General features: G+C 64.8%; 114 protein-coding genes (2 of these 114 cut by a window edge). 54 read left to right on the top strand and 60 right to left on the bottom strand.

The features are described from left to right. From JC616_RS23620 to JC616_RS23610, 3 genes are all read right to left on the bottom strand, one after another. A protein-coding gene (locus JC616_RS23620) for an SGNH/GDSL hydrolase family protein (RefSeq protein WP_227105806.1) crosses the window boundary here: on the bottom strand, positions 1–273 show its start. 1,062 nt of this gene lie to the left of the window's left edge; the window shows 273 of its 1,335 coding nt (coding positions 1–273); its start codon is at positions 271–273; its stop codon lies off the left edge, out of view. Between the two features lie 261 nt (positions 274–534). Beyond that, a complete protein-coding gene (locus JC616_RS23615; RefSeq protein ID WP_107801262.1) occupies positions 535–1,548 on the bottom strand; it encodes a class I SAM-dependent rRNA methyltransferase in 1,014 nt (337 codons plus the stop codon). Between the two features lie 247 nt (positions 1,549–1,795). Next, the gene (locus tag JC616_RS23610) at positions 1,796–3,154 is read right to left on the bottom strand and encodes an SGNH/GDSL hydrolase family protein (RefSeq protein ID WP_227105804.1); all 1,359 of its coding nucleotides are present in this window, start codon (positions 3,152–3,154) and stop codon (positions 1,796–1,798) included. Between the two features lie 283 nt (positions 3,155–3,437). On the opposite strand from JC616_RS23610, the gene JC616_RS23605 reads away from it, so the two are divergent. Then, positions 3,438–4,313, top strand: coding sequence for an HD domain-containing phosphohydrolase (locus tag JC616_RS23605; protein ID WP_227105802.1), 876 nt, complete (start codon positions 3,438–3,440; stop codon positions 4,311–4,313). A gap of 325 nt (positions 4,314–4,638) precedes the next feature. Further along, positions 4,639–5,574: an alpha/beta hydrolase gene (locus JC616_RS23600; protein WP_227105800.1), complete on the top strand. Its 936-nt coding sequence runs from the start codon at positions 4,639–4,641 to the stop codon at positions 5,572–5,574. 146 nt (positions 5,575–5,720) lie between these two features. Here JC616_RS23600 and JC616_RS23595 read toward each other — a convergent pair whose 3' ends face one another. Continuing rightward, positions 5,721–6,305 carry an SIS domain-containing protein gene (locus tag JC616_RS23595; protein WP_107801259.1) on the bottom strand — a complete coding sequence of 195 codons (585 nt, stop codon included), beginning with the start codon at positions 6,303–6,305 and terminating at the stop codon, positions 5,721–5,723. Between the two features lie 61 nt (positions 6,306–6,366). Further along, a complete protein-coding gene (locus tag JC616_RS23590; RefSeq protein ID WP_158274387.1) occupies positions 6,367–7,086 on the bottom strand; it encodes a S24 family peptidase in 720 nt (239 codons plus the stop codon). A 329-nt stretch (positions 7,087–7,415) separates the two neighbouring features. Here JC616_RS23590 and JC616_RS23585 point away from each other — a divergent pair, with 329 nt between their 5' ends. The 24 genes from JC616_RS23585 (at position 7,416) to JC616_RS23470 (ending at position 28,634) form a co-directional block, all read left to right on the top strand. Then, positions 7,416–7,829, top strand: a complete 414-nt coding sequence (locus JC616_RS23585; protein ID WP_048415913.1) for a Mor transcription activator family protein — start codon at positions 7,416–7,418, stop codon at positions 7,827–7,829. 150 nt (positions 7,830–7,979) lie between these two features. After that, positions 7,980–8,402 carry a M15 family metallopeptidase gene (locus JC616_RS23580; protein ID WP_107801257.1) on the top strand — a complete coding sequence of 141 codons (423 nt, stop codon included), beginning with the start codon at positions 7,980–7,982 and terminating at the stop codon, positions 8,400–8,402. Beyond that, positions 8,399–8,623, top strand: coding sequence for a hypothetical protein (locus JC616_RS23575; protein WP_227105798.1), 225 nt, complete (start codon positions 8,399–8,401; stop codon positions 8,621–8,623). The genes JC616_RS23580 and JC616_RS23575 overlap by 4 nt, the downstream gene beginning before the upstream one ends. Next, positions 8,623–9,201 (top strand): hypothetical protein, encoded by a 579-nt coding sequence (locus JC616_RS23570; RefSeq protein WP_227105795.1) that lies wholly within the window; start codon positions 8,623–8,625, stop codon positions 9,199–9,201. The genes JC616_RS23575 and JC616_RS23570 overlap by 1 nt, the downstream gene beginning before the upstream one ends. Further along, positions 9,198–9,395 (top strand): TraR/DksA family transcriptional regulator, encoded by a 198-nt coding sequence (locus JC616_RS23565; RefSeq protein WP_043589247.1) that lies wholly within the window; start codon positions 9,198–9,200, stop codon positions 9,393–9,395. Before JC616_RS23570 ends, JC616_RS23565 begins: the two co-directional genes overlap by 4 nt. A gap of 14 nt (positions 9,396–9,409) precedes the next feature. Further along, positions 9,410–9,625, top strand: coding sequence for a hypothetical protein (locus JC616_RS23560; protein WP_019102036.1), 216 nt, complete (start codon positions 9,410–9,412; stop codon positions 9,623–9,625). 158 nt (positions 9,626–9,783) lie between these two features. Beyond that, on the top strand, positions 9,784–11,031 hold the full coding sequence (locus tag JC616_RS23555; RefSeq protein ID WP_227105793.1) for a tail fiber protein: 1,248 nt from the start codon (positions 9,784–9,786) through the stop codon (positions 11,029–11,031). A gap of 116 nt (positions 11,032–11,147) precedes the next feature. Then, complete coding sequence (locus JC616_RS23550) at positions 11,148–11,846, top strand: DUF1834 family protein (RefSeq protein WP_227105791.1); 699 nt, start codon at positions 11,148–11,150, stop codon at positions 11,844–11,846. 75 nt (positions 11,847–11,921) lie between these two features. Next, positions 11,922–13,343: a phage tail sheath C-terminal domain-containing protein gene (locus tag JC616_RS23545; RefSeq protein WP_227105788.1), complete on the top strand. Its 1,422-nt coding sequence runs from the start codon at positions 11,922–11,924 to the stop codon at positions 13,341–13,343. Positions 13,344–13,629: 286 nt separating this feature from the next. Continuing rightward, positions 13,630–14,004 carry a hypothetical protein gene (locus JC616_RS23540; protein WP_019104097.1) on the top strand — a complete coding sequence of 125 codons (375 nt, stop codon included), beginning with the start codon at positions 13,630–13,632 and terminating at the stop codon, positions 14,002–14,004. Positions 14,005–14,240: 236 nt separating this feature from the next. Further along, positions 14,241–16,169 (top strand): hypothetical protein, encoded by a 1,929-nt coding sequence (locus tag JC616_RS23535; protein WP_227105786.1) that lies wholly within the window; start codon positions 14,241–14,243, stop codon positions 16,167–16,169. Beyond that, complete coding sequence (locus tag JC616_RS23530; protein ID WP_227105784.1) at positions 16,169–17,476, top strand: DNA circularization protein; 1,308 nt, start codon at positions 16,169–16,171, stop codon at positions 17,474–17,476. The genes JC616_RS23535 and JC616_RS23530 overlap by 1 nt, the downstream gene beginning before the upstream one ends. Further along, complete coding sequence (locus tag JC616_RS23525; protein ID WP_227105782.1) at positions 17,460–18,518, top strand: phage baseplate assembly protein; 1,059 nt, start codon at positions 17,460–17,462, stop codon at positions 18,516–18,518. Before JC616_RS23530 ends, JC616_RS23525 begins: the two co-directional genes overlap by 17 nt. 20 nt (positions 18,519–18,538) lie before the next feature. Continuing rightward, complete coding sequence (locus JC616_RS23520; RefSeq protein WP_227105780.1) at positions 18,539–19,162, top strand: phage baseplate assembly protein V; 624 nt, start codon at positions 18,539–18,541, stop codon at positions 19,160–19,162. A 106-nt stretch (positions 19,163–19,268) separates the two neighbouring features. Further along, positions 19,269–19,619: a phage GP46 family protein gene (locus tag JC616_RS23515; protein ID WP_107801249.1), complete on the top strand. Its 351-nt coding sequence runs from the start codon at positions 19,269–19,271 to the stop codon at positions 19,617–19,619. Beyond that, the gene (locus tag JC616_RS23510) at positions 19,619–20,683 is read left to right on the top strand and encodes a baseplate J/gp47 family protein (protein WP_227105778.1); all 1,065 of its coding nucleotides are present in this window, start codon (positions 19,619–19,621) and stop codon (positions 20,681–20,683) included. Before JC616_RS23515 ends, JC616_RS23510 begins: the two co-directional genes overlap by 1 nt. After that, positions 20,680–21,258 (top strand): YmfQ family protein, encoded by a 579-nt coding sequence (locus JC616_RS23505; RefSeq protein WP_227105777.1) that lies wholly within the window; start codon positions 20,680–20,682, stop codon positions 21,256–21,258. The genes JC616_RS23510 and JC616_RS23505 overlap by 4 nt, the downstream gene beginning before the upstream one ends. 105 nt (positions 21,259–21,363) lie before the next feature. After that, positions 21,364–23,112 carry a tail fiber protein gene (locus JC616_RS23500; protein ID WP_227105776.1) on the top strand — a complete coding sequence of 583 codons (1,749 nt, stop codon included), beginning with the start codon at positions 21,364–21,366 and terminating at the stop codon, positions 23,110–23,112. A gap of 10 nt (positions 23,113–23,122) precedes the next feature. Further along, a complete protein-coding gene (locus JC616_RS23495) occupies positions 23,123–23,704 on the top strand; it encodes a tail fiber assembly protein (protein WP_227105775.1) in 582 nt (193 codons plus the stop codon). 369 nt (positions 23,705–24,073) lie between these two features. Next, positions 24,074–25,075: a hypothetical protein gene (locus tag JC616_RS23490; protein ID WP_227105774.1), complete on the top strand. Its 1,002-nt coding sequence runs from the start codon at positions 24,074–24,076 to the stop codon at positions 25,073–25,075. 227 nt (positions 25,076–25,302) lie between these two features. After that, positions 25,303–26,214 carry a phage tail protein gene (locus tag JC616_RS23485; RefSeq protein ID WP_227105773.1) on the top strand — a complete coding sequence of 304 codons (912 nt, stop codon included), beginning with the start codon at positions 25,303–25,305 and terminating at the stop codon, positions 26,212–26,214. A gap of 10 nt (positions 26,215–26,224) precedes the next feature. Beyond that, positions 26,225–26,809: a tail fiber assembly protein gene (locus tag JC616_RS23480; RefSeq protein WP_227105772.1), complete on the top strand. Its 585-nt coding sequence runs from the start codon at positions 26,225–26,227 to the stop codon at positions 26,807–26,809. A 240-nt stretch (positions 26,810–27,049) separates the two neighbouring features. Continuing rightward, entirely contained in the window at positions 27,050–28,039 is a 990-nt protein-coding gene (locus JC616_RS23475; protein ID WP_107801242.1) for a phage tail protein, read from the top strand. 10 nt (positions 28,040–28,049) lie between these two features. Continuing rightward, positions 28,050–28,634: a tail fiber assembly protein gene (locus JC616_RS23470; protein WP_227105755.1), complete on the top strand. Its 585-nt coding sequence runs from the start codon at positions 28,050–28,052 to the stop codon at positions 28,632–28,634. Between the two features lie 209 nt (positions 28,635–28,843). Here the strand turns inward: JC616_RS23470 and JC616_RS23465 are convergent, their stop codons facing one another. The 3 genes from JC616_RS23465 to JC616_RS23455 form a co-directional block, all read right to left on the bottom strand. Then, positions 28,844–29,491, bottom strand: a complete 648-nt coding sequence (locus JC616_RS23465) for an alanyl-tRNA editing protein (RefSeq protein WP_227105753.1) — start codon at positions 29,489–29,491, stop codon at positions 28,844–28,846. Beyond that, positions 29,488–29,940: a GNAT family N-acetyltransferase gene (locus JC616_RS23460; protein WP_107801239.1), complete on the bottom strand. Its 453-nt coding sequence runs from the start codon at positions 29,938–29,940 to the stop codon at positions 29,488–29,490. Before JC616_RS23460 ends, JC616_RS23465 begins: the two co-directional genes overlap by 4 nt. A gap of 234 nt (positions 29,941–30,174) precedes the next feature. Further along, positions 30,175–31,659: a C69 family dipeptidase gene (locus tag JC616_RS23455; RefSeq protein WP_227105751.1), complete on the bottom strand. Its 1,485-nt coding sequence runs from the start codon at positions 31,657–31,659 to the stop codon at positions 30,175–30,177. A 450-nt stretch (positions 31,660–32,109) separates the two neighbouring features. On the opposite strand from JC616_RS23455, the gene JC616_RS23450 reads away from it, so the two are divergent. Continuing rightward, positions 32,110–32,409, top strand: a complete 300-nt coding sequence (locus JC616_RS23450) for a superinfection immunity protein (RefSeq protein ID WP_107801237.1) — start codon at positions 32,110–32,112, stop codon at positions 32,407–32,409. A gap of 340 nt (positions 32,410–32,749) precedes the next feature. Then, positions 32,750–33,943: an amino acid aminotransferase gene (locus JC616_RS23445; protein WP_227105749.1), complete on the top strand. Its 1,194-nt coding sequence runs from the start codon at positions 32,750–32,752 to the stop codon at positions 33,941–33,943. 421 nt (positions 33,944–34,364) lie between these two features. Here the strand turns inward: JC616_RS23445 and JC616_RS23440 are convergent, their stop codons facing one another. Further along, positions 34,365–35,192 carry a LysR family transcriptional regulator gene (locus JC616_RS23440; protein WP_227105747.1) on the bottom strand — a complete coding sequence of 276 codons (828 nt, stop codon included), beginning with the start codon at positions 35,190–35,192 and terminating at the stop codon, positions 34,365–34,367. Between the two features lie 115 nt (positions 35,193–35,307). On the opposite strand from JC616_RS23440, the gene JC616_RS23435 reads away from it, so the two are divergent. Then, positions 35,308–36,030, top strand: coding sequence for an SDR family oxidoreductase (locus JC616_RS23435; RefSeq protein ID WP_227105745.1), 723 nt, complete (start codon positions 35,308–35,310; stop codon positions 36,028–36,030). A 46-nt stretch (positions 36,031–36,076) separates the two neighbouring features. Here the strand turns inward: JC616_RS23435 and JC616_RS23430 are convergent, their stop codons facing one another. From JC616_RS23430 to JC616_RS23410, 5 genes are all read right to left on the bottom strand, one after another. Next, the gene (locus JC616_RS23430) at positions 36,077–36,841 is read right to left on the bottom strand and encodes a DeoR/GlpR family DNA-binding transcription regulator (RefSeq protein ID WP_107801233.1); all 765 of its coding nucleotides are present in this window, start codon (positions 36,839–36,841) and stop codon (positions 36,077–36,079) included. Between the two features lie 58 nt (positions 36,842–36,899). Beyond that, positions 36,900–37,994 carry an NAD(P)/FAD-dependent oxidoreductase gene (locus JC616_RS23425; RefSeq protein WP_227105743.1) on the bottom strand — a complete coding sequence of 365 codons (1,095 nt, stop codon included), beginning with the start codon at positions 37,992–37,994 and terminating at the stop codon, positions 36,900–36,902. A 79-nt stretch (positions 37,995–38,073) separates the two neighbouring features. Continuing rightward, positions 38,074–40,098, bottom strand: a complete 2,025-nt coding sequence (gene betT, locus JC616_RS23420; RefSeq protein WP_227105740.1) for a choline BCCT transporter BetT — start codon at positions 40,096–40,098, stop codon at positions 38,074–38,076. A 150-nt stretch (positions 40,099–40,248) separates the two neighbouring features. After that, on the bottom strand, positions 40,249–41,637 hold the full coding sequence (locus JC616_RS23415; protein WP_227105738.1) for an aminopeptidase P family protein: 1,389 nt from the start codon (positions 41,635–41,637) through the stop codon (positions 40,249–40,251). Positions 41,638–41,742: 105 nt separating this feature from the next. Then, positions 41,743–42,951: a benzoate/H(+) symporter BenE family transporter gene (locus tag JC616_RS23410; protein WP_227105736.1), complete on the bottom strand. Its 1,209-nt coding sequence runs from the start codon at positions 42,949–42,951 to the stop codon at positions 41,743–41,745. 115 nt (positions 42,952–43,066) lie between these two features. Between JC616_RS23410 and JC616_RS23405 the strand changes: the two genes are divergently transcribed. Beyond that, a complete protein-coding gene (locus tag JC616_RS23405) occupies positions 43,067–44,494 on the top strand; it encodes an aminotransferase-like domain-containing protein (protein WP_227105734.1) in 1,428 nt (475 codons plus the stop codon). Between the two features lie 49 nt (positions 44,495–44,543). Here JC616_RS23405 and aroG read toward each other — a convergent pair whose 3' ends face one another. The 6 genes from aroG to JC616_RS23375 form a co-directional block, all read right to left on the bottom strand. Next, positions 44,544–45,605 carry a 3-deoxy-7-phosphoheptulonate synthase AroG gene (aroG, locus tag JC616_RS23400; RefSeq protein ID WP_227105732.1) on the bottom strand — a complete coding sequence of 354 codons (1,062 nt, stop codon included), beginning with the start codon at positions 45,603–45,605 and terminating at the stop codon, positions 44,544–44,546. Between the two features lie 232 nt (positions 45,606–45,837). Continuing rightward, positions 45,838–46,248, bottom strand: coding sequence for an RNA polymerase-binding protein DksA (gene dksA / locus JC616_RS23395; RefSeq protein WP_019102526.1), 411 nt, complete (start codon positions 46,246–46,248; stop codon positions 45,838–45,840). A 284-nt stretch (positions 46,249–46,532) separates the two neighbouring features. Further along, on the bottom strand, positions 46,533–46,838 hold the full coding sequence (locus tag JC616_RS23390; protein WP_107801226.1) for a c-type cytochrome: 306 nt from the start codon (positions 46,836–46,838) through the stop codon (positions 46,533–46,535). A gap of 92 nt (positions 46,839–46,930) precedes the next feature. Further along, positions 46,931–47,512, bottom strand: coding sequence for a YggT family protein (locus JC616_RS23385; RefSeq protein ID WP_227105729.1), 582 nt, complete (start codon positions 47,510–47,512; stop codon positions 46,931–46,933). 8 nt (positions 47,513–47,520) lie between these two features. Further along, positions 47,521–48,324, bottom strand: a complete 804-nt coding sequence (gene proC, locus JC616_RS23380; RefSeq protein ID WP_107801224.1) for a pyrroline-5-carboxylate reductase — start codon at positions 48,322–48,324, stop codon at positions 47,521–47,523. A gap of 53 nt (positions 48,325–48,377) precedes the next feature. After that, complete coding sequence (locus tag JC616_RS23375; RefSeq protein WP_227105727.1) at positions 48,378–49,070, bottom strand: YggS family pyridoxal phosphate-dependent enzyme; 693 nt, start codon at positions 49,068–49,070, stop codon at positions 48,378–48,380. 269 nt (positions 49,071–49,339) lie between these two features. Between JC616_RS23375 and JC616_RS23370 the strand changes: the two genes are divergently transcribed. Both JC616_RS23370 and JC616_RS23365 read left to right on the top strand, forming a co-directional pair. After that, entirely contained in the window at positions 49,340–50,377 is a 1,038-nt protein-coding gene (locus JC616_RS23370; protein WP_043589321.1) for a type IV pilus twitching motility protein PilT, read from the top strand. Between the two features lie 46 nt (positions 50,378–50,423). Beyond that, positions 50,424–51,560: a PilT/PilU family type 4a pilus ATPase gene (locus JC616_RS23365; protein WP_048412756.1), complete on the top strand. Its 1,137-nt coding sequence runs from the start codon at positions 50,424–50,426 to the stop codon at positions 51,558–51,560. A 141-nt stretch (positions 51,561–51,701) separates the two neighbouring features. Here JC616_RS23365 and JC616_RS23360 read toward each other — a convergent pair whose 3' ends face one another. Then, complete coding sequence (locus JC616_RS23360; protein ID WP_107801222.1) at positions 51,702–52,289, bottom strand: TetR/AcrR family transcriptional regulator; 588 nt, start codon at positions 52,287–52,289, stop codon at positions 51,702–51,704. 334 nt (positions 52,290–52,623) lie between these two features. Between JC616_RS23360 and JC616_RS23355 the strand changes: the two genes are divergently transcribed. Further along, the gene (locus JC616_RS23355) at positions 52,624–54,540 is read left to right on the top strand and encodes a sensor domain-containing diguanylate cyclase (protein WP_227105725.1); all 1,917 of its coding nucleotides are present in this window, start codon (positions 52,624–52,626) and stop codon (positions 54,538–54,540) included. A 52-nt stretch (positions 54,541–54,592) separates the two neighbouring features. Beyond that, entirely contained in the window at positions 54,593–55,300 is a 708-nt protein-coding gene (locus tag JC616_RS23350; protein WP_227105723.1) for a pseudouridine synthase, read from the top strand. Between the two features lie 450 nt (positions 55,301–55,750). Here the strand turns inward: JC616_RS23350 and fepB are convergent, their stop codons facing one another. Together fepB and JC616_RS23340 are read right to left on the bottom strand one after the other, a co-directional pair. Next, entirely contained in the window at positions 55,751–56,758 is a 1,008-nt protein-coding gene (fepB, locus tag JC616_RS23345) for a Fe2+-enterobactin ABC transporter substrate-binding protein (RefSeq protein ID WP_227105721.1), read from the bottom strand. A 106-nt stretch (positions 56,759–56,864) separates the two neighbouring features. Further along, positions 56,865–57,686, bottom strand: coding sequence for a M949_RS01915 family surface polysaccharide biosynthesis protein (locus tag JC616_RS23340; protein WP_227105719.1), 822 nt, complete (start codon positions 57,684–57,686; stop codon positions 56,865–56,867). A gap of 336 nt (positions 57,687–58,022) precedes the next feature. Between JC616_RS23340 and JC616_RS23335 the strand changes: the two genes are divergently transcribed. Continuing rightward, the gene (locus tag JC616_RS23335; protein WP_107801212.1) at positions 58,023–59,024 is read left to right on the top strand and encodes an extracellular catalytic domain type 2 short-chain-length polyhydroxyalkanoate depolymerase; all 1,002 of its coding nucleotides are present in this window, start codon (positions 58,023–58,025) and stop codon (positions 59,022–59,024) included. An 18-nt stretch (positions 59,025–59,042) separates the two neighbouring features. On the opposite strand, the gene JC616_RS23330 is transcribed toward JC616_RS23335, so the two are convergent. Continuing rightward, positions 59,043–59,930 carry a LysR family transcriptional regulator gene (locus JC616_RS23330; RefSeq protein ID WP_227105717.1) on the bottom strand — a complete coding sequence of 296 codons (888 nt, stop codon included), beginning with the start codon at positions 59,928–59,930 and terminating at the stop codon, positions 59,043–59,045. 118 nt (positions 59,931–60,048) lie between these two features. On the opposite strand from JC616_RS23330, the gene JC616_RS23325 reads away from it, so the two are divergent. Beyond that, on the top strand, positions 60,049–61,248 hold the full coding sequence (locus JC616_RS23325) for an MFS transporter (RefSeq protein ID WP_227105716.1): 1,200 nt from the start codon (positions 60,049–60,051) through the stop codon (positions 61,246–61,248). Here the strand turns inward: JC616_RS23325 and JC616_RS23320 are convergent. Further along, positions 61,203–61,982: an EAL domain-containing protein gene (locus JC616_RS23320; protein WP_107801210.1), complete on the bottom strand. Its 780-nt coding sequence runs from the start codon at positions 61,980–61,982 to the stop codon at positions 61,203–61,205. The genes JC616_RS23325 and JC616_RS23320 overlap by 46 nt on opposite strands. 364 nt (positions 61,983–62,346) lie before the next feature. Between JC616_RS23320 and JC616_RS23315 the strand changes: the two genes are divergently transcribed. Beyond that, positions 62,347–62,967, top strand: a complete 621-nt coding sequence (locus tag JC616_RS23315; RefSeq protein WP_107801209.1) for a tetratricopeptide repeat protein — start codon at positions 62,347–62,349, stop codon at positions 62,965–62,967. Between the two features lie 23 nt (positions 62,968–62,990). On the opposite strand, the gene JC616_RS23310 is transcribed toward JC616_RS23315, so the two are convergent. Next, complete coding sequence (locus tag JC616_RS23310) at positions 62,991–63,410, bottom strand: hypothetical protein (RefSeq protein ID WP_043589344.1); 420 nt, start codon at positions 63,408–63,410, stop codon at positions 62,991–62,993. A gap of 203 nt (positions 63,411–63,613) precedes the next feature. Between JC616_RS23310 and JC616_RS23305 the strand changes: the two genes are divergently transcribed. Further along, positions 63,614–64,189, top strand: coding sequence for a YqiA/YcfP family alpha/beta fold hydrolase (locus JC616_RS23305; RefSeq protein ID WP_107801208.1), 576 nt, complete (start codon positions 63,614–63,616; stop codon positions 64,187–64,189). A gap of 86 nt (positions 64,190–64,275) precedes the next feature. Further along, entirely contained in the window at positions 64,276–65,250 is a 975-nt protein-coding gene (locus tag JC616_RS23300; RefSeq protein ID WP_107801207.1) for a quinone oxidoreductase family protein, read from the top strand. A gap of 131 nt (positions 65,251–65,381) precedes the next feature. Here JC616_RS23300 and JC616_RS23295 read toward each other — a convergent pair whose 3' ends face one another. Genes JC616_RS23295 through JC616_RS23285 form a run of 3 tightly spaced genes read right to left on the bottom strand, consistent with a single transcriptional unit; the run spans position 65,382 to position 66,913 of the window. Further along, entirely contained in the window at positions 65,382–66,095 is a 714-nt protein-coding gene (locus tag JC616_RS23295; RefSeq protein ID WP_107801206.1) for a helix-turn-helix transcriptional regulator, read from the bottom strand. Then, a complete protein-coding gene (locus tag JC616_RS23290) occupies positions 66,096–66,548 on the bottom strand; it encodes an EVE domain-containing protein (RefSeq protein ID WP_107801205.1) in 453 nt (150 codons plus the stop codon). Beyond that, complete coding sequence (locus JC616_RS23285; protein ID WP_107801204.1) at positions 66,545–66,913, bottom strand: VOC family protein; 369 nt, start codon at positions 66,911–66,913, stop codon at positions 66,545–66,547. Before JC616_RS23285 ends, JC616_RS23290 begins: the two co-directional genes overlap by 4 nt. A gap of 301 nt (positions 66,914–67,214) precedes the next feature. On the opposite strand from JC616_RS23285, the gene JC616_RS23280 reads away from it, so the two are divergent. Continuing rightward, positions 67,215–67,940: an MgtC/SapB family protein gene (locus JC616_RS23280; RefSeq protein ID WP_019103569.1), complete on the top strand. Its 726-nt coding sequence runs from the start codon at positions 67,215–67,217 to the stop codon at positions 67,938–67,940. 209 nt (positions 67,941–68,149) lie between these two features. Here JC616_RS23280 and JC616_RS23275 read toward each other — a convergent pair whose 3' ends face one another. Together JC616_RS23275 and lptM are read right to left on the bottom strand one after the other, a co-directional pair. Beyond that, a complete protein-coding gene (locus tag JC616_RS23275; RefSeq protein WP_107801203.1) occupies positions 68,150–69,244 on the bottom strand; it encodes a pyridoxal phosphate-dependent aminotransferase in 1,095 nt (364 codons plus the stop codon). 137 nt (positions 69,245–69,381) lie between these two features. Further along, complete coding sequence (gene lptM / locus JC616_RS23270; RefSeq protein ID WP_107801202.1) at positions 69,382–69,570, bottom strand: LPS translocon maturation chaperone LptM; 189 nt, start codon at positions 69,568–69,570, stop codon at positions 69,382–69,384. A gap of 135 nt (positions 69,571–69,705) precedes the next feature. Between lptM and cyaY the strand changes: the two genes are divergently transcribed. Further along, positions 69,706–70,023 (top strand): iron donor protein CyaY, encoded by a 318-nt coding sequence (gene cyaY / locus JC616_RS23265; RefSeq protein ID WP_107801201.1) that lies wholly within the window; start codon positions 69,706–69,708, stop codon positions 70,021–70,023. Further along, positions 70,020–70,436 (top strand): YqaA family protein, encoded by a 417-nt coding sequence (locus tag JC616_RS23260; RefSeq protein ID WP_107801200.1) that lies wholly within the window; start codon positions 70,020–70,022, stop codon positions 70,434–70,436. The genes cyaY and JC616_RS23260 overlap by 4 nt, the downstream gene beginning before the upstream one ends. Positions 70,437–70,507: 71 nt before the next feature. Here JC616_RS23260 and JC616_RS23255 read toward each other — a convergent pair whose 3' ends face one another. From JC616_RS23255 to hemC, 4 genes are read right to left on the bottom strand one after another with little or no spacing between them, the layout of a single operon-like run. After that, positions 70,508–71,716 (bottom strand): heme biosynthesis protein HemY, encoded by a 1,209-nt coding sequence (locus JC616_RS23255; RefSeq protein ID WP_048412739.1) that lies wholly within the window; start codon positions 71,714–71,716, stop codon positions 70,508–70,510. 3 nt (positions 71,717–71,719) lie between these two features. Beyond that, positions 71,720–72,748 carry a uroporphyrinogen-III C-methyltransferase gene (locus JC616_RS23250; protein ID WP_107801199.1) on the bottom strand — a complete coding sequence of 343 codons (1,029 nt, stop codon included), beginning with the start codon at positions 72,746–72,748 and terminating at the stop codon, positions 71,720–71,722. After that, positions 72,745–73,476, bottom strand: a complete 732-nt coding sequence (locus tag JC616_RS23245) for a uroporphyrinogen-III synthase (protein ID WP_227105715.1) — start codon at positions 73,474–73,476, stop codon at positions 72,745–72,747. The genes JC616_RS23250 and JC616_RS23245 overlap by 4 nt, the downstream gene beginning before the upstream one ends. A gap of 7 nt (positions 73,477–73,483) precedes the next feature. Further along, positions 73,484–74,413, bottom strand: a complete 930-nt coding sequence (gene hemC / locus JC616_RS23240; RefSeq protein WP_227105714.1) for a hydroxymethylbilane synthase — start codon at positions 74,411–74,413, stop codon at positions 73,484–73,486. Between the two features lie 295 nt (positions 74,414–74,708). Here hemC and ppc point away from each other — a divergent pair, with 295 nt between their 5' ends. Beyond that, on the top strand, positions 74,709–77,408 hold the full coding sequence (gene ppc, locus JC616_RS23235; RefSeq protein ID WP_227105713.1) for a phosphoenolpyruvate carboxylase: 2,700 nt from the start codon (positions 74,709–74,711) through the stop codon (positions 77,406–77,408). Between the two features lie 421 nt (positions 77,409–77,829). On the opposite strand, the gene JC616_RS23230 is transcribed toward ppc, so the two are convergent. The 5 genes from JC616_RS23230 to hemL form a co-directional block, all read right to left on the bottom strand. Next, complete coding sequence (locus tag JC616_RS23230; protein ID WP_227105712.1) at positions 77,830–78,642, bottom strand: DUF2145 domain-containing protein; 813 nt, start codon at positions 78,640–78,642, stop codon at positions 77,830–77,832. Next, on the bottom strand, positions 78,629–79,087 hold the full coding sequence (locus tag JC616_RS23225; RefSeq protein WP_227105711.1) for a hypothetical protein: 459 nt from the start codon (positions 79,085–79,087) through the stop codon (positions 78,629–78,631). The genes JC616_RS23230 and JC616_RS23225 overlap by 14 nt, the downstream gene beginning before the upstream one ends. A gap of 61 nt (positions 79,088–79,148) precedes the next feature. Next, complete coding sequence (locus JC616_RS23220; RefSeq protein ID WP_227105710.1) at positions 79,149–81,896, bottom strand: DEAD/DEAH box helicase; 2,748 nt, start codon at positions 81,894–81,896, stop codon at positions 79,149–79,151. Positions 81,897–81,980: 84 nt separating this feature from the next. Next, positions 81,981–83,369 (bottom strand): hypothetical protein, encoded by a 1,389-nt coding sequence (locus JC616_RS23215; protein ID WP_227105708.1) that lies wholly within the window; start codon positions 83,367–83,369, stop codon positions 81,981–81,983. 110 nt (positions 83,370–83,479) lie between these two features. Then, entirely contained in the window at positions 83,480–84,757 is a 1,278-nt protein-coding gene (gene hemL / locus JC616_RS23210) for a glutamate-1-semialdehyde 2,1-aminomutase (RefSeq protein WP_227105706.1), read from the bottom strand. A gap of 156 nt (positions 84,758–84,913) precedes the next feature. Here hemL and JC616_RS23205 point away from each other — a divergent pair, with 156 nt between their 5' ends. Next, positions 84,914–85,507, top strand: a complete 594-nt coding sequence (locus JC616_RS23205; RefSeq protein WP_227105704.1) for a DJ-1/PfpI family protein — start codon at positions 84,914–84,916, stop codon at positions 85,505–85,507. Between the two features lie 45 nt (positions 85,508–85,552). Here JC616_RS23205 and JC616_RS23200 read toward each other — a convergent pair whose 3' ends face one another. The 7 genes from JC616_RS23200 to JC616_RS23170 form a co-directional block, all read right to left on the bottom strand. After that, positions 85,553–86,014 carry a CYTH domain-containing protein gene (locus tag JC616_RS23200; protein ID WP_166450475.1) on the bottom strand — a complete coding sequence of 154 codons (462 nt, stop codon included), beginning with the start codon at positions 86,012–86,014 and terminating at the stop codon, positions 85,553–85,555. Positions 86,015–86,077: 63 nt separating this feature from the next. Continuing rightward, positions 86,078–86,548 (bottom strand): hypothetical protein, encoded by a 471-nt coding sequence (locus tag JC616_RS23195; protein WP_227105702.1) that lies wholly within the window; start codon positions 86,546–86,548, stop codon positions 86,078–86,080. Between the two features lie 13 nt (positions 86,549–86,561). Further along, a complete protein-coding gene (locus tag JC616_RS23190; protein WP_199225954.1) occupies positions 86,562–87,008 on the bottom strand; it encodes a CopD family protein in 447 nt (148 codons plus the stop codon). Further along, on the bottom strand, positions 86,975–87,364 hold the full coding sequence (locus JC616_RS23185; protein ID WP_227105700.1) for a VOC family protein: 390 nt from the start codon (positions 87,362–87,364) through the stop codon (positions 86,975–86,977). The genes JC616_RS23190 and JC616_RS23185 overlap by 34 nt, the downstream gene beginning before the upstream one ends. Continuing rightward, positions 87,361–87,717, bottom strand: coding sequence for an MmcQ/YjbR family DNA-binding protein (locus JC616_RS23180; RefSeq protein ID WP_107801188.1), 357 nt, complete (start codon positions 87,715–87,717; stop codon positions 87,361–87,363). The genes JC616_RS23185 and JC616_RS23180 overlap by 4 nt, the downstream gene beginning before the upstream one ends. A 2-nt stretch (positions 87,718–87,719) precedes the next feature. Continuing rightward, complete coding sequence (locus JC616_RS23175) at positions 87,720–88,538, bottom strand: M48 family metallopeptidase (RefSeq protein WP_227105698.1); 819 nt, start codon at positions 88,536–88,538, stop codon at positions 87,720–87,722. 88 nt (positions 88,539–88,626) lie between these two features. Beyond that, the gene (locus tag JC616_RS23170; protein WP_039756174.1) at positions 88,627–88,791 is read right to left on the bottom strand and encodes a rubredoxin; all 165 of its coding nucleotides are present in this window, start codon (positions 88,789–88,791) and stop codon (positions 88,627–88,629) included. Between the two features lie 108 nt (positions 88,792–88,899). Between JC616_RS23170 and thiD the strand changes: the two genes are divergently transcribed. Together thiD and thiE are read left to right on the top strand one after the other, a co-directional pair. Further along, entirely contained in the window at positions 88,900–89,742 is an 843-nt protein-coding gene (gene thiD / locus JC616_RS23165; RefSeq protein WP_227105696.1) for a bifunctional hydroxymethylpyrimidine kinase/phosphomethylpyrimidine kinase, read from the top strand. Further along, complete coding sequence (gene thiE / locus JC616_RS23160) at positions 89,726–90,352, top strand: thiamine phosphate synthase (RefSeq protein ID WP_227105694.1); 627 nt, start codon at positions 89,726–89,728, stop codon at positions 90,350–90,352. The genes thiD and thiE overlap by 17 nt, the downstream gene beginning before the upstream one ends. Positions 90,353–90,423: 71 nt before the next feature. Here the strand turns inward: thiE and JC616_RS23155 are convergent, their stop codons facing one another. Beyond that, positions 90,424–90,708: a hypothetical protein gene (locus JC616_RS23155; protein WP_146176757.1), complete on the bottom strand. Its 285-nt coding sequence runs from the start codon at positions 90,706–90,708 to the stop codon at positions 90,424–90,426. A gap of 386 nt (positions 90,709–91,094) precedes the next feature. Continuing rightward, positions 91,095–91,892 (bottom strand): hypothetical protein, encoded by a 798-nt coding sequence (locus JC616_RS23150; RefSeq protein WP_107801184.1) that lies wholly within the window; start codon positions 91,890–91,892, stop codon positions 91,095–91,097. Positions 91,893–92,283: 391 nt separating this feature from the next. Here JC616_RS23150 and JC616_RS23145 point away from each other — a divergent pair, with 391 nt between their 5' ends. After that, on the top strand, positions 92,284–92,655 hold the full coding sequence (locus tag JC616_RS23145; protein WP_227105692.1) for a cupin domain-containing protein: 372 nt from the start codon (positions 92,284–92,286) through the stop codon (positions 92,653–92,655). Here the strand turns inward: JC616_RS23145 and JC616_RS23140 are convergent. The 10 genes from JC616_RS23140 to JC616_RS23095 form a co-directional block, all read right to left on the bottom strand. Continuing rightward, positions 92,609–93,457, bottom strand: coding sequence for an amidohydrolase family protein (locus JC616_RS23140; RefSeq protein ID WP_227105689.1), 849 nt, complete (start codon positions 93,455–93,457; stop codon positions 92,609–92,611). The genes JC616_RS23145 and JC616_RS23140 overlap by 47 nt on opposite strands. A gap of 11 nt (positions 93,458–93,468) precedes the next feature. After that, positions 93,469–93,732, bottom strand: a complete 264-nt coding sequence (locus tag JC616_RS23135) for a hypothetical protein (protein ID WP_107801181.1) — start codon at positions 93,730–93,732, stop codon at positions 93,469–93,471. 39 nt (positions 93,733–93,771) lie between these two features. Beyond that, positions 93,772–95,040, bottom strand: a complete 1,269-nt coding sequence (locus JC616_RS23130; protein ID WP_107801180.1) for an MFS transporter — start codon at positions 95,038–95,040, stop codon at positions 93,772–93,774. Between the two features lie 76 nt (positions 95,041–95,116). Next, complete coding sequence (locus JC616_RS23125) at positions 95,117–95,851, bottom strand: GntR family transcriptional regulator (RefSeq protein WP_199225953.1); 735 nt, start codon at positions 95,849–95,851, stop codon at positions 95,117–95,119. 388 nt (positions 95,852–96,239) lie between these two features. Beyond that, positions 96,240–98,261, bottom strand: a complete 2,022-nt coding sequence (locus JC616_RS23120; RefSeq protein ID WP_227105687.1) for an NADPH-dependent 2,4-dienoyl-CoA reductase — start codon at positions 98,259–98,261, stop codon at positions 96,240–96,242. Positions 98,262–98,490: 229 nt separating this feature from the next. Next, on the bottom strand, positions 98,491–99,273 hold the full coding sequence (locus tag JC616_RS23115) for an outer membrane protein OmpK (RefSeq protein ID WP_227105685.1): 783 nt from the start codon (positions 99,271–99,273) through the stop codon (positions 98,491–98,493). 191 nt (positions 99,274–99,464) lie between these two features. Continuing rightward, the gene (locus JC616_RS23110; protein WP_227105683.1) at positions 99,465–99,797 is read right to left on the bottom strand and encodes an MGMT family protein; all 333 of its coding nucleotides are present in this window, start codon (positions 99,795–99,797) and stop codon (positions 99,465–99,467) included. A 6-nt stretch (positions 99,798–99,803) separates the two neighbouring features. Further along, positions 99,804–100,454 (bottom strand): MBL fold metallo-hydrolase, encoded by a 651-nt coding sequence (locus JC616_RS23105; protein WP_227105681.1) that lies wholly within the window; start codon positions 100,452–100,454, stop codon positions 99,804–99,806. Positions 100,455–100,602: 148 nt separating this feature from the next. Then, a complete protein-coding gene (locus tag JC616_RS23100; protein ID WP_227105679.1) occupies positions 100,603–100,980 on the bottom strand; it encodes a DoxX family protein in 378 nt (125 codons plus the stop codon). Between the two features lie 148 nt (positions 100,981–101,128). Then, entirely contained in the window at positions 101,129–103,111 is a 1,983-nt protein-coding gene (locus tag JC616_RS23095; protein ID WP_158274386.1) for a methyl-accepting chemotaxis protein, read from the bottom strand. A 224-nt stretch (positions 103,112–103,335) separates the two neighbouring features. Here JC616_RS23095 and JC616_RS23090 point away from each other — a divergent pair, with 224 nt between their 5' ends. Continuing rightward, positions 103,336–104,148, top strand: a complete 813-nt coding sequence (locus tag JC616_RS23090; RefSeq protein WP_227105677.1) for a nucleotidyltransferase domain-containing protein — start codon at positions 103,336–103,338, stop codon at positions 104,146–104,148. A gap of 655 nt (positions 104,149–104,803) precedes the next feature. On the opposite strand, the gene JC616_RS23085 is transcribed toward JC616_RS23090, so the two are convergent. After that, positions 104,804–105,253 carry a hypothetical protein gene (locus JC616_RS23085; protein WP_227105675.1) on the bottom strand — a complete coding sequence of 150 codons (450 nt, stop codon included), beginning with the start codon at positions 105,251–105,253 and terminating at the stop codon, positions 104,804–104,806. A gap of 373 nt (positions 105,254–105,626) precedes the next feature. Here JC616_RS23085 and JC616_RS23080 point away from each other — a divergent pair, with 373 nt between their 5' ends. The 6 genes from JC616_RS23080 to JC616_RS23055 all read left to right on the top strand — a co-directional run. Next, the gene (locus JC616_RS23080) at positions 105,627–106,010 is read left to right on the top strand and encodes a GPW/gp25 family protein (protein ID WP_107801567.1); all 384 of its coding nucleotides are present in this window, start codon (positions 105,627–105,629) and stop codon (positions 106,008–106,010) included. Between the two features lie 26 nt (positions 106,011–106,036). Continuing rightward, entirely contained in the window at positions 106,037–106,738 is a 702-nt protein-coding gene (locus JC616_RS23075) for a phage tail protein I (RefSeq protein WP_227105673.1), read from the top strand. 30 nt (positions 106,739–106,768) lie between these two features. Further along, on the top strand, positions 106,769–108,190 hold the full coding sequence (locus JC616_RS23070) for a phage tail protein (RefSeq protein WP_227105672.1): 1,422 nt from the start codon (positions 106,769–106,771) through the stop codon (positions 108,188–108,190). Further along, a complete protein-coding gene (locus JC616_RS23065; protein ID WP_227105671.1) occupies positions 108,187–108,759 on the top strand; it encodes a hypothetical protein in 573 nt (190 codons plus the stop codon). The genes JC616_RS23070 and JC616_RS23065 overlap by 4 nt, the downstream gene beginning before the upstream one ends. Before the next feature lie 109 nt (positions 108,760–108,868). Next, the gene (locus JC616_RS23060) at positions 108,869–110,014 is read left to right on the top strand and encodes a baseplate assembly protein (RefSeq protein WP_107801561.1); all 1,146 of its coding nucleotides are present in this window, start codon (positions 108,869–108,871) and stop codon (positions 110,012–110,014) included. Then, positions 110,007–110,227 carry the 5' end (the start) of a phage tail protein I gene (locus tag JC616_RS23055; RefSeq protein WP_227105670.1) on the top strand. It continues 436 nt past the right edge of the window, so only the first 221 of its 657 coding nucleotides appear in the window; the start codon lies at positions 110,007–110,009; the stop codon falls past the right edge of the window. Before JC616_RS23060 ends, JC616_RS23055 begins: the two co-directional genes overlap by 8 nt.

Genomic DNA, 110,227 nt, shown 5'->3' with positions numbered 1-110,227 from the left:
GTAGTAATCGCCGCTGCTGGGGTCCAGCGCCCAGTGGTAATTGGTTTGCGGCTTGCCGGGGCTCATGTCCAGCCGGTAATAGCAGCGCAGATAGGTGTAGGTGGCGGCTCCCATCGCCACGGCCGGTTTGGCCGCCGCGGCCTTGACCTGGGCTTCGCTGAGCGGGCCGCCCGGGGACAGATAGTCCAGTTGCGGGTCCAGCTGGGCGTGAACCTGGCTGGCGGCGAACAGGCCGGCCGCGGCCAGCAGGCCGCGTAGCAGTTGAGGTTTCATAGAGACTTTCCCGATACGTGATTTGAGTCAAGCTGTCTGTTGTATGCCGTCTAGCGCGGCTGTAGCGGCGTGATGCCGTACCGGGATCTTTAAGTATTTACAGGTGAAAATAAACGGTAATTTTAAATCATCAGTAAAAATGCCATATGGTTCAAACGGTGTGGTTTTTCATGCAAAAACGCCCGCGCAAGGCGGGCGTTTAGCCAGATTGGATCTGGTCGCGGCAACTGGGGCGTAGCCTCAAGCCGTCAAGAGCACAGATCAGACGCTGAGCGCGACAATCTTCAAGGGATGTTTGCCGTCCGGGCTGGGGAAGTCCGCGTCCGGGCTTATCCATTCCGCCGCGCGCACTTCGCGGCCGGCCTTGGCCGCGCTGCGCTGGAGCGCTTCCAGCCAGGCGTCGCCGTCCACTTGCGCGACGTTGTTGCAGCAGATCAGCGTGCCGCCGGGCGCGGTGGCCAGCAGCGCCGGCTTGAACAGCGCCTGGTAGTCGTTGATCAGGTCCACCACGCCGAAGGGGCTCTTGGAGTAGCGCGGCGGGTCCAGGAACACCAGGTCGAACTGGCGCGCTTCCAGTTTGGGGAAGGGCGGCATTTTCTTGCCGCGCACGCGTTCCGGCTGGCCGATGCCGGACAGCTGGCGGAGGGCGGCGAACACATCGCTCTGCACGCAGCGCGGGCGGGTGGCCAGCAGATTGAGCTTGGCGTTGGCGCGGCCGATGCTGAGGCTGGATTCGGCGAAGTCGACGTTCATCACGAAGCTGGCGCCGGCCTTGGCCGCGGCCACGCCGACGCCGCAAGTGTAGGCGAACAGATTGAGCACGCTCTTGCCGGCCGCCAGCTGCATCACATGGCGGCGCGCGGCGCGCAGGTCCAGGAACAGCCACGGGTCCTGGCCCTTGTGGCGCGCGCGGTAGTGGTAGTTGACGCCCAGCTCGCGAATGGTGTGGTCGGCTTCGGCCTCGGCCTGCTGTTCCAGGCTCAGCGCGTTGCCGATGCGCGAATTGCCGGCGCTGCGGTCGTTGTACATCAGCGGCAGGCCGGGGTGGCTGGCCTGGTAATGGGCGCGGATCTCCGCCAGCTCGTCATCGCTCAGCGGCTGGTGAAAGCTTTGCGCCAGCAGCTGCTCGCCGTAGCGGTCCACGGTCAGGCCGGGCATGCCTTCCACGCTGCCGTGAAACAGGCGGTAACAATTGGTGTCTTCGGCTTGCAGCCGGGCGATCAGTTCTGCGCGCGCCGCTTCGGCGCTGTGCAGCAATGGGGTCAGGGAGGACATCGGGGGCCTTCGCTTGCGGTTCCGGGCCGGCTCGCTGCGCGGAGGCGGGCGCGCCGGAAAATCCTTCATTGTATGCTTTGCCGCAGCCGCGCTCAAATGCGCGTCGGGAAAACCCTTTGCAAAACAATAGGCCAGGGGCGGGCCAAGCGCATCCGCGTGTCGCCCAAAGGCCCGGCAAAGCCGGGCCTCGTCCTCTCCGCGCGGGCTCAGGCCGCCTGCGGCGGCCTGTTGGAGAACGCGCGGCGGCTCAGCGGCGGGCCAGGGCGGCGGAGCCGTTCAGGAAGGCGTACACCTCGTCCGCCAGCACTTTATGCGTGCGGGTGGTGGGGTGCAGGGTGTCCCAGAACACGAAGCTGTCAGGATTGACGCAGTTGGCGCGCGGGCTCTGCGAACTCAGATAGTTGGTGCTGGAGTCCGCGTTGATGTTGAGGCAGGACTGGGTGGTGTTGTTGAACTGGTAGGCGGAGGGGTTGTTCAGCACCTTGTTGAACAGCGCGTAGCTGTCGAACACGCGCAGATTCAGGCCGCTGCCGTACTTGAGGCGCAGCTGGTCGGCCAGGGCGTTCAGACGCTGGTTGTAGTCGCGCACCTGGACGGCCACCTGGGCCGCGCCGGATTTGAACTGGAACACCGGCGCCCGCGACACGTCGGGCAGATTGAGCACCAGGATGTTGCGCGCGCCGGCGTCGATCAGGCTGGTCAGCGCCTGGCTCTGGCCGCTGATCACCTTGTCCACCGAGTTGTTGTAGTTCACGAAATCGTTGCCGCCGATCAGCATGGTGAACAAGGTGGTGGCCGGATCGTAGTCGCGGGCCTGCTTCATGTAATCCTTCCATGACTGCACCTGCTGCTGCACGCCGGGAATCACCAGTTTTTGCGTGTCCACGCCGGCGCCGCCTATCGCCCAGTTGTACACCGGCAGCTGCAGGCGGCCGGCCAGGTATTCCACCCACACCTGGCCATTGCTGAAGTGGCCTAGGAACCAGCTGTTGCGGTTGGGCAGCGTCCACATCGAGGCGTTGTAGACGTTCTGGTTGTCGGACAGGCTGTCGCCGAAGGCGACGATCTTGTTGACGGCGGCGCCCTGGCCGGCCTTGCCGTTGGTCCACACGGTGTAGTTGAAGGACAGCTGGTTGTCGGCGGCGAACACCATCGCCGGGTTCTGCTGAATGCCTTTTTTCTGCAAGGTGTTGCGGCAGACCGATTGCAGCGTGCTCTGCGCCACGTCGGTGTAATACATGTTTTTCCAGTCCAGCGCGCTGCTGGACCACCAGTAGCCGTTCAAGCGGTAGTAATCGCCGCTGCTGGGGTCCAGCCCCCACACGTAGTCGGTGGTGGGCTTGGCGGCGTCGCTGCCGGTGCGGTAATAGCAGCGCAAATAGGTGTAGGTGGCCGGGCCGGGCACCGACATCAGCTCGATATTGGCGTCGCCGCGCGCGGCGCGGCTCATCGGCGCCGGCGGAGCCGTCTTCAGCAGCTGTTCGCGGCTGAGCGGGCCGGACGAGGACAGCACATGGCTGTAGCGCGGATCGGGTTGAATCGGTTCGGCGGCGGCGGCATGGGCCAAGGGGCCCAGGGCAAGGCCCAGCAATAGCAGCGATTTCATTGTTGTCTCCTCGTGTGGAACGCCGTCAGGCGACGGCGAAAACGCATGGACCGGCGCCGCGGGCGGCGCGCAATCCGCGTGCCGCCTAGGCTAGCCAAGAAAAATGAAAATTTCATGCAAATGGAATGATTGCTCTATTTCCGGGCGTTTGACTGTCGTATTGCTGCCAGCGCAGCAAAGCCGCATTGATATGCCATATTGAAATCATTCGGCCTGAGTCGCCGCCGGAGCGCTTGCAGATATCGCTCTCGCGGCCGGGCCTCATCGGCATGCGGGGATAGAGATGCGACAAGCGCGGGAGCTGCTGAAAACGCTGTATACGATGGCGATGATGGTGGAGGCGCGAGACGCTTACACCGGTGGGCATTTATGGCGGGTGTCGCGGCTGTGCTACGCCTTGGCCGATCATCTGGGCCTGCCGCAGTCCGAGGTGGAACGCATCGCGCTGGGCGGCTTCCTGCACGATCTGGGCAAGGTGGGCGTGCCGGACGCGGTGCTGAACAAGCCGGACAAGCTCAGCGACGCCGAATACGAGGTGATCAAGACCCATCCGCAGGTGGGCGCGGATTTGTTGAGCGATCATCCCTTGGCGGAACTGGCGCTGGACGCGGTGCTGCGCCACCACGAAACGCCGGACGGCCGCGGCTATCCGCAGGGGCTGAGGGACAAGGAGATACCGCTGGCGGCGCGCATCGTCGGCATCGCGGACGCCTTCGACGCGATGACCAGCACCCGGCCGTACCGGCAGGGCATGCCCAAGGAGCGCGCCTTGGCCATCATCCGGGAGAATCTGGGCAGCCAGTTCGACCGCGAACTGGGCGAGCGCTTCATCCAGCTGGGCGAGGCCGGCCGTTTCGATCACATCATCGGCCACAGCGAACCGGGCATTCCCTTGCAAAGCTGCCAGGGCTGCGGCCCCATCATCGCCGTGCCGCGCGGCATGGCCGACGGCGAGGAAATTTTCTGTCCCAGCTGCGCCGGCGGCTATAGGCTGACGCGGCGCGGGCCGAACCTGGAGCTGGCGCCGTCCGGCCGTTCCAATCCGGCGCAGGCGCGGCAACCGCGCGCCGACCCGGGGCTGATAGACGATTTGCTCTTGGGCGCCGAGCAGTTGTTGCAAACGCGCAAACCCAGCCTGCTGGAACGGCTGTTTGGCTGAGCGCCTAAGAGAGCCTGTTCAAAATCTCGCGAGCAAGGGCGAGACCAGGCGAAAACAGCCGAGGAAGCGGAATGTGCTCGTGCTGCATGAGCATTTCGAAGGTGCACACACCGTGTAACGCGTCCACGACGCGCAGCAGGCTTTGAACAGGTTCTAAGGGGGCGGGCATGCCAGGCGCGCGCGGCGGGCTTGCGCTGTAATACCAATGGTATAAGCTGGCTAAATCCGTAGACGGAATAGCCTGCCAGCGCGTTTCGCGTCCGGCTTCCCCTCTTCCCGCTTGCGCCCGCGCGCCGTCCATCACGCTGGGCCGATAGGAGCTCGCATGCATCAGCTCGATCCCGCTCTGGCCGTCTGGCTGGAGGAATACAACCGCGAACTGGCCGAACTGGTGGCCAAAGGCTATAAGGCGACGTCGATCGGCGCGCGCGAAGCGCTGGCCAATCTGACCCGGCAGATGGTGACGCCGGGGCCGGACATCGCCTGGGTCAACGACGATCTGGTGCCGGGCCGCGATTTCACCGTGCCGGTGCGCATCTACCACCCGGACCCAAAGCGCGCGCTGCCGGTGCTGGCGTTTTTCCACGGCGGCGGACACATGGTGGGCAGCGTCAGCGTTTACGACCCGATCTGCCGCCGCCTGGCCGCCGCCAGCCAGCACGTGGTGGTGGCCGCCGACTACCGGCTTGCGCCGGAAAGCCCGTATCCGGCGGGCCTGCAGGACGCCGCCGTCGTGGCCAAGGGCTTGTGGCAGGCGCTGGACGCGCGCCAGCTGCCCTATGTGCGTCAGCTGTCGCTGGCCGGAGATTCCGCCGGCGGCGCGCTGACCTCCAGCCTCAGCGGCCTGGGCCAGTACGACGCCTCCTTGCGGATCAAGCGTCAGGTGCTGATCTATCCCAGCGTCGACTACACTTTGAGCCAGCCCTCGGTGGACGAGAACGGCGAGGGCTATTTGCTGACCAAGGCGCGGGTGGCCTGGTATTTCGACAATTACTTCCAGCATGCCGAAAACCGGCTGCAGGCTTCGCCGCTGCATGGCGGCTTCAGCCGCAAACTGCCGCAGACCCTGCTGGTGTCGGCCGGTTTCGATCCGCTGCGCGACGAGGCGTTTCTTTACGCGGACAAGCTGCGCGCGGCGGAGGTGGAGGCGGAGCACATGCACCTGGACGGCATGGTGCACGCCTTTCTCAATCTGGAGGCCATCGTGCCCGAGGCATGCCGCGCGGTGTATCAGCGCATCGGCGCCTTCCTCAACCGCTAGCGCCGCGCAGCCGGAAAGCAAAACCGCCGCCGGGTTGACCGGGCGGCGGTTTTTTACGCGGCGCCGTCATGCCGTTGTACTGACAGGCGTCGCATAGGGCGCGGCGCGCGTCTTCAGCACAATGGCAAGCGTGACGAAAGGGAAACTCAATAGTTTTCCGGGCAGAAGTGGCGTTCCACCAATTCAATCAGGATGTGCAGCACCTTGATGTGCAGTTCCTGCACCCGGTCCGCGAACTGACCGCCCGGCGTGTTGACGTAGACATCGGCCAGTGGCTCCAGCCGCGTGCCGGCGCGGCCGGTGAGGATGATGACTTTGACGCCCATGTCGCGGGCCACCTCTGCGGCGTTGACGATGGTCTGGCTGTTGCCGCTGGTGCTGATGCCGATCAGCACGTCGCCGGCGCGGGCATGGCTTTCCAGATAGCGCGAAAACACGAACTCGTAGCCGTAGTCGTTGGCCACGCAAGTCATGTGGCTGGGGTCGGAAATGGCGACCGCGGCCATGCCGCGGCGGTTCTTGCGATAGCGGCCGGTCAGTTCCTCGGCGAAATGCATGGCGTCGCACATCGAACCGCCGTTGCCGCAGGAAAAGACGCGTCCGCCGGCCGTCAGGCTGGCGATCAGGGTTTGCGCCGCCGCGTCGATGCTGGCCAGCGCTTCCGGGTTGGCCAGCAGATTGGCCAAGGCGGTTTGCGCCTCGCTCAGGCTGGCTTCGATGTGTTGAATCATGGTGGTGTCTCGTTTCATGCGGTGCGGCAAAACAGCAGTTTACACCCGCGTCGGGTCCGGGTCAGCCGATCTGGCGGCCAAACCAGACCACGCGGCCGATGACCTCGAACTCGCCGGTATTGCGTTGCAGGTCCACGGTGAAGGTCTCGTACAAGGGATTGGCGCTGCGCACCTGCACCGCGCCGCCGGGCAAACGCTGCAACTGCTTGACGAAGATGTCCTCGCCCATGCGGATCACGTACAGGCCCTCGCCGGGGGAGTGCTCGGCGGTGTTGACCAGGATGGTGTCGCGATCCTCCAGCACGCCGCTCATGCTGTCGCCCTTGACGCTGATCACCGCCAAGTCCCGGGCGGAGGCGTTCAGATGGTTCTTGATCCAGTATTTGCGGAAGGCCATATAGAACATCGGCGCCTCTTCGCTGGCATTGGAACCAAAGCCGGCCGAAGCCTTCAGGTTATAGCGCGGGATGAAACAGAACTCATCATGGACGTTGTCGGGTACAAAACAGTCCGAATCGCGTTCTAGTCTAATCGAGGCGCCTACCGGCGGCGCCGCGTCGTACTGCGGGCCGCTGCCGTGCAATAGCCATTCCAGCCTGCAACCGCTGGCCTCCGCGATCTTGCTGGCGGTGGCCGCGCGCGGCACGCCGCCGTGATACCACATATTGGTGAACGAGCCTTTGTTGATTCCAATGCGAGTGGCCCAGGCGTAGGGCTTCTCCGCGCCTATCAACGACTCCAGCCGCTGCTTGAAGTCACTCTGTTCCAAGTTTTTTTCCATATAGAACTCCATTTGGCGTGCGAGGCCGGCGCCACGGCCCGGTCAAATGCCCTGTACAAAAGGACAGGTAGTGACATCGTACTAATTGATCAGTTTTATGTTTTGAACTAAAATAGCACTCATACGCCTGGGTAAAGTTCAAAACAGATATGCCCCCAGCCATCCCCCCGTAGAATAAGATGCCACCGAGGCCGATTTCAATAGAATTCATGGGCTTGCCAGCGTTTAGAACACGAGTTCTAAATGCGAACGGCGTACATGGCCTTGATTAATTATAACTTATTTAGAACTTATCGTCTTTGTTCCGTGCTCACTAGGAGATTTCCGCGATGACCGTAGCCAATATTGCCCCGGCCCTGCCCGAAACCATGCGCCTGGTGGCTGAGCTGATCGGGCTGCCGCGCACCTTGCAACTGGTGCAGGCGCTGGGCGGCACCACCTTGCCCATCTCCAAAAACCAAAGCAAGGCGGGCCAGCTGCGCTTCGCCGCGTTAGTGGAGGTGATAGGGGAGGACGCCGCCGCCAGTCTGACCCATCATTTTGGCGGCGACATCCTGTACGTGCCGCGTTGCAGCCAAGCCTTGCGTCTGGCGCGCAATCAGCAGCTGTTGAGCGACTTCGATCAGCTGCTGGACCAAGGCCTGGGCGCCAACGAGGCGGTCAGCGTGCTGGCCATCCGCTTCCAACTGAGCGACCGCATGGTGTGGCGCGTGCTGAAAACGCCCAGTCAAGATCTGCATTAAGGCTGTACTCCGCTTCTCCTCTCTTCCGATTTCTCCTGTTTGTTTTCAGCCGGCTCCGCCTCTGCCTGGCAGGGCAGCGCGCGCGCCGCGCAAGGCGGCCGGCTTGCGGCCGGCCGATGAGCCACGTTTCGCCAACAACAAGGAGTTTTCATGGCCAGCAGAGCTATTTCTGACCTGCATCCGCAGTTGCAACCCCTGGCCGAGGCCTTTGTGCGGCGTTGCCGCGACGCCGGCGTGGAGGCTTTGATCACCTGCACCTGGCGCTCCGGCGCGGAACAGGACGCCTTGTACGCGCAGGGCCGCAGCCGGCCCGGTCTCAAGGTCACCAACGCCCGCGCGGGCCAGTCCGCGCACAACGCCATGTTGCACGGCAGTCCGGCCGCGCGAGCCTTCGACGTGGTGCCGCTGATCGGCGGCAAGCCGGTCTGGGACGCCCACCATCCGCACTGGCAGCTGATGGGCGAGATCGGCGCCGCGCTAGGCCTGAATTGGTATGGCCGACCGGACGCGCCGTTCCGCGAGTTTCCCCACTTTGAGTTGAATCCGACCGACCTCGACAAGGAGAAAAAATGATGCGTCTGTCCGACTTGCTGACCCGGCCCGGCGGCCGCCGGCTGAGCCATTCCCGGTTGTGGGCGAACATCGCCTGCGCGGCGGCCACGCTCTTGTTCGTGGTGGAAGGGCTGCGCGGCACCCTGGGCGCGGATATCTGGCTGATTTATCTCGGCATCGTCGGCGGCTACTCCGCCGGCTTGCGGCTGATCGCCGCCTGGCGCGATCGAGGCGGGCGCTGATGGGACCGGGCTTCGCATGGCTGAAATTGGGGGGCTGGCTGCTGCCGCCCTTGCTGGCGGCGGGCCTGGCCTACCCGCTGGGGCTGCGACACGGCGCGGAGAACTGGCGCGCGCGCTTGGCCGAACAGCGGGCGGCGGATCAAGGCCGCCAGGCCGCGGAAGCGGAGCGCGCCCAATTGCAACTGCAGGCGGCCTTGCAGCAGCAGCAACGTCTGCGCGAACTGCTGGGCAGGCAGGAGGCGCGCTTGTTGAGTCAGCAACAGGATCTGCAGCAGCGGCTGCGAGACCAGAAACAAAGGATCGAATATGTCGTGCAACAGGATGGCGGCCGCTATGGCGGCCTTGGCCCTGACAGCCTGCGCCTCTACCGGCAAGTCCTCGGCTACTCCGCCGCCGCAGTGCCCGCAACCGACTCCGTATCTATTGCAAATCCCCATCAAGCCGCCTCCGCCGGCGCCGGGCTACCGGCAGCAGACCTCCTGGCCCACGCCGCCGATTACGGCGCCTGGTGCCAGCAGCTGGAACAAAGGCTGACGGCGCTCGGCGGGCTGTTTACTTCCGAAGGACCACAACCATGAGTGACTTTTTCGATCGGGCCAGCGAGCTGGAAACCGAGTTCCGCGAGCAAGCGATTGCCCGCCATTACCAGCAGTTCGACCAGACAGGCTACAGCCACTGTGAGGATTGCGGCGACCCCATTCCGTCCGCGCGACGGGCGATTATGCCCAGCTGCACCCGCTGCGTGATTTGCCAACAACTGGCCGAAGGCTGAAAGGCGGGTTTCACGTGGAACATGACAATCTGATGGCCCTGGGCCGCATAGAAGGCAAGCTGGACATGATCGTGGCCCACCTCGCCAAACAAGACAAAAAACTGGAAGAGCTGGACAGCCGCCTGCGCGACGTCGAAGTCCAGGCCGCGCGCAGCGGTGCCTTGTCCGGCGCGGTGTCCGCGCTGGCGGTGACGCTGCTGGGCGAGTTCCTCAAGCGCTTGATCCACTGAGCGCGCAAACAGCTTTGGCGCAAATGCGGCGTGTGCATTTCTACACCGGTTCCAAGTTATTTTCCTCCCCCCGCCCACGCGCTGCGGATAGGTAACAACATCCAAGGCGCGACGCCGATTCTGCCTCGTATTCAATCAACCCAGAGAAGGAGAGCCAGATGTCGAACACGACTGTCTGCATCAAGCCGCAATTCCAGGTCAATGTCCTGGGGCAAGCGGAAACCAATCCCGTACGTATCGAAATGAATCAGTGCTGCTGCGACGACGGCGCAAACTCGGGAGCTTCGGTTCCGAGCGGCGCCATCCAGTATTTCGCCCGCAAGGAAGCGCCGGCGGGCTGGATCAAGGCGGATGGCTCGCTGGTGTCCAAACAGCAATATGCCTCTTTGTACCAGGCTATTGGCGATATGTTCGCCAACAAGGAAATGGACACGGACATCCAGGCGCTGCTCAAGTTTGACGATCGCAACAAATTGATCGATCTGATCAGCGGCAAAGAGGCGGTGCTGGTGGGCGCCGCGAACCTGAGCTCCGAGCAAAGCAAATTCGGCAAAACCAGTTTGCAGACCAAGGCCAAGGGCCATTACGCCCGCTTCACCGTGCAAAGCAAGTTCAACCCGGACGCGTTCACGATTGAAGGCTGGCATTACCCGATGTTCACCGGTCATCCCAACTGGATTTTCGGCATGAACGCTTCGGCGCCCTGGGGCGAGATCGGTCTCGGCATCCATTCGCAGACCAAGGCGCCGATGGTTTGGTTGGCCGGTCCCGGTTCCGGTTTTATCTGCGAAGGCGTACAGGGCCAGGCCAATGCGTTTCCTGAGGCCCGCTGGTATCACATCGCGCTGTGTTACGACGGCGCGACCTATCGCCTGTTTGTCGACGGCAAGCTGGCGTGGAGCCTGAAGACTGAGCTGAAAGTCAATATTCCGGACAACACCATCGTGTTCTCGGTGGATGGCCACGACCCGATTTACGCCGACTCCGCCGGCGGCTACTTCCAGGATTGGATGATTTCCAAGAAGTGCCGCTACCAGGCCGAGTTCACTCCGCCGGGTGAACAAACCGGCTCGTCCCGTCCGGAAAACACCGAGCTGTTTCAATTGCCCGATCTGCGGGGCGAATTCATCCGTGGCTGGGACGATGGACGTAGGGTTGATGCTGGTCGGGTATTGGGTTCGGCGCAAGCATCGACGCAAGCACTAGTGGACGACGATGTTGCTCTGGCGGTTGGAGTCATCGATCGCAAGAGCAATAACTTGCCTGAATTGGGGTATGAGCCGGCGACTTCCTCATCCGTTCAAGTTCACAAGCTCACTCCTAGTGGCCAAGCGGTGGGCGACGCCCAATCGCTCCGATCCATCCGTCCTCGCAACCTCGCCCTGCTGGCCTGCATCAAGGCCTGATCCACCTCGGCCGCGCCCGCGGCCGCAAGCCCCCACTGACATCGCTCAGCTAAGCCCAAAACCGCGGGCGCGAGACAATAGCCGTATCGATAAACCGCTGAATCATTGAGGAAATCATGTCCCAGCTGATCCAACTGCAAGACGCCATCGCCGACCGCCTGCGCCAAGGCCTGGGCCGCATGGTGCGCGAAGTGGCGGCCGATCTGGACGAAACCGGCCTCTGCGGGCTGGATCTGGCGCAAGGCCGTTACCAAAGCCGGCTGACGCCGGCGGCGGGCAGCCCGGGTCTGAATCCGCAGGCGCTGGCGCGCCTGCCGGCGTTGTGGACCGTGGCCGGCGGCGTTATCGCCTGCCAGCCTTCGGCCAGCCAACGCCAGCGCTACAAGGCGCAGGCCCGCTTCACCGTCATCGTCGGCGACCGCCTGCAGGCGGATCGCGGCTACGCCGGCGCCGGCGTCTGGCAGCTGGTTTACGCGGTGCGTCGCTTGCTGGCGGCCCAGGATTTCGGCCTGGCGGTGTCGCCGCTGATTCCCGAGCAAGTGCGACCGCTGGCTCAGGCGCAGCGGGACGGCGAGCCCTGGAGCCTGGTGGCTTGCGATTTCGCCACCCACTGGCTGGACGAGGCGCTGGACAACGGCCACTGGCCGTCGCCGCAAGGCGAGACGGATCCGGACCAGCTGTTCGCCCGCTTCGGCGGCAGGCTGGAAGGCCCCGCCGCCGAATGGCGCAGCACCCGGCTGGACTACCGCCTGGACGGTAAAACGGCCGTCAAGGCCCAGGATGTCGTGCTGCAGCCCAAGCCGCCCGCCGTTTGATTTTTCGCAGTATCCCGCCGCGCTGTCCGGCGCGGCGACTTTCCCCCAACCGCATCAATCAGGAGCCCATACTTTATGGCCAGCCCCAACATCAGCTTCGACCAGATTCCGGCGTCCATCCGCAAGCCGGGCAAATACTTCGAGTTCAACACCAAGCTGGCGGTGCGCACCCTGCCGGGCAATCCGCAGCGCGTGCTGGTGATCGGCCAGCGTTTCGCCGACTCCGCTCAGCCGGCTCTGGCCGCGCTGGACGTGTTCAGCGACGAGCAGGCCGCCCAGGCTTTCGGCCGCGGCTCCTACGCCCATCTGCTGGCCCGCGCCGCCATCAACGCCAACCCCTATCTGCAACTCAGCGTGATCGCGGTTGACGACGCGGACAGCGCCGCCGCCGCCGTCGGCACCTTCACCTTCACCGGCCCGGCCACCGGCGCCGGCGTGGCCAGCCTGTTCATCGGCGGCCGCCGCATCGACGTGGCCGTGGCCGCAGGCGACGACGCCGCCAAGATCGCCGCCGCCGCCAAGGCCGCCGTCGACAAGTTGGCGGATCTGCCGGTGACCGCCGCCGCGGCCAAGGAAGTGCTGACCCTGACCGCGCGCCATAAGGGCGCGGCCGGCAACGCCGTCGCCTTGAAAGCGCAGGAACAGATCGCCGGCCTCGGCATCACCGTGGGCGCGATGAAGGGCGGCGCCGCCGATCCGGACATCGCTCCGGCGCTGGCGGCCGTGGTCAGCGGCGGCCACCACATCGTGGTCAACCCCTTCAACAACGACACCGCCTTCACCGCGCTGCGCACCCATCTGGACTTCGTGTCCGGTCCGATGGAGCAACGCGGCGCCATCGGCGTGGTCGGCGCCGTCGGCGCGCTGTCGGAAGTCAGCGCCGTCGCCTCCAAACTGGCCAGCGGCCGCGTCAGCGCCGCCTGGTATCGGGGCTCCGCCAAGCTGCCGGGCGAACTGGCCGCCGCTTACGCCGCGGTGATCGCCAGCGAGGAAGATCCGGCCCGTCCGCTCAACACCCTGGAGCTCAAAGGCCTGGACGTGGTGGAACTGGCCGCCCGCACCAGCCGCACCGAGCAGGAAAACGCCCTCTACAACGGCGTGACCCCGCTGGAAGTGGGCCCGGGCGAACGCGTGCAGATCGTGCGCTCCATCAGCACCTACACCAAGGACGCGCAGGGCGTGGACGACGTGTCGCTGCTGGATCTGACCACCATCCGCACTCTGGACTACGTGCGCCGCGCCTGCCGCGAGCGCGTGGCGCTGCGCTTCCCGCGCGAAAAGCTGTCCGATCGCACCCCGTCCAAGGTCCGCTCCGAGCTGCTGGACGTGCTCTACAAGCTGGAAGAGCTGGAAATCATCGAGGCGGTGGAGGCCAACAAGGACGGCCTGATCGTTGAGCGCGACGCGCAAGACGTGAACCGTCTGGACGCCAAGATCCCGGTGGACGTGGTCAACGGCCTGCACGTGTTCGCCGGCCGCATCGATCTGCTGCTGTAAGAACGTGTTTACGGTCTCGCGAGCTAAGGCGAGACAAGGCGTTGCGGCTGAGAAAGCGGAGTGTACGCGTGGTACATGAGCATTTCGAAGCGGGTTTCAACGCCGTATCGCCGACGCGCAGCAGATCGTAAACAGGCTCTAAGCGGCGCTGGGTAAACACGCGGCGCGCCGTCTTGCTCCCGCGCGCTTACCCGGGCGGACCTAGTTTTCCCCCGTTAACGCTTGATCCGGCGGCCCGCCGTCAAACCGGCCGGGCCGCCCACATGAAACCGAAAAGGACATTCACATGGCTTTGAAAGAATACGCAGGTTCGATCGTACTGGAAGTCAACGGCCAGGAAATCGACGTCATCGATCTGAACGTCAGCAGCAAGACCGGCCGCAAGCTGGTGAAAACCATGAACAGCAGCGGCCGCGCCCGCGGCTTCGCGCGCGGCATCTCGGAATACGAGCTGTCCGTCACCGTCTCCATCCCGCTGTCCGGCGAGCTGGACTGGGAAGCGATCGAAGGCGCCAAGCTCACCGAATTCCCGGTGGCCCCGGGCGGCAAGCGCACCAGCTACCTGGACTGCTTCACGCTGGAAGTGGGCGAGAAATACGGCGTGGAAAGCGAAGCGCGCCGCGATATCAAGCTGCTGTCGCTGCGTAAAGTTCAGGAGTGAGTTCAAGCTTATTTAATCGGCTGATTAAATAATGAACGGCTGGATGTGGAGCGTTGATTAACAGGAAGCATCTGGCCGTCTTCTCATATATTCCCGCCTTGTCGCCTCAAAAAATCATATGAGCGAATACGCAGTTTTAAGCTGCGGTAAAACATCAGTGCATTTTGACAGGTATAGAGTCTTATCTGATGAGTAGTTGATTTCACGGGGCGGTGAAGCATTGACCTGGAGCAGTTATGCTTAAATTAAGCCCGGAGCAGTTGAAGAAGCTAGAAGAAATGGCCGCCAGGAAAAGAGGGAATTATGCGGATATCTACTCTTTTCTGAAGGATGCGGTTGCAGAAAAGATGAAGCAAGAAGCGCATCAAAGCGCAGTGCTGCCGCATGAAAAAGCCAAGGCAATCAAGCGTTCGCAGGAGCTGGATGGGCTGTATCTATGGCTGTCCGTGGCGGAGTCGACCAATGGCGGGACTGGCGATGCTTATGACTCTTTTCTCCGTGCATCAACCAAGAATTTAATGAAGAAGCATGGGAAAAAACCATATTCCGATGCGATTTACAATCAGGCCTCAAATAAGCTTGCCAAAGAAATGATCCCCCAGATCCTCAAGGATCAGGGGATGGATATCAAAAAAATAGTGCAAGCGGACGCCAAAAATTTTACTGAGGCTTTTGACTTGCCGGAGGGCAGCTGGCCTGGAACCGCTTTCGATACCTTTGCTTTGGGCGGAGACCATGTATCCCTGCCCAAGGATGGCAAGATCGGCCTTGCCGACACATTGTTGAATGCAGCCGAAAGCTCGATGGATGTGGTTGGCAGCAAAGTCAGCGAAATAACCGACCCACTCGAAAATAAAATAACAGGATCGCTCGCGGACACGGGGCTGGGACTGTATGAAAAACTATTTGTCGACAAGAAAAAACAGGAGCCTGCACGGCCGAAAAAACAAGCGCCTAAAAAACTTCCCAGCCCAGCCAAGACTCTTGAGGACCTGCCCGAAGGGCAGAAGAAAATCAAGCTGGAGCAATTAAGAAAGAAGGTGGCCAGCAAGCAGGCGATTCCCGATGCCGCGACATTGGCGGCATCAATTTTGGGGAAAGAGGCGGTGCCGGGCGCATTGGCAAAATTAATTCCCAAGCTTCCCGACATGATGCCTGGTGCGGCAATGGCCTTGAGCGCGACAAACGATGTTATCGCGTTTGGCGACCATGTCATTAATGGCCGATTCCATGAGGCAATGACCGAGGGTCTTGGAGTCGCGGCTTCAATGAGTGTCGGGGGTAAAGCTGGAAAACTGGTGAAAGGCGCTGCTGCGCAACGCGCGGCGGAAGCCATTGTGGGCAAGGCTGCGGGGGATAGTGTCAAATTGTTCGCCCAAGGCATGACCGGCGGAGATTATGTTAATAAGTGGGGACCTCCTCGCACGCTGCCTAATGATGTCGATTTGAAAAAAACCTTAGTGGATAAAAACGGCCAAGCCTATTCTGCGGTGGATGTCGATGGTACGGGAGTATTCTCTTGGTTTGCTCATAATGATCGTAGCGATCTAATGGGTGCGAGATATATGGAAGTCATGACTGGAGAGAAAATAGCCGAGCTGAACCGAGACTATATTAAGTCCGTTGAAAAAGAATATGCGGCCAGAGAAAAGCAAGGGCCGACAAAGCAAGAGCAGGCAAAGCAAGAGCAGGCAAAGCAAGAGCAGGGACGCCGGGAGCAAGTAAAGCAGGAGCAGCGGAAGGCGGCCAATTTGACTCCAAAAACCAGCGCGCAGACCACGCCTAAAGAGGCTGCGAAAAAAACGGCGACGGATAAGCCGCGTACCACGCCCAAAAATGCGCAGCCAGCGCAAAAGCCAACCAAGAAAACGGCGGCTGCGGCAGGCACGGCGCAGCCTGGGGCAGAGGATGCCCTGTCTACTCCTGTCGTGATGGCCGCATTGGCTTCGCCATCTCCGGCGCTCTCCAATACCGGCATGCTCGACGGTCCAAGCGCTAATGCTTCAAACGAGCAGTTGCTGATGGTCATGTCGCAGATCCAGGCCAGTTTGAGCCAGTTGGTCAGTCATCTAGCTCAGCCCACCAATATCACCGTCGACGTCCAAAACGGCAATATCGTCGCCGCCGTCAACGCCGCCAATAGCCAACAACAAAGGAGAAGCTGATGTTCAATCTCAGTCTGTTTGCCGGTTCCGCCGCCGGCGCGCTGGTGGACGCCAGTTTCCGCGGGGTGCGCTTCGAATGCCTGCGCAGCGTGGACAGCGCCCAGCGCGACCAGGCGATGCACGAATACCCCTATCTGGACGGCGCCGACGTAGAAGACCTGGGCCGCAAGGCGCGCAAGGTTTCGCTCAGCGTCTTCTTCTGGGGCCGCGATTATCAGCAGCGGCTGCGCGACTTCGTCGCCGCGCTGGACCAGGCCGGTCCGGGCGAGTTGATCCACCCGGTATTCGGCAGCATGCCCAAGGCGCAATTGCTGGATTACCAGATCAGTCACGAGGCCGACGCGCCGGATTCCTGCACCGTGGAAGTGAACTGGGTGGAGGCCACGCCGGGCAATCCCTTTTTCGCCAGCCAGCAGCCCTTGCAGCAGGTGGAGGCCATCAGCGCTTTGGCGGCCAAGGCGCGCAGTCTGGGCGGCGAGGCCTTCGCCAAGGCTCAGGGCCTGCTGCAAAACGCCAATACCGCGCTGACCCGGCTGGGCGCGCTGCGCGTGCGCTTGAGCGATACTGTGCGGCAGCTTGCCGGCATGGCGCAGCAAGGCATTGCCCAGGTGGTGGACTTGCTGGCCTATCCGCAAGCCTTCATCGGCCAAGTGACGTCCTTGGTGGACGAGGTCGCCAACTGGCGCTTTGGCGTCAAGCTGGAAATCTGGCCGGGCCTGAAGTGGGAGGCGGAAGCCAAGCTGCCGCAGGCCACCCTGGCCGACTGGAACGCGATGAAGGACCGGCTCAACGGCGTGTCCAAGAAAATCGGCCGCGCGTCCGATGCCTTGAACCAAGCCGGCAAGGCGCTGGAAGTATGGACCGAGGACGAGATCCGCATCGACGCCTTGCTCAAACTGACGGTGTCCACCTCGATGGCGAACGCCGCCGCCGATCTGTTCCGCTCTGAAGCCGCGCAGCCCACGTTGACGCCGCCGGCGCTGGAGCAAGTGGCCGGCGATGTGCGAGCCACGCTGCAGCAGGCCATAGAGCAATGGCGCAAGGCGCTGCCGGGCGAGGACACGCGCCAGGTGATTGAAAGCCTGCGCGATCTGGGCCTGCAGGTGCAGCGCAGCGCCGCCGGCCTGGTGGCCGCCAAGCCGCCCTTGATTACCCGCAAGGTGGAATCCGCCGCCAATCTGCGTCAGTTGGCCCATCTGTGGTACGGCGACAGCGGCCGCGCCGCCGAACTGCTGCGTCTGAATCCGCAGCTGGCGCATCCCAACCATCTGCAAGCAGGAGAGCTGATCCATGGTTACGCCCGCTAAAAGCGCTTCGGCCAAGAACGAAGTCAGCCTGGAGATCGCCGGCAAGGCTCATCGTTACTGGACCCAGTACAGCATCGACTCCGATCTGACCGTGGCCGCCGACGCCTGGCAGGTGTCGCTGGGCCTGCCCGGCGGCGAGGTGCCGCCGGCGGTGGAGCCGGGCGCCGAGGTCAAAGTGCTGGTGGGTGCGGACGTGGTGCTGCAGGGGCGGGTGGACGACATCAGCCACAGCATAGGCGCCGGCAGCCACCAACTGACGCTGTCGGGCCGGGATCTGGCCGGCATGTTGCTGGACTGCAGCGCGCCGCTGCTTACCGGCAAGGGCATGACGTTGAGCGATGTGCTGGAGAACGTGATCAAGCCGCTGGGCGTCAGCCGGGTGCGCGTGGATGGCAAGGCCAAGGGCCAGATCGAGAAAATCAGCGTGGACCCGGGCAACAGCGCTTGGGACGTGCTCACCCGCGCCGCCGCGGCCAACGGCCTGGCCGCCTGGTTCGATCCGGACGGCACCCTGGTGGTGGGCGGACCGGACTACAGCGCGCCGGCCAAGGCCAAGCTGATCCTGCGTCGCGACGGTAAGGGCAACAATGTGCTCAGCCTGGCGGAAACCCGCTCCCACGCGCCGCGCTACTCGCAGCTGACCCTGCTGGGCCAGGGCCATCGTCAAGCCTTGACCCCGGGCAGACACGATCTCAAGCACCAGTCCGCGGACCCGGATGTTCGTTATCACAAACCGCGCATCGTGGTGGAGCCGGACGCCGCCAACCCGGCGGAACTGGCGGCGCGCGCGGACAAGATGCTGGCCGACGCGCGGCTGGCCGGCTACACCCTCAGCGCCACCGTGGCTGGACATCGCAACAGCGCCGGCGAACTGTGGACCCCCGGCCAGCGCATCCAGGTGGAAAGCGAGCCGCACGGCATCAAGGGCGGCACTTATTTCCTGATGGCGCGCACCTTCAGCGGCGGGCGCGGGCAGGGCAGCACTACCCGGCTGACGTTGAAAGAGGACGGCCGCTGGCTGCCGGTCATGCGCAAACGCTGAGACAAAGAAAGGTTGAAACGATGTGGAATGACGTAGACCAGAGAATTCGCCGCGCCTTCAGCAATGTGCGGCAGGGCTTTCGCGCGGTGCTGACCCGGGTGGACAGCGCTGGCGACGTGCAAACCGTGCAGGCCGACGCCTTGGCCGGCGAGCAACTGCAGGACGCCGAGCTGTTCCAGCATTACGGCTACAGCGCCAATCCGCCGCCGGGCAGCATGGCGGTGGTGCTCCCCTTGGGCGGGCGCAGCAGCCACGGCGTGGTGATCGCCACCGAGCACGGCAACTACCGGTTGAAGCAGCTCAAACCCGGCGAAGTGGCGCTGTACAGCGACGAAGGCAGCAAGATCGTGCTTAAACGCGGCCGCTTGATCGAGGTGGAGTGCGACACCTTCAGCCTGCGCTGCAAGAACTGGCAGGTCAACGCCAGCGAACAGGCCAGCTTCACCACGCCCACGCTCAGCACCAGCGCGCAGCTGGTGGCTCAGGGCCAGATTAACGGCAACGGCGGCATGGCCATCCAGGGCGGCAGCGGCGCCAGTGTGAAAGGCAATGTCACCGTCAGCGGCGACGTGGTGGCCGGTGGCAAGAGCCTGGTGGGACACCAACATAACGGCGTGCATGGTACGACCAGCCCGCCGTTGTAAAACACGATTTTCACCAAGCGTGCTGTTGATATCGCTTGTTTGAATGTTCGCCGGCACTGACCCGCGTCCCTTATCCCCAATCCCTTCAAACCCGGAAAATAACGCCATGGACCCTCTATTGGACCCCATCACCGGCGATTACGCCGGCGGTACCACCGACACCCTGGCCAATGCCGTCTACCTGAGGCTGATGACCCCGCTGGGCGGCTGGTGGGCCGATCCCGAACTCGGCTCCCGCCTGCATCTATTGTCTCGCAGCAAGGACAGCAACCAGATCGACCTGCTGGCCTGCCAATACGCCGAACAAGCCTTGCAGCCCTTGTTGCGCGACGGCCGCGCCCGCCGCGTCGGCGTAGAGGCGCAACGCCCCGGCAGCGGCCGTTTGCTGCTGCTGGTCGAAGTGGAAGAGGCCGGCGGCCAGACCCGACATTTCCAACACCATGTGAGGATAGCCTGATGCCTTTGTCCACCCCGGATTTTGAAACCATACGCGGCGCGCTGCTGCGCGATCTGCAAAACCTGCGCGCCGACGCCGATGTCGGTCCCGACAGCGACTTTTACGTGCGCGCCAGCTCGGTCGCCAGCGCGGTGGAAGGCTTGTACCAGCATCAAAGCTGGATCGCCCGCCAGATCTTCCCGGACAGCGCCGACCGCGACTATCTGGAACAGCACGCCCGGGTGCGCGGCCTCAGCCGCAAGCCGCCGGTGGCGGCCAAAGGCCTGTTGCAACTGAGCGGCAATCCCGGCGCCGGCTTCGCCGCCGGTCTGAAAGTGCGCTTGGGCGAACAGCTCTACACCACTCAGGCCGGCGGCCAGCTGGATGTGGACGGCCAGGCCCGCGCGGCGGTGGCCGCCGATCTGCCCGGCCTGGCCGGCAATGTGCCGGCCGGCACGGTGGCGGAACTGATGGCCGCGCCCAGCGGCCTGGCCAGCCGCGTCAGCTTCGCCAGCATGGACGGCGGCGTGGACGAAGAGGACGACGCCGCCTTGTTGGCGCGGCTGCTGGAGCTGATCCGTCGCCCGCCGGCCGGCGGCAACCGCCACGATTATCGACGCTGGGCGCTGGAAGTGCCGGGCGTGTCCGCCGCCTACGTCTACCCGTTGCGCCGCGGCCTCGGCACCGTGGACGTGGTGATCACCGCCCAGGACAGCCTGCCCTCGGCCGACACCCTGGCCGTGGTGCAAGCCCATATCGAAGATCTGCGCCCGGTCACCGCCAAGAACTGCCTGGTGCTGGCGCCCACGCCGCGTCCGGTGGATATCGAGGTGGCGCTGACGGTGGACGGCACCACTGTGCAAGCCGTCACTGAGCCGCTGCGTCAGGTGCTGGCCGCCCATTTCTCCAGCCTGGCCCCCGGCAGCAAGCTGTACAAGAGCCGGCTGGAAGCCTTGATCTCCGACCTGCCCGGCGTGGTGGATCGCCAATTGCTGTCGCCCGCCGACAATGTCGCGCCGGCGGTGAATGAGAAAACGGTGGAATGGCTGCGCCTGGGCAAACTCACGGTGAGGGGGATGCAATGAGCCCGCAAACCCCGCATAGCGAACTGCTGACGCGCTTGCTGCCGCCGGTCAGCTACAGTCCGGACGGACCGCGGCTGCAAGCCGAGCTGGGCAGCGAAGGCGCGGCGCTGGACCGGGTGCAGAACGGCGCCCGGCAGCTGGTGGGCGCCACCACGCCGCTGCTGGCCGAAGGCCTGTTGCCGGATTGGGAGCGCGTCTGCGGTCTGACCCCGCCGACGGACGCGCCCTACCAGCAGCGCCAGCAGGCGGTGTTGGCCAAGCTGGCGGAAACCGGCGGCCTGTCCATTCCTTACTTCACCCGGCTGGCGTCGGGCATGGGCTACCGCATCGCCATCAGCGAGCCGCAGCCTTTCCGCGCCGGCATCAACCGCGCCGGCCAGCAGCTGTGGACGGCGGACATCCCCTGGGTGTGGCAAGTCACCGTGTTCGGCGCCAAGACCCGGCCGTACTTCTTCCGCGCCGGCCAGTCGCTGGCCGGAGAACGCCTGACCACCTTCGGCGATCCGCGACTGGAAGATCTGTTCAAGGATCTGAAGCCGGCCCACACCTACGTCTACTTCGCCTACCAGCCTTAAACCGCGCCTCACGCGGACCTTCCCGTCCTTTCTCCCTTCCCCTCACAGCCCCGTCCTCAGTGGGCGGGAGTCTGTGCTCTTTACTCTTTTCCTCAGGAGCGCCTCATGCAAGAACCCATCAAGCCCATTCCCACGCCTGACAAGCTGTTCCACGACGGCAACCCGGTCAGTGGCGAACTTGGCACCATCGTCAGTGCTGAATGGCTGAACGGTATGCAGTCTGCCGCTCAGGCCACTCAGGAAGAAGTGCTGGCCGTGATCAAGGACAGTGGCCAGGGTACCGACCCCAAGCGCAAGGACCAACTGCTGCAGGCAGTCAAGCAGATTGCCTGGGGCGGCAATAGCAAGCCAACCACGTTGGCAGGCTATGGTATTGGCGACGCTTTGCCGTTGAAACCGGCGTTGGGTGTGGTGGATCTGAACGATATTAACGTCACGGGTCTTTATAGCCAGCGGGGGGACGCACAAGCGGCCAGTGGCAAGAACTACCCGACACCCTATGCCGGCAAGCTGCAAGTCTATGCCGACGAGAATATGGTGTATCAGAACTATCAGGCTTACAACGATGCTGGTATCTGGTATCGCTGTTGTTATCGGGGACATTGGGCGCAGTGGCAGAAACTGGCTGACGCAGCCTCCACGTTGGCCGGCTACGGCATCGCTGATGGCGTGACTAAGTCCGAGTTGAAGGCCGCTGTCGATGGCGTGGTCAACGGTGCGCCGGGCGCGCTGGATACGCTGCAGGAACTGGCGGCGGCGCTGGGCAATGACAAGGACTTCGCGGCCACCATCACCAACAAGCTGGCAGGCAAGGCGGATAAGGCCGATTCGCTGGCGGGCTACGGCATTAATACTTTGGCGCTGTCTACCGCGCAGACTGTGCATGTCCTGAAGACCACGCCGAATAACTACGACGCCACTATGTACAGCAGAGGGACTATGGAACTGTGCTCCACCGGCGTGGATTTCCCATCCTTAGGCCTACATCGGCCGGGATATAGCGCGGTAGCCTTGGTGCACAAAGGCTATGGCGATGAAACACTGGTGTTGAAAGAGGCAGGCGGCGGTGAATTCCGAGTATGGCACTCCGGCAATGACACGTCTTTGATCAAGAAACGTCGCTATCGTATTGACCCGCAGGATGGCACCTCGTTGGATACTTCTATCACCGGCGGGGAAATGGGATTCAACTATGGCACCTCCAGCGGCGTGACTGGCCCGTTCATCGCCTTTGGTGGGTTGGGAGGCCAGATTGACTACTCCTGCCAACTGACGGCCGACTATCAGCGCGGAAACACCATGCGTTTTCGTACCCGCAACGACGACGCCAAGCGTTGGAACCCCTGGCATACCTTGATGCATGACGGTCATCTGACCGGGCAAGTCGCCTATTTTGCCATGAGCGATGCACCGGAAGGTTGGCTGAAGGCCAATGGCTCCGCGGTAAGCCGAACCGAATACGCCGCTTTATTTGCGGCGATAGGCACCCGGTTTGGCGTTGGGGATGGCTCAACGACTTTTAATCTGCCTGATTTGCGAGGGGAGTTCATCCGTGGTTGGGATGATGGGCGAGGGGTGGATTCGGGGCGTGCTCTGGGTGCATCCCAGAGTCCTACCTATATTCGCAATCTGATCGATAAGTTGAGTGGAGGCTATCCAATAGGCACTTCCGCTATCGGGGCTTGGAATACGGAGGGGTGGTCCGTCAATGTCGAGGGCAACAAAACACCCACTGATATGAGCAACACCACTTACTACGTTGCAGTTGCCTCTGCTGTCCCTGGCAGTGGAGATAATGGGGCGTTTTCCACACGTCCCCGCAACGTTGCTCTGCTTGCCTGCATCAAGTTCTAAGGAGACTTTCATGCAAGAAATCAAAAACAAAACCGTCTACGCCTACCACCCGCAAACCGGGGAGTATCTGGGAATCACACAGGCGGACCTGTCGCCACTGGAAAAAGATGTTTGGTTGTTGCCGGCTCATAGCACCGAACAACAGCCGTCGGTCACTGCGGAACGTCAAACCGCAGTATTCCGCGATGGCGGCTGGATGGTCATGCCGGATTGGCGCAGTACTAAACTGTGGAGCCAGCAGACCGCACTACCGGTCCAGGCCAAGCTAGGCGAGACCCCGGACAGCTTGCGTGCCACCTTGCTGGAGCCCTGCGAGTTTGCGGCTTGGGATGGCAAAGGCTGGATCATTAATAAGGCGGCCCAGGCTACCGCTTTGGTGGCACAAATGCAGGCTCAATTGAAGCAGCGCCTCGTGGAAGCCTATGCCAGCCGTCGTCCTTTGGAGGATGCGGCGGAAATCGGCATGGCGACGGAAGCGGAGTTGGCGCGGCTGCTGGGGTGGAAGCGTTATTGTGTGGAGCTATCGCGTTTGCCTGAATTGGCGATGTGGCCTCGGCTGGTGGAGACGGACTGGCCGAAGCAGCCTGTCTGATTCAGGGTTTATCAATCAAAACGGCAGCCATGCGCTGCCGTTTTTTCTTCAAGTCATTGCGGAGTATTGCCTAATCCATCGGTGCCGGGGTATTTAAAACTTGTTCAATGTCTACTGCGCTTTAGCAGGGTAGCTAGACAGCGACGTTGAAAATGCCTGCAGAATGTTCTGTTATGTATGTACTCAGCTGATATTGCTGTGTTTCGTTCTCACTCGCTGGATTTTGAAGCAGCCTCCCTCCTCCGGTGCACTGACATCCGTCCACTGCTGCTGCTGCTGTGTTTCTTGCAAAATCCCCTCCAAATCCTTTCAGTAACGACACCTGTCATCGGCCGTGGCCGATTCTTCATTTCCGCGGGAGGCGATTCCATGCAAGAAGCACTCAAGCCCATCAACACGCCGGACACTCTGTTTCACGACGGCAACCCCACCACCGGCGAACTGGGCACCATCGTCAGCGCCGACTGGTTGAACAACCTGCAACTGGCTACGCGCTCGGCCCAGGAGGAACTGATCTCCTTGATCAAGGACAGTGGTCAGACGCTGGACGCCAGCCGCAAGGACCAGTTGTTGCAGGCGGTGAAAAAAATGGCCTGGGGCGGAGACAGCAAGCCGACCACGCTGGCGGGCTACGGCATTAGCGATGGGGCCACCAAGGCCGAAGTGGCGGTCAAGGCCGACAAGGCCAGCACCCTGGCGGGCTACGGCATCCAGGACGGCATCACTGTGGGCATGCTGCCGCGGCATAATCTATTGGCGGACGGCGGGCGTTTTTTCGATCCATTCACGCCGGAGGGTATTGCCCAGGTGAGAGCCATTCAGATCACCACTCCGTTTGCCACCCCCATGCATAATGTTTCATATAGCCAGAGTGTTAGCTCTGTGGGGCGTTTCATTCATGATAATAGCTCGTATGAAGGCCCTGGCCCGAAGTTGGCGCAGCCGGTAGAGGATTTATTGAATGGCATGGGGCGTGATCAAAAGCGTTATGGCAACGAGTTTCATATTGCGGAGTTGCGCTGTGGAGCATTGAGTCATTCGGCGCAAGTGCTCGATGGAAAAAATATGGCATTGGCGATGGCGTATGGGGCCGGTACCGATGGACTAGTTACATTCATGAGCTGGCTGCGTTGTATCAGCGGCTCTATTTACCTTGATTGCGGCCTGTATCGCAATGGCAAGCCAATGGAGAATAAGCGCATCACGCCGAGCGATGGCTGGGTGCATATGGCTGGGATGACTGACTGGGGGCGTGGCTATAGCAACTGTCACATTTTTGCCGAGAATAACTCGGTCTTCCAACTGGCCTTGCCTGCAGCGCTGTCCGGTATGCATGGCGGTTACGTACACAAAGCGCCGATCGCGCCGTAAACATCATCGGTTTTCAAGTATGGCAATCCTGCGGGGTTGCCATTTTTTTGCCTGCTCGCCACTGACATCCGTCCGCTGCTGACGCGCGTCGCTCCCCGGCACAATGAGGGCATTAATTCACTAGCGAAGCGGGTCAACTGGCGGTCTGACGACGGCTAATGTGGTCCGTACCCCGCCTATGTCGCCGGCCCGGCTCATGGGCAGACTCATTAAGGAGCGAGAGCGCGATGCAAAACACTTTGAAGCCGATCAACAGCCCGGACGGCCTGTTTCATGACGGCAACCCCACCACTGGCGAACTGGGTACCATCGTCAGCGCCGATTGGCTGAACAGCCTGCAGCAGGCGACTGTCGCTACTCAGGACGAGTTGATTGCCTTGATCAAGGACAGCGGCCAGGCATTGGACGCCAACCGCAAGGATCAATTGCTACAGGCGGTGAAGCAACTGGCCTGGGGTGGAAATAGCAAGCCGACTACTTTGGCGGGTTACGGGATTACCGATGGGGCCACTAAGGCAGAGGTTTCCATCAAGGCGGACAAAGCGGGTACGCTGGCTGGTTATGGCATTGCCGATGGCGCGACGACTAGTCAATTGCGTGCCGCGGCGCCAGCCGGCGAAGTGGCCTACTTTGCAATGCCATCTGCACCGCCTGGTTGGTTGAGATGTGATGGCTCCTTGGCCAGCCGCAATGTTTATCCCGCGTTGTTTGAGGCAATTGGGACGCGATACGGTGCAGGAGATGGGACAACAACGTTTAACCTGCCTGATTTACGCGGAGAATTTATCCGCGGCTGGAGCAGCGATCACCCTGTAGTAGACGTGGGACGTGCATTTGCGTCTAGGCAAATGGGCTCATTGATTCCTTACCAAGGCTATATCGATCCGACGCGCAGCGGTGCATGGCAAAGCAGTTACAACGATAGATTGGGATGGGTGAGTGGTCTGTTTGATGATGGTTTTGAGAGCAACCATGTCGATGGTACTTCCGTGGTTAATTACGGTGTAACTCCGATCCCGAACTGGCAAGCTCAACTTCTTGGAGGCACATTGACGCAAGCTGTTACAGGGTCGACAACCAACCTTTTGAAAGGCACCCGCCCCCGCAACATCGCCCTGCTTGCCTGCATCAAACACTAAGGAGATCTCCATGCAAGAACGCACGCAGAAAACCGTCTACGCCTACCATCCGGAAACCGGCGAGTATTTGGGTACCACCATGGCGGACCTGTCGCCGCTGGATGTTGAAGAAACCTGGCTGATTCCGGCCTACGCTACCGAGCAGCAACCGCCGCAGGCGGGGAACAGGCAAGCGGCGGTCTATCGTGACGGCGGCTGGCTGCTGGTGGTGGATTTTCGCGCGCTCAAGCTGTGGAGCAAGGCCAGCGCGCAGCCGGTGACGGCGCAAATCGGCGACACGCCGGACAGCCTGCAGGCCACTGAGCTGGAGCCGCCGCCCTTCGCGGTGTGGAACAAGAAAGCCTGGAAAGTGGACGCCGACGCGCAGCGCGCGGCGCTGACGGCGCAGGCGCAGCAGGAGTTGCAGCAGCGCTTGGCGATTGCCTACGCTCAGCGCCGGCCTTTGGAGGACGCGCAGGAGCTGGGGTTGGCTACGGCGCAGGAGCAGGGCTTGCTGACGGCGTGGAAGCGTTACTGCGTTGAGCTGTCGCGGCTGCCGCTGCAGACCGCGTGGCCGCAGCTGGGCAAGGCGGACTGGCCTGCGGCGCCTGTCTAAACATTGAGTTTGTGTGCTTGGAAAACGGTGGCTTCGGCCGCCGTTTTGCTTTGTGGCTGCGCTCCAAGCTACTGACATCCGTCCACTGCTGACGCGCGTCGCTTCCCGGCAAAATCACTGTATTGATTCACTAGCGAAGCAGGTCAGCGGGTGGTTTACGGACCACCCTACCGGCCCGGAGTCCGCCCCAAGCCGCCAGCCCGGCCAGCGGGCCAACCCTGTAAATGGAGCGAGAGCGCGATGCAAAACACCATGAAGCCGATCAACAGCCCGGATGGCCTATTCCACGACGGCAACCCTTACACCGGCGAATTGGGCACGGTGGTGACCTCGGAGTGGTTGAACAATGTCCAGTCCGCCGCCCAGTCCAGCCAGGACGAGCTGTTGACGGTGATACGCGACAGCGGCCAGAGCGCTGATCCGGCACGCAAGGACCAGTTGTTGCAGGCGCTGAAGAAGCTGACCTGGGGCGGCAATAGCAAGCCGACCACGCTGGCCGGCTACGGCATCACCGATGCTTTGCCGCTGAGCGGCGGCAAGATGAATGGCCGGGTGGATTTTCAGCCCAATTCTCGTTTCCTGGCCGAGGGCGGCAAGGAAGGCGGCCAGCTGCAATTGCAAGCGCCGCAAAGCGACAGCAAGCTCAGCGACGTGAATATCGATGTCTGGGGCAACCAGTTCCGCGTGTTCAACAACGATGGCGTCAAGTCTCGTGGTTTTTACGTGGACCTGACCCAGTGCGAGGACGGCCCTATCACCAATCTGCTGACCATGTCCGGCGCGCCGGGCCTGGTAGGGCATTTCGCGATGCCTTATACGCCGCCTGGTTGGTTGAAGTGCGACGGCTCTCCGGTCAGTCGCAGCACTTACCCCGGTTTGTTTGCCGTGATTGGAACCTCTTATGGTGCCGGAGATGGCTCGACGACGTTCAATCTGCCTGATTTGCGTGGGGAGTTTGTGCGAGGGTGGGATGATGGGCGCCGTGTTGATCCGGGCCGTGCGCTGGGGAGTGCTCAGGCCGGGACTGTCGGGCCTCATGTCCACACAATCATACGCCCAAACGATGGAGGTGCATTGGCGCTTACTCCTGGCTCGGGCGGTGGCGCCTGGGCATACGGCAGAGAGATGTTGTCATCTGATCAAATGACACTCGTAACGGGCGCAAACAGTGGCATTGGCGTTGAAACCCGTCCCCGCAACGTAGCCCTTCTCGCCTGCATCAAATACTAAGGAAACCGCCATGCAAGAACGCAAACAGAAAACCGTCTACGCCTACCATCCGGAATCCGGCGAGTATCTGGGCACCACTACGGCGGATCTATCGCCGCTGGATGTTGAGGAAACTTGGTTGATTCCGGCCAATGCCACCGAGCAGCAACCCCCGCAGGCGGGGGACAAGCAAGCGGCGGTCTACCGCGACGGCGGCTGGCTGCTGGTGGTGGATTTTCGCGCGCTCAAGCTGTGGAGCAAGGCCAGCGCGCAGCCGGTGACGGCGCAAATCGGCGACACGCCGGACAGCTTGCAGGCCACCGAGCTGGAACCGCCGCCTTTCGCGGTGTGGAACAAGAAAGCCTGGAAAGTAGACGCCGATGCGCAGCGTGTGGCGCTAACGGCGCAGGCGCAGCAGGAGTTGCAGCAGCGTTTGGCGATTGCCTATGCTCAGCGCCGGCCTTTGGAGGATGCGCAGGAACTGGGGCTGGCGACGACGCAGGAGCAGGGCTTGTTGACGGCGTGGAAGCGTTACTGCGTCGAGTTGTCGCGCCTGCCGCAGCAGATCGCGTGGCCGCAGTTGGCCGAGGCGGATTGGCCGAAGCAGCCTGCCTGAGCGTTTGCAGATTGCCGTTTCACGTGAAACCACCCGCGCCGGGCATGCCCGCGCGGGTTTTTCTTAAAGCCTATTCAAAGTCTCGCGGGCAAGAGCGAGACAAGGCGAAAACGGCTGAGAAAGCGGAATGTACACGTGCTACATGAGCATTTCGAAGGTGTACTCATCGCGCCGCTACTCACGTAGCGCAGCAGACATTGAACAGGCTCTTATGGCCGCGCCAGCGTGATCTCCACCCTCTCTTTGCCCTGGCCCACGTTCTTGCGTTTGAGCTTCAGTTCGCCCACTTCGCCGCTGCGGCGCAAATGGGTGCCGCCGCAGGGTACGCGGTAGAGGCCGGGCAGTTCCCAGTAGCGGCGCTGGTTTGCTTCGTCGGAATAGGCGCTGACGATGGCGAGATCGGCGTCTATCAGCGCCTGCACTTTGGCGGCGATGGCGGGCAATAGCGGGGTGATGGGCCGGGCCAGCGCAAAATCGATGCGCGCCTTGTCCTCCGCGATGTGGGCGCCTATCTTTGCCGCGTCGGGCAGCTCGCGGCAAATGGTTTCCAGCACCAGCTCCGCGGCGAAGTGCAGCCGCATCAGCCGGTAGCGGCGCGGCCAGTCTATCGCCACCGTCACCGCGTCGCCGGCGCCAAGGCCGTGATCGTCCGCCAGGGTGTAGGCGATGTCCTGGTCCTGTTTTTCCGCGCGCAGCACCGGACGGCCGGCTATGTTGCCGCTGTCGCTTTCCTGGCCGCCGGAGAAGGCGTAGAAGAGGGTGGCGTCCAGCCAGACCCGCGAGCCGTCCACGTGCGCCACCGTGGTGTGCAGCTCGGTCTGGTAGGGGTCGACCCAGAACTGTTTGCGCACGCTCATGCCGCGCTTCCGGGATTCGCGGCCAGCCGCTGGTAGATGTCGGCGTCTCTTTTTTCCATCATCCATTCCGGCCGGGACAGCGGGCTGAAGCCGAACTGCGCGTACAGGCCGTGAGCGTCGGCGGTGGCCAGCAGCATGCGGCGCAGGTTCTGCAGGCCGGGATGGCTGTCGATCGCCGCCATCAATTGCTTGGACACGCCTTGGCCGCGCCAGGCTTCGACCACGAACACGTCGGCCAGATAGGCGAAGGTGGCGTAGTCGGTGATCACGCGGGCGAAGCCTATCTGCTCGCCGTCGGCGGCGTAGGCGCCGAAGCACAGCGAATGGTCGAGCGAGCGCTCGAAGATGTCGCGCGGCAGTTGGCGTGCCCAGTAGGATTGCTCCGACAGGTAGCGGTAGACGCGTTCGCGGTCCAGCCGCGCGGGATCGGTGTCGATGTGGAGGGTCATGGCGCAGCCAGCCGGGCGAGGGGGATGCCATCAAAGATAACACGCCCGGACTGGCGGGAGCGGCCGGGTTTGCCCGCGCCGCTCCTGGCTGCTAGCCGCTTAGAACCTGTTTACGATCTGCTGCGTGGCCACGGTGAGTACCCGCTCAAAATGCTCATGTACCACCTGTACATTCCGCTTTGTCGCTCGTTTCCGCCTTGTCTCGCCTTAGCTCGCGAGATCGTAAACACGTTCTTATAGGTTTTTGATTTTTTCCAGCTCCTCCGGGCTGTATTTCTTCTCGCTGGCCTTGGTCAGGTCGGTCAGCAGGCCGGCGTGCACGTCGCGCGCCGATTGCACCGCGCTCAGCATATTGCCGCCGCTCCACTGGCCGGCAAAGCCGACCGCGGTTTGCGGCTGACTGGCGTAGAGACTGGTCAGCATGGCGTCCACCGCCGGCTGCTGGCTTTGGAACTGCCGCTCCAGCCGCGCCTGCCATTGCGCCAGCACCGGCAGATACTTGTCCGGCTTGGTCTGGGCCAGCGTGGCGTTGGCGCGGAAGGCCCAGTAGGCGGAGCCGCTCTCGTAATTGGCCGCGCCGGCGCGCAGCGGCGCGGGGATGTCCTTCATCGCGTTCTCGTACATCGGCACCAGCACCGCGCCGGCCGGGCTGCCGAAGGATTGCCAGGTCAGCGCCGCCAATTCCTTGGGCAGGCCGGCGCGCAGCTGGATGACGTGGGTTTCTATGGTGCGGTCCACGCCCATCGGCCGGTCCGCGTCCTTCTGTTTGGCCAGCGCGGTGCCGTGGAAGGTGGCGCGCAGCACCTTGGCCACGTCGGCCACCGCGATCTTGTGTTCCGGCTTCAGCGTCAGCGGGTATTGCGCCTGCCGCGTGGCCTGGCGCAGCGCCGGGTTCAGCAGATGCTGGCCCAGCCATTCGCGGTCCACATTGTATTTGTCGCCGGTGACGCCGAAGGCCTGGGCGAAGTTGAAGCGCTTGGCGTCCACCTTGGCCAGCAGCTGGTGTTTGGCGGTGAACTCGGCCAGGCCGGGGCTGGCGATCACATTGGCGCGGTCGGCGAGGTCGATGTCGTGCAGGCGCAGGCCGTTGGCCACCATCAAATAGCTGTCCTGCGGCACGCGATAGGCCAGCCAGTGGTGGCCGGAGCCGATTTCCATATACCAGGCTTCGTTCGGATCGGCGATCAGCACGCCATTGCCTTCGCCGGCGCCGTATTGGCTCAGATAGCGGCCCAGCAGTTCCACGCCTTCGCGCGCGGTCTTGGCCTGCGGCAGAATCAGCGAGGGGATCACCGCCTCCACCACGCCGCTGTCCAGCAGCGGGTCCGCTTTCTTGGCGCGGGCGTTGATCTCCGCGCTATTGGTGGCGGATACCGCCACATTGAATTCATTGACGCCGCGTTCCTCGTACAGACCGTCGCCGCCGGCGCTGTCGCCGTTCCAGTCCATCAGGCCGCTGTAGCGGTAGAACTGTGCCGGCGCCGGCACTTTCAGGCCGTTCTTGAAGCTCAGCGTCTCATCCTTGGCCGCCGCGCGCGCCGGATGCAGCACCAGGCGCTTGTTCCAGTTATTGATGTAATAATCTTCGTTGCGGGCGATGATGATGGAGCCATCGGCGGAGGCCTGTTTGCCGACGATCAGCGATGAGCAGGCGTCGGCAAGCGGGGCGGCCAGCGCAAGGGCGGTGGCCAGGGCAAGCAGGGTAGGGCGCGGCGTCATGATGCATTCCTCTTCTCTGGGAGCGTGTTTACGATCTAGCGAGCTCAGGCGAGACAAGGCGAAAACGGCTGAGAAAGCGCAGTGTACAAACGGTACATGAGCATTTCGAAGCGGTACTCACCGTGTGACGTCTCACGACGCGCAGCAGATCGCAAACAGGTTCTGAGCGGTCAGTCGCGGTGCGAGACGGCTCATGTTGGCCGCGCGCTAAGCGTGCGGCGGTTGGCGGTGAGGGCAAGTGGATTGTAGGCAGATGGTTCGCATTAGTTGAAATGGGAATCCCATGCTTGCCTGATGCATATCAATCTTGCGCTGTTTGGTAAAAATGTGGCGCAAACTGTCTGATTTATGCAATTGCTTTTGCCATATTGGCGCAAGACTGATTAAGCTTGGCATTTCATTGTGGCGGCGGCTGATGGCGCCGTCGCGGCGAGAACGGATTAGGAAGATATGAAGATTTTGACGATGGCGCGCAAGCTGTTCTTCACGGTGCTGGCGGCGGCGCTGGCCTTGTGGGCTTACGGCGCTTACAGCGGCGAGCCGCAGTGGCAGCAATGGGCGATGTATCTGGGCAATGCGCTGGCCTTGGGCGGCGCTTATCTGGTGCCGACCTTGACCGCCGCCTTGGTGGGCAGCCCGCGGCTGAAGCTGGTGGCGGCGCTGAATGTGCTGGGCGGCTGGCTGATCCTGCCGTGGATCGCGGCGATGATGCTGGCGCTGAAGCGCGACGATCTGGCGTCCGGGTCCTGAATCCGTCTGGCACAATACTCTATCTTTACCGCCCCGTCAGAGGGCGGCGTAAGAAGCTGTTTACGATCTGCTGCGCGTCGTGAGACGTGGCACGGTGAATACCGTCTCGAAATGCTCATGTACCACTCGTACATTCCGCTTTCCCAGCGGTTTTCGCCTGGTCTCGCCTGAGCTCGCGAGATCGTAAACACGTTCTAAGAGCGGCTAACAAACATGGGTTTCACGCCTGAGGCATGGCGCGCCGTTGAGTACGGCAAGTCGGTCCAACGCAGCATCAGGGGTTTGTTAACCGTTCTAAACGGCTGCACGAGGCGATACCACACTACTCAAGGAGAAACACATGTTTCAGCACGTCGACGCCTACGCCGGCGATCCCATCCTGTCGCTGGTCGACGCCTTCGGCAAGGATGCGCGCGGCGACAAGGTCAACCTCAGCATCGGACTGTATTACGACGAGCAGGGCCGCATTCCGCGCCTGAACGCGGTGCAGCAGGCTGAGGCCAAGCTGGCGGCCCAGCCGGCCCAGCCTTGCACTTATCTGCCGATGGACGGCCTGCCGGCCTACCGCAAGGCGGTGCAGGAGCTGTTGTTCGGCGAGGGACATCCGGCGCTGGCCGCCGGCCGCGTCGCCACCATCCAGACCCTGGGCGGCTCCGGCGCGCTGAAAGTGGGCGCGGACTTCCTCAAGCGCTATTTCCCCGACGCCCAGGTGTGGGTCAGCGATCCGACCTGGGACAACCACGTGGCCATCTTCGAAGGCGCCGGCATCGCGGTCAATCGCTACCCCTATTTCGATCCGCAAACCCGCGGCGTGGACTTCGCGGCGATGCTGGACACGCTGGAAACCCTGCCCGCCGGCAGCATCCTGCTGCTGCATCCGTGTTGCCACAACCCCACCGGCTCGGATCTGGACAATGCGCAGTGGGATCAGGTGGTGGCGCTGGCCAAGCGCAAGCAGCTGATTCCCTTCATGGACATCGCCTACCAGGGTTTCGGCGCCGGCTTGGAAGAGGACGCCTACGCCATCCGCGCGATGGCCGACGCCGGTGTGTCCTTCCTGGTCAGCAACTCCTTCTCCAAGATCTTCTCGCTGTACGGCGAGCGCTGCGGCGGCCTGTCGGTGGTATGCCCGAGCCAGGCCGAGGCGGAGCTGGTGTTGGGCCAGCTCAAGGCCACGGTGCGCCGCAACTACTCCAATCCGCCCACCACCGGCGCGCGCTTGATCGCCACCGTGCTGGGCGACGCCGAGCTGAAAGCGCTGTGGGTGTCCGAGGTGAACGAGATGCGCGGCCGCATCCTGGAGATGCGCGGCATTCTGGTGGAGGTGCTGAAGCAGGCGCTGCCGGAGCAGGACTTCGCCTATCTGGTCCATCAGCGCGGCATGTTCAGCTACACCGGCTTCAGCCAGGCCCAGGTGGACGCCCTGCGTGAGCGTTTCGGTGTCTATCTGGTGGGCACCGGCCGCATGTGCGTGGCCGGCTTGACCCGCGCCAATGCGCCTTATGTGGCCAAGGCTTTCGCCGCGGTGCAGTAAGAACCTGTTTACGATCTGCTGCGCGTCGTGAAATGTGACACGGTGAGTGCGGCTTCGAAATGCTCATGTACCACGTGTACATTCCGCTTTCTCGGCTGTTTTTGCCTTGTCTCGCTCTAGCTCGCGAGATCGTAAACAGGTTCTAAGAACCTGTTCAAAGCCTGCTGCGCGTCGGCGATACGGCGTTGAAAACGGCATTCAGAATGCTCATGTACCACACGTACATTCCGCTTCTTCAGCCGTTTTCGCCTTGTCTCGCCCTTGCTCGCGAGACTTTGAACAGGTTCTAAGACCAAGCGCGGCTGACAAAACCGCTGATGCCGTGTTGCGCCGGCTTGCCGTACTCAAGGCACTGCCTACGTCGGCGCGTCTTGCCTCAGCCGTAAACCTGAGCTTTGTCAGCCGCTGTTAAAACAGGTCCTCAGCCGCCGGCCAGGCCTTGTTTCAAACGGGCCAGCGCCGGCTTGGCCAAGGCGTCCGGCGCGTAGCACAGGCCGACGCGGCGGCTGAGTTCCGCCTGTTCCAGCTGCACGCAGCGCAGCTCGGGGTGGTCCTTGGCCAGCCCCTGCGGGACGAAGGCGACGCCGGCGCCGGCCGCGGCCAGCGTCGCCGCCTGTTGCAGGGTGGCGCAGCGCGCCGCCACCGCCAGTTCCCGCGCCGCCTCGCCCAACAGGCTGGCGAAGCGCTGGTGCGACGGATGGTCCGGGCAGGCGATCAGGTCCTGGCCCAGCAGTTGTCCCGGCCGTAGCAGCGGCTGTCCCGCCAGCGGCGCGTCGGCGCACATCGCCAGCACATAATCTTCTTCCCACAGCGGCAGGAACAGCTCGTCCTCGCAACGATTGGCCTCCTCGTCCAGCCGCGCGTCGCCGGCGCAGCCCGCCGCCAGTTCCAGCAGCAAGCCGTCCACAGCGCGGTAGGCCGCCGCCAACACGCGCGCCACGTCGGCCTGGCCCAGGTCCGCCGCCACTCCCAGCGTCAGCGGAAGGCAGTCCTGCCGGCTGCGAAACAGCTGTGTCAGGCTGTCGGCTTCTTCCACCAGCCGCCGCGCCGCCGGGTACAGCAGCCGGGCGGCGTCGGTCACTTCCACCCCGCGCGGCTGACGCTGGAACAGCGCGGCCCCCAGCTGTTCTTCCAGTTGCCGGATGGTGGCGGACAGCGCAGGCTGGCTCAGGTAGAGACGCGCCGAGGCCTGGGTGATGTTGCGCTCTTCGAATACGGCGATGAAGGCTTTGAGTGAGCGGATATCCATAAATTAAACCGATGGCAGCAAGTGGAATAAACGATTTTTCGTGGAATCGTCAGCGAATTATAGTGCTGCTCAAGGATTTGATATCAGTTATTTCTATTGCTAAAGGAGAAGTTCCATGAGTAAGGCTCTCATTGTCATCACCGGCGCCAGCTCCGGCATCGGCGCCGCCACCGCCCGTTTGTTGTCGCAACAAGGCCATCCGCTCTTGCTATTGGCGCGTCGGGTGGAGCGGCTGGAAGCGCTGGCCTTGCCCAATACCTTGTGCCGCGCGGTGGACGTGACCGACCGCGCCCAGCTGGCCGCCGCGGTGGCGGAGGCGGAGGGCCGCTTCGGGCCGGTGGACGCCATCGTCAACAACGCCGGCGTGATGTTGCTGGGACAGATGGCCGAGCAGGCGCCGGAGGAGTGGAAAACCATGTTCGACGTCAATGTGCACGGCCTGCTCAACGGCATCCACACGGTGCTGGGCGGCATGGTGGAGCGCAAGCGCGGCACGGTGATCAATATCAGCTCGGTGGCCGGGCGCAAGACCTTCCCCAACCATGTGGCCTATTGCGGCACCAAGTTCGCGGTGCACGCGATGTCTGAGAATCTGCGCGAGGAAGTGGCGGACCACGGCGTGCGGGTGGTGACGATAGCGCCGGGCGCGGTGGACACCGAGTTGCTGTCGCATACCAGCAGCGAGGCGATCAAGGCCGGTTACGAAGCCTGGAAACAGGAGATGGGCGGCGTGTTGGCGGCGGAAGACGTAGCCAGCGCCATCGTCTACGCCTATCAGCAGCCGCAGAATGTGTGCATTCGCGAGATCGTGCTGGCGGCGACGCGGCAGCAGCCCTGAGACGCGGCGCAAGGCGGACGGACCTTGAGCGGGCTCCGAGGCCGGCTCAGTCCGCCACGTACAATTGGGTATCCGCCTCCCGCATCAGCTCGACGACGGCGGGCGGCGGCGGCTGGTCGGTGAACAGCGCGTCGATCTGCGACAGATGGCCCAGCTCCACCAGCGCCGGGCGGTCGAACTTGCTGTGGTCGGCGGCCAGGAAGACATGGCGGGATTGCTGGATGATGGCCTCGGCGCTGCGCACCTCGCGGTAGTCGTAATCGCGCAGCGTGCCGTCCAGCTCGATGCTGGAAATGCCGATGATGCCGTAATCGACGCGGAACTGGCGGATCAGCTGCACCGTGGCCTCGCCGGTGATGCCGCGGTCGCGTTTGCGCAGCATGCCGCCCAGCACGATGACTTCGCAGTCCGGGTAGTCGCACATGGTGTCCGCCACGTGCAGATTATTGGTGATCACCCGCAGGCCGCGGTGCTGGTGCAGCGCCTTGGCCACTTCCTCGGTGGTGGTGCCCAGATTGATGAACAGCGAAGCGTTGTCCGGGATGTGGCGGGCCAGGCATTCGGCGATGCGGCGCTTTTCGTCTATGCACAGCACCTGCCGCGCCTGGTAGGCGACGTTCTCCACGCTGGACAGCACGCTGGCGCCGCCGTGATAGCGTTGCAGCAACTGATGCTCGGCCAGCAGCGCGATGTCGCGGCGTATGGTCTGCCGGGTGACGGAAAAATGTTCGGCCAGCTTTTCCACGCTGACGTAGCTGTCGCGTTTGACCATGGCCAGCAATTCCTGCTGGCGTTGATTCAGAATGAGCATAGACTGCGAGGCGGCGGGTTGGGACGGTTCGATTGTAAGCGGACAACTCGTCCCGGCGCTATGCCGTCAGCGTCGCCGCCGCGTATTCGGCCAGCGCCAGGCTGGCGGTGAGGCCGGGGGATTCGATGCCGTAGAGTTGGAGCAGGCCGGGCACGCCGTGTTGCGCCGGCCCCTGGATCAGGAAGTCCGCGTCCGGCGCGCCGGGGCCGGCGATCTTGGGGCGGATGCCGGCGTAGGCCGGCGCCAGCGCCTGTTCCGGCAGCGTCGGCCACCAGCGGCGGACGCCGGCGTGGAAGCGCTCCGCGCGCGCCGGGTCCACTTGGTAGTCGATGGCGTCCACCCATTCCAGGTCCGGGCCGAAGCGCGCCTGGCCGGCCAGGTCCAGCGTCAGATGCGTGCCCAGGCCGCCGGCCTCGGGCAGCGGGTAGATCAGGCGCTGGAACGGCGAGCGGCCTTGCAGCGCGAAATAGACGCCGCGCGCGTAATAGGGCGTGGGAATGGTTTCACGTGGAACGCCGGCAATGCTGGCCGCCGCCCGCGGCGCCCACGCGCCGGCGGCGTTGACCGTCAGCCCTGCGCGTAGCCGCATGCCGGCGATGTTCAGCTCCAAACCGTCGCCGCTCACGCGGCCGTCTTGCAGCGGGGAGTTCAAGGCCAGCGTCGCGCCGTGGGCCTCGGCGTCGGCCAGCAGGGCCAGCATCAGGCCGTGGCTGTCTATGATGCCGGTGGACGGCGACAACAGCGCGGCGCGGGCCTGCAAGGCCGGCTCCAGCGCCTGAAGCTGTTCCGCGTCCAGCCAGCGCAGATCATCGACGCCGTTGGCGGCGGCGCGCTGTTGCAAGGCTTGCAGCCGCGGCAGTTCGGCCTCGTTTGCGGCGACGACTAGCTTGCCGCAGCGCCGGTGGGCAATCGCGCGCTGGGCGCAGTAGTCGTACAGCCGCCGGCGGCCGGCCACGCAGAGCCGCGCTTTCAGGCTGCCGGGCGGATAGTAGAGCCCGGCGTGGATCACTTCGCTGTTGCGGCTGGACGCATGCTGGCCGATGGCGCTTTCCGCTTCCACGATGAGGACTTCGCGGCCGGCCATCGCCAGCTGCCGCGCCACGGCCAGGCCGATCACGCCGGCGCCTATCACCACGCATTCCACGGTTTCCATCGCGCTTCCCATCATGCCGGATTGAATAGCGCATGGTGCGACGCCGCGACGGCGGCGTCCAGCCCGGCGGCGCGGAGGCCTATGAGGCGGCGGACTGCGCTTGCCGGCTGAGGTGGAGGTAGTGCAGATGCCGTTCGTACTGGTCCAGGATGTCGGCGATGATCTGTTCCTTGTGGTAGCCCCACAGGCTGTAGCCCTGGCTGCCGTCCTGCAAGTGCACTTCCAGTCGGCAGTAATGGCCGGGCGCGGCGCGGATGGCGAAGGAGGGCGTGGCCGCCATGGCGGCCTGGATGCGGTAGCGGAAGGCGGCGTCGCCGTCGCCGGCGATGAGCAGGCCCAGCCGCGGCAGGCCGGTCTGCGGGTCTGTTTCCTGTTCCAGCCGCGCCTTGGCGCCGCGCTGGCGCAGCGCGGCGCAAACCTCGCGCAAGGCCGGGAGGCAGCTGTGTTCCAGCATGGTCCGGGTCTGGTCCGCGTCCGGATAGCTCATCGCCCGGCTCAGCCGTTGCTGCCAGTTCAGCCGCGGATCGGAGTGGGCGTAGGTGCGGCCGGACAGCGAGCCGGCCAGGCTGGCCTGGCGGCTGTCTTCGCGCATGCCTTCGCGCCGCAGCGCCTTGTACAAGCCGGCCATGATGAAGAACATCACGAAAGAGAAGGGCAAGCCCATGATGATGGTGGCGTTCTGCAGCGTGGGCACGCCGCCCACCATCAGCATGGACAGCGTCAGGATGCCGATGGCCAGCGACCAGAAAATGCGCAGCCACTTGGGCGCGTCGCTGGCCGGGTCCTTGAGAATGGAGGTGAAGTTGCCCAGCACCAGCGCGCCGGAGTCGGCCGAGGTGACGTAGAACAGCAGACCGGTGACGGTGGCGAGCAGGGCGCTGAAACCGGTCCACGGGTATTGCGCCAGCAGCGAATAGAACGCCCGTTCCGGCGTCTCCATCGCGGTCTTGCCGAAGCTCTGGTTGCCGGCCAGCACCAGGTCCAGCGCGCTGTTGCCGAAGATGGAAATCCAGATCAAGGTGAACACGAAGGGGATGACCAGGGTGCCGATGATGAATTGGCGCAGGGTGCGGCCGCGCGAGATGCGCGCCAGGAACAGGCCGACGAAGGGCGCCCAGGCCACCCACCAGGCCCAGAAGAACAGAGTCCAGGCGTTCAGCCAGTCCACCGGGCGCTGGAAGGCGAAGGTGTTCAGGGTCATGCCGGCGAAGCCGTTCAGGTAGTCTCCCACGTTCAGCACCAGGCCGTTGAGCAGGAACACGGTATTGCCGCTGAACAGCACGAACAGAATCAGCAGGATGGCCAGCAGCACGTTCAATTCCGATAGCCGGCGGATGCCCTTGTCCACGCCGGAGACCACGGACAGGGTGGCCATCGCCACCGACAGCAGGATCAGCAAGGCTTGCGCCAGCACGCCTTCCGGAATGTCGAACATGAAGCGCAGGCCGTAGTTGAGCTGCACCACGCCTATGCCCAGCGAGGTGGCGATGCCGAAGATGGTGCCGAGCACGGCGGCGATGTCGACGCCGTGGCCGAGCGCGCCGTGGATGCGACGGCCGAAGATGGGATAGAGGGCCGAGCGGATGCTGAGCGGCAATTGATGGCGATAGCTGAAATAGCCCAGGGCCATGCCCATCAACGCGTACATCGACCAGCCGGTGATGCCGTAGTGGAACAGGGTCCAGGACATGGCCTGGCGCGCGGCGGCGTGGGTGCCGGGCGCGCCCTCGGGCGGGGCCAGCAGGTGGGTGACCGGTTCGGCCACCGAGAAAAACATCAGGTCGATGCCGATGCCGGCGGCGAACAGCATCGCGCCCCAGGTGAACAGGCTGTATTCCGGCCGCGAATGGGCCGGTCCCAGCTTGATGCTGCCAAAGCGGGAACAGGCGATGACCAGGACGAACAAGACATAGAGCGTGGCGGCCAGGAAGTAGTACCAGCCAAAGCCCTCGGTGATCCAGCCCAGCACCTGGGCCATGACGCGGGCGGCGGCGTCGGCGTCCAGCATCGCCCACAGCGCCAGCGCCAGAATGCAGCTGGACGAACCGAGGAACACTGCGCGGTTGAGGCGGTCTGTCGCCCCGGTTTCCGGTAATGCAGCCATGTAGGGGTCTCCCGATGCTGACGCAAGGAAAGACCGACACTAGCATCGGCCCGCGGCGGGGGCTGGTCAGAATGCGACGCGGGGGCGAGCGCAGGCGACCGGGCGTGAAAAAGCCGCCCATGGGCGGCTGGAAGGCGGGAGCGGCGGGTTTCAGCCGGCCATCGCGGCTTCGACTTCTTCCACCGTCTTGGGAATCGGCGCGCCCAGCACGCGGCTGCCGTCGGCGGTGACCAACACATTGTCCTCAATGCGGATGCCGCCGAAGTCCTGGTATTCGCGGAATTTGTCGTAGTCGATGTACTGGCTGTGGCGGCCTTCGGCGGCCCAGGCTTCGATCAGCGCCGGGATGAAGTACATGCCGGGCTCCACCGTCACCACCATGCCTTGTTTCAGCGGCTTGCCCAGACGCAGGTAGCCCAGCCCGAACAGCGGGCTGCGCTCGGTGTCCTCGCCGTAACCCACCAGGTCTTCGCCCAGGCCTTCCATATCGTGCACGTCCATGCCGATCTGATGGCCAAGGCCGTGCGGGAAGGCGATGGCGTAGGCGCCGGATTCAACGATGGCGTCGGCGTTGCCCTGGAAGAAGCCCAGCGCGCTCATTCTTTCCACCATCAGCCGCGCGGACAGCTTGTGCACGTCCAGATAGCGCACGCCCGGCTTCATCGCCTCGATGGCGGCCAGCTGCATGTCCAGCACGATATTGTACAGTTCGCGCTGGCGCGGGCTGAACTTGCCGCCCACCGGGAAGGTGCGGGTGATGTCGCTGGCGTAGCCGCCGCCGGAGGTACAGCCGGTGTCGTTCAGCGCCAGGTCGCCGCTTTCCAGGCGGTTGTCGTGGTGATGGTTGTGCAGCACTTCGCCGCGGCGGGAGAAGATGGACGGATAGGCCAGCTGCCAGTCGCGTCGGCGCATGATGCCTTCCATCTCGCCCACCACTTCGTATTCCATCACGCCGGGTTTGGCGTGGCGCATCGCGGCGACGTGCATGTCGCGGGTCACCGCCAGCGCCGCTTCCATTTCGGCGATTTCTTCGTCGCCCTTGATTTCGCGCAGCGCCACCACGGCATGGGTCAGCGGCGCGGAGAAGCCGTCCTTGACCTTGGCCGGATGAACGTCCAGCAAGCGGCCCATCTCGATCAGGGTTTCGCCGCGGTACGGCGCCAGGTAATGGACGGCGCGGCCGGCGGCGCGCGCGGCGCTCAGCGCGGAGGCCAGTTCGGCGTAGCCGCGGCTGTGTGTCAGGCCGGCCAGCGCGGCGCGTTCGGCCAGGCTGGGCAGCGGGCCGGTCCAGACGATGTCGGCCACGTCCGGATCGTTGCCGAACAGCGTCGCTTCGCCGCTGTCGGCGTCGATGAGGCCGGCCAGGCCCGGTTCGTTCAGGCCGAAGAAATAACGGAAGCTGGAGTCCTGCACGAAGGGCAGAGTGTTGTCGTGATAGTTCATCGGCGAATCGACATTGCCGACAAACAGCAGCAGGCCGGACAGGCCGGCCGCTTGCAGACGGGCGCGGCGTTGCGCGTATACGGTGGCAGCGAACATGGTTTCCTCGAGGGTGGGCAGGGTCCGCCCGGTTCGGTCGCCGCGCGGAATATTGTATCCAGTCCCTTAACTTATCATGCCCGCCGCCGGGCTGCCAGTGCCGGTTCAGCCGCGCTGGCCGACGGCGGCTTCGGCCTGCCGGGCCTTGGCCGGACGCAGGATCAAGGCCACCGCGCCGCCGGCCAGCAAGGCCCACAGCGGCGCGCCCAGGCCGGCGATGCTGACGCCGGAGGCCGCCACCACGAAGGTGATCAGCGCCGCTTCGCGGCGGCCCTCGTCGCTCAGCGCCGCGCTCAAGGAGGACGCCAGGGTGCCGAACAGCGCCAGCCCGGCGGCGGTGGCCACCAGCGCCTTGGGCAGGGTCAGGATCAGGCTGGCCAGCGCGCCGCCGGCCGCGCCTATCGCCAGATAGAGCGCGCCGCAGATCACGCCGGCCACATAGCGGCGTTTGGGATCGGGGTGGGTTTCCGGCCCGGTGCAGATGGCGGCGGTGATCGCCGCCAGCACCACGCCGTGGCCGCCGAAGGGCGCGGTCAGCATGGACACCGCGCCCAGCAGCGACACCGGCGAGCGGGCCGGGATGCGGTAGCCGGAGGAGGCCAGCACCGCCATGCCGGGCAGGAATTGACCGGTCAGCGCCACCAGCGCCAGCGGCAAGGCCAGATTGAAGAAGGCGCTCCACGACCATTGCGGCGCGGTGAACAGCGGACCGCCGCCGCCTCCGCCATGGGCCGGCAGCGGCTGGAACAGGCCTTGCGCCGCCGCCAGCAGCAGGCCCAGCAGGATGGCGGCCGGCAGCGCGTAGCGCGGGAAGAAGCGGCGGCCGACGAAGAACAGCGCGGCCATGCTGACCACCAGCAGCGGATCGTGGCCGGCGGCGCTGGCCAGTTCGGCGACGAAGCGGAACAGGATGCCGGCCAGCATCGCCGCCGCCAGCGCAGCGGGGAACACCTTCATCAGCCGGTCGAACAGACCGCTGACGCCCAGCAGGGTGACGATGGCGGCGGCGGCCAGGAAGGCGCCCACCGCCTCGCCGTAGGGCACGCCGGGCAGGGCCGCCAGCAGCAGGGCCGCGCCGGGGGTGCTCCAGGCGGTGATCACCGGCGCCTTCCAGCGCCAGGACAGGTAGAGGCCGGCCACGCCGGAGCCGATGGACACCGCCCAGATCCAGGAGCCGAGCTGGGCCGGGGACAGTCCGGCTGACTGGGCGGCGTGGACGATGATGAGGAAGGGGCCGGAATAGCCGACCAATAAGGCCAGCGCCGCGGCCAGCGCGGCGGAGGGCGACAGGTCGCGCCAGAAGGTGGACGGCATGATGCGCTTTCTTGCGATGAAAAGTAGGGCCAGCCTAGCGCAAGCGCCGCGCCTCGCCTTCCCACAGCCGACGCAAACAGTTTATGCTGCGCACAATCTGTTCTATATAACAGCGATGACTGATTCCCTGTATCTACGCATTGCCGCGGACATCGAGCGCGGGCTGGACAGCGGCGAGTACCCGCCCGGCAGCCGGCTGCCCTCGGTGCGCCGTCTGGCCGCCCTGCACGGCGTCAACGTCTTGACCGCGCTGGCGGCTTACCGCCATCTGGAGCGCCGGCAACGCGTCAGCGCCCGGCCGCGCGCCGGCTTTTTCGCCGCCTTGCCCAGCCGCGCGCAGCAGGCGCATGCCCGGGACGACGGCTTGCCGTCGGCGGCGACCCTGGTGCGGGTGGACAGCCGCATGTCGCAATTGATCGAATGGTCGGGCCTGGACATCGGCACCCAGCTGCACATGGCGGAAGCGCACGGCAGCATGTATCCGGCGGCGGCGCTGGCGCGTCGGCTGCAACAGACGCTGAACCAGCGGCCGGAGCTGATCGGCGCCTATCTGCCGCGCGGCGAGCAGGCGCGTCTGCACCGGCTGGTGTGCGGGCTGGCGGCGCAGTGGCAGCTGGCGCTGGAGCCGGACGCCATCCTGTTCACCCACGGCATCACCGAGGCGATCAGCCTGTCGCTGCGCTTGCTGACCCGGCCGGGCGACACCGTGGCGGTGGAGACGCCGGTGTACTTCGGTCTGCTGCAAACCCTGGAGGCCCTGGGACTGAAAGCGCTGGAAATCCCGTGCACGCCGGACGCCGGCCTGTCGCTGGAGGCGCTGGAGTTCGCCTTGCGCCACGGACCGGCGCCGCGCTGCCTGGTGACGGTGACCAATTTTCAGAATCCCACCGGCGCCTTGATGCCGGACGAAGCCAAGAAGCGCTTGTTGCAGCTGGCTTACCGTCACGGCCTGACCATCATCGAGGACGATGTGTTCGGCGAGCTTTACTTCGGCGAGCAGCATCCGACGCCGCTGAAGGCCTGGGACAGCCGCGGCGAGGTGATTTACTGCTCGTCCTTCACCAAGAGCTTCGCGCCTTCGTTCCGTTTGGGCTGGTTGTCCGGCGGCCGCCATCACGCGGCGCTGGCGCGGCTGAGCAATAGCAGCAGCCTGGTGAGCTCGGCCTTGTATCAGGGCTTGTTGGCGGATGTGTTGGCCGACGGCGACTACGCGCGTTTCGCCGAGCGTTTGCGGCGGCAATTGGCGCGGCAGATGGGCCAACTGGCCGACGCGGTGCTGGCGGCCTTCCCCAAGGGCACGCGGCTGCGGAGGCCGCAGGGCGGTCTGCTGCTGTGGGTGGAATGTCCGGAAGGGCTGGACGCGGGCCGCTTGCTGGAGCGGGCGCTGGCCGAATCCATCAGTTTCGCGCCGGGCCTGGTGTTTTCCGCCGAGCCGCGTTTCGGCCACTGTCTGCGGCTGAATTTCGGCCAGCCGTGGTCGCCGGCGCTGGCGCGGGCGATTGCCTCCCTGGGCCGCCTGGCCGGCGAGCAGCTGAGCCAATGAAAACGGCGGAGCGCATGCTCCGCCGCGAGGCAGTCGGCTTGGCGCCGGCTCAGTCTTGACGCGCGCGGCGCGCCTTCACCGAGTCGGCCAGCGTGGTCAGCAGTTTTTCCGTGTCGTCCCAGCCGATGCAGGCGTCGGTGACGCTCTGGCCGTAGGTCAACTCGCAGCCCGGCTTCAGGTCCTGGCGGCCTTCCACCAAGTGGCTTTCCACCATCACGCCGAAGATATTGGCGTTGCCGGCGGCCAGCTGGCCGGCGATGTCGTCGGCCACTTCCATCTGACGACGGTAGTCCTTGCGGCTGTTGGCGTGGCTGAAATCCACCATCAGCTTTTGCGGCAGGCCCACGGAGACCAGTTCCGCCGCCGCGGCGCTCACGTGCTCGGCCGAGTAATTGGGTTCCTTGCCGCCGCGCAGGATCACGTGGCAATCCGGGTTGCCGCCGGTGGAGACGATGGCGGAGTGGCCGGTCTTGGTCACGGACAGGAAATGATGGGGCACGCTGGAGGAGCGGATGGCGTCCACGGCGATCTTCAGATTGCCGTCGGTGCCGTTCTTGAAACCCACCGGGCAGGACAGGCCGGAGGCCAGTTCGCGGTGCACCTGGCTTTCGGTGGTGCGCGCGCCGATGGCGCCCCAGCTGATCAGGTCGGCGAAGTACTGCGGCGTGATCATGTCCAGGAATTCGGTGGCGGCCGGCATGCCCATGTCGTTCAGGGTCAGCAGCAGGCGGCGCGCGATGCGCAGGCCGCTGTTGATGTCGAAGGATTCGTTCAGCAGCGGATCGTTGATCAGGCCTTTCCAGCCGACGGTGGTGCGCGGTTTTTCAAAGTAGACGCGCATCACCACCACCAGCTCCTGCGACAGCTTGTCGCGCAGCGGCGCCAGCTTCTTGGCGTACTCGATGGCGGCTTCGGTGTCGTGGATGGAGCAGGGGCCGATCACCACCAGCAGGCGGTCGTCCTCGCCGCGCAACAGCGCGGAGATGTCGCGGCGGGCGGCGTAAATCACCTCGGAGGCGGCCTCGGTGATCGGCAGTTCGTACAGGTGGGCGATGGGCGGCAGCAATTCCTTGATTTCGCGGATTCTGACGTCGTCGGTCTGGCGTTGCATAAAGGCGGCTTCCTTGCTATTTCAGTTTTTGCATAGCAGCAAGATAACCGGATTCCACGACGCTAGACAAGCGGCCGGCCTGCTTTAATGCCCTAAATTCATACTAGATGATCGTTAGGGATAAGCTATCGGCTCCCGATTTATCTGCTTGTTTTTCTTGGACGGGGGACAGGCGGACATGAAAAACGCCCCGGATGCGGCCAGGGCGTTTTGCGGGCGAGAGCCGGAACGGTCAGTCGGCGTACTGACGCTTCATGCGTTCGCGGCGTTCCTGGGCTTCCACCGACAGCGTGGCGGTGGGGCGGGCCATCAGGCGGCGCAGGCCGATCGGTTCGCCGGTGTCTTCGCAGAAGCCGTAAGAACCGTCTTCGATCTGGCGCAGCGAGGCCTGGATCTTTTGCAGCAGCTTGCGCTCGCGGTCGCGGGTGCGCAGTTCCAGCGCGTATTCCTCTTCCAGCGTGGCGCGGTCAGCGGGATCCGGCGTGGCTTCCTGCTCTTGCAGGTGATTGGCGGTCGCATTTGCGTTAGAGAGCAACTCCTGCTGCATCTGCAACAACCGGTCTTTGAAAAACTCAAGATGGTCGGCGTTCATGTAATCGTCGCCGGTCCAGTTGAGGATATCCTGTTCGGTTAGTTTGGCCATAATAGGTGCTTCCAGCATAGAGTTGGCAACAGGCGGAGAAGATTACCGGCGCCCCGCTATTTCTGCAACTGTCTTAGGCGCTTAGGTGATATTAACTCCCTGCTGCTGACAATCGGTATAGCGTTGTTTCACTCCGGTAACAAGCCTGAGGCATCGTTAAAAGGGTATTGGCGCAACAGGCTAAGACATAAAATGTCCCGGACAGTTCAAAGGCGGCAATGCGCCGCCTTTTTCCGGGAGCCGGCGCGCCGTGCGGCGTGCCGGGTTTCTAGCGTCGGGATGGCTTATTTCAGCGACAGTACCCATTTGGCCAGCGCGCGCAGGTCCGCGTCCGGGATGTTCGGATGCGGGGTCATCGGCACCGGGCCCCACACGCCGGAGCCGCCGTTCTTGATCTTGGCCATCAGCATGGCTTCCGCGCCTTTCTGGCTGGCGTATTTCTTGGCCACGTCCTTATAGGCCGGGCCGACGATCTTCTTGTCCACCGCGTGACAGGCGGTACAGCTGTATTTTTGCGCCAGCTGCATATTGGCGAAGGCGGGAGCGGCGGCGGCGCTCAACAGGGCGGCGGCGAGCAAGGCTTTTTTCATTGGAAGTCTCCTGGTGTGGTGATGCAAATCGGTTGCCAAACGAGCGGCCGCAAAGCGCGGCCGCGAAAAAATATGACAAATAACCTGAATTGCTACAGTACTACCTTGAGTTGGGTCAAGAAGCTTGCTTCCAGCATGCGCACCGGCAGCATCAGGATCACCTGGATGATCAGGAGCAGCACCAGCGGCGACAGGTCCACGCCGCCGATATTGGCCTTGCGGAACGGACGCAGGAAGGGCCGGGTCAACGCGTCCAGCACCGGCATCAGCGGGTTGTAGGGGCTGACCCAGCTGAGCACGGCCTGAACGATGACGCTGCCCATCAACAGGGTCAGCGATTGCTTGAACACTTCCAGCAGCGACAGCAGCGACAGCGCCACCCAGACCTGCGGAAAGGTGAAGACTTCCGGCACCGAGCTGAGCAAGGTGACCAGCACATTGGACAGCAGCGCCACCAGCCAGGCCAGCAACATGGTGGCGCTGTCGTAGCTGCGCATCGCCGGCACCAGCTTGCGCAGCGGCAGCACCGCGAAATTGGTGGCGGCCATCACGAACTGGCACAGCGGGTGTTTGAACGGGGCGCGCGCCACTTGCAGATAGAAGCGCAGCAGCAGCACCAGCACGAACAGGCCGCAAAGGGAGTGGATCAGAAAGCGCAAAGTGTCGAAGAACATGATGTGGCTTAGTCCTGGCTGAGTTGTTGGCCCATTTCGATGGAGCGGTCGCGGCAGTCCAGCGTGCCGGCGATGATGGCCTGCTTGACGCCTTCCGCCTCAAAGCGGGCGATGGCGCGTTCGGTGGTGCCGCCCTTGGACATCACATTGGTGCGCAAGGCGGCCACGGACAGCGGGCTTTGCTTGGCCAGTTCCACCGCGCCTTCGAAGGTGGCCAGCACCAGCCGGCGCGCTTCCGCTTCGGAAAAGCCGGTTTGCTGGGCGGCTTCTATCATGCTTTCGATGAAATAGAACACATAGGCCGGGCCGCTGCCGGACACGGCGGTGACGTCGTCGATGCGCTGTTCGTTTTGCAGCCAGACGGTGATGCCGGCCGCCTGCATCACGGTGTTGGCGTCCTGGCGGTCGTCTTCGCTGACGCCCACCGAGGCGAACAGGCCGGACACGCCCTTGCCTATCATCGCCGGGGTGTTGGGCATCACCCGCACCACGCGCTTGCTGCCCAGCCAGCGGCATAGCGCGTCCAGGCGGATGCCGGCGGCGATGGAGATCACCAGCGCGCCGTTGAGCCTGGGCTCAAGCTCCAGGCACAAGTCGCGCAGATGCTGCGGCTTGACCGCCAGCACCACGATGTCGCCGATGCCGAAGGCGTCCGGCAGCGCCGCGCCGCCGCTGACGTCGTATTCCTGGCGCAGCCGTTCCACTTTGCCGGCGTCCGGGTCCACCACGTGGATGCGATGCGCCGCCTGCTTGATCAGGCCGGCGATGATGGCGTTGGCCATATTGCCGCCGCCTATGAAGGTAATCCGCATGCTTTTTCCTTATAAACCGGCCTGAAACCGCTATCGTTTCAAGCCGATGTCATTCAATGATAATGGCGCGCGCCGAAAATGGCCGTGCCCACCCGCACCAGGGTGGCGCCTTCGGCGACGGCGACGGCCATGTCGGAGGACATGCCCATGGACAGCGTGTCCAGCGCCAGCCCTTCGGCGATCAGGCGTTCGCGCAGCCTGCGCAGCTGGGCGAACTGAGACGCCAGCCGCGCCGTGTCCTCCGTGGGTTCCGGGATGCACATCAGGCCGCGCAGGGTCAGACGCGGCAAGGCCGCCACCGCGCGCGCCAATTCCAGCGCCTGCTCCGGCGCGCAGCCGCTCTTGCTGGCCTCGCCGGACACGTTCACCTGAATGCACACGTTCAGCGGCGGCAGCGCCGCCGGACGTTGCGCCGACAGCCGTTCCGCGATTTTCAGCCGCTCCACCGAGTGGGCCCAGTGCGCCAATTCCGCCACCGCTCGGGTTTTATTGGATTGCATCGGGCCGATGAAGTGCCATTCGATCTCCAGGCCGGCCAGCGCCTCGGCCTTCTGCTGCAATTCCTGCACGTAGTTTTCACCAAAGGCGCGCTGGCCGGCAAGATAGGCTTGCTCGATGTCCGCGGCGGGGAAGGTTTTGCTGACGGCCAGCAAGCGCACCGATCCCGCCGGACGGCCGGCGGCGTGTTCCGCGTCCGCCAGGCGTTGGCGGACTTGCTGCAAGGGTTGGGAGATGGAGTCTGTCATGGCGTCGAGAAATGGTTTGCTGCGGGCGGTGAGGCTTGTTGCCCGGGTTTGGGGTTTCTACAAAGAATCATGGCCGCGCATCATTAATAATTATGGGGTGACGGCGATATCCCAAATGGCTGAGTTGAGCTTACAATCAGCGCCAGAGCCGGAAATGCCGGGGTCTCGTTCGGGCGCGTCGCCGACGCGGGCGGTTCTTCATTATTTTTCAAGTGGTCGCCTGGCGGCTGAAACCATGGCGGCGGTGCAGTCATCGTGGAGATTATATTATGGAAATTTCGGAGCTCTTGGCCTTTACGGTCAAGAACAAGGCGTCCGACCTGCATCTGTCCGCCGGGCTGCCGCCGATGATCCGGGTGAACGGCGACATCCGCCGCATCAACCTGCCGCCGATGGACCACCATGACGTGCACGACATGGTGTACGACATCATGAACGATTACCAGCGCAAAATCTTCGAAGACACCTTCGAGTGCGACTTTTCCTTCGACCTGCCCGGCATCGCCCGTTTCCGCGTCAACTCCTTCGTGCAGAACCGCGGCATGGGAGCGGTGTTCCGGGTGATTCCGTCCAAGGTGCTGTCGCTGGAGCAGCTGGGCGCGCCCAAGATCTTCCAGGAAATCGCCGCCTTTCCGCGCGGGCTGGTGCTGGTGACCGGCCCCACCGGCTCAGGCAAGTCCACCACGCTGGCGGCGATGATTGATTTCATCAACGACAACCACTTCTCCCATATCCTGACCGTGGAGGATCCGATCGAGTTCGTCCACGACAGCAAGAAGTGCCTGATCAACCAGCGCGAGCTGGGCTTGCAGACTCACAGCTTCGCCAATGCGCTGAAGTCCGCCCTGCGCGAAGACCCGGACGTGATCCTGGTGGGCGAATTGCGCGATCTGGAAACCATACGCCTGGCGCTGACCGCGGCGGAAACCGGCCACCTGGTGTTCGGCACCCTGCACACCAGCTCCGCCGCCAAGACCATAGACCGTATCGTCGACGTGTTCCCGGCCGGGGAAAAGGAGATGGTGCGTTCGATGCTGTCCGAATCGGTGCGCGCGGTGATCGCCCAGACCCTGCTCAAGACCAAGGACGGCAGCGGGCGGGTGGCCGCGCATGAAATCATGCTGGGCACCCCGGCGATCCGCAACCTGATCCGCGAAAACAAGATCGCCCAGATCAACTCCATGATCCAGACCGGTCAGCAGCACGGCATGCAGACGCTGGACCAGTGTCTACAGGAGCTGGTGCGGCGCAATATGGTGTCGCCGGCGGACGCCAGACAAAAGGCCGCCAACAAGGATCAATTCTGAGCGGGCGCTGCGCTACACTAGAAACGGCGACCCGCGGGACCTCATCATGGAAAAAGACCAGGCTTCCAAGTTCATACTGGATCTGCTGAAGCACGCCACCGGCAAGAACGCCTCCGATGTCTTCATCGCCGCCGATTTCCCGCCGGCGATGAAGATAGACGGCAAGATCACACCGGTGGCGCCGCAGCCCCTGTCCGCCCAGCACACCAAGGAATTGGTGCGCGCGGTGATGAACGACCGGCAGACCGAGGAGTTCGAAACCAAGAAGGAGGCCAACTTCGCGATCAATCCGCCGGGCCTGGGGCGCTTCCGCGTCAGCGCCTATGTGCAGCAGGGCCACGCCGGCATGGTGTTGCGCAAGATCAACACCGAAATCCCCACTTTCGACCAGCTCAACCTGCCGCTGGTCTTGCGCGACATCGCGCTGATCAAGCGCGGGCTGGTGATCTTCGTCGGCGGCACCGGCTCGGGCAAATCCACCTCGCTGGCCGCGCTGGTGGACTGGCGCAACAGCCACAACCACGACCACATCATCACCATCGAAGATCCGATCGAATACGTGCACCAGCACAAAAAGTCCATCATCACCCAGCGCGAGGTGGGCGTGGACACCGATGATTGGGACATCGCCTTGAAGAACACCCTGCGCCAGGCGCCGGACGTGATCCTGATGGGCGAGATCCGCGACCGCGAAACCATGGGCTACGGCTTGCAGTTCGCCGAAACCGGCCACCTGTGCCTGGCCACGCTGCACGCCAACAACGCCAACCAGGCGCTGGACCGCATCCTCAACTTCTTCCCCGAGGAGCGTCATCAACAGGTCTTGATGGATTTGTCGCTGAATATGCGTTCCATCATTTCCCAGCGGCTGGTGCCGATCAAAAGCGGCCGCGGCCGGGTGGCGGCGGTGGAAATCCTGCTCAACAGCCCGCTGGTGTCCGACATGATCTTCAAGGGCGAAATCGCCGGTCTGAAGGAAGTGATGGGCCGCTCGCGCGAGACCGGCATGCAGACCTTCGACCAGTCCTTGTTCGAGCTGTACGAGGCGGATCTGATCAGCTACGAGGACGCTCTGCGCAACGCCGACTCCATCAACGATCTGCGGCTGAAGATCAAGCTTTACAGCGAAGGCTCCAAGTCCAGGGACCCGCTGGAAGGCATAGACCACCTCGACATCGTCTAAAGAGGCTGTTTCCTACCTGCTGCGCTGCGCGAGATCTCGCGCGGCGGCTAGGTCTCAGCACGCTCACGCGCCGCGCGCTCCTTCCGTTTCTTCCGCCGCAAGGTTTTGTCTCGCGCTTGTCCGCGAGGTTTTGAACGGGTTCTACGCCCGGGCTTGCAGGGCCAGCGCCGCCGCCGCGGTTTTCAGCAGCCGGTCGGACAGCGTCTCGTCCGAGATGGCGCGGGACAGCAGCAAGGCGCCCACCATCAGGGCCAGGCAGGCTTCGGGCGCCAGCGCCGGCCGCGAGCCGGCCGCCGTGTCGCATTGTTGCGCCTGGCGCAGCGTGTGCAGCAGCGCCTGCAAGCCTTCGGAAAACGCCTGGCGCGTGGCTTTGTCGTGGCGGGCCAGCTCCCCGGCCAGCGCGGCGGCGGCGCAGCCGGAGTCAGGAAAGTCGCGGTGCGCCGCGCTCAGATAATCCTTGGCCAGCCGTTTCAGCCCGGCGCCGTTGGGCGCCTGCTCCAGTTGGGCCTGCCAAATCTCGTTCATGTCCAGCAGCGCCTGGCGACAGGATTGCGCCACCAGATCGTCCTTGCTGTGGAAGTGGGCGTAGAAACCGCCGTGGGTCAGTCCCAGATCGGCCATCAGATTGGCGATGCCGACATTGGCCACGCCTTCGGCTCGAAAACGCAGCGAGGCCATGGTCAGGATCCGTTGACGGGTTTCGGTCTTGTGAGTTGAGCTGTAGCGCATCGTTGACCTTCCTGTTCGGCTAGAGGGTGGCGCAACGCAATGACGAAGCGGTGATTCCGTTTTAGATGATAGCTATCATTTATTCAATCGCGATGTGAATCAGCAAGATAGCCCGCCCGCCCCCTGCGTGCGTGGCAGTCAAGAAAGCCAAGGAATGACGGCGGAATTTATCCGATATATCTATATTGACTAAAAAGCGGCGTTTCCCGCCTTGCTCCCCGTTCCGGGGACGGCCCGGAACACCGGTCGCGCTCAAGCCGGCGCGCGGGGGACGGATGGTTTCCCCCATTCGCCGGCCGTCGCGGCTGTGCGCTGAGGGAGGGTGGAGACAAGCATGCAGCGATGGAGGGATGCCGCCGCGGGCTTTTGGGCGGCCGCATGGCGGCAGCTGAGCGTGGCCGCGGCCTATTGGGGCTTGGCGCGGCTATTGATGGCCGGCTTCATGAATGCGGAAACCTGGCTGACGCCGGCCTGGTTTCCGGCCGGCCTGGCGATGGCGGTCGCCTTGCGCGGCGGCCAGCGCTACGGCATGGGGCTGGCGGCGGGATCTTTGCTGTTTAGCCTCTTGTCGCGCCAGTTGCCGCTGGCGGACGCCTTGTTGATCGCCGGCGCCAATACGGTGGGCAGCTTGTTGGGCGCCTTGCTGGTGCGCTACCGCTGCGGCCGGCGCCTGCCCTTGCACAGCCTGTCCTATGTCCAGGCCTTCATCGCCGGCGCGGCGCTGGCCGCGGCCGTCGCCGCCATGGGCGGCACGGCGGCCCTGCTGCATGGCCAGCCGCAACTCTTATTGCCGCTGGGGCGTCACTTCATCGCCTGGTGGCTGGCGGACCTGGCCGGCATTTTCAGTCTGACGCCCTGTCTGCTGCTGTTGAGGCGCGCGGTGACAGGCGAAGGCCACGGCGGCCTCGGCTCGCTGGACGGTTTGACCGCCTGGCTGACCTTGCTGGTCGCCGGCCTGGCCATGCTGGGCATAGACGACAGCACCGGACGTTATGCCGCCCTGCCTTATTGCTTCAGCCTGCCTCTGCTGTGGTTCGCGTTTCGCCAGCGCTTGCGGCTGGCCCATGGCCTGTCGCTGGGGATTTTGCTGCTGGCTCTGGCCGGCGGCGTGTCCGGCCACGGCGCTTTCGGGCACGGCGAGCAGGCATTGCTGACTCTCAGCATGCTGATGCTGATCCAGACCACCACCTTGCTGGTGTTCGGCGCGCTGGCGGTGGATCTGCGACGCACCGAGGCCAGGCTGCGCGGCGTCAACCGCCAATTGGAGGGCAAGGTCCGCGCCCGGACCCGCGAACTGGCGGACAGCGAGGCGCGTTTGCGCCTGATGGCCGACGCCGCGCCCTTTCCCTTGGCGATGAACCGTTTGCAAGGCGGCGAACTGATCTACGCCAATGCCCGCGCCGAGGAGTTGTTCCGCGAACGACTGGCGCCCGGGCGGCCGCTGCGGGTGCAGGACTTCTACGTGGATCCAGCCGAGCGCGAGCGCGTGTCCGCGCTGCTGCGAGTAGGCGGTTGCGTGCGCGACCGCGAAGTGCGGCTGCGCGCCGCCGACGGCCGGGAGTTCTGGGCGCTGATCTCCTGTTCCGTGGTGAGGGCCGACGACGGCTGGTTTGTGATCAACGGCGTCAACGACATCAGCGAGCGCAAACAGCTGGAGCAGGATTTGCTGCAGGCCAACCAGGCGCTGCGCCAGAATCTGAATGAAATAGAACTGCTGCAGCAGGGCTTGCGTGAGCAAGCGTTGCGCGATCCGCTGACCGGCCTGTTCAACCGCCGTCATCTGGACGATATTCTGCCGCGCATCCTCAGTCATATGCTGGCGGTGCACAGGGACGTGGCGGTGTTGATGGTCGACGCCGATCATTTCAAGCAGATCAACGACCGGTATGGCCACCCTTGCGGCGACGCGGTGCTGACGGCGCTGGCGGCGCATCTGAGCGACGCCTTCCGCAGCGGAGACATCGTTTGCCGCTACGGCGGCGAAGAGTTCTTCATCCTGCTGCCTGGCGCGTCGCTGAACGACGCCTACGCCAAGGCGCGCCAGCTGTGCCACGATGTGCGCGTTCTGCCCATCGTGGCCGGCGGGCACGATATCCGCGTCACCTTGTCGGTGGGGCTGGCGCTGTGCCCGCTGCACGGCACCGACGCCGGCAGCGTGGTGGCCGCCGCCGACGCGGCCTTGTACCGCGCCAAGAAGGAAGGGCGCGACCGGGTGTGCGTGGCGGATCCCATGCGTCCGCTGGTGTCCTGACACTCCGGCTTGGCGGCCTGGCGCGTCGGGGGCGGTGTGCTACCATCCGCTGATGGAACTTTACCGACTACTGCAACAACAAGGCTTTGGCGGCCGCAAGGAATGCCGGCAGCTGATCGACTACGGCCTGGTCGAACTCAATGGCGAGATCGTCGACAACTACCGTCAGCAGGTGGAACTGGCCGATATCCGGCAACTGGTGGTGGACGACAAGCCCTGGGACGTGGTGACCGGGCCGCTCTACTTGCTGTTCCACAAGCCCCCCAATTACGAAACCTCGCACAAGCCGCAGCACAATCCCGGCATTTATCGGCTGCTGCCTTATCAGTTCGGCAATCTGGGCATCACCGCCGTGGGCCGGCTGGACGTGGACACCACCGGCCTGATCCTGCTGACCAACGACGGCCAGTTCGTGCACGCGCTCAGCTCGCCCAAGAAGCTGGTGCCCAAGTGCTACCAGGTGACGCTGAAACACGCGGACAGCGAGGAGTTCATCGCCAAGCTGCAAAGCGGGGTTTATCTGAACGACGAAGGCGCGGAGTTCGCCGCCGACAGCATAGAGCGGCTGGACAGCCATGTGATACTGCTGACCATCACCCAGGGCAAGTATCACCAGGTCAAACGCATGGTGGCGGCGGCCAGCAACCGGGTGGAACAGCTGCACCGCATCAGCCTGGGCAGCGTGGCGCTGGGCGAGCTGCCGCAGGGCGAATGGCGGCATCTGAGCGCGGAGGAGCTGGCCAGCCTGGGTTGGTCGTGAATCATCCCGCTTGGCGGCAATAAGCGCCGCATGCCGAACAGGCCGCCTTTCAAGGCGGCCTTTTTTTGTCGCGCGGCGCGGCGCCGTGCGCCGGCATGGCCGCTCATCAAGTTGATCGCGGCATGGAATGCATTGAAGTGCCCCGAGGCGCGTCCGCGCCCGGGGCTTTTTTGCGCCTGACAAGCGGCGCTTGTGGTGGGAGCCTCCTGATTTGGCCGTGATTTCAGATGGGGGGCTAAATAGGCTTTACTATCGATACTTTTCCATCGATTGCCATTAATGTAATTTATTTAATGAATAACATTGTTTATTTACTTAAAAAAATTACACGCTCCATAATGGGAAGGCGGCTCATGGAGAAGGCGGCGCCGGATGGCCGCGATCAATGTGAAAACAGGCCCGCGCCGTGTCGGGCGCGAGCCTGTCGGGAAGGAAGCCGGCAGCTGCCGGCTATTGGAATTGCCGCGCCAGCCGCGCCAGCAGATTGCGCGAGCTGTAGTAATCCAGGCGGAAGGTGTCGAAGCCGGCGGCGTAGACCTGCTTGCCGCGCACCGCGGCGTTGCCGGCCAGGAAGGGATTAGCCAGTACCTTGGGCACGCTGGGCGCGTCGGCGTTGAACAGCAGGATGCTGTTGCCGCGCAGCCCTTCGGCGAATTTCTCGCCGGACAGCTGCACGATGTCGCGGCGCACGCCCTGGCTGGTGTTGCCCTTGACGCTGTCCGGCGCGGTGGCGAGCGTAAAGCCCAGCGCTTGCAGCAGCTTGCCCTGGGCCGATTCCGGCGTCCAAAGATTGGCCCCGGAGCCGTCCTCGCTGTACACCATGGCGGCGGTGGGCTGCGGCGGCAGTTTCAGCTTGCTTTTCAACTGCGCGACTTCGGCGTCGAAACGGGCGATCACCGCCTGGGCGTCGGCCTCGCGGCCGCTGGCGCGTCCCAGCAGCGTCGCCAGCTCCTGCCAGCTCTTGTCGTCGTAATTGACCACCAGAGTCGGCGCCATCTGGCTTAATTGCTCGTACAGCTTCAGCGCGGAGTCGCCGCCGGTGCCGGCCATCACGATCAGGTCCGGCTGGGCGGCGATGATGGCTTCGGCATTGGGCTCGCCCTGGTAAAGCGGCTGCACGCCCCGTTGCTTGGCCACGGCCCCCCATTGGGTGAAGAAGCCCTGGCCGTCGGTGACTTTGGAATTGGCGGCGCTGCCGCCGCTGGCCACTACCGGGGCGTTGATGGCGAGTAGGGTGCCGGTCAGGGTCACGCTGGTGGACACGATGCGCAGCGGCGGCCGCTCCAGCGTCAACGGACCCTTGGGCGTGCTCAAGGTGCGCGGCCACTGGCCGGCGGCGGCGGCGGAGGCGTCGGCGCTTTGCTCAGGCGCGCCGCAGGCGCTCAAGGCCAGAGCCAGGCCGGCGCTCAGCCATAAGCGCAGCGCAGCGCGGCGCGGGCGGGAAAAATCGGAAGCCATGAAAATCCTTAGGATAGACGCGGGTGGTGGCTCCGATTTTATTGCAAACAAGAATTATTATCATAATTACCGAAGGGCAGGTTTGCGAGGGCCGCAAGCCGCGCGCTCATTCCTGTTGCTGCTTGAGCCAGTTGTCTTCCTGATGCCGCATCAGCGCGAACCACTGCTGGCGCATGTGGCGGGCAAAAGCCGGCGGCGCCGCGGCGAAGTCGTTTTCGTCGGTGTAACAGCCGGGCAGATAGGGCGGTTCGAAGTCTTTCTCCCAGCCCTTGGCCTGCAGCGCCCGCTGGCCTTGCGGGCTGCAGTCCTCGGGCAGCGGCAGGCCGGTCAGGTGGCCATTGTCCGGGTCCAGCCAGCGCACGCCCTGGCGATCCAGGCCGCGCAGGCCGTATTTGGCTTTGCCGGCGTGAAGAATCAGCTTGTAGTCGTTGGGGCTGACGTCGCTGGCGCAAGCGCTGCGATAGCCGACCACCGTTTCCAGCGCGCCGTCGCGGTTGAGGTCCGGAAAAGCAATGGAGGCCAGATCGAAGGTCGCGCTGGCGTCGAACTCGCAGCGCGTCACGCCGTCGCTGAGCATCCACTGCCGTCGCGGCCTATCCTGGCCCAGCGTGTATTGCGCGGCGTAGAGCGTCGCGCTCTGTGCGCCGTCGGCGCCGCGCGCTTCCTGTCGCTCCGCCAGCACCAGCACGTGCTCGCCGGCGCTGTCCGTCCAGCCGTAGGCGGCGGTCAGCTTGCCGCGCAGCTCGACGCCGGCCGGCACGGCGCTCAGGCGTCGCACTTGGCCGGCGACGGACGGCGCGCTGGCGGTGTCGGCCGGCTCGGCGGCGGGCGGAGGCGGCTGGGGTTTGCAGGCGGCGAGCGTCAGCGTCAGGCCGAGCAACAGCGAGACGCGCAGGCCGGCGGTACGGGGCGCGGGGAGCGGGGGCATGCCGTTCTTCTTGTCATTGATGAAACTGGAATAGTACGGAATACCAGCGACGCGGAACAGCTCCTGCGGCAGAGAGGGGTTGGGGGCAGGGCGGGAACTGACCGATTTGCCGACGATTCATGACGTTGGGGTGATTTTTGCCGGCTGGGGACGCCATAATCCAGGCGGGAGCGCGATCCTCGCGCGATACCGCAGTCTGTTCAAAGTCTCGCGAGCGAAGGCGAAGCAGCCGAGCACGCGGAACGCTCGTGGCTCATGGGCGTTTCAAAGCCGCGCTCGCCGTGTCGCGTTTGATGACGCGGGGCGGACAGGGAACGGGTTCTTTAAGGAGGGCTTATGTTGAAACCTGCTTGGTGGTGGGCTGGGGCGCTGGCGTTGACGCTGGCGCAGATGGCGGCGGCGGAGCCGCTGCCGGCGTATCGCGGCGACGCGCGGCAGTCATCGGTGTCCGGTCTGTCGTCCGGCGCCTTCATGGCGGTGCAGTATCAGGTGGCGTTTTCCGCCTCGGTGCGAGGCGTCGGCGTGGTGGCGGGCGGGCCTTACTATTGTTCCAAGGGCATGCTGGCGGGCGCGCCGGCCTGCATGAGCGGTCCGCCGCCGGCGGTGGGCGGCCTGGTGCTGGCGACGCAGCAGTTCGCGCTGGCGGGACAGATCGATCCCTTGTCCAACCTGGCCAAGCGCCGCGTCTATCTGTTCAGCGGCAGCCAGGACAATACTGTCAAGACGGCGGTGGTGGACAGCGCCGAGCGTTATTTCCGCAAGCTGGGGGTGCCGGCGGCGAGCATCGACTACCTGCGCAGCCTGCCGGCCGGCCATGCCCAGATCACGCCGGCTTACGGCAATGACTGCGGCGAGACCAAGTCGCCTTACGTCAACCATTGCGACTGGAAGGGCGAAGGCTACGACCAGGCCGGCGCTATCCTGACGCAAATCTACGGCCCCTTGCAGCCGCGCGCCGGCCAATTGAGCAGCCAGGTGTCCGCTTTCAACCAGAAGCCGTACGCGCCGCCGGGCAGCAGCCTGGCCGACGAGGGCTATGTCTATGTGCCGCGCGCCTGCGCCGAGGGCGAATCCTGCAAGGTGCATGTGGCGCTGCACGGTTGCCGCCAGTACGCGGGCGCGGTCGGCGACGCTTTCTACGGCCATGCCGGCTACAACGAATGGGCGGACAGCAATCGCATCATCGTGTTGTATCCGCAGACCACGGCGATGCCGCCGGGCAACCCGAACGGCTGCTGGGACTGGTTCGGCTATACCGGCGTGAATTTCGCCTGGAAGAACGGGGTGCAGATGCGGGCGATCAAGGCGATGGCGGACCGGCTGGTGTCGGCGCCCTGAGCCAGAGTCCGGCGGGGTTCAGCCGCCGGGGAAGCCGCGTTTGGCGAAGAAGTCGATGAAGGCGCGCAGCCGCGGCGGCGGATAGGGCGAACCGGGCCATAGCAGATAAAGGACGCCGCTGCGCTCGGCCCAGGCTTCCGGCAGCGCCCGCAGCCGTCCGTCCGCCAGTTGGCGGCGCACGGTGAAGTCCGGCAGGCAGGCGATGCCGGCGCCTTGCTCCGCCAGCTGGATCAGCGCGTCGCCGGTATTGGCGCAGGCATGGACCGGCAGCGCCGGCGCGTCTTCATCCTGGCCGGCCAGCGGCCACGGCGCCAGTTTGCCGCTGCGCGGATAGCGGTAATGCAGGCAGCGGTGCTTCGTCAGATCCATCGGCGACGCCGGCTCGCCGCAGCGGGCGAAGTAGGCCGGCGCGGCCACCAGCCGCATGCGGTAAGCGCCCAGCCGCCGCGCGCTCAAGCGCGAGTCTCCCGGTTCGCCGCCGCGAATCACCACATCGAAGCCTTCGCCTATCACGTCCACCAGCCGGTCGCTGTAGTCCAGATCCAGTTCGATCTCCGGATAGTCTTGCATGAAGGCGGCCAGCAGCGGGGCCAGCACGCCGCATTCGTGCGGCAGGCCCACCTTCAGCCGGCCGCGCGGCGCGGCCTGCTCTTGTTGCAACTCGCGCTCCGCCGTTTCCACTTCGTCCAGAATGCGCAGGCAACGTTGCAGGTATTGCTCGCCGGCCGGGGTCAAGGTCAGCCGCCGGGTGCTGCGTTGAACCAGACGCGCGCCCAAGCGCGCCTCCAGCCGCGCCAGGCCTTTGCCGGCGGCGGAGGCGGAAATGCCCAGTTGCCGTCCGGCGGCCACCAGGCTGCCTTGCTGGGCGATATGGGCGAACAGCTCGATGCCGCTCATTTTTTCCATGGTTTGCCTCGAAATTACGGAATACAGTTCCGTTATGTATGGAATTGAAGACTATTTTTCCGTATCGCCAAGGAATCTAGCATAAGCCCTCGTTCATGTGCGATACGGGAGAAGCGGGATGACAGGCAAGAGCGGCGAGTCGGCGATGCCGGCGACGGTGTATCTGTTGGGCCTATGCATTTTTGCGATGGCGACGTCGGAATTCATGGTGGCGGGGATGATGCCGTCGTTGGCGGCGGCTCTGGGCGTCGGCTTGCCGGCGGTGGGCAATCTGGTGTCGGCCTTCGCCGCCAGCGTGGTTCTGGGCGGGCCGGCGCTGACTTGGCTGCTGCGTTCGGCGCGGCGCAAGCACAGCTTGATCGGGCTGTTGCTGTTGTTCCTGGCCGGGCAGGCTTTGGGCGCGCTGGCCGGCGATTACCGGCAGATGCTGTGGTCGCGGCTGATCTGCGGCGTGGCGCAATCGGCTTTCTTCGGCGTGGCCCTGGCCTTGGCGGCGGAACTGGTGGGCGAACACCGGGTGGCGCGCGCCGCCGCGCTGGTGCTCAACGGCCTGATGCTGGCTTCGGTGGCCGGCCTGCCGCTGGCGGCCTGGGTGGATCAGAGCTGGGGCTGGCGTGTGAGCTTTTGGCTGGTGGCGGGCATGGTGGCGTTGGCCGCGGCGGGCATCGCCGCGCTGACGCCGTCCGGCATCCGTCCGCAGACCTTGAGTCTGGGCGAGGAGGGCCGCCGGCTGGCGCGACCCAGCCTATGGGCGGCTTATCTGAGCAGCGGCCTGATCATAGGCGCGGTGTTCGCCGCCTTCACTTATCTGGCGCCCTTGTTCACCCGGGTCAGCGGCTTCGCCGCTTCGGCGCTGCCCTGGCTGTTCGCCGCTTACGGGCTGGCGACGGTGCTCGGCAATCTGTTCAGCGGCCGCCTGGCGGACAGCCACACCCGCGCCGTGCTGCGCGGCGGCCTGCTGGTCTTGCTGGCCGCCCTGGTGGCGTTGGCCTTGCTGGCGCAATGGCAGGCGGCGACGGCGGCGTGCGTGCTGCTATTGGGCTTGGCCGGCCTGCCGATGAATCCGGCGATGGTGGCGCGGGTGGTGCGCGCCGGCGGCAGCGGGCCTATGGTGAACAGCCTGCACATGTCGGTGGTCAATCTGGGTCTGATGCTGGGTTCCTGGGGCGGCGGCGCTTTGTTGGACGCCGGCTGGAGCCTGCGCGCGCCGGTCTGGCTGGGCGCGGCGTTGGCCGCGCTGGCCTTGCTCAGCCTGTGGCTGGACCGCGCCGGTCACAGCTGGCAGGTCACCGGCAGCTCGGCCGGCTTGCCCAGGTAGAAGCCCTGGTAGAGCTCGACCCCCAGTTCCTGCATCGCCTGGTGTTGCTCGCGGGTTTCTATGCCTTCCACCGCCATGCGGCAGCCTATCTGCCAGCCCAGCTCCAGCAGCACCGGCAGCCGGTGGCGTTCGCCGGACATATAGTCCAGCAGCAGGCTGCGGTCTATCTTGATCAGGTCCGGGCACAGCGACTTGACCTTGCCGTGGCGAGCGGCCACCGCGCCGAAATCGTCCACAGACAGGCCGAAGCCGGCCTCGGCGGTCAGGCGCAGGCTGTTGATCAGCGGTTGGCCGTGGTGTTCCACCTCGTATTCCGGCAGTTCGAAAATCACGCCGCCGCTGTCCAGTTCCAGCGAGTCCAGCAGGCCTTGCAGCAGGGGAAGGTGATTGCGGCCGTGGTTGTCCACCACCGCGGTCTGGGCCAGCAGGTTCAGGCACAGGCAGCCGGATTGGCCGCTTTGCGCGAAATTGCGGATGTGGATCAGCCGCGCCAGCTGATCGGCCTCCAGCGCCAGCTCCGGCGGCAGGCCGGACAAAAAAGAGTCGGGGGACGGCGTCTGGCCGTCCTGCGTCCGCACGCGAAGCAGCGCCTCGTAGCCGAACACGCCGCCGCTGCGGTAGAACAAGGGCTGGAACACGCTGCTGAGCTGACAGCCGCCCAGACGCGCGCAATACCGGCCGTCCGCGTCGCGGTACAGCTGTCGCTCGGGATGAGGGCCTAGGGGTGGAGCCATGGTGGTTTAGTCGCGCGGGATGGACTTTCAGCATAGCAAGCATTGCGCCGGGCTACCGGCCGGCTGCTGCCTCTGCTGGAGCACTATCCCTTGCCGCTGCACGCGGTGTTTCCCGAGCGCAAGCACGTGCCGGCCTAGGTGCGCGCCTTCCTGGAGTTCATCGACCGGAAGCTGGGCGGCGAGCCGCCGCCGACAGATTTCCCGGCCGCCGCCGACTAAGAGTCTGTTCAAAGTTTCGCGAGCGAGAGCGAGACAGGGCGAACGCCGCTGAGAAAGCGGAATGCGTCAGTAGCGCATTGGCGCTTCAGCGGGCTTTGAACTGCTTCTAAGCTTTGGTAGTACGGGCCCGATGAGGAGAGGCGCGATGAAGGCGTGGGCAGGCGGGATATGGGCGGCGTGGGCGCTGGCGTCCCTGGCCGCGGACGTGGCGGGCTGGGCCAGCTATCAGCGCGGCGATTTCGCCGCCGCGCGCCGGCAGTTCGAGCAAGCGGCCCAGGCGGGCGACCGGGTGGCGGCTTTCGACCTGGCGATGATGCATTGGCGCGGCGAAGGCGGCGCGCCGGACCGGGCGCAGGGCGAGCGCTGGCTGCGCCGCGCTGCCGACGCGGGTCTGCCGCAGGCGCAGCACGCCTTGGGCGCGCTGTATGAAAGCGGCCAGCAGGTGGCCAAATCGCAGACCGAGGCGACGCGCTGGTTCCAGTTGGCCGCGCGGCAGGATTATCTGCCGGCGGAGCTGGATCTGGGCACCCAGTACTTCTTGGGCCGCGGCGCGGCCAAGGACTACCGGCTGGCCGCGTACTGGTACGAAAAAGCCGCGCAGCAGGGCGATATGGGCGCGCAATATCTGATCGCCAGCATGTACGAGCACGGCGACGGCGTGGAGCGGGATCTGCCGGCGGCGATACGCTGGTACGCCAAGGCGGCGGCTCAGGGCGACGTCGGCGCCAGGCTCAAGGCGCTGGATCTGGCCAAGAGGGCCAAATAGGCCTCGAAACCCAGGCCGGGCTTTCAGGCGCGGGCCGGCCCGCGGCGCATCGCCGCCAGGCACTGGCAGGCGGCCTGCCAGTCCTGAACCCCGCGCAGGCCGCGCACGATGATGCCGGCCAGGGTGTCGTTGCAGGCGTCCGGGCCAAACTGCATCAGCATCTCATGCAGGGCGAAATGCAGGGAGGCGTTGTGTTGCAGCAACAAACCCACTTGTTCGTGGACGAAGCCGTCCACCGTGGCTTGGCCGTCGCGGTCCACATGCACATGGTGACGGGGGCAGAAGCCGGAACGGATCAGCGCCTGATCGGCGCGCACGTCGTCGAGAAAGGCCTGCGCGCTGTGGTGCAGAAAGCCGCAAGCCATGATCAGGCTGGCGACGGAGTAAGGCTTGGTGGTGGTGGCGTCGGCGACGAGGGCGTTGTCCGGCAGGGTGGCAAGCATTAATGTTCTCCTGTTATCTTTGTAAACCGCGCTCAATGGCATAAATCGTCGGTTTTATTATTTTTTCCGCGTTTTTGTATCATTCATGCGAATGTATTGGCAAGCCCGTCGAAAGGACGGTTGCCAGCCGCGGCTGCCAGGGTTTTTCTTGGGACGATGGCCATTTAGAATGAACTCTTTCTTTTCCGTTTGTTCCCATCCGCATGCATATTGTTTACCTGCACGGCTTCAACTCCGGTCCGCAATCGCTGAAGGCGAACGAAACCGCCGCTTATCTGCAACAGAACGCTTTCGATGCGACCCTGCATTGTCCGCAGCTGTCGCCGCATCCGGCCGAGGCGATTGAGCAGGCGTCCGCCCTGGTGGCCTCCTTGCCGGCCGACACCTTGTTGATCGGCAGCTCCCTCGGCGGGTATTACGCCACGTTTCTGGCCGAGCGTCATCAACGCCCGGCGGTGCTGATCAACCCGGCGGTGCGGCCTTACGACGACTTGGCGCGCTTCATCGGCGAGCAAACCAATCCCTATACCGGCGTGGTCTACACCCTGAGCGACGCCGATATGCGGGCCTTGCTGGCGCAGCGCGTGGCGCAGCCGTCCGCGCGCCGTTACTGGCTGCTGTTGGGTAGCCGCGACGAGGTGCTGGACTGGCGCGAAGCGGCCGCGCTGTATCTGGACTGCCGTCAGACGGTGTTCAACGGCGACGACCACAGGCTTGAAGCCTGGCCGCGCATCTTGCCGGAGGCGCTGGCCTGGGGGCGCGGGCAATTATTGGCCTGAGCATCGAAACAGTCTGTTCTGCGACAGTGGCTTGTCCGGGGGAAGGCGCTGCCGCACACTGGATTTTTTGCGCCGAGGAGGCCGCCATGACTCAAGCCATCGTTTTCTCCCATACCGGCGGGCCGGAAGTGCTGGGCCTGCAGAGCCAGACGCTGGCCGCGCCGGGACCGGGCCAGGTGCGGGTGCGTCACACCGCCATCGGCGTCAACTTCATCGACACCTATCAGCGCAGCGGCCTGTATCCGCTGCCGCTGCCGTCCGGCCTGGGCCAGGAAGCGGCGGGGGTGGTGGAGGCGCTGGGGCCGGAGGTGTCTGGCCTGGCGGTGGGCGACCGCGTCGCATACGCCGGCGGCCCGCTGGGCGCTTACAGCAGCGAACGGCTGTTGCCGGCGGCGGTGCTGGTGAAGATTCCCGACGGCATCAGCGACGAATCCGCCGCCTGCATGATGTTGCAGGGCATGACCGTGGAGTATCTGGTGCAGCGCAGCTACCCGGTGCGGCCGGGGCAGACCGTGCTGTGGCACGCCGCCGCCGGCGGCGTCGGCCAGATCGCGGTGCAGTGGCTGACGGCGCTGGGCGCGACGGTGATCGGCACCGTCGGCTCCGACGCCAAGGCCGACATCGTGCGCGGTCTGGGCTGCCAGCATGTGATCAATTACAGCCGCGAAGACGTAGTGGCCAGGGTGAGCGAGATCACCGGCGGCCAGGGCGTGCCGGTGGTTTACGATTCGGTGGGCAAGGACACTTTCCAGATCTCGCTGGCCAGCCTGAGCCCGCGCGGCATGCTGGTCAGCTTCGGCAACGCCTCCGGCGCGGTGCCGCCGTTCGCGCCGCTGGAATTGACCAGCCGCGGCTCTCTGTTCTTCACCCGGCCCAAGCTGGCCGATTACATCGCCAGCCGCGCGGAGCTGGAGGCTTCGGCCCAGGCGCTGTTCGAACGAGTGGCGGACGGCAGGATCAAGGTGGCGCCTTCGCATCGCTATCCTCTGGCCGAGGCGGCGCAGGCGCACCGCGATCTGGAAGGGCGCAAGACCAGTGGCTCCATCATCCTGCTGCCTTGAGCCGGCGACGCGGCGCTTAGAGCCGCTAACAACACCTCGCAGAGAACCTGAGCCAAGGCGCGCCGACGCAGGCAGTACCCGTAGTACGACAAGGAGGCGCAACGCGGGATCAGGGGTTTTGTTAGCGGGTCTTATTCCTGATGCCAGGGTTGGCGCTGGTGTTGTTCCAGCCAGGCCAGCGCCTGGCCGCCGGCGTCCACATGGCTCAGATAGCCGGCCAGGCTGACCCCGGGCGGACAGCTCAAGTCCGTGGCGCGCCAGCTTTGCAGCCGGTCCACGCGGAAGCTGCGGTAGTCCAGGCGCAGTCCGCACCAGGCGGCCAGCAGCCAGCGGTCGCCCCAGAAGAACAGCGCCAGCGGCATCAAGGCGCGCTGGCTGCCGCGGCCGCTTTCGTCGCGGTAGTCCACCCATAGCGGCTGGCGGGAGACGATGGCGTCGCGCAGCGGCGCCAAGCGCTCGCGCGGGTAATTGCCCGACGTCGGCGCGTATAGCGGTTCCGGCGGCAGGCCGGACGAGCCCAGCACCGCGTGGATGCGGCCTAGCGCCGATTGCGCCGCCGCCGCGGTGTCGCGGTCGGCCCAGGCGGCCAGCATGCGGGCGCCCACTTCCAGCGCCGCCAGTTCGCGCGCGGAAAACGCCACCGCCGGCGGCGTGAAGCCGGCTTCCAGCCAATACCCCTCGCCGGCCTCGCCGTTGACCGGCGCGCCGCTGGCCATCAGGTCCGCCATATCGCGGTAGACGGTGCGCGGAGTCACCTCCAGCCATTCGGCCAATTGCCGGGCGGTGGTGCGGCGGCGGCCGCGCAGCAGCAAGAGGATTTGGACCAGTCGGTCGGCTCGGCGCATTCAGTCGGATTCCCGCAGCATGGATGGCGGCAGTGTCGCCCGCATTGCGCGCGCGATCAACAGGAAATCGGCACGGCCGATTTCCAGGTGGCCAAAGCGGAAAGCGTAGCCCCAGCGCGCCGGATCCGCGATAAAGGCCAATTGACCGAGCAGCGGACGGATGTCGGCGTCCTCCGCCGGCCAGAAGGCGATGTCGCGCCGGTAGGGTTCGAAATCGGCGCTGACCCGGAAGGGATAGACCCGCGCGTCCGCCGCCAGGCCGACGGCGGTGAAGCGCTGGCAGGGCTCGCGCCCCTCCAGGCTCAGCACCGGCGAGTAATAGATCAGGCCGTCGCCGGCCGCCATCCGCCTGAGCGGCGCGGCCTTGCCGTGGCAGAGCTGGGCGAAGCCGCCGGCCAGACCGCGCCGAACATGGTCGCGGCTGGCCACGCCTATCCAGTAGCGCCGGCTCATGCGGCGCTGTGCAGGCCGATCAGGTTGCCGTCCGGATCGGAAAACAGCGCGATCTGGCCCCAGTTCTCCGGCAGCGCGGTCTTGGGCTGCACCACGATGCCGCCGGCGCTCTTGATCCGTTCCAGCGTGGCGTCGAGATCGGCGCCGCCGTCCAGATAGACGCGCACGCCGTCGACATGGGGGCGGGCTTGCGGGCAGCTGAGCAGCGCGCCGCCGCAACTGTCGCCGGTTTGGGGAAACAGGGCCATGCGATTATTGTCGAAGCTCTCTTCTTGCAGCTCCACCCGCAGCGCCTGTTGATAGAAGGCGACGGCGCGCTCGAATTGGAGCACGGGAATTTCAAACCAGTGTAGAACGGGGGACATGGCACACTCCTTGAACAGGTTTTATCGAGATCCGGCCGGGAATATCCCGGCGCCGCTTCCGGGCGGGACGGAGGCGGCGTTGCGGCCTGGAGGACAGTGTGCGGCCCCCCTGCTGACAGCGTACTGTCAGCAGGAATCCGCCGTTGTCAATTTTCCTGCTTGGGCCGGCGCCACGTGTGCATCGCTCGCAGCAATCGCCTGGTCGGACACGACCCGGTGACGCGGATGTGGCAAACTGCCTGACTGTTTCCCGGCGCGACGGGAGCGCTGTTTTTTCAATCGACCGCAGGAGGAATAAGAAGTGGAAACCTTACTGCAGTTTCTGGGCTTCAACGGGTCTGGTCTGCTGCAAACCTTGCTCAGCCTGTTGACGGCTTTCATCCTGGGCTCGGCCATTGGCTATGAGCGGCAGTTCCGTCAGCGTACCGCCGGCTTGCGAACCAATACCCTGGTGGCGGTGGGCGCGGCGGCCTTCGTCGACATGGCGCTGCAGCTGGACGGCACCGGCGGCGCGGCGCGGGTGGCGTCCTACGTGGTGTCCGGCGTCGGCTTTCTGGGCGCCGGCACCATCATGAAGGAAGGCCTGAACGTGCGCGGCTTGAACACCGCCGCCACCTTGTGGGGCTCGGCCGCGGTCGGCGCCAGCGCCGGCGCCGGTCAGATTCCGCAGGCCTTTCTGATCACGCTGTTCGTCTTGGCCAGCAACACCTTGCTGCGTCCGGTGGTGAACTCCATCAACCGCAAGCCGATCGACGACGAAACCAGCGAAGTCACTTACCAGCTGTGCGTGATTTCCAGCCGTTCCGGCCAGAAGCACGCGATGGCCTTGCTCAGCGATCTGCTGGAGGAGTCCAAATACCCGGTGGGGGATCTGGACGTGGAGCCCTTCGGCGACGACGAGGTGGAGATGACCGCCACCTTGCTGTCCACCTCGGTGGAGTGGGAGGAGCTGGAGGAGATCGCCGCCAAGCTGGTGGCCCAGCCTTTCATCAGCCAGGCTTACTGGAACCCCAGCACCTCGGAGTGAGGACGGCGGGGAAAAGACCGCGCCCTGGGCCGCTAGCCGGTCCAGGGCGTTTTTTATGGGGCGGGAGAGCGGTTCAAAGTCTTGCGAGCCAGCGCGAGACAAGGCGAAAACCGCTGAGGAAGCGAAACGCACGCGTAGCGCGTGGGCGTTTACGAAGCGGTGCTCGCCGCGCCTCGTATCACGAAGCGCAGCGGATGTTGAGCCGCTTCTTAACCTTCCGCCAGCGCCGCCATCACCTTGGCCGACAGCGCCTGCGGCTGCGCGGTGACGCGCAGCAGATGGCGCACCGCCGGATGCGGCGGCCGGTGGACGGCGATGCCGTCGGACAGCAGTTGGCGGTGAATGGCCTCGCTGCTGGCGGCGTCGCGATAGGCGATGCAGACGAAGTTGGTGTGCGAGGGCATCACCACCAGATCGCGCGCGCGCAAGGCGTCGGACAGCTTGTCGCGCAGATGGATGGTGGCGGCGATCAGCTGGCGCGAGTAGTCCGGATCGTCCAACACGATTTGAGCCGCCAGCTGGGCGAAGCTGGACAGCGCGAATTGAGGCCGTATCTGGTCCGCCTTGGCGACGATGTGCTGCGGGCCGACGGCGTAGCCCACCCGCAGGCCGGCCAGCGCATAGGCTTTGGACAAGGTGCGCAGCCGCAGCGTGTTGGGCAGCGCGCCTTGCGGCGGCGCGTCCTGCGCGTCCACGCAGAAATCGACGTAGGCCTCGTCCAGAATCAACAGCGTGGACGAGGGCAGCATTTCGCGCAGCGCCAGGATATCGTCCGCGCCCCAGTAATGGCCGCTGGGATTGTCCGGGTTGGCGAGATAGAGCACGGCGGCGCGCTCGGCGCGCGCCACCTCCGCCAGCCGCGGCAGATCGGCTTGCAGCCGGTCGCCTTGCTGCTGGTAGGGCACTTCCAGGATGCGCGCGCCCACGCCTTCGGCGAAATAGCGGAAAGTGGGATAGGTGCCGGCGGTGCACACCACCGCGTCGCCGACATTACAGGCCAGGCGCAGCGCCAGCAGGATCAGGCTGTCGGCGCCGGTGTCGAACAGTACCTGGCTCGGGTCCACGCGGTTGTGGGCGGCTGCGCGCTGGCGCAGCCCGTGCGCGTAGGGGTCCGGGTAGAGCCGGGCCAGCTCCGTCATCATCTCGCCGAATTCCGCCGTCAGCGGCGAGGCCGGCTTGGCCATGCTTTCATTGGAGCCGATGCGCGCGCCGATGCGGTGACCCAAGGCCGCTTCCAGCTTGGCGATGCCGGGAAAGGGGTTGACGATGGTGTGATGTTCCAGATGACGGGCGAAGTGGGACATCGGCGGCTCCTTTAATCTGCAGATACAGCCTTTGAGTGTAAAGGATATGACTGAAGCGCAGGAAACCGCGTGGGAATATCAATATGTCTTCGGCATTTCGCGGCCGCCGCGCCGGGCCCAAAGCGCGGCGGGAACCGTCAGCGGACGGCGGGAGCGGCTGGTTCGGCCGCGGCGCGCGGAGCGGAGGCGTCGGCCTTGGCCGCGGGTTTGACGGCCGGCGCGGCGGCGGCCGGCTTGGCGGCGGGGGCGGGCAGATACAAGGGGCCTTTGAAGCCGCAGGCGGCCAGGAACAGGGTCAGGCTTGCACAAGCCAGCAAGGTGCGCATACGAATGAGTTCCAATGTGGCAAAATCTGGATACTAGCAAAGCTGCGGCGCGTCGTGTGATTCCGATGCGCCCGGCGATCAAGGCCTGAGCCGCGCCAAGACGGCGTCCAGGCCGTCATTCAACGGGAAAGCGCAATGAACGAAACCGAATTTCTGCGGCACACCGACGCCATCTTCGCACGCATCGAAGCCGCCATCGACGACAATGACCTAGACGCCGACTACCTGGTGTCCGGCAATGTGCTGGACATCGAGTTCAGCGACGGCGCCAAGATCATCGTCAACCGCCACACCGCCAATCAGGAGCTGTGGATCGCGGCCAAGAGCGGCGGCTACCACTTCGCCTTCCGCGACGGCCGCTGGATCGCCGCGCGCGACGGTTCGGAGTTCTTCTCCACGCTCAGCGCCGCCATCGCCGCCGCCTGCGGCGAAACCATCGGGTTTGATGAATGAGTCATTTGGTTTGGCTGGGCCTGGGCGGGCTGGCGGTGTCGGCCTTCACCTCGTCCACCATCCTGCCCGGCAATTCCGAACTGGCGCTGTCCGCCTTTCTGTACAAATGGCCGGAGTGGCTGTGGCCGGCCTTGCTGGTGGCCACGGTGGCCAATACCGCCGGCAGCGTCACCAGTCTGTGGCTGGGGCGGCTGGCGCCGCGCAAGGAGCTGCCGCCGCGGCTGGCCGGCTGGTTTCAGCGTTTCGGCCCGGCGGTGCTGGCCCTATCCTGGCTGCCGGTGATCGGCGACGCCATCCCCTTGGCCGCCGGCTGGCTGCGCCTGCCCTGGTGGTCCAGCATTCTGTGGCTGACCCTGGGCAAGGCGGCGCGCTATCTGGCCTTGGCCTGGGGGGTGCTGCTGTTGTCGAGTTGAGCCGATAACAATCAGGGCAAATAAAAAAGGACATGCGCGAGCATGTCCTTTTTCGTATGGAGTCCCCGGGATCAGCAGCCCTGTTTCAGCGCCAGCTCCAGGCTCTTGTTGTAATGCTGAGCCGCCAGCTCTTCCTTGCCGGTGGCTTCGAACAGCCGCGCCAGCTCGGCGTGGGCGCACAGCGTCGGCGAGATCGAGGCGCTGGCTTCCAGATAGCTCTGCGCCTTGCCCCACAGCTGCTGGCACAGGGCCAGACGGCCCAAGGCCATCAGCAGCCAGTGGTCGCGCGGCCGCTTCTTCAGCCAGTTTTCCGCGGTTTTCAGCAGTTCCAGGCGCTTGTCCTCGCTCAGGTGCTCGGCCAGCTTGCCCAGTTCGCGAGACAGCTCCGGGGTGTCGTGGTCGTCGTTGGCCAGCGCGCCGGCCAGCAAGGTGGCGGCGTAGTCGTAGTCCTGCAGCACGATCAGCCGCGCCACCACCTGGTCCATCAGCTGCGGGTTGCTGCGTTCGGCTTCCGGAATGCGGCGCAGCCAGTCGCGGATTTCCTGACCGCCCAGCAGCGTCACCAGCTGTTGCTGGTAGGCGGCCAAGCGGTAGCGCCGCGCCTGTTCCGGCTCCAGCGCGTCGGCCTTGAGCAGTTTCTCGGTCAGCGCCAGCACCGCCTCCGGCTGCTTCTGCAACAGACGGACCTTCAATTCCAGCCGCAAGGCGTTGGTCAGATTGGGCGACAGCGCGCGCGCGCGTTCGATGGCGGCCAAGGCGCCCAGCGGGTCCTTGGCTTCCAGCTTCAGTTCCGCGTCCAGCATATGGCGCGCCAGCTGCAGCCGCGGCGGCATGGCGTCCAGTTGCGCCAGATAGCCGTCCCGCTTGTCCAGATCGCCGGCGGCGCCGGCGGAACGGGCGGCGATCAAGAGCGCCAGCGCCTTGTTTTCCGGCGAGTATTCGTCGTCCAGCGATTTGCTGGCCTCGCGCTCGGCTTTCTGGAAACGGCCTTCAAAGTAGGAAATGCCGGCTTCGCGCAGCGCGTGGCGGGAGGCTTTCAGCTTTTTCTGGCGCTGGAAGCGGCGCACTTCCGCCGGCAGATTGGCGGCCACCGCCACCATGCGCAGCACCAGGTGCACCACGAAGATCAGCGCCACCACCGACACGATCAGCAGGTTGAAGGACACTTCCATCCGGTAAGGCGGCAGGAACAGGATGGCGTAGCCGGTGTTCAGGGTGGCGGCCAGGCCGACCAGCACCGCGAGGGCAAACAGCCCGGTAATCCACAAGGCGAATTTCACGGTTTATTCTCCTGCCGCGCCTTGGGCGTCGCGCACCGATTTGAGGCTGGCGTTCATGTCCGGCAGCGCCACGTCCAGCGGCGCGCCTTCCAGTTCGCCCAGCGTGCCCAGCCATTGGGTGACGGCCGGAGCGTCGCGGTCGAAGTAACGCTGCACATAGCTGCGCGCGGCCACGATGTCGGCGGCGAAGGTCTTGCCGTCGCGCTGGATCAGCGCCAGGCGCGCGTCCAGCAGGCGCATTTTCAGGTTTTCCCGCAGGAAGAAGGCTTGCTCCGGCGACAGCAGCAGCGCTTCGGGCTTGTCCATGCGGCGGATATGGATCAGCTCGCCCAGGCTCTTGCTGACGTCGGCCACCAAGCGTTCCCACAGCGGCGCGCTGGCCGGCGTCGCGGCCTTGGCCTGCGGTTTCTGGCTGGCCAGGCGGTGGGCGTCCACCGCCAGCGGCAGGCTGTCGGCGGACAGCATCAGCCGGTCCAGCTTGACGGTGAGGCCGACGCTGTCCAGATAGGGCAGGGCCTTGAGTTTTTCCAGGTCGGTGGCCACCGCCTTTTTCACGCCGATCAGCTGCGGGCGGTCGAACTTGGCCAGGCGCGCGTCCACCATTTCCAGCGCGGACACGGCGGCCGGCACATTGCCGGCCAGCTGCAATTGCTGGCTGGCGATGGCCAGGGTGTGCTCGACTTCGGACAGCAGCCAGTCGGTGCGGTTCTTGGTCAGTTCCTGGTACATGCCGTTCAGCGTCGCGTATTGGCCGGCGGATTCGTTGACGCGGGCCTCCATCAGCGCCAGCCGGCCTTCGGTGGCGCGGTTGGCGCTGATCGCCTGCTCGGTCATCGCGCGCAGCTCCTTGGCGGATCCGCTGCCTTCGGCCAGCCGGCGCGCCAGTTCCTGGCGGGCGGCGGTCAGTTCCTGCTGGGTGCTGAAGTACTGCCAGCCGGACACGCCCAGCGCGGCGATGGCGATCAGCAAGGCCGGACTCAGCGATTTCTTGGACTCGGGTTTGGCGGTTTCGGTGATCTGGGATTCGCTCATGGGTGACGACAGAACCATTTTTTAAGGCCGGCGACCAGCGCGCTGTCTTCGGCCCGGGTTGTCATGATGCGCGTCGCGCCTTGCGCGGCGAGCCGGTCGGCCACGCGCGGATGCGGCACGCAATATAGCAGGCATTGTAACGTCCTGATTCGACTGGGGCCAGCGAGACGGAACAATTGCTCTACGATTTCGCCGGAAGTGACGATTACCGCGTCCGGCGGCGCGAGGTCGAAGGCCGCCCAGTCCGGCGCGCCGTCCAGCCGGCGGTAGATTTCGGCGAACTCCACCGCCGCGCCGCGCGCGGCCAGGCTTTGCGCCAGCAGCGGCCGGCCGCCGACGCCGCGCACGATCAGCACGCGCTGTCCGCGCATATCGGCCAGTTCGGGCAGGGCCAGCAAGGCTTCGCTGTCGCTGCCCTCGGCGGGGTGCAGCGCCGTCCGGCCGCTGAGCGCGGCCAGCTTGGCGGCGCTGGCGCGGCCGACGCAGACCAGCCGCTTGGCGGCGAGGTCCAGCGTTCGCAGTGCCGGCCAGGCCTGATCTATGGCGCTGGGGCTGACGAAGACCAGGCAGTCCGCCGCCGCCGCTTGTCGCGGCAGCGCCGCCAGCGCATCCGGCTGCGGAGCGATCTCCATCAGCGGCAGATGGCCGGCGTCGAAGCCGGCGGCGGCGAGCAGGCGCAGCAGCTCGGCGCTTTGCGCCAGCGGGCGGGCGACCAGGACGCGCGGCATCGCCGTCTCAGCGCGGGTCGGCCAGCACCGCTTCGATCAGCGGGCCGGCGCCGTCGTCCAGCAGCTTCTTGGCCACGACGCGGCCCAGCGCGTCGGCGTAATCGGCCGGGGCGCTGGCGCTGGCGGTCAGCATCACCGAACCGTCCGGGCTGGCGACGAAGCCGCCCAGCGTCAGCGTGTCTTCGCTGAGGGTGGCGAAGGCGCCCAGCGGCACCTGGCAGCTGCCGCCCAGCTCGCGCGCCAGCGCGCGCTCGGCGCTGACACAGGCGTGGGTGGCGGCGTGGTTCAGCGGCGCGAGCAGTCGCATCAGGTCGGCGCGGTCGGCGCAGATTTCGATGCCCAGCGCGCCTTGGCCGGCGGCCGGCAGGCTTTCCGACGGCGGCAGCTCCTTGCGGATGCGCTCGGACAGGCCCAGGCGCTTGAGACCGGCGGCGGCCAGGATGATGGCGTCGTATTCGCCGTCGTCCAGCTTGCGCAGCCGGGTTTGCACATTGCCACGCAGCGGCTTGACCACCAGCCGCGGATAGCGGGCGCGGATCTGCGATTCGCGGCGCAGGCTGGAGGTGCCCACCACCGCGCCGTCCGGCAGCTCCGACAAGTCCGCGCAGCGGGCGGACACCAGCGCGTCGCGGGGGTCTTCGCGCTCGCAGATGGCGGCCAGCGCGAAGCCTTCCGGCAGCACCATCGGCACGTCCTTGATCGAATGCACGGCCAGGTCGGCGCGGCCTTCGGCCAGCGCCACTTCCAGCTCTTTGACGAACAGGCCTTTGCCGCCGATCTTGGACAGGGTCTTGTCCAGAATCTGGTCGCCCTGGGTGGTCATGCCCAGGATGTCCACGCTGAGGTGGGGGTAGAGCGCTTGCAGCCGGGCCTGGATATGTTCGGCCTGCCACATGGCCAGCCGGCTCTCGCGGCTGGCGATGACGATTTTGTCCATGAAAACCGGTTTCCGATTGGGCTATGTGCTTGGATGGCGGGCATTCTAGCACGCCGGCCCGACGCGCAGCGCCGCGGCATCGTCCAGGCGGGGGCGTAAAGCTTGATGTTGCGCAATGCGCAGTCAGGTCAATATCTAACGGCTTAAATGACAGTAGTGTTGCCACTACAGAGGCAAGCCTGCTTATGATGTTTTGCATGCGAAACGAATCGTCTGAAGTCAGCGACCGCGCTGACTTGAGCCGATTCAAAACTAGGAGCGGCCACGGCCGCTCGTCATCATCAAGGAATACCGAATGAGCGATTTAGACAAGGACTTGCCGCTGCGCGCCGATCTGGCGCGCCTGGACCGCGCGCTGGCCGAAGTGTTGAGCGAACAGGCCGGCCCCGAGGTCTACGCCGAGGTGCGCGCCATCGCCGGCCGCAGCGCCGAGGAACGCAGCCAGCCCTTGGCGGCGGAGTTGAGCCCGGCGGCGGCGATGGCGCTGGTGCGCGCCTGCGGCCTGTACGCCCAGCTGTTCAATATCGCCGAGGACCTGCACCATGTGCGCCGCCGCCGCGCCCACCGACAGGCCGGTTCCGCGCCGCAGCAGGGCAGCCTGTCGCGCGCGCTGGGCAAGCTGAAGGCGGACGGCGTCAGCATCGCCATGCTGGCCGACACCCTGCGCGACGCCTATGTCGGCGCCATCCTCACCGCCCACCCCACCGAGGTGCAGCGCCAGAGCGTGCTGGACGGCCACCGCGCGGTGCGCCGTTTCCTGGGCAAGCTGGCGGCGGCGGACCTGACGCCGGAAGAAGAAGAGGAACTGGAGGCCAAGCTCAAGCGCGTGATCGTCGCGCTGTGGCAGACCTCGGAAATCCGTCACTTCAAGCTGGCGGTCAAGGACGAGATCGAAAACGGCGTCGCCTACCACCCGCTGACCTTCTTCCAGGCCTTGCCGGCGCTGTATCAGCGCCTGGACCGGCAGATTGAGGCCACCTGGGGCCAGACGACGCCGTTGCCGTCCTTCATCCGCGTCGGCAGCTGGATAGGCGGCGACCGCGACGGCAACCCCAATGTCGACGCCGTGGTGCTGCGCCACGCGGTGACGCGCCAGGCGCAAGTGGCCTTCGAACATTATCTGTACGAGCTGGCGGCCTTGTACCGCGAGCTGTCGCTGTCGCAGCGCCTGGTCGGCGTCAGCCCGGCCTTGGTGGGCTTGGCGGCGTTGACGCCGGACCAGGAGGAGAGCCGCCGCGAGGAACCGTACCGGCGCGCGCTGGCGGCAATGGAGGCGCGGGTACTGGCCACCGGCCTGCGGCTGGGCGTGAGCCTGAGCGGCCGCTGGCCGGCGGGCCGGCCCTATGCCGACCAGGCTGAATTCCAGGCCGATCTCGCGGTGCTGGATGCCTCGCTGCGCGAACACGGCAGCGCGACGCTGGCCGACGGCCGGCTGGCGGAACTGATCCGCGCGGTGGACGTGTTCGGCTTCTTCCTGATGCCGCTGGACCTGCGCCAGTTCGCCGGCAGCCACGAGGCGGTGGTGGGCGAGCTGTTCGCCCGCGCCGGGCTGGAGGAGTTCGCGGCGCTGGACGAGGCGGCGCGGACCCGGGTGCTGCTGCGCGAGCTGGCCACGCCGCGGCTGCTGTATTCGCCCTATCTGGACTACAGCGCCGAAGCGGAGAAGGAACTGGCCATCTTCCGCGAGGCGGCCTTGATCCAACGTCAGTTCGGCGTGGACGCCATCGGCCAGAGCATTATTTCCAATTGCGCCCAGGTCAGCGACATCCTGGCGCTGGCGCTGCTGCTGAAGGAGGCCGGCATGATCCGGCTGGTGGACGGGCAGCCGCGCGCCAGCGTCAACCTGGTGCCCCTGTTCGAAACCATCGCCGATCTGGACCGCAGCGCTCAGGTGATGACGGCGCTGTTCGCGCTGCCGTGGTACCAGCAACTGCTGGACAGCCGCGGCCGCATGCAGGAAGTGATGCTGGGCTATTCCGACAGCAATAAGGACGGCGGTTATCTGACCAGCCAATGGCAGCTCTACCAGGCGGAAAAGCGGCTGGTGCGCTGTTTCGCCGACGGCCGGGTCAAGCTGCGGCTGTTCCACGGCCGCGGCGGCTCGGTGGGCCGCGGCGGCGGTCCGTCGTTCGAAGCCATCATGGCGCAGCCGGCCGGCAGCGTGGCCGGCCGCATCCGCATCACCGAGCAGGGCGAGGTGATCGCATCCAAGTATTCGGACCCGGCCATCGGCGGCCGCAACCTGGAAGCCCTGGTGGCGGCGACGCTGGAAGCCAGCCTCAGCGGCTGCGCCAGCTGCGAGACCGACGAGACGGTGTTCGACGAGCTGTCGGACGCCGCCTACCGCGCCTATCGCGAGCTGGTGGAAGCGCCGGGCTTCATGCAGTACTTCCTGGAGGCGACGCCGATCAACGCCATCGCCAAGCTCAATATCGGCAGCCGGCCGGCCTCGCGCAAGAGCCTGGCTTCGATCAAGGACCTGCGCGCCATTCCCTGGGTGTTCTCCTGGTCGCAATCGCGGGTGATGCTGCCCGGCTGGTTCGGCGTCGGTTCGGCGGTGCGCGCCTTCATCGAGCGCCACGGCGAAGCCGGCCGCGCGCGCCTGCAAAGCCTGTATCGCAGTTCGCCGTTCTTCCAGGTGGTGTTGTCCAATATGGAGCAGGTGCTGGCCAAGGCGGATCTGGGCATCGCCCGCCGCTTCGCCGGCCTGGTGGAGGACCGCGCGCTGGCCGAGGCGCTGTTCGGCCGCATCCAGGCCGAGTGGCAGGCCACGCTGGACGCTTTCTACGCCGTCACCGGCCAAAGCGCGCTGTTGGAGAAGAACCCGACGCTGCACCGCAGCCTGGAAACGCGCTTGCCGTATCTGGACGCGCTGGGCCTGTTGCAGGCCGAGTTGCTGAGCCGGCTGCGCCGTCAGCCGGACGACGCCGAGGCCTTGTACGCGATTCATCTGACCATCAACGGCACTTCGGCCGGCTTGCGCAACAGCGGTTGAGGCCAGGCGCGGCGGCGGCACAGGCCCGTCGCTGCGCTATGTAGGCTGGTTTTGCTGCTGGAGCTCGTTTTTGATTATTTCAGATCGGGCTAATGGCCTAAATGATGATTTAGGGCCGGTTCCGCCCTGACCGAGCGAAGCGTCGCGAGGAAATCAAACGGAAAGGGAGATGTGCGCGGCCCAGCCGCCCCATCGCTGAGCGAATCAAAGATTCTCAGTGATGGGGCGCTAAGGTCGCGGTGCTCGAACAAGCCGCCGCTTAAAACCCGCGAAGCGAAGTTGTTGCGTAGCTAAAACCTCGGGCCCGCCCCCCGACGGCAGGCTTGAAGGGCGCCGGGGCGCGTCGAATACGAAGTCTCCTACGTATCTACACAGCATCTCAAGGTACTCATAAAAGATCGTGAACAGGCTCGAGGCCAAGTCAAGGCGCGGGGATGTCCAACACTTGCCAGCCCTCCTTGCGCGCCTGCAGGAAGTTCATCACCGAATCCACGGTCACGGTCTGGATGCGGTCGGCGTAGCGCATCTCGTTGGGGTGGTCGTCGAAGGCGACATTGGCCTTGAACATGCGGCCGCCCAGCCGCGTCAGCGGCCCCAGCTTGAGTTCCGACGGCGCGTAGCCGTTGAGCTTCAGCCACATTTGCGCCTGTTCGCGGTTGGCGATGCGCGCTTCCTGGCTGGCCGAGGCCGCCAGCGTTTCCAGCACCCAGGTGTTGGAGTTTTCGTAGCGGGTGGCGAAGGGATAGGCCAGCAGGCTGTATTGCGGGGTGTGCAGTTCGCGCAGCCGCGGCGGCGCCTGCAGCCGTTCGCGCAGGCGGGCGGCCAGCGCCGGCGGCGGCAGCAGCGCCACCGATTCGAAGGAATACATATCGTCGAGGAAGAAATTGCCCAGGCCCTCGTACCACAGGTCGGAGCTGGCGCTGCCGCAGTCGTTGAGCAGGTGGGCGACGCGCCAGCGGCCTTCCGGCTGGCGGTAGGCGATGCCGACATGGGTGTAGCGCAGCTTGAAGCGCGACAGGTCCTGGCCGACGCGGCCGATCACCGCGACGCCGCCGCCGCTGGCGTCCAGCTTTTGCCGCAGCTGTTCGGCGGCGGCCATCGCCTTGCCGAAGGTGGCCGGGGTGATGGTTTGTTCCTCGCAGCTGCGGCCGGCCTGGGCGGTGTGCGGCAGCAGCAGGCAGAGCGCCAGGCCAAGGCCGGCGAGGCGGGCGGGCAGAGCGTCAGGACGGGACACGGTTGTGCTCCAGCAGGGCCTCGCCCAGCTTGTTGGGGATGAAGGCCAGCACTTTGCCGGAGGTGACCAGCATGGTGCCGCTAGCCACCGCGGTGACTTGCACCGAGGCGCCGACCGCGGCGCCGGTGGCTTTCAGCGCCTTGCCGGACAACTCCACCACCAGCTTGGCGCCGCCTTGCACCGCATCCAGCGACATCTTGACGGTGTCGCCGGCGCCCTGGGCCAGGCCGGTGATCACATAGGCGCTGCCGGTCACCGCCAGCACCGGGGCCAGCAGCGATTCGCCCTTGCCCTGGGCGCTGCCGGCCACGCTGATCGCCGGCGCGGCGACGATGGACAGGGTGCCGACGGAGATTTTCTCGGAGGCGGTGTCGGTCTGGGACAGGCCGGCCCAGGCGGGCAGCGCGGACAGCAGCAGGCTGGACAGCAGGAGGGCTTTGAGCATGGATAATCCGGAATCAAGGAAATGACGCCAGCTTGCCCATTTTATGACGAAAGGGCAATGCTCAGCTTTGGCGCAATAGTGCCAACAGCGCCGCGCCGTCCAGCCGCGCGCTGAGATCGCCGCCGTCCAGCAGGCTGTCGGCCAGCTCGCGCTTGCTGGCGTGCAGCGCCACGATCTTTTCTTCTATGGTGTGCTGGGCCACCAGCCGGTACACCGTCACCGGCCGCTGCTGGCCCATGCGGTAGGCGCGGTCGCTGGCCTGGTCTTCCACCGCCGGGTTCCACCAGGGGTCGAGGTGGATCACGTAGTCGGCGGCGGTCAGGTTGAGGCCGGTGCCGCCGGCTTTCAGGCTGATCAGGAACACCTCGCCGTCGCCGGCCTGGAAGGCGTCCATGCGCGCCTTGCGTTGCGGGCCGGGCACCGCGCCGTCCAGGTATTGGTAGCGTATGCCTTGCTCGTCCATCCAGCGGCGGACGATGGCGAGGTGATCGACGAACTGGCTGAACACCAGCGCCTTGTGGCCGTTGTCCAGCAGTTCCAGCATCAGTTCGCGGAACAATGCCTGCTTGGCGGAGGGCAAGGCGCTGTCCGGCTGGGTCAGCGTGGGGTGGCAGCAGAAGCGGCGCAGCCGGGTCAGTTCGGCCAGCACTTGCATCGCGCCGCCCTCGGCCTCGCCCGGCTGGCCCAGCTTGTCCAGCGCCTGCTGACGCATCGCCTCGTAGACTTCCATTTCCGCCTCGCTCAGCGGGACGGCGCGGGTGATGTCGGTGCGCGGCGGCAACTCGGTCAGCACCTGTTGCTTGGTGCGGCGCAGCAGATAGGGGCGGATCAGCGCCTTCAGCGCGTCGCGGGCGTCTTCGTCACCGTCGGCGATGGGCTGGGCGAAGCGCTGCTGGAATTTGTCCTCGTTGCCCAGCAGGCCGGGCGCGACGAAGCGGAACAGGCTCCACAATTCGCCCAAATGGTTTTCCACCGGGGTGCCGCTGGCGGCCAGGCGGAAATCGGCGTAGAGCGCGTGGGCGGCCTGGGCGCGCTGGCTGGCTGCGTTCTTGATCGCCTGCGCCTCGTCCAGCACCACGCTGGCCCAGCGCACCTCGGCGAAGGTGTCGGCGTCGCGTTGCAGCAGGCCGTAGCTGGCCACCACCAGATCGCCGGGGCCGGCGTTGTCCAGCCGCCGTTGTTGCTGGTAGGGCCGCAGCCGCAGGCTGGGCGCGAAGCGGGCGGCCTCTGCCAGCCAGTTCAGCGCCACCGAGGTGGGCGCCACCACCAGCTGCGGGCCGAGCGCGGCGCGGCTGAGCAAGAGCGCCAGCGTCTGCACCGTCTTGCCCAGGCCCATATCGTCGGCCAGGCAGGCGCCGGCGCCCCAGTGGGCCAGCCGCGCCAGCCAGTTGTAGCCTTGCTGCTGGTAAGGCCGCAGCGTGGCGCGCAGGGTGTCCGGTATTTCGGGTTCGAAGCTTTGCAGCGATTGCAGCCGCCGCCATTGTTCATTCCAGCCGGCGTCGCCGTCGAAAGCGCCGGCCTCGGCCGCCAGTTCGCCCAGCCGCGGCGCGGCCAGCGGGCTCAGGCGCAGGCCGCCGGGCGCGGCGTGGTCGGCTAGCAGCGTCAGTTGGCGCAGGCGGGCGGCGAGGGAGTCGGACAGCGCCAGCCAGTCGCCGTCGGACAGGCGCAGGTAGCGGCCGGACTGGCCGGCCAGCGCTTCCAGCAGATGGCGCAGCGCCAGGATGTTGCCGTCGTCCAGCCCCAGTTCGCCGTCCACTTCCAGCCAGCCGCCCTTGCGCTTGGCGCTCAGTTTCAGCTGCGGCAGGCCGACGCCGGCGCGGATGCGCTGGCGCTGGCCGGACGGCCATTCGCATTGCAGGGTGTCCGCGTCCAGCGTCTGCAGTTCGGCCAGCAGGTCCAAGGCCGCCTGCTGGCCGTCCAGCACCCATTCGTCGCTGTCGCGGCGCGCGGCGGCCAGCGTCGGGCAGGCGGCGTGGACCCGGCGCTGGCGGGCACGCTCGGCGGGAAGGTCGCGCTTGAGCTGCAGCGCGACGCCGTCCGCGCTCACCACCAGGCCGGGCGCGCCGCGGCCGGGCGCGTACAGCGCGCTGGCCGGGTGCGGGCGCACTTTCAGCTGCAGCCGCAGGCCGGCCTCGTCCAGCCGCAGCAGCGCGCGCAGAACGGCGTCGGCCGGCTGGCTGGGCAGGCTGTCGTCAAAGCTGGCGCTGACGTCGTGCAAGGGCAGCTCCGGCGCGATGTCGCGGATGGCGTCCAGCACTTTCTTGCGGGCGTGCCAGGGCAGGCTCAGGCTGTGGCCGAGCAGGGCGGCGATCTGGCGCACCTCCTCGTCCAGCCGGTAGACCGCGAGACGGTCCGGCGCCAGCTTGCGCCACAGCACGCCTGCGCATGCGGCGATGCCGGGCGGGCTCAGCCGCAGGGAGATCTGTTCGCCCTGGCGCTCCAGTTCCAGCGCCACTTGGCCGGCCTCCACCCGCAGCGGCTGTTCCGGCGCGTCGGCCCAGTACAGCGCCGGGTGGCCGACCAGCAGCGGCAGCGCGGCCAGCGCGTCCAGCGCCGCGTGGCCGTCGGCGGCGATGTCGGCCTGCAAGGCGGCCAGCGCGCGCAGGATCAGCCGGTCCTGGCCGCCGAGCCAGTCCAGGCCGTCCTGTTCCGCCAGCAGCCTGGCTAGCGGCAAGCGCCGGCCGCGGCCGTAGCCGTCGGGGCCTCGCGTTTGCTCGCAGGGCTGCAGTTCCACGCCGGAGACTTCGACGCGCAGCCGCCAGGCCAGGCGGGTGGGGGGGGATATCTGGGGTGTGAGTGGCGGTGACATCGGCGAGATACTGCCGGAGAAAGCCAAGATGGACCAGCGTGATGAAGAAAATGACGGCGACTTACGCCGCCGCCGTGAGTGGGATTATTTGCTATCGCAACCGCCTGGTTGGGTGGCGATGTTCTTCTGATGCTCATAGCGTTCGCCGTTCCAGCGCCAGATAGCTTCGCAGAAGCCATTACCGGACAGACGGATGTCGTTGTAACCCTGATTACCTGTGTCTGCTACGGTGGCCTTCTTGGCCGGTAGGCCCAGATTGGCACGCAAATGGCCATCTTCGCCGCGGATGAATAGCCAAATTGAGTGTTCGGTATTGCCGGAGGTGCAACTGTTGCCACCCTCCACCCACAGGTTGTTGTGGTCGTTTTCCGAGCCTTTTGGTATGGATGCGCTCAGTTTGAACGGTGCGGTGCATTCTGGTGTGACGAAGCCCCAGTTGTCCTGATCCTTGATGACGTAGGTGGCATTCAAGGCTTTGAGGACTTCTCTCAGATCAGCTGTGGACAACTCGGTGCTGTCGTCGAACAGCGCTGCGTTGGCGTTGTTGGGTGGTGGGGGCGCTGCTTCAGTTTCCGCGGAGTTTTCTTCGTTATTCTCCGTTATCTCAGGGTCATCTTCGCTGGGTAGGTGGCCTTCCTCCCCGCAGGTTTTGTCAGCACAGACGTACTTCCATTGTTTGCTGTCAAATTGAAAATGATAGCTGGCGATTTTTTGCTTGTTGTGATCCTGAACCGTAAGCTGCAGTGGGTAAAACTCAGAACTGGTATTCTTTGTATCCGTTTGATAGATGAAGTCCAAAGTGTACTGACTTGCGCCCTGAGCACCGATTACATCTTTGGCTGTATCTAGGATTTTGTTCTGCTTGGGCATGAATAGGTATGGCTGGCGGAATGCATAACCACCGTTGAGTTCTCCTCCGACCTGTATCAACCAGCCCATGAGTCCGGTACGTGAAATGGGGAGCAATTTGACGGTTTCCGGCATGGCTCCGCCAATGCTGTCATATGAAAGTGCCTTGTCGGAAGCGATCAACTCGAGGTTTTTCTTGTGGAAGACAAATGCACCGGCTAGCCCTTCGCTATCTGCATGACTGGATTCCGTGAGGAAGCCGCTGGCGAATAGGTAGAATGTTTCTTCACCATTGGCCTGGACCAGATCTAAAGCCATTGGCTTCATGCAATAGACTTGGTCATTACGGTTGATGTTCCAGCACTCTTCTGTTTCATCATAGTTTTTAGCACCGTAAGCGCGTGCCATGACCTCGGAAATAATTTTATGGTTGTTATCATCATCCAGAGCTAGCCGCGTTATGACTGTCTCGTGATGTGAGTGCCAAAATTTCCATCCGCCAAATGCTATGGTGCTGGCCAACATAATACCGGCCAGTATCATGAATTTTCTCTTATTCCCCATCGATAGTGCCACTTTCATCGCTAAGCTTTTGCCAACATTAAATTGGCAAACAATATGCATAAAAAATTTCCAAAGGCATTGTATCAGGATGGGGCGTTTGTTTGTGCACACAATAATGAGAAAGAGGAGCCTTAGGCTCCTCTTCAGCAAGCGGGGAAATATGGTTTTAGTTAGACGCGGCTCAGCGCGCGACCGGCGGCGGCGATGGTCTGCTCGATGATGTCGTCGCTGTGGGCGCTGGAGACGAAGCCGGCTTCGTAGGCGGACGGCGCCAGGTAGACGCCTTCGTCCAGCATCGCGTGGAAGAAGCGCTTGAAGCGTTCGATGTCGCAGCGGGTGGCTTCGGCGTAGGATTTGGGCGCGTGCTCGCTGAAGTAGAAGCCGAACATGCCGCCCACGCTGTCGCTGCTCATGGTCACGCCGGCCGCGCGCGCGGCGTCGGCCAGGCCCTGGGCCAGACGCGCGGTGCGGCGGCCCAGCTCTGCGTGGAAGCCGGGCTGCTGGATCAGCTTGAGGGTGGCGAGGCCGGCGGCCACCGACAGTGGATTGCCGGACAGGGTGCCGGCCTGGTAGACGTTGCCCAGCGGCGCGATGCAGGCCATGATGTCGGCGCGGCCGCCAAAGGCCGCCAGCGGCATGCCGCCGCCCACCACCTTGCCCAGCGTGGTCAGGTCTGGTTTGACGCCGTGCAGGCCCTGGGCGCAGTTCAGCGCCACGCGGAAACCGGTCATCACTTCGTCGTAGATCAGCACCGCGCCGTGTTGTTCGGTCAGGCTGCGCAGCGCCTGGACGAACTCGGCCGAGGGCTGGATCAAATTCATATTGCCGGCGATCGGCTCCAGGATCACGCAGGCGATTTGGCCGCCGATCTCGCGGAAGGTCTTGTCCAGCTGTTCGACGTCGTTGTACTGCAGCACCAGGGTGTGCTTGGTGCAGTCGGCCGGCACGCCGCCGGAGGACGGGTTGCCGAAGGTGAGCAGGCCGGAGCCGGCCTTGACCAGCAGGCTGTCGGAGTGGCCGTGGTAGCAGCCTTCGAATTTGACGATGAGGTCGCGGCCGGTGAAACCGCGCGCCAGGCGGATCGCCGACATGGTGGCTTCGGTGCCGGAGGAGACCAGGCGCACTTGCTCGATGGAGGGCAGCAGCTTGCGGATTTCCTCGGCGATCAGGACTTCGCCCTCGGTGGGCGCGCCGAAGGACAGGCCGCCGACGGCCGCTTCCTGCACCGCGCGCACCACGTCCGGGTGGGCGTGGCCGACGATGGCCGGACCCCAGGAGCCTACATAGTCCAGATACTGTTTGTCGTCGGCGTCCCAGAAGTAGGCGCCTTCGGCGCGCTTGACGAAGCGCGGCGTGCCGCCGACCTGGCCGAAGGCGCGCACCGGCGAGTTGACGCCGCCGGGGATGGATTTCTTGCCACGTTCAAACAGTTCCAGATTGCGGGACATGTGCGTTTCCTTGTCGGGCGGCCGCGGCCGCGGGTGTGTTCGGATTGGGCGCGGGCGCTGGACCCGCCATTGGCCGCTATTTTAACCGAGGCTGGCGTGGGTGGGCTATGAGTGATATATGCTTTTGACCATGTCATTTTCGATAGAGAACGCGTCATGAAAAAAGCCGTATTTTTCTTATTGGATGAGTACGCCGAGTGGGAAAGCGCTTTTCTGTCCAGCCGGCTGGCGATGAGCAAGCAGTGGTCGGTGGCCACGGCCTCCTTGGAGCGGGGCATGTGCAAATCCATGGGCGGTTTTACAACGGTTGTTGACTACGCGCTGATGGATATTCCCGGCGATACCGCGCTGTTGGTTTTAGTCGGCGGCAACGCCTGGAGCCTGGATAGCTCTGAGTTGAGGGAGAGGGTTGCCGCTTGCTTGGCAACAGGGGTTGTCGTGGCGGCAATCTGCGGTGCGGTGGATTTTTTGGCGCGGAACGGCTTGTTGAATGATTATCGCCACACCGGCAATGCTCAGCATTTGTGGGCGGAATATCCGGAATATCGCCATCACGCGGGCTTTATCGCAGCGCAAACGGTGCGGGATAGAAACCTGATCACAGCGAATGGAACCGCGGCCATGGAGTTTTCGGAAAGCGTATTAAAATCTTTGCACGCGGGTGATTCGGCGGAAATAGAGATGGAGCATAAGTTATTTAAAATGGGCTACCATGATTACGTTCTGCAATATGGCAACCCATTCGCATAGCCTTGATCCGAGCCATCGCTAATCCATGGCGTCAGGCCGGCAAGACTACCAGCGGCTATAGGGGTTCTTGGACAGATAGGCGTTGGTGTAGCGGCCGTCCTCGGTGACTTCCTCGCCTATCCAGGCCGGCTGGTCGAATGAGGTGCTTTCATCCGGCAGCTCGATTTCGGCCAAGACCAGGCCGGCGTTGTCGCCGAAAAATTCGTCCACTTCCCAGATGAAGCCGCCGTGCTCGATGCGGTGGCGCAGCTTGTCCACCACCATCGGGCACATCGCTCCCATGATGGTTTGCGCGTCGGCCAGCGGCACCGGGTATTCGAACTCGTGGCGGCTGACGTTGCTGATATTGCTTTTCAACGTCAGCCAGGCCTGATCTCCGACCACGCGCACGCGCACGGTGCGTTCCTTTTCCACCGACAGATAACCCTGGCGGTATTGCACGCCTGGGGCCAGGCCGCGCCAGGCGTCGCCTACGACGATGAAGCGGCGTTCGATTTCCACTGCCATTTTATATCTACTCCAGCCGGTTCAACGCTGTATCGCCGCAGCGCAGCGGACATTGAACAGCTTCTAATGGGCGATCTGTTCGCCCTTGGGTTTACCACAGGCTTCCGCCCGCGGCGAGATCTGCAGATACAGCGACAGGCTGCTTTGCTGAGAGACTACGCCGCTGCTCTGGCCGTAAGGCGTGGCGCGTTGCGGCCAGCTCCCCACCAATTCCGGCTGCGCGCCGATCAGGGTCTGGGCGCTGACCACGCGTCTGCCGTCCTGGTCGCTCCAGCTGGCGTTGGCGTTCAGCAAGGGCTTGTGCTGGGCGCGCGCCGCGGAGACGGTGCCGCCGATGCTGAGCAGGGCGTCGCCGACCTCCCGCTGGCCGGAAAAAGCGCCCTTGGCGTCCACGCACATCGGCAGCCGCAGCAGCTCCGCGCCGTCGCGGCGCAGCGTGGCCACCACTTCCGGCGGCAGCGCCGGTTTGGGCGGCAGCGGGGTGGCGGCCCAGGCGGGCAGGCAGCCCAGCCACAATGCAATCCATTTGCGCATGCGATCCATCTCCTCAGAACGGTTTGACCACCACCAGAATCACCACCGCCAGCAAGACCAGCACCGGCAGTTCGTTGAACACGCGGAACCAGGTATGGCTGCGGCGGTTGGTTTTGGCGGCGAAGTCGCGGTAGAGCTTGCCGCAACAGCCGTGGTAGCCGACCAAGAGCAGCACCAGGGTCAGCTTGGCGTGCAACCAGCCGCCGCCGATGCCGAAGCCCAGCCACAGGCCAAGACCGGTGGCCAGCGCCAGCGCGGCCAGCGGGGTCATGAAGCGGTAGAGCTTGCGCGCCATCAGCAGCAGGCGCTGGTATTCGGCGTCCTGTTCCGCCAGCGCCAGATTGACATAGAGGCGCGGCAGGTAGAACAGCCCGGCGAACCAGGACACCACGAAAAAGATGTGAAAGGCTTTCAGGTAAAGGTAGCTCACGGTGTCCTTGTCCTTGTGGCGGGCGTCCATGGGCCGCGCAAACCGATGCAATTGCCCCATGGGTCCCGCAATTGGCAGATGCCCTGTTGCGCTTCTATCGCCAGCGGGCCGCGATACAAGGCGGCGCCCAGGCCGGTCAGCCGATGGATGTCGGCGTCCAGGTCGCTGCTGCGCCAATAGACGACGCTGCCGGCCGCGCCGGAGCCCACCTTGGCGTCGGCCCGCACGATTTCCAGCCGGACGCCCTGCCATTCCAGGCAGGCGAAGTCGAAATCGGGCAGGTCTACGGCTTGCGCCGCTGGAAAAGCCCGTTGATACCAGGCGAGTCCGGCGCGCCAATCGGCGACGTGAATCAGCACCGCGGCGATGGGGCCGGCTGCGCTCATGCGCTGGCCTCGTAGCGTTGTCTGACCGCCTTGGGCAGCTTGGCCAGCACCAGGCGCCGCGCGTCGGCGAGGCCGTCGTGCAGCTGCTCCAGGCTCAGCGCCTCCAGCGACGACACTTCTATCCAGCGCGCCCGCGCCAGATACGGCGCCGGCCGCACCCCGGGCAGGCCGCTGAGGACGAGAAAATCGTCGTCGGCCACCTTGTACATCACCGTGTCGTCGTTGAACAAGGCGAACATCTTGCTTTCCAGGCTGAGCACGCGCCGGGTTTCCCACTTGATGTCGAACTGGGCGCCCGGCAAGGCGCGGGCCTGGGCCAGCAGCGCGTCCATATCCTCTTTGCGCAAGGGCATGTTCAGCCTTTCTTCGCCGCCTGGTACAGCGGCATCACTTGCGGGATGCGCTGCTGCAGGTCGTGGATGCGGGTGGGGCCGGACGGGTGGGTGGACAGGAATTCCACGCCGCCGCCGTTGCCGGCCGCCTGCATTTTGTTCCAGACGTTGACCGCGGCGTTGGGGTCGTAGCCGGCGCGCGCCATCAGTTCCAGGCCCATGATGTCGGCCTCGGATTCCATGGTGCGGCTGTTGGGCTTGGACAAGGCCACGTCGGCGGCCATCGCCGCCATGTCCAGCTGGTTCTGCCTGAGGCCGGCCACCGCGCCCACCAGCGACAGACCCACTTGCTGCGCATAGGCCTGGCTCATGCTTTCGCGCGAGTGCTCGCGCAATGCGTGCGAGATTTCATGGCCGATGACGGCCGCCAGTTCGGCGTCGCTCAGCTTGAGCTTGGTGATCAGGCCGGAGTAGACCATGATCTTGCCGCCGGCCATCGCGTAGGCGTTGGGTTCGTCATTGCGCATCACATTGACTTCCCAACGCCATTTGGCGGCGTCGGGGCGGAATACCGGCGCCTGGGCGATCAGGCGCTGAGAGATTTTGCGCACCCGCGCCGTCATCGCCGCGTCGGCGTTGAGCTGGCCGCCGGCGCGCGCCTTGCCCAGCTGCTGGGCATAGGATTTGGCCGACATCTGCTCCACTTCCTGGCTGGACAGCAGCATGGTTTGACCGCGGTTGACGCCGACGGCGCCGCCCTGGGTGGTGTTGACCTGGGCACAGCCGGCGAGGGCGGCGGCGACCAGCAGGCCGGCCAGGGTTTTGCTCCAGAAACTTTTCATTGCGGTATGGCCTCTTGAGCGCCGGACGCCGCCTGAACGGCGAGCTGCGGCGCGGCGGGAAATCGCGGCGGACGCGGGCGGCGCCGGCTCAGATTTCCACCATTTCGAAATCGTCTTTGCGCGCGTCGCAATCCGGGCAAGTCCAGTTGGGCGGAATGTCTTCCCACTTGGTGCCCGGCGGGATACCATCCTCCGGACGGCCGGCTTCCTCGTCGTAGATAAAGCCGCAGATCAGACACATCCAAGTACGCATCGCATCACCTTGTGATCGAGTAAAACAGTTATTCTAAGAGTGGTCCGCGACACTGACAATGCGCCCGCCGGCCGCTCCGCCCATATACAGAACGAAGAGGTTTCCGTCTTGACCACTCAGCCCACTCCTCCCGTGGTCCTTACCCTGGCGGGCTCGGACCCTTCCGGCGGCGCCGGCATCCAGGCCGACATTCTGACGCTGGCCAGCCTGGGATGCCATCCTTTGTCGGTGATCACCGCGATTACGGTGCAGGATACCGTTGGCATCAATGACTTTATGGTGCTGGACGCGGACTGGGTCAATGACCAGGCGCGTTTTCTGATGGAAGACATTCCGGTCACCGCTTTCAAGATCGGCATGTTGGGCAGCGTGGAGAACGTGGCGGTGGTGGCGCAGCTGATCGCGGACTACCCGGACATCCCGGTGGTGCTGGATCCGGTGCTGGCCAGCGGCGGCGGCCACGAGTTGGCCGACGAGGACCTGATCGCCGCGATGCGCGACATGCTGATTCCGCAGGTGTCCATCCTGACGCCCAACAGCATAGAAGCGCGGCGCATCGCCAGCAACGACGCCGACGAGGACGAGGATCTGACGCTGGAGCAGTGCGCGCAGCGCATCCTGGCGCTGGGCTGCCCGCACCTGCTGATCACCGGCACCCACGAAAACACCAAGGAAGTGGTCAACCAGCTGTACGGTCCCGGCGGCCTGGTGCGCTCCGACGCCTGGGAGCGTCTGCCGGGCAGCTACCACGGCTCCGGCTGCACGCTGGCCTCGGCCATCGCCGGCATGCTGGCCACCGGCCTGCTGTTGCCGGAAGCGGTGCGGGAGGCGCAGGAATACACCTACCAGGCCTTGCTGAACGGTTTCCGGCCCGGCATGGGCCAGTTCCTGCCGGATCGGATGTTCTGGGCGCGCGGCGACGACGAGGACGACGATGCCGGACAGGCTTAAGGGGCTGTACGCGATCACGCCGGACACCGAGGACAGCGCGCGGCTGCTGAGCCTGGCGCAGGCGGCGGCGCCGCACATCGACATCCTGCAATACCGCAACAAGAGCGAGGACGCGGTTTTGCGTCTGGAGCAGGCGCAGGCGCTGGCCGAGCTGTGCCGGCGCAAGGGCGTGGTCTTCATCGTCAACGACGATGTGGAGCTGGCGGCGCGCGTCGGGGCCGACGGCGTGCATCTGGGCCGCGACGACGCCGCCCTGAGCGCGGCGCGGCGGCGGCTGGGCGCCGGCGCGCTGATAGGCGCGTCTTGCTACGACAGCCTGGAACGGGCGCGACGGGCGGCGGAGGCCGGCGCCAGCTACCTCGCCTTCGGCGCGGTGTTTCCGTCCGGCACCAAGCCGGACGCGGCGCGCGCAGGGCTGGGTCTGTTCTCCGAGGCGCGCAGCTTGGGCGCGCCCCTGGTGGCGATAGGCGGCATCCATGCCGGCAACGCCGGACAGGCGCTGGCGGCCGGCGCGGACGCGATCGCGGTGATAGGCGGCGTGTTCGGCGCGCCGGACCCGGCCGCCGCGGCCGGGGAACTGGCGGCGATATGCCGCCGGGGCGGCCGCTGAAAGCAAAACCGCCGCGCAGGGCGCGGCGGTTGGAGGATGCTCGGGTTCGGGTTTGGCGTCTGTTCGCGGTCTTAGACCTGGCTGGGTCGCGAACTGCCGTCGATCAAGGCCTTGCTGACCTCGCCGGGCTTGATGATGCCGTGTTCCACGCTGTAGGCCAGCAGCTCCAACAGGTAGTCGTGACGGAAAATCAACGATCCTTCCCATTCGCTGCCTTGCTCGCCCTGGATGGCGGGCAGGGTGATGATCACGCGTTCGCCGTCTATCGTGTCCAGCGCGAAGGCCTCCACGTTTCTGGCGATTCCCGATAAGGATCTTGCAGAATGCTTGCCATAATTCAAGGCGCGTATGCTCATTGCTGACTCCTGTCGCATCATGGTTTCTCTTTGGCCCGCGTTGATCTTGAAATGGCCGCCGCTTCGCCGTCCTGGCGTCGCCTTGCGACGCCCGCCTGAGGCGGCGCGCAGGCGGGAGGCGCTTGGCGTTGCGCAAGGGCTGGATTTGGCGGCGTTTCAAGTTTTTTTATTGTCGAGCGGCCGGCATCCCGATAGTGCGTCGCGGCGTCACGCTTGAGGCGCGAACCGGCGAGATGCGTCGGCCGCCCGGCTTCGCCGCGTGATGGGCCGGCGATATCGGCATGGGATGGCAGTCCGGCCGCGCGGTGTACCGCTCCAGGCTCAGAGCATAGCGTTTTTATGCTTATGGGGTAACTCCAGAAAAATGGAGAATACCCAGTTGGATATCACAGCTGTTTGGAACCGATCAGCCGGCTAAAAAGCGAGGTCGGCATTTTGCGGTGCATGCCGGCAGCAATCAGCGCATCGCATAATTCGGCGCGTCGTTGCGAGGGCAGGCCCAGTTTTTCGCAGATATAGTTTTTGCTCTTGATAATAGAATCCGCCACCCGGGTTTTGGGCTTGGGCCGATATTTGTTCATGAAGTCGGCGATTTGCTTGAAGTCCCAATTCAGCAGCATCAGGAAGCAGACTTCCTGTTCGTATTCCGTCAATTCCACGTCAAGCAGTTTCAATTCGCCCTGCACCTGTTCTATGCTGCAGCCGGCGCCGAATTCCAAAATGTAATTGGGCATCAGGTTGATGAAGTTGGCGATCTCGATTTCATGCGCGTAATAGATGGTGCCCAGGATGGAGCGCGTCGCCTCGTGCTTGAGCAGATGCTTGGAGAACACCCGCGCCTTGAGGCCGTCTCCGTATTCATGCACGTTGAGGATGGAGACCTTGCGTGTCGGATCGCAGGTTTGCATCAGCGCCAAGTCTTCCTGCACATAGCAATCGGCGAACTGGGCGGTGCCTTCGCAGGGCATTTCCTTGTCCAGACGGTCCACCACGTCATCTCCGCGCTTGAGCGCCACGATTCTGGCGTAGGCGTCGCTGGACGCCAGATGACGGGAGTTGGCGTCTTTGGCGCCGACGATCATGTCGGTCTGGCCGGATATCTGGGTGACGGATTGGCGGAACTGAGCCACGAATTCGCTTTGCTCTTCGGTGAAGCGTTCAGGGGAGACGAGCTGATAGTCCATAATGTGCGCCTGGTGCGGAGGTTGGTCATGTCGGGGTGCGCTGTCTTGGCCTCGCTGTCGCGTCGGCCGCCGTCCAATGGTTGCTGAGCGTTGGCGAGATGCTTGGAATGGCGTTGAAACCGGTTTTGAAACGCGGCGCGCCGTATGCGCGCGCGTTCCTAAGGCCGCAACGCCGTGTCTCGCTCTTGTTCGCTAAGCTTTGAACAGGCTCTAAGCTGGGCACTTATAGATTTTTTGTTCCGATAGTGTCAATGCGAATGGCCGTTTGGCCTTGATTAACTGTACTAAAGGATTAAGGCGCACGGAGAAGGCGCATAAGGCGCGCAGGTTTGAAATAATAGCTCGCTTTTAATGTTTGTTTTGTCCGCTATTACGGTTTGTTAGGAATATCATGAAGGTGATTGATTGGCAGTTGGAACTTGAAAACGGCGTTTACGACAAGAGCGTGGGCATCAAGATTTTGAAATTGGCCGGCGACGCCGGCTTCAGCACGTATTTAACCGAAATCGCCCCCGGGGTGGCCATCAACGGTCATTATCATCGTCATGGCGACGAGCACTACCATATCGTCAGCGGCCGAGGCGAGATGAGGCTGGTGGATGTGGCCACCGGGGCGGCGCGCGCCCATGAGGTGGCGGAGCGGAGCTCCTTCGTGGTGTCGGCCAATACCCAGCATCAACTCAGCAATACCGGCGCCGCGCCGCTGGTGTTGATGTTCAGCTGTCCGGCCAGTCATTTGGCGGAGGATCGCCACTTTCTGTAGCCGCGTCGAAGCGGAACAGCCGGGCGGGCGTATCGTGAGTGATGCGTCGGCGGCGTTCCGCGTCCGGCAGCCACTGTTCCAACAGCTCCAGCGTGCGGGCGTAGCGGATGGAGCCGAATTGAGTATGCGGCCAATCGCTGCCCCATAGCAGCCGCCCCGGCCCCAGCGCGCTGTCCAGCAGCGGCAGCGCGGCGCGGGCGATGTCCTCGCCGCGGCCGGCCAGGCCGTTGCGATAGGCCGCGGAAATCTTGACCCAGACGCGGCCGCTGGCCGCGCCGGCGTCCAGCATGCGGCGGAAGCCGGGATCGTCCACCCCCAAAGCAGGATGCGGCCGGCCGAAGTGGTCGATGACCACCTTGACTCCGGCGTCCAGCAGCGGCGGCAGCAAGACCGGCCAATCCTGCGCCGCGCGGTGCACCTCCACTTGCCAGTCCAGGCTGGCGGCATGCGCCAGACAGCGCCGCCACGCCGGCGAGTGCAGGTCCGGCAGCGGCCGGCCGATCAGATTCAGCCGCAGGCCGACGACGCCGGCGTCGTCCATCGCGCGCATGGCCGGCAGCGGACAGTCCGGGGCGATCACCGCGATGCCGCGCAGCCGCCCCTCGCTCTCGCGCAGCCCCTGCAATAAATAGCGGTTGTCCGTGCCCAGAAAGCTGGGCTGCACCAGGACGCCGCCGGCGATGCCGAACTGATCCAGCTGAGCCAGATAGGCTTGCAAGGGGGCGTCCCGGTACGGCTTGTAGCGCAGCGGGGCGGTACCTATCAGCTGACGCAGAAAGATGTGGGCGTGCCCGTCTATCATCGGCGCCGGGTTCAGCCGCAGGCCTGACAGGCACCGCCGCGCACGGCGCCCAGGTCCAGCGCCGCATCGATGTCGGCGGCGTCCAGCACTTTATGCCGGATGCTGTGGGACAAGAGGGCGAGCAGGTAGTCGCGCCGGAAAATCGGCGAGCCCTCCCATTCGCTGCCGGCCGTGCCCAGGATGATGGGCGAGGTGATGATGACCCGCTCGCCCTGGATGGTGTCCAGGGCGAACTCGTCATCGGTGATCTGGTTGGCGATTTCGTCTAATGCCATGGTGACCTCACAATTTCAATAAAATGGCGCGTCCGCCGTTCAGGCCGAGGCGCGGGCGTCGCGGGCTTCCGGTCCGCGCGGGTCCGGCAGCGTGTCGTTCAGCGGCTTGCCCTTGGTTTCCGGCAGGCAGAACACGGCCAGCGCGACGATGGCGTAAGCCATCGCGGCGCTGACGCCGATGGAGGCGCCCAGGGTCCAGCTGTCGCTCAGATAGCCGACCAGCAAGGGAAAGCCGGCGGACAGGATGCGGCCGAAGTTGTAGCAGAAGCCCACGCCGGCGCCGCGCATGCCGCTGGGGTAGAGCTCGTTGAACAGCGCGCCCAGGCTGGAGGGAATGCCGGCGGCGAAGAAGCCCAGTGGAAAGCCCAGGAACAGCATCAGCGGATTGCTCAGCGGCGCGAACACGTAGATCAGCACCGTGGCCACGCAACAGACGGAGAACAGCAGCAGGTTGAGACGGCGGCCGATGCGGTCCAGCAGGTAGGCGCTGGCCATGCAGCCGCACCAGAAGGCGACGATGATCACCGCCAGATAGCCGCTGGTGCCGAGAATGGACAAGTGGCGCTCGGTCTTGAGGAACATCGGCAGCCAGGTCATCAGCGCGGCGTAGCCGCCGTGCGCGCCGACGCCGATCAAGGAGCCGATCAGGGTCATGCGCAGCACGTCGGGTTTGAAGATGTCCAGCAGCGGCACCGCGGGCGCGGCCTGGCGTTCGCGGCGCGGCGGTTCCGGAATGTGGCGGCGGATATAGATGATGAAGAAGGCCGGCAGGATGCCGATGCCGAACATCACGCGCCAGGCGATTTCCGCCGGGAACAGCAGGAAGATCGCCGAGTACAGCAGCACCGACGCGCCCCAGCCCACCGCCCAGGCGCTTTGCACCGAGGCCATCGCCTTGCCGCGGTGTTCCGGCCGGATGATCTCCGCCATCAGGACCGCGCCGGCGGCCCACTCGCCGCCGAAGCCGAAGCCCTGCAGCGCCTTGAACACCAGCAATTGCTCATAGCTTTGGGCGAAGCCGGACAGTAGGGTGAACAGCGAGAACCAGACGATGGTGATTTGCAGCGCCAGCACCCGGCCGACGCGGTCCGACACCGCGCCCATGATCCAGCCGCCCAGCGCCGAGGCCACCAGGGTCACGCTGCCTATCATCCCGGCTTCCGCCTTGCTCAGGCTGAAGGCGGCGATCAGCGCCGGGATGGCCAGGCTGAACATCTGCACGTCCAGCGCGTCCAGCGCCCAGCCGCCGAAACAGCCCCAGAAGGTCTTGCGTTCGCCCGGCGAAACCTGCTTATACCAATGCAACATGATGCTGCCCTTTATGGTTCTTGCTTGTTGTCGATGCGTCGCCGCGCGCCGCTGCCACGGCGCGGGCGGCGCGGAATCAGCGGATGTCCGCCTGATAGCGGAATTTATCGGCGCGGCCGCGCACGCTGCGCCATTCCAGCGGGCTGCCGTCATAGGCCTTGGCCAGCCGCTCCAGCACGATGGCCGGGGTGCCGGGCGCGAGTTGCAGCAGTTCCGCGTGCGGCGAGGCGATGGCTTCCGCGGTCAGGATTTCACGCGCGGAGGCCACCACCTGATGACAGCAGTCCTCGTACAGCGGATAGAGCAGGTCGCCGAAACTGGGTAGCGGGATGGCCAGCAGCGCCTGGAAACGCGTCGCCGGCAGCCAGATGGACTCGGCCAGCAAGGGCTCGCGGTCCAGATAGCGCAAGCGGGTCAGGTGGATGGCCTGTGCGCCCGGCGATAGCTGCAGGCTGTCGGCGATGGCCGGCGGCGGAGTCAATTGCTCGCGGTGAAGGATTTTCGCTTCCGGGATGCGGTAATTGCCCGCCGCGTCGTGAAAGCGGAAAAAGCGCAGCAGCGAGGATTGGAAGTTGGCCGGTTTGATGAAAGTGCCCTTGCCTTGGCGGCGTTCCACCATCTCGTCGGCCACCAATTGATCCACCGCCTTGCGGATGGTGCCGATGGAGGTGTGGAAGCGTCCCACCAGCTCCGCCTCGGTGGGAATCGCTTCGCCGGGTTTCCATACCCGGTTGGCGATGTCGCGCGCCAAAGCGTCGCGCACTTGCTGGTACAGAGGCAGGCGGAGGTCCGCCTGACGCATGTCGGTCATATGGTCATATATATGAATTAATTCGATGGCCGCAACGATGACAAATTAATGAACGCCAAACAAGAGCTAAAACGTTTTATCAGGGCCGATCTGTACTAAAGGACGGTGTTTTGCGCGGAAAAGCGCGGGCGGGGATGGCGGGGGCAGCGTACAGGCCCGGCGGAGCCGGGCCTGAGAGCCTGTTTACGATCTGCTGCGCGTCGGCGATACGGCGTTGAAAATGGTTTCGAAATGCTCATGTACCGTCTGTACACTCCGCTTTCTCAACCGTTTTCGCCTTGTTCCGCCTTAGCTCGCGAGATCGTAAACACGTTCTGAGAGCCTGCTTACGGCAGTCCGGCGGCCATGTCTTTACGGCATGGCCGGCCGGCGAGAGGGCGGGCGGAAATCAGATGCGGGCGGCCAGGCGCGAGCCTTGATCGATCGCCCGTTTGGCGTCCAGTTCGGCCGCCACGTCGGCGCCGCCGATCAAATGCACGCTCTTGCCGGCGGCCTGCAGGGGCGCCTGCAGCTCGCGCAGCGGATCCTGGCCGGCGCAGATGATCACATTGTCCACCGGCAGCAGCTGAGCCTCGCCTTTGACCGTGATGTGCAGGCCGGCGTCGTCGATCTTGTCGTAGCTGACGCCGGACAGCATGCGCACCCGCTTCATCTGCAGGCTGGCGCGGTGAATCCAGCCCGTGGTCTTGCCCAGGCTTTCGCCCACCTTGCTGGTTTTGCGCTGCAAGAGGTAGACCTCGCGCGGGCTGGGGTGCGGTTGCGGGCCTTGCGGACTGAGGCCACCCGGATGCTCCACCGCCATGTCCACGCCCCATTCGCGCATGAAGGCGGCGGTGTCCAGCGAGCTGGACTTGCCTTCGTGGGTCAGGAATTCCGCGGTGTCGAAGCCGATGCCGCCGGCGCCGATGATGGCGACGCGCTTGCCCACCGCCTTGCCGTACTTGAGCACGTCCAGGTAGTTGAGCACCTTGGGATGGTCCACGCCGGGAATCTCCGGCGTGCGCGGCGCGATGCCGGTGGCCAGCACCACTTCGTCGAAGCCGGCCAGGTCCGCCGCGGCCACTCGAGTGTTCAGCCGCTGCTCCACCCCGGTTTGTTCCAGCTTGCGCTTGAAGTAGCGCAGGGTTTCGTAGAACTCCTCCTTGCCGGGAATGCGCTTGGCCACGTTGAACTGGCCGCCGATTTCCGCCGCGGCGTCGAACAAGGTCACTTGATGGCCGCGCTCCGCCGCCACCGTGGCGAAGGCCAGGCCGGCTGGGCCGGCGCCGACCACGGCCAGCTTCTTGGCCTGGGCGGTTTTTTCGTAGTTCAGTTCGGTCTCGCGGCAGGCGCGCGGATTGACCAGGCAGCTGGTCAGCTTGCCCTGGAAGATGTGGTCCAGACAGGCCTGGTTGCAGCCGATACAGGTGTTGATCTCGTCGCCGCGGCCGGCGGCGGCCTTGTTGACGAAGTCCGGATCGGCCAGGAAGGGGCGCGCCATCGACACCATGTCGGCGCAGCCGCCGGCCAGGATCTCTTCGGCCACTTCCGGGGTATTGATGCGGTTGGTGGTGATCAGCGGAATCTTCACCTTGCCCATCAGCTTCTTGGTGACCCAGGCGAAGCCGCCGCGCGGCACCATGGTGGCGATGGTGGGCACCCGCGCCTCGTGCCAGCCTATGCCGGTATTGATCAGCGTGGCGCCGGCCTTCTCGATCTCTCCGGCCAGATGCGCCACCTCGTTCCAGGAACTGCCGTCCTGCACCAGGTCCAGCATGGACAGCCGGTAGATGATGATGAAATCGCTGCCCACCGCGGCGCGCACCGCTTTCACGGTTTCAATGGCGAAGCGGATGCGGTTTTCAAAGCTTCCGCCCCAGTCGTCGCTGCGCTTATTGGTGGCGCGGGCGATGAACTGGTTGATCAGATAGCCTTCCGAGCCCATCACCTCCACGCCGTCGTAGCCGGCCTGCTGCGCCAGCCGCGCGCAGCGGGCGAAGTCGGCGATGGTTTGCCAGACGTCGGCGTCGGACAGCTCGCGCGGCTTGTAGAAGTTGATCGGCGCGATCAGCGGCGAGGCGGACACGCATTTTTCCTGGAAGCTGTAGCGGCCGGAGTGCAGGATTTGCAGCGCGATCTTGCCGCCGGCGGCGTGCACCGCGTCGGTGACCAGCTTGTGGTGCGGCACTTCGGCCTCGTCGGCCAGCATGGACGCGCCTTCGGCGACACAGCCCTCCGGATTGGGGCCGACGCCGCCGGTGACGATCAGGCCCACGCCGCCGCGGGCGCGCTCGGCGTAAAAGGCCGCCATTTTCTCAAAGCCTTGCGGGGCTTCTTCCAGGCCGGTGTGCATCGAGCCCATCAGCACGCGGTTTTTCAGCGTGGTGAAGCCCAGGTCCAGCGGGGCCAACAGGTGCGGGTATGCCGTCATGTTTTCGTCCTCGTGTAGATTTCTCGCGCAGATCATTGTGGCCGCGGCCGCCGTCCGGCGCCAGCGCGGCGGGCAAGTGTTTGATTGCTTGGGCTTGCCGGTGTTGGCGTTGAAGATACTTACTAGTAAGTAAGGTGTCAATCGGCCTTGAGGCCAAGCTTGCCGCGGGAGAAGGCCAATATAAAAAAGCCACCGCGAAGGGTGGCTTTCATTTCCAGGCCGATAGGGCTTAGAAGTTGTATTTCAGCGAGTAGATGACGGCGTTTTCGTTGCCGGCCACGCCCAGCTTGTTGACGGCGTAGCGGTACTGCAGACCGGCGGTCATGGATTTGACCGGGGTCCACCACAGGCCGATGGCGCCGTTCTGGCCGGTGCGGCGTTCGCTTACGCCGTTCGGGGTGGCCAGGGTGGTGTATTCCTTGGCGCGGTCGAATTCGGTTTCGTGCCACTGGGTCACCGAGAACGGCTGGCCGAAGGCGGTGAAGTCGAAACCGGCGACATAACCGGCCATATAGCCGTTCATATTGGCGCCAACGCCATATTTCAGTTCCTGGTGGAAGCCGAGGAAAGGCTTGAACCAGACTTTGCCGAAGCTCAGGTCGGTGCCCAGGCCCACTACGCGGTTCTGGTCAAAGAAATTGTGGCCGCGGGTATCGTATACGTGGGTGTACAGCTTGACCGGCACGCCGCCGACTTCAGCCAGGTTGAAACGCGCAACTACCTTGGTGGTGTAGCGACGATCGCCTGCCGGCATTTCCTTGTCGTTGCGGTTCCAGTTCTCCAGATCGAAGAAGCCGTAAACATCGCCCCAGGAACGGCCGATGCCGCCTTCGGCTTCCAGGTATTGGAAGTTGCGCTTGGCGCCGAACGGGCCGGCTTGCGTGCGATCCAAGGTGCTCGGCGACCAGTTCAGCTGGTTGAAGCTGACATTGCCGAAGGAGTAATCACCGGCTTGCGCCAGGGTACAGCCGCCCACCAGAGCCAGGGCCAGCAGCAGATTGCGAGTTTTCATTGTTTCACCAGAATATTGTGCGTGTAGCGTGTAGTGCGCGCGGACAGACCTGTCGGCGCGGGCGCAGACTAGCTCAGAAATATTCGTTTGCAAAGTATTTACAATGCGCCTGTCGCATTTTTGTCATTTTATGTAAATGCGATGTATTTTGAGCTATAGATATTTGGCATGAAACATTAAATGTTGTGGAACTACAGTTTTTTGCTACAAAAATGCGCATCCGGCCAGCCGTAACGCCTTAAATCCACCTTGCCGGCCGCGCTCAATTCCACCCCGTCTTCTTCCAGCAGCAAGCGCTGCCAGTCGGCCTGCTCGCTGCCCGGCCGCGAGATGCGCCCTCCGGCGCCCAGCACCCGAAACCAGGGCACGCTGAGGCCTTCCGGCAAATGGCTGAGCAAACGGCCGACGTGGCGCGAATGGCGCGGATAGCCGGCCTGCTCCGCCAGGGCGCCGTAAGTGGTGACCCGGCCCGGCGGCAGCGCCAGCAGCAGCGCGATCACCTTGCGTTCAAATTCGGGAGGCATCGCGGCTCAGCGGTAGCGAGGGTTGGCCACATAGGGGTTGCTGCGCTTTTCCTCGCCCAAGGTGGTCAAAGGGCCGTGGCCCGGCACCACCGTGGTGTCGTCCGGCAGCAGGAACAGCTTTTGCTGGATGGCGTCGATCAGTTGCTGGTGATTGCCCATTGGAAAGTCGGTGCGGCCGATCGAGCCCTGGAACAGCACGTCGCCGGCGATCAGCAGCCGCGCGCTTGGGCTGTGAAACACCACATGGCCGGGGGTGTGGCCGGGGCAGTGGATCACGTTCAGGCTTTCCTCGCCCACGCTGACAGTGTCGCCTTCCTCCAGCCAGCGGTCCGGCGTCAGCGCCTCGCTGCGCGGAAAGCCGAACATATGGCCTTGCTGCGGCAACTGGTCCAGCCAGAAGCTTTCCGCGCGCTGCGGGCCTTCTATCTTGACGCCCAGTTGCTCGGCCAGGCGCGCGGCGCCGCCGGCGTGGTCGATATGGCCGTGGGTCAGCAGCAGTTTTTCCACCGTCAGGTTCTGGCGGGCGGTCCAGTCGGCGATGCGTTCGATATCGCCGCCGGCGTCCACCACCGCGGCGCGGCCGCTGGCGTCGCACCACAGGATGGAACAGTTCTGGGCAAACGGCGTGACCGGAATCACGTGGAAATGCAGGGACATGGCGCGCTCGATTCAATGCAATGCGGCATTGTGGCACGAGTCGGCGGGCAAGAGGAGGGCGGGCCGTCGCGGCCCGGGCCGGTGCAGAGCCTGTTCAACGCTCCTGCCTCACTCTCCCGCCGACGCGCGGCGCATTTTGAGCCGGCTTTCAGTCCTTGCGGCCGTCCCAGGACAGCTTGCCCGCGCCGTGGGCGAACACCATCAGCAGGCCGCCGGCCATGGCCAGGTTCTTGGTCAGCTGGATCATTTGCTGGCTATTGCCCGGTTCCCAGTGGAAGAGCAGCGCCGAGGCGACCGAGAAACCGGCCAGCAGCAAGGCCACCCAGCGCGCTCGCACGCCCAGCGCCAAGGCCAGGCCGCCGCCGATTTCCAAAGCGATCACCAGCGGCAGCAAGAAGCCGGGCACGCCCATCGCGGCCATATAACCCTGGGTGGCGGCGTAGCCGGCGCCGAGTTTGCCTATCCCGGCCAGGATGAAGACCTGAGCCAACAGCACGCGGGCAAGCAATGTGATCCATTTGTCCATCTTGCGTTCTCCTGCCGGCGCGCCGGCCTTGATTGATGACGCCGGCCGCGGAGGGCGGCCGGCCATGAACGGACTATACGGGCCGGGGCGGCGCGAAAAAAGCGCAAAAAACCGCAAGAGTCGATCAAAAAATCCGACCAAGCCGCGGCTACAGCTTGAATTTTCCAATCAGGGAATCCAGCTCCTCGCCCAGGCGCGCCAACAAAGTGGTGGCCTGCTGCGCCTGGCTGATGGATTCGTCGGTTTGCAGCAACATGCCGTGAATGTTTTCGATGTGGCGGGCGATTTCCTGGCTGGCGCTGGACTGTTCGGAGGTGGAGGCGGCGATGTCGCCCACGGATTCCACCACTTGCTGGGCGTGGCCGCTGATCTGCTGGATCGATTGCGCCGATTCCTCGGCCAGCTTCACCCCCTGGTCCACTTGGCGCAGCGCGCCGTCCATGCTGTCGGAGGCCTTGGTGGTGTCCTGCTGCATGGTCTGGATCACGCCGGAGATTTCCAGCGTGGCCTGAGCGGTGCGCTCGGCCAGCTTGCGCACTTCGTCCGCCACCACCGCGAAGCCGCGGCCCATCTCGCCGGCGCGCGCCGCCTCGATCGCCGCGTTCAGCGCCAAGAGATTGGTCTGGTCGGCGATGTCGCGGATCACCGACACGATGCCGCTGATCTGGTCCGAGCGCTGCTGCATGCCGCTCAGCACCTCGGCCAGCTCGCGCACCGTCTGCGAAATGCGGCCGATCTCGCGCACGGTGGCGTCGACATTGGCCGAAGCCTCGCTGGACAGCGTATCGGCCTCGCGCGCGCGCTGCTCCGCCACTCGCGCCGATTCCGCGATGTGGCTGACGCTGACCGACAACTGCTCCACGCTGGCGGCGGTGGCGTTGGCGGCCTCGGACTGGCGCGCCGAGCTGCCGCGGATCTGATCCACGTCGCCGGACAACTGGCGCACCGAACCCAGCACATCGCCGGCGTGGCGGCGCACGTCCAGCATCATCGTGCGCAGCGAGCCGGTGAAGGTATTGAAGGCGCCGGCGGCCAGGCCGATCTCGTCGCGGCTGGCGATGGGCAGCGCCCGGGTCAGATCGCCGCTGCCTGAGGCCAGCTCGCTCATCGCCGATTGCAGCCGGCCCAGCGGGCGCAGCAACTGGCTGAGCGTGGCGCCCAGCAGCAACAGGATCAGCGCCAGAATGCCCAGGCTGATCAAGGCCGACTGCCAGCTGGCCGCGCGCACCGGCGCGAACGCCTCGCTCAAAGGGATGGAAATGCGCACCGCCCACGGCATGCCGGCCTCGCCCACGGTGATGGGCATGATGAAGTGGCGGAAGCCGTCGTCGCTGTCGTATTCCGCCGGCTGGCCGCCCTTGATCGCCGTCTTGGCCGCCGCCGGCAGACCGGCGTCCGCCTTGCCGTTGAGCGCCGGGTCGCGGCCGGCCAGCTGCACGCCGCTATTGGAATACAAACTCATGAAGCCGCTCTGGTAAGGCTTGACCTTGGCGGCCAGCTCCTGCAAATGACCGAGCGCGATATCGCAGCCGGCCACGCCCAAGACCTTGCCGTTGCTCGACAGGGGAAAGGAAATGGTGCCCATCAGGATCTTGATGTCGGGATCGACGTAAGGCTCGGTCAGCATCGGCTTGCCGGTCTTGCGCGGCTCGGTGTAGTAGGCGCTGTCGTCCACGCCCTCGCCGCCCCACACCACGTCGATCTTGCCGCTCTTGCGATACCAGTACACGCCGCTGCGGCCGGTCTTGTCGTTGTGCTCCTTGCCGGCCAGCTCCGCGTCGCGGCCGTCCAGCGCGTTGGGCTCCCAGATCGCCCAATAGCCGACCGCGTCCGGATTATTGGGCAACTGGCCTTTGACGATGTCGGATATCAGCTGGCGGGCGTTGGGCGGCAGATTGTGCTTGACCGCCACCGCGGACTCGGCCACCACCTGGGCCGAATCGTAAGTCTTGCCCAGCAAGCGTTGCACCTGGCCGGCCTCGCTTTCGGCCAACAGCTTGGCGTTGTCCAGCACCGCCTTCTCTGCGCTCTGATAACTGGCGTAGATATTGACGCCGGCCAGCACGCAAAAACCGATCAGGATCAGCAGGCCGGAACTGGCCAGAATCTTGCCCTTGATGGTGGTGATCATGGTTGTCCCCATCGCTTCATATGTGTTCTTCCCCAAAAGCCGTTGCGAGCGGACGCCGGTTCCCGGCCCGGTTATTATGGTGTGGGCCCGCCGGCGGCATCGGTTTCCAACGGCATGCCGCCATTTGTATTAAATAGCTTAAATGGGGTAAAGGGAAATTTTGCAATCGGCGGGACGGCGCGCCATCTTCCGGCGCGCCGCGGCGAGACAGGGGGAATCGAAGCATGTCGATGGAAGCATGCACCCGCCCGGACCATGCCGAGCGCCCGGCGGAGGCCGCGCGGCGGCTGGTGCTGGCGCGCTTGGAGCAAGTGGAGGCGAGCCACGGCGTGCGCATCCTTTACGCGGCCGAAGGCGGCAGCCGCTGCTGGGGCTACGCCGCGCCGGACAGCGATTACGATGTGCGCTTCGTCTACCTGCATCCGGAAGCGTGGTACGAGACCGGCGACCGGCGCGACGTGATCGAACTGCCGCTGGCCGACGGGCTGGACATCAGCGGCTGGGAGCTGCGCAAGGCGCTGCGGCTGAGCCTGGGCGGCAACGCCGCGCTGCTGGAGTGGCTGGCCTCGCCGCAGGTCTACCGCCAGCACCCGGCGGCCTGCCGGGTCTTGCGGGATCTGGGGCCGGAGCACTTCGCCGGCGAGGCGGCCTATTGGCATTATCTGTCCGTAGCGCGCAAGAACTACCGCGGCCGCAAGCTCGAGCAACAACTGCGACTGAAAAAATACCTGTACGTGCTGCGGCCCTTGCTGGCGGCGCAATGGGTGAAGACGCGGCGCGGCATGCCGCCGCTGGCGCTGGCGGAATTGGTCGCTGGGACTTTGGACGATGTCCGGCTGCGCGATGAGCTGGCCGGCTTGCTGGCCTTGAAAACCGCCGGCGGCGCGCCGGAGTACGGCCCGGCCACGCCGGGCCTGCAAGACTATATCGATGAGGCCATGCGGGATTACGAGGCCGCGGCGCGCCCGAGCCGCTACAGCGACTGGGCGCGGGCGGACGCATTGCTGGAGCAAGTACGCCTGGCCTGCGGCGTTTGAATAGGCGGAGGCCTTGGTTTCAGTGGCCTATGTCTGAGAACCTGTTCTAAGTCTCGCGAGCAAGAGCGAGACAAGGCGAAAATGAGCGAAAAAGAGGAATGTACAAGTGGTACATGAGCATTTTGAGCTGGCTTTCAACGCCGTATCGCCGAAGCGCAGCAGACTTTGAACAGGTTCTGACGGCGCCATCCGTCCGACAAACCTCCTGCCCTAGGGTGGGCGGAGCGCGGCGATGCCTACGCGGAAACGCGATGGGACCGATGCTTGGACCTTGGCGCGGGGTTTGGTGGGTATCGCCTTTCAGCTCCACCCACCCTACAAAGACCCCCGACCAAACCATCCGCCGTAGGGTGGGCGGAGCGCGGCGATGCCCACGCGGAAACGCGATGGGATCGATGCTTGGATCTTGGCGGCGGGGTTTGGTGGGTATCGCCTACGGCTCCACCCACCCTACAAATACCCCCGACCAAACCTCCTGCCGTAGGGTGGGTGGAGCACAGCGATACCCACGCGGAAACGCGATGAGATCGATGCTTGGGCCTTGGCGGCGGGGTTTGGTGGGTATCGCCTACGGCTCCACCCACCCTACAAATACCCCCGACCAAACCATCCGCCGTAGGGTGGGTGGAGCGCAGCGATACCCACCGCAAGACGCTTAGCGGTTTCGCAGGCGGATGCGGCGGAAGCGCGCTTCCAGGCTGAAGCGCCGTCCCAGCGCCAGGTAGATCTGGTGTTGGCTATCAACATGGCGGTAAACCCGGACCCGGTCGGCACCCAGCAGCATCATGATTTCCAGATAGTTGAAGAAACCCATCCACTGGCCGCGACCGTCGCGGTCGTCAAAATCAATGTCGCGCGCCACGCGGCTGAGCAGGCCTTTGCCGACGTATTCCCGGTTGTCCTTCAGCCATTGCAATAGGTGAGCCGCGCATTCGCGGCCATAGGCGTGGTCAGCGAGGAGATCCTTGCTGGGCGTAGGCATTTGCCAGTAATGCGGGTAGGTGCGGCCGGGGCAGAAGCGGACGAAGGGGAGCAAGGCTTCCTGTTGTCCCAGAGCGTTCAATTTGTAGCGGCGGCGCGGGGGAAAGTTTTGAGGCTGTTGCATGGTGTTTCTCCTGCTGTGACACAAGATAAACCACCTGCCGGGGAAGACTGAGGTATTGGGCAGGCGCGTGGCAGGATTGGCGTACCGAGCTATGAAACCGGCGAGTGCATAGCACTCTCCCACCACACGCCTGCCAAGTTGGCAGAGCCATGGGTGTACTGCTTGCGTAATTTCATAGCAACGGGACGCCAATCCCGTGTGCCGCATGTGGGCGGCAACGGGGGAATTGTTGCCGACCGGGTGCGGAGGGTCAAGGCATGGAGGCAAGGCTTGCGCCGGATGCGGCGGCATCCGCGAAATTGTCCTTGTAATTCAATTGTTTCCCTAACCGGCTTTAAAAGCCCCGCGGCGGGCCTTGCGGCATCATAGGCCCATGACCCGCATATCCGACATCTCCTCCTTGCACTGGCAGCCGGCCTTGCAGGCCCGCGATCAGGCATCCCCCGCTGACATCGTCGAAAACCTCGACGACATCCATCAGGCCTTGCGCATCATCTTGGGCACGCCCAAGGGCAGCGATCCGCTGCGGCCGGAGTTTGGCAGCGATTTGTTCCGCTACCTGGACTACCCGGTGGATCGGGCCCGGCCGCATGTGGTGCGCGAGGCGGTTGAGGCGATCAGCCACCCCTTGTACGGCGAACCGCGCGTCGCCGTGGCGCGAGTGTTCTACAGTGTGGGCGGCAACGGCGACGCGCGGCTCAGCGTGCAATGGCGGCTGGCCGACGGCGTGATCCGCGAAACCGAGTTGCGGCTATGAGCGCGGCGGCTACGGGCAGCGGAACCGTGCCCAATATTTTGGCCAAGGACGAACGCTTCGGCCAACTGGCGCAGCTCACCACCCGCTTGGGCGACGCCGATCTGAGCACCTTGCTGGTCTATCTGGTGGATCAGGTGGACGCCGGCTGGCTGCCGGCGCTGGCCGAGCAATTCCATGTCGCCGGCGACGAGGGCTGGCGCCTGAGCCAGGGCGAGCGCCAGCGGCGCGAGCTGATCAAACAGTCCATCCACCTGCACCGCAGCAAGGGCACGCGCTGGTCCTTGCAACAGGTGCTGGCCACGCTGGCCTTGTCCGGCCAGATCAGCGAATGGTTCGAATACGGCGGCAAGCCTTATCACTTCAAAATCCAAATCGACCTGGCCGCCCGCGGCATAGACGCCGCCACGCTGGCGGCGCTGGAGGCGATGATCAACGAGTACAAGAACGCCCGCTCGGTGCTGGAGCGGCTGGCGCTGGTGTTGAGCAACCGCAGCGCCGTTCCGGTGCTGGCCTTGACCACCCAGGCCGGCGAACTGGCCACCGTGCTGCCGTTCCAGCCGGTGTCGCTGGAGCAGCGCGCCAGCTTGAACGCCGCGCTGGCGTTAGACAGCGTGGAGACCGCTACTGTCTATCCGTTTCAGACGACGGCGCTGCGGCAGCAGGCGCCGGTGACGCTGGGCCTGGCGCACGCCAGCGTCGAGACGGTCACGCTTTATCCCGCAGCATGAGACCCCTTGAATCTTTTCCAGGAGCAATCGATGGCCAATGAGTTTTTCACGCTTCTCACCGCCAGCGGCAAGGCCAAGCTGGCGGCGGCGCAAGCCAACGGCGCGCCGCTGCAGATCAGCCAGATGGCGGTGGGCGACGGCGACAACGGCGGGTATTACACGCCCAGCGAGAGCCAGACCGCGCTCAAGCACGAAACCTGGCGCGGCGCGCTCAACCACCTGGCGGTGGATCCGAACAACCCCAACTGGGTGGTGGCGGAGGCGGTGCTGCCGGATACGGTGGGCGGTTTTTACATCCGCGAGGTGGGCCTGTTCGACAGCCGCGGCGATCTGATCGCCGTCGGCAAATTTCCCGAGAGTTACAAGCCGCTGCTGGCGGCCGGCTCCAACAAGCAGCTCTATGTGCGGATGATTCTGGAAGTGTCCAACACCGCGGCGGTCACTCTGTTGGTGGACCCCAGCGTGGTGCTGGCCACGCGTTCCGCGGTGGAGCAGCGCATCGCCGAGGAGTTGGCGAAGCGGGACTTGCCCCTGACCGCCTTGCCGCTGCCCTGCGTGGCGACGGCGGACAACCGGATGGCGGTGACCGCGGCAGCGGTGGCGGGCCAGGGCGGCACGGTGTCGGTGCCGGCCGGCATCGCCATCAGCCTGGGGCAGGACACTCAATCCGGCGCCGGCAAAGCGGGGACCTTCGTCACCAGCGCCTGGACCAGCCCGGTATTGGCGCCCGGCAGCGAGTACTTCCTGCGCGCCCAGATTGTGTCCGGCACCTTGACTTGCTATGTGCAGAAAGGGGTGTTGACGGACGCGGCGCCGGCGTCCTTGAAGGGGGCCGCCAATGGCGCGGCGGGAGGCGGTTTCTTCTCCACGGCCTTGGATATCTGTTTGGCCAGGGTGATCACCGGCGCGGCCGGCAGCGCGCCCGTTGTGCAAAAAGTGATCAATCGCGGCGCAGCCAGCTGGTCCGCGACGATGAATGGCTCCGGCACCGTCTATCTGCCGTTCGATCCCTTCATCAAAACCGGGCGGATCACCGCGTCGACGATCACGCCGCATCCGACGCAAATTTCGCAAATTAGTCATGGCAGCGGGGGCTGGACGGGCGCCGCCTATTGGTTGGGCTGCCCTACCGGCACCGGCGGCGGTACGGCGAACATGTCCAGTTACTCGAACTGGACGGGCCCCGCCGCCGTGCTCATCACGTCCAATAACGTGGTGGGCGATATGGTGGTGTCCACCTGCACCGGCATGTTCGAGCACATCGCCGGCAAGTCGATGTGGCAGGTCTTGCAGATGGAGCATCAAATCGGCGACGCCACGGGCGCAAACGGCGATGAGCATTTGATGGGGGAGGGCACCAAGAACCTGTTGCCCGCCGATTACGACAACGGCTTGGCCATCAGTTACAGCAACTGCGTCAATGCCTTGCTGACTTGGGAGGTGGTGCGATGAGAATGGTGGAAAACCTGCTGTCTTACGATGGCGAGCTGCGTCCGGCGCAGCCTTCCGACAATCATGTGTGGACTGGTGCGGAATGGCGATTTGACGCCGCCTTGCAAGCCGAGCGGCTGGAGCAGCATAAATTGGCGCAGTGCGCGCGCCTGGACGCCGAGGCGGACGCGATTGCCAACTGGCATGCGATTTCGCCGCCGCGTCTGGCCGAATACCAGCGCGCCGCCGCCGAGGCGCAGGCGTTCAAGGACGCCGCTTACAAGGGCGAGGCGCCGCCGGCGGTGCGCTCCTGGGCCGAAGCCAAGAGTTGGGACGGCCAGCAGGCGGCGGACAGCATCCTGGCCAAGGCGGCCGCCTGCGAACAGGCGCTGTACGCGATCCGCGACGCGCGGCTGAAGGGCAAGGAAGCGGTGCGTCAAGCCGCGGACGAGACGGCGGCGCGCGCGGCGACCGACGAGGCCGTGTCCCGGCTGCAGCAGCTGGCCGCCGGCGATTTCGCCGCCGCCTTGCCGGAAGCCGAAGCCGGCCGCGCCGGCAGTCTGTTCAAGTTCTTTTCCAAACGGCTTTAAAAGCCGGCGGGGAGCATGATGGCGGATCATTTCGCCATCCGCTTCCTCTTCGGCGCCCCGCGGCGGCCGCGCCTGGCCGCCGTCGCTCCCCATTCAAGGACGTTCTTCCATGACCCCAGACTTGCCCAAGTTCATTGATGACGATCCGCATCTCGTCACCGCCGAGCTGATCGACGCCTACCAGAAGATGAGCGGCAAGACGCTCTATCCCGGCCAGGTGGAGCGTTTGCTGATCGATTTGATCGCCTATCGCGAAAGCGTGGTTCGCGCCGCCTTCAACGACGCCGGCCGTCAAAACCTGGTGGCCTTCGCTCGCGCGCCCATGCTGGACTACCTGGGCGAATTGGTCGGCGTCAGCCGCTTGCCGGCCCAGCACGCGCGCTGCACGGTGCGCATCGCCTTCTCCCAGCCGCTGGCGCTGGCGCAGCTGATTCCGGCGCAGACCCTGGTGGCCGGCGGCGGCGTGCAGTTCCAAACGCTGGCCAGCCAGATTGCGCCCGCCGGCAGCAGCAGCGTCGACGTGCCGGTCAGCGCGGTGGAGGCCGGCGCCGCCGGCAACGGCTTTGTGCCGGGCCAGATCAACGCTCTGGTGGATGAACTGGACGTGGACGCCAGCGTGGTCAATATCGACACCAGCGCCGGCGGCGCCGACGCCGAGGACGACGAGCGTTTGCGCGCGCGCATTAGGCTGGCGCCGGAGTCGTTCAGCGTGGCCGGCAGCGCCGCCTCCTATCGTCACCACGCGCTGCGCGCGCATCAGGACATCGCCGACGTGGCGGTGATCAGCGCCAGCCTGCAACAGCAGAACGGCGAATTGCAAAGCGCCAATCAGGTGCCGCCCGGCGTGGTGCGGCTATACCCGCTGACCAAGACCGGCATGCCGCCGGACAGCCTGCTCAGCGTGGTGGCCGCCGCCTGCAGCGCCGACCGGGTGCGGCCGCTGACCGATCTGGTGGAGGTCTTGCCGCCGGAGGATTACGGCTACCGGGTGCGCGCGAGGCTGACGCCGTATCGCGACGTCGATCCCAAAACCGTGCAACAGCAGGCGCAGGCCGCCGTCGGCGCTTTCGTGCAGGCGCAGGCGGAGCGCTTGGGCCGCGACATCGTGCCGTCGCAGCTGATCGCCACGCTGTCGGTGTCCGGCGTTTACCAGGTGACTTTGCTGGAGCCGGCCGCCACCCAGGTGGTGCCGCCGCAGGGCTGGTCGCACTGCACCGGCATTCAGCTGGAAATGACCGGAGGCCAGGATGGCTGATGTGACCCCCAATCTGCTGGTGCGCGACGCGCGCTTCGGCCCGCTGGCCCGGCTGAGCGAACGCTTGGGCGACATCGATCCAGGCGGCTTGTTGGTTTATCTAGTGGACGCGGCCAAGCCGGAGTTGTTGCCCCTGTTGGCCGAGCAATTCCATATCGACGGCGATGAAGGCTGGCTGCTGACCCAGAGCGAGCGGCAGCGCCGAGATCTGAT

Origin of the sequence: Chromobacterium rhizoryzae, assembly GCF_020544465.1 — a bacterium.
Taxonomy (GTDB): Bacteria; Pseudomonadota; Gammaproteobacteria; order Burkholderiales; family Chromobacteriaceae; genus Chromobacterium.
Note: the sequence above shows the minus strand (reverse complement) of the source record. Positions and strands in the feature narration are given on the sequence as shown.

Bases quoted from the DNA above. Each gene is read 5' to 3' on its own strand.
- JC616_RS23615 (WP_107801262.1), bottom strand. From the start codon at position 1,548: ATGTCCTCCCTGACCCCATTGCTGCACAGCGCCGAAGCGGCGCGCGCA.
- JC616_RS23610 (WP_227105804.1), bottom strand. From the start codon at position 3,154: ATGAAATCGCTGCTATTGCTGGGCCTTGCCCTGGGCCCCTTGGCCCAT.
- JC616_RS23605 (WP_227105802.1), top strand. From the start codon at position 3,438: ATGCGACAAGCGCGGGAGCTGCTGAAAACGCTGTATACGATGGCGATG.
- JC616_RS23600 (WP_227105800.1), top strand. From the start codon at position 4,639: ATGCATCAGCTCGATCCCGCTCTGGCCGTCTGGCTGGAGGAATACAAC.
- JC616_RS23595 (WP_107801259.1), bottom strand. From the start codon at position 6,305: ATGATTCAACACATCGAAGCCAGCCTGAGCGAGGCGCAAACCGCCTTG.
- JC616_RS23590 (WP_158274387.1), bottom strand. From the start codon at position 7,086: ATGGAAAAAAACTTGGAACAGAGTGACTTCAAGCAGCGGCTGGAGTCG.
- JC616_RS23585 (WP_048415913.1), top strand. From the start codon at position 7,416: ATGACCGTAGCCAATATTGCCCCGGCCCTGCCCGAAACCATGCGCCTG.
- JC616_RS23580 (WP_107801257.1), top strand. From the start codon at position 7,980: ATGGCCAGCAGAGCTATTTCTGACCTGCATCCGCAGTTGCAACCCCTG.
- JC616_RS23575 (WP_227105798.1), top strand. From the start codon at position 8,399: ATGATGCGTCTGTCCGACTTGCTGACCCGGCCCGGCGGCCGCCGGCTG.
- JC616_RS23570 (WP_227105795.1), top strand. From the start codon at position 8,623: ATGGGACCGGGCTTCGCATGGCTGAAATTGGGGGGCTGGCTGCTGCCG.
- JC616_RS23565 (WP_043589247.1), top strand. From the start codon at position 9,198: ATGAGTGACTTTTTCGATCGGGCCAGCGAGCTGGAAACCGAGTTCCGC.
- JC616_RS23555 (WP_227105793.1), top strand. From the start codon at position 9,784: ATGTCGAACACGACTGTCTGCATCAAGCCGCAATTCCAGGTCAATGTC.
- JC616_RS23550 (WP_227105791.1), top strand. From the start codon at position 11,148: ATGTCCCAGCTGATCCAACTGCAAGACGCCATCGCCGACCGCCTGCGC.
- JC616_RS23545 (WP_227105788.1), top strand. From the start codon at position 11,922: ATGGCCAGCCCCAACATCAGCTTCGACCAGATTCCGGCGTCCATCCGC.
- JC616_RS23540 (WP_019104097.1), top strand. From the start codon at position 13,630: ATGGCTTTGAAAGAATACGCAGGTTCGATCGTACTGGAAGTCAACGGC.
- JC616_RS23535 (WP_227105786.1), top strand. From the start codon at position 14,241: ATGCTTAAATTAAGCCCGGAGCAGTTGAAGAAGCTAGAAGAAATGGCC.
- JC616_RS23530 (WP_227105784.1), top strand. From the start codon at position 16,169: ATGTTCAATCTCAGTCTGTTTGCCGGTTCCGCCGCCGGCGCGCTGGTG.
- JC616_RS23525 (WP_227105782.1), top strand. From the start codon at position 17,460: ATGGTTACGCCCGCTAAAAGCGCTTCGGCCAAGAACGAAGTCAGCCTG.
- JC616_RS23520 (WP_227105780.1), top strand. From the start codon at position 18,539: ATGTGGAATGACGTAGACCAGAGAATTCGCCGCGCCTTCAGCAATGTG.
- JC616_RS23515 (WP_107801249.1), top strand. From the start codon at position 19,269: ATGGACCCTCTATTGGACCCCATCACCGGCGATTACGCCGGCGGTACC.
- JC616_RS23510 (WP_227105778.1), top strand. From the start codon at position 19,619: ATGCCTTTGTCCACCCCGGATTTTGAAACCATACGCGGCGCGCTGCTG.
- JC616_RS23505 (WP_227105777.1), top strand. From the start codon at position 20,680: ATGAGCCCGCAAACCCCGCATAGCGAACTGCTGACGCGCTTGCTGCCG.
- JC616_RS23500 (WP_227105776.1), top strand. From the start codon at position 21,364: ATGCAAGAACCCATCAAGCCCATTCCCACGCCTGACAAGCTGTTCCAC.
- JC616_RS23495 (WP_227105775.1), top strand. From the start codon at position 23,123: ATGCAAGAAATCAAAAACAAAACCGTCTACGCCTACCACCCGCAAACC.
- JC616_RS23490 (WP_227105774.1), top strand. From the start codon at position 24,074: ATGCAAGAAGCACTCAAGCCCATCAACACGCCGGACACTCTGTTTCAC.
- JC616_RS23485 (WP_227105773.1), top strand. From the start codon at position 25,303: ATGCAAAACACTTTGAAGCCGATCAACAGCCCGGACGGCCTGTTTCAT.
- JC616_RS23480 (WP_227105772.1), top strand. From the start codon at position 26,225: ATGCAAGAACGCACGCAGAAAACCGTCTACGCCTACCATCCGGAAACC.
- JC616_RS23475 (WP_107801242.1), top strand. From the start codon at position 27,050: ATGCAAAACACCATGAAGCCGATCAACAGCCCGGATGGCCTATTCCAC.
- JC616_RS23470 (WP_227105755.1), top strand. From the start codon at position 28,050: ATGCAAGAACGCAAACAGAAAACCGTCTACGCCTACCATCCGGAATCC.
- JC616_RS23465 (WP_227105753.1), bottom strand. From the start codon at position 29,491: ATGAGCGTGCGCAAACAGTTCTGGGTCGACCCCTACCAGACCGAGCTG.
- JC616_RS23460 (WP_107801239.1), bottom strand. From the start codon at position 29,940: ATGACCCTCCACATCGACACCGATCCCGCGCGGCTGGACCGCGAACGC.
- JC616_RS23455 (WP_227105751.1), bottom strand. From the start codon at position 31,659: ATGACGCCGCGCCCTACCCTGCTTGCCCTGGCCACCGCCCTTGCGCTG.
- JC616_RS23450 (WP_107801237.1), top strand. From the start codon at position 32,110: ATGAAGATTTTGACGATGGCGCGCAAGCTGTTCTTCACGGTGCTGGCG.
- JC616_RS23445 (WP_227105749.1), top strand. From the start codon at position 32,750: ATGTTTCAGCACGTCGACGCCTACGCCGGCGATCCCATCCTGTCGCTG.
- JC616_RS23440 (WP_227105747.1), bottom strand. From the start codon at position 35,192: ATGGATATCCGCTCACTCAAAGCCTTCATCGCCGTATTCGAAGAGCGC.
- JC616_RS23435 (WP_227105745.1), top strand. From the start codon at position 35,308: ATGAGTAAGGCTCTCATTGTCATCACCGGCGCCAGCTCCGGCATCGGC.
- JC616_RS23430 (WP_107801233.1), bottom strand. From the start codon at position 36,841: ATGCTCATTCTGAATCAACGCCAGCAGGAATTGCTGGCCATGGTCAAA.
- JC616_RS23425 (WP_227105743.1), bottom strand. From the start codon at position 37,994: ATGGAAACCGTGGAATGCGTGGTGATAGGCGCCGGCGTGATCGGCCTG.
- betT (WP_227105740.1), bottom strand. From the start codon at position 40,098: ATGGCTGCATTACCGGAAACCGGGGCGACAGACCGCCTCAACCGCGCA.
- JC616_RS23415 (WP_227105738.1), bottom strand. From the start codon at position 41,637: ATGTTCGCTGCCACCGTATACGCGCAACGCCGCGCCCGTCTGCAAGCG.
- JC616_RS23410 (WP_227105736.1), bottom strand. From the start codon at position 42,951: ATGCCGTCCACCTTCTGGCGCGACCTGTCGCCCTCCGCCGCGCTGGCC.
- JC616_RS23405 (WP_227105734.1), top strand. From the start codon at position 43,067: ATGACTGATTCCCTGTATCTACGCATTGCCGCGGACATCGAGCGCGGG.
- aroG (WP_227105732.1), bottom strand. From the start codon at position 45,605: ATGCAACGCCAGACCGACGACGTCAGAATCCGCGAAATCAAGGAATTG.
- dksA (WP_019102526.1), bottom strand. From the start codon at position 46,248: ATGGCCAAACTAACCGAACAGGATATCCTCAACTGGACCGGCGACGAT.
- JC616_RS23390 (WP_107801226.1), bottom strand. From the start codon at position 46,838: ATGAAAAAAGCCTTGCTCGCCGCCGCCCTGTTGAGCGCCGCCGCCGCT.
- JC616_RS23385 (WP_227105729.1), bottom strand. From the start codon at position 47,512: ATGTTCTTCGACACTTTGCGCTTTCTGATCCACTCCCTTTGCGGCCTG.
- proC (WP_107801224.1), bottom strand. From the start codon at position 48,324: ATGCGGATTACCTTCATAGGCGGCGGCAATATGGCCAACGCCATCATC.
- JC616_RS23375 (WP_227105727.1), bottom strand. From the start codon at position 49,070: ATGACAGACTCCATCTCCCAACCCTTGCAGCAAGTCCGCCAACGCCTG.
- JC616_RS23370 (WP_043589321.1), top strand. From the start codon at position 49,340: ATGGAAATTTCGGAGCTCTTGGCCTTTACGGTCAAGAACAAGGCGTCC.
- JC616_RS23365 (WP_048412756.1), top strand. From the start codon at position 50,424: ATGGAAAAAGACCAGGCTTCCAAGTTCATACTGGATCTGCTGAAGCAC.
- JC616_RS23360 (WP_107801222.1), bottom strand. From the start codon at position 52,289: ATGCGCTACAGCTCAACTCACAAGACCGAAACCCGTCAACGGATCCTG.
- JC616_RS23355 (WP_227105725.1), top strand. From the start codon at position 52,624: ATGCAGCGATGGAGGGATGCCGCCGCGGGCTTTTGGGCGGCCGCATGG.
- JC616_RS23350 (WP_227105723.1), top strand. From the start codon at position 54,593: ATGGAACTTTACCGACTACTGCAACAACAAGGCTTTGGCGGCCGCAAG.
- fepB (WP_227105721.1), bottom strand. From the start codon at position 56,758: ATGGCTTCCGATTTTTCCCGCCCGCGCCGCGCTGCGCTGCGCTTATGG.
- JC616_RS23340 (WP_227105719.1), bottom strand. From the start codon at position 57,686: ATGCCCCCGCTCCCCGCGCCCCGTACCGCCGGCCTGCGCGTCTCGCTG.
- JC616_RS23335 (WP_107801212.1), top strand. From the start codon at position 58,023: ATGTTGAAACCTGCTTGGTGGTGGGCTGGGGCGCTGGCGTTGACGCTG.
- JC616_RS23330 (WP_227105717.1), bottom strand. From the start codon at position 59,930: ATGGAAAAAATGAGCGGCATCGAGCTGTTCGCCCATATCGCCCAGCAA.
- JC616_RS23325 (WP_227105716.1), top strand. From the start codon at position 60,049: ATGACAGGCAAGAGCGGCGAGTCGGCGATGCCGGCGACGGTGTATCTG.
- JC616_RS23320 (WP_107801210.1), bottom strand. From the start codon at position 61,982: ATGGCTCCACCCCTAGGCCCTCATCCCGAGCGACAGCTGTACCGCGAC.
- JC616_RS23315 (WP_107801209.1), top strand. From the start codon at position 62,347: ATGAAGGCGTGGGCAGGCGGGATATGGGCGGCGTGGGCGCTGGCGTCC.
- JC616_RS23310 (WP_043589344.1), bottom strand. From the start codon at position 63,410: ATGCTTGCCACCCTGCCGGACAACGCCCTCGTCGCCGACGCCACCACC.
- JC616_RS23305 (WP_107801208.1), top strand. From the start codon at position 63,614: ATGCATATTGTTTACCTGCACGGCTTCAACTCCGGTCCGCAATCGCTG.
- JC616_RS23300 (WP_107801207.1), top strand. From the start codon at position 64,276: ATGACTCAAGCCATCGTTTTCTCCCATACCGGCGGGCCGGAAGTGCTG.
- JC616_RS23295 (WP_107801206.1), bottom strand. From the start codon at position 66,095: ATGCGCCGAGCCGACCGACTGGTCCAAATCCTCTTGCTGCTGCGCGGC.
- JC616_RS23290 (WP_107801205.1), bottom strand. From the start codon at position 66,548: ATGAGCCGGCGCTACTGGATAGGCGTGGCCAGCCGCGACCATGTTCGG.
- JC616_RS23285 (WP_107801204.1), bottom strand. From the start codon at position 66,913: ATGTCCCCCGTTCTACACTGGTTTGAAATTCCCGTGCTCCAATTCGAG.
- JC616_RS23275 (WP_107801203.1), bottom strand. From the start codon at position 69,244: ATGTCCCACTTCGCCCGTCATCTGGAACATCACACCATCGTCAACCCC.
- lptM (WP_107801202.1), bottom strand. From the start codon at position 69,570: ATGCGCACCTTGCTGGCTTGTGCAAGCCTGACCCTGTTCCTGGCCGCC.
- cyaY (WP_107801201.1), top strand. From the start codon at position 69,706: ATGAACGAAACCGAATTTCTGCGGCACACCGACGCCATCTTCGCACGC.
- JC616_RS23260 (WP_107801200.1), top strand. From the start codon at position 70,020: ATGAGTCATTTGGTTTGGCTGGGCCTGGGCGGGCTGGCGGTGTCGGCC.
- JC616_RS23250 (WP_107801199.1), bottom strand. From the start codon at position 72,748: ATGAGCGAATCCCAGATCACCGAAACCGCCAAACCCGAGTCCAAGAAA.
- JC616_RS23245 (WP_227105715.1), bottom strand. From the start codon at position 73,476: ATGCCGCGCGTCCTGGTCGCCCGCCCGCTGGCGCAAAGCGCCGAGCTG.
- hemC (WP_227105714.1), bottom strand. From the start codon at position 74,413: ATGGACAAAATCGTCATCGCCAGCCGCGAGAGCCGGCTGGCCATGTGG.
- ppc (WP_227105713.1), top strand. From the start codon at position 74,709: ATGAGCGATTTAGACAAGGACTTGCCGCTGCGCGCCGATCTGGCGCGC.
- JC616_RS23225 (WP_227105711.1), bottom strand. From the start codon at position 79,087: ATGCTCAAAGCCCTCCTGCTGTCCAGCCTGCTGCTGTCCGCGCTGCCC.
- JC616_RS23220 (WP_227105710.1), bottom strand. From the start codon at position 81,896: ATGTCACCGCCACTCACACCCCAGATATCCCCCCCCACCCGCCTGGCC.
- JC616_RS23215 (WP_227105708.1), bottom strand. From the start codon at position 83,369: ATGCATATTGTTTGCCAATTTAATGTTGGCAAAAGCTTAGCGATGAAA.
- hemL (WP_227105706.1), bottom strand. From the start codon at position 84,757: ATGTCCCGCAATCTGGAACTGTTTGAACGTGGCAAGAAATCCATCCCC.
- JC616_RS23205 (WP_227105704.1), top strand. From the start codon at position 84,914: ATGAAAAAAGCCGTATTTTTCTTATTGGATGAGTACGCCGAGTGGGAA.
- JC616_RS23200 (WP_166450475.1), bottom strand. From the start codon at position 86,014: ATGGCAGTGGAAATCGAACGCCGCTTCATCGTCGTAGGCGACGCCTGG.
- JC616_RS23195 (WP_227105702.1), bottom strand. From the start codon at position 86,548: ATGCGCAAATGGATTGCATTGTGGCTGGGCTGCCTGCCCGCCTGGGCC.
- JC616_RS23190 (WP_199225954.1), bottom strand. From the start codon at position 87,008: ATGGACGCCCGCCACAAGGACAAGGACACCGTGAGCTACCTTTACCTG.
- JC616_RS23185 (WP_227105700.1), bottom strand. From the start codon at position 87,364: ATGAGCGCAGCCGGCCCCATCGCCGCGGTGCTGATTCACGTCGCCGAT.
- JC616_RS23180 (WP_107801188.1), bottom strand. From the start codon at position 87,717: ATGCCCTTGCGCAAAGAGGATATGGACGCGCTGCTGGCCCAGGCCCGC.
- JC616_RS23175 (WP_227105698.1), bottom strand. From the start codon at position 88,538: ATGAAAAGTTTCTGGAGCAAAACCCTGGCCGGCCTGCTGGTCGCCGCC.
- JC616_RS23170 (WP_039756174.1), bottom strand. From the start codon at position 88,791: ATGCGTACTTGGATGTGTCTGATCTGCGGCTTTATCTACGACGAGGAA.
- thiE (WP_227105694.1), top strand. From the start codon at position 89,726: ATGCCGGACAGGCTTAAGGGGCTGTACGCGATCACGCCGGACACCGAG.
- JC616_RS23155 (WP_146176757.1), bottom strand. From the start codon at position 90,708: ATGAGCATACGCGCCTTGAATTATGGCAAGCATTCTGCAAGATCCTTA.
- JC616_RS23150 (WP_107801184.1), bottom strand. From the start codon at position 91,892: ATGGACTATCAGCTCGTCTCCCCTGAACGCTTCACCGAAGAGCAAAGC.
- JC616_RS23145 (WP_227105692.1), top strand. From the start codon at position 92,284: ATGAAGGTGATTGATTGGCAGTTGGAACTTGAAAACGGCGTTTACGAC.
- JC616_RS23140 (WP_227105689.1), bottom strand. From the start codon at position 93,457: ATGATAGACGGGCACGCCCACATCTTTCTGCGTCAGCTGATAGGTACC.
- JC616_RS23135 (WP_107801181.1), bottom strand. From the start codon at position 93,732: ATGGCATTAGACGAAATCGCCAACCAGATCACCGATGACGAGTTCGCC.
- JC616_RS23130 (WP_107801180.1), bottom strand. From the start codon at position 95,040: ATGTTGCATTGGTATAAGCAGGTTTCGCCGGGCGAACGCAAGACCTTC.
- JC616_RS23125 (WP_199225953.1), bottom strand. From the start codon at position 95,851: ATGACCGACATGCGTCAGGCGGACCTCCGCCTGCCTCTGTACCAGCAA.
- JC616_RS23120 (WP_227105687.1), bottom strand. From the start codon at position 98,261: ATGACGGCATACCCGCACCTGTTGGCCCCGCTGGACCTGGGCTTCACC.
- JC616_RS23115 (WP_227105685.1), bottom strand. From the start codon at position 99,273: ATGAAAACTCGCAATCTGCTGCTGGCCCTGGCTCTGGTGGGCGGCTGT.
- JC616_RS23110 (WP_227105683.1), bottom strand. From the start codon at position 99,797: ATGCCTCCCGAATTTGAACGCAAGGTGATCGCGCTGCTGCTGGCGCTG.
- JC616_RS23105 (WP_227105681.1), bottom strand. From the start codon at position 100,454: ATGTCCCTGCATTTCCACGTGATTCCGGTCACGCCGTTTGCCCAGAAC.
- JC616_RS23100 (WP_227105679.1), bottom strand. From the start codon at position 100,980: ATGGACAAATGGATCACATTGCTTGCCCGCGTGCTGTTGGCTCAGGTC.
- JC616_RS23095 (WP_158274386.1), bottom strand. From the start codon at position 103,111: ATGATCACCACCATCAAGGGCAAGATTCTGGCCAGTTCCGGCCTGCTG.
- JC616_RS23090 (WP_227105677.1), top strand. From the start codon at position 103,336: ATGTCGATGGAAGCATGCACCCGCCCGGACCATGCCGAGCGCCCGGCG.
- JC616_RS23085 (WP_227105675.1), bottom strand. From the start codon at position 105,253: ATGCAACAGCCTCAAAACTTTCCCCCGCGCCGCCGCTACAAATTGAAC.
- JC616_RS23080 (WP_107801567.1), top strand. From the start codon at position 105,627: ATGACCCGCATATCCGACATCTCCTCCTTGCACTGGCAGCCGGCCTTG.
- JC616_RS23070 (WP_227105672.1), top strand. From the start codon at position 106,769: ATGGCCAATGAGTTTTTCACGCTTCTCACCGCCAGCGGCAAGGCCAAG.
- JC616_RS23065 (WP_227105671.1), top strand. From the start codon at position 108,187: ATGAGAATGGTGGAAAACCTGCTGTCTTACGATGGCGAGCTGCGTCCG.
- JC616_RS23060 (WP_107801561.1), top strand. From the start codon at position 108,869: ATGACCCCAGACTTGCCCAAGTTCATTGATGACGATCCGCATCTCGTC.